General features: G+C 71.7%; 104 protein-coding genes, 3 tRNA genes and 1 pseudogene (2 of these 108 cut by a window edge). 40 read left to right on the top strand and 68 right to left on the bottom strand.

Annotated features, from left to right (window positions below; genetic code table 11):
* A protein-coding gene (glf, locus tag GC092_RS04855; RefSeq protein WP_324014260.1) for a UDP-galactopyranose mutase crosses the window boundary here: on the bottom strand, positions 1 to 657 show its 5' portion. Its footprint begins 483 nt before the window's first position; the window shows 657 of its 1,140 coding nt (coding positions 1-657); it begins with the start codon at positions 655 to 657; the stop codon falls past the left edge of the window.
* Between the two features lie 96 nt (positions 658 to 753).
* On the opposite strand from glf, the gene GC092_RS04850 reads away from it, so the two are divergent.
* From GC092_RS04850 to GC092_RS04840, 3 genes are read left to right on the top strand one after another with little or no spacing between them, the layout of a single operon-like run.
* The gene (locus GC092_RS04850) at positions 754 to 1,239 is read left to right on the top strand and encodes a GtrA family protein (RefSeq protein ID WP_271172847.1); all 486 of its coding nucleotides are present in this window, start codon (positions 754 to 756) and stop codon (positions 1,237 to 1,239) included.
* Positions 1,236 to 2,066 (top strand): glycosyltransferase family 2 protein, encoded by an 831-nt coding sequence (locus GC092_RS04845; RefSeq protein WP_271172848.1) that lies wholly within the window; start codon positions 1,236 to 1,238, stop codon positions 2,064 to 2,066. The genes GC092_RS04850 and GC092_RS04845 overlap by 4 nt, the downstream gene beginning before the upstream one ends.
* Positions 2,063 to 3,019, top strand: a complete 957-nt coding sequence (locus GC092_RS04840; RefSeq protein WP_271172849.1) for a glycosyltransferase family 2 protein — start codon at positions 2,063 to 2,065, stop codon at positions 3,017 to 3,019. The genes GC092_RS04845 and GC092_RS04840 overlap by 4 nt, the downstream gene beginning before the upstream one ends.
* On the opposite strand, the gene GC092_RS04835 is transcribed toward GC092_RS04840, so the two are convergent.
* A complete protein-coding gene (locus tag GC092_RS04835; RefSeq protein WP_324014259.1) occupies positions 2,974 to 5,166 on the bottom strand; it encodes a hypothetical protein in 2,193 nt (730 codons plus the stop codon). The two genes, GC092_RS04840 and GC092_RS04835, sit on opposite strands and share 46 nt — an antisense overlap.
* A 79-nt stretch (positions 5,167 to 5,245) precedes the next feature.
* Positions 5,246 to 6,586 carry an MFS transporter gene (locus GC092_RS04830; RefSeq protein ID WP_324014258.1) on the bottom strand — a complete coding sequence of 447 codons (1,341 nt, stop codon included), beginning with the start codon at positions 6,584 to 6,586 and terminating at the stop codon, positions 5,246 to 5,248.
* A gap of 161 nt (positions 6,587 to 6,747) precedes the next feature.
* Between GC092_RS04830 and rfbA the strand changes: the two genes are divergently transcribed.
* Genes rfbA through GC092_RS04805 form a run of 5 tightly spaced genes read left to right on the top strand, consistent with a single transcriptional unit; the run spans position 6,748 to position 13,158 of the window.
* Positions 6,748 to 7,617, top strand: coding sequence for a glucose-1-phosphate thymidylyltransferase RfbA (gene rfbA, locus GC092_RS04825; RefSeq protein WP_324014257.1), 870 nt, complete (start codon positions 6,748 to 6,750; stop codon positions 7,615 to 7,617).
* A gap of 5 nt (positions 7,618 to 7,622) precedes the next feature.
* Positions 7,623 to 8,621: a dTDP-glucose 4,6-dehydratase gene (rfbB, locus tag GC092_RS04820; RefSeq protein ID WP_324014256.1), complete on the top strand. Its 999-nt coding sequence runs from the start codon at positions 7,623 to 7,625 to the stop codon at positions 8,619 to 8,621.
* Positions 8,622 to 8,627: 6 nt separating this feature from the next.
* Positions 8,628 to 10,040: a sugar nucleotide-binding protein gene (locus GC092_RS04815; RefSeq protein WP_324014255.1), complete on the top strand. Its 1,413-nt coding sequence runs from the start codon at positions 8,628 to 8,630 to the stop codon at positions 10,038 to 10,040.
* Entirely contained in the window at positions 10,037 to 12,076 is a 2,040-nt protein-coding gene (locus GC092_RS04810; protein ID WP_324014254.1) for an acyltransferase family protein, read from the top strand. Before GC092_RS04815 ends, GC092_RS04810 begins: the two co-directional genes overlap by 4 nt.
* Positions 12,073 to 13,158 (top strand): glycosyltransferase, encoded by a 1,086-nt coding sequence (locus tag GC092_RS04805; RefSeq protein WP_324014253.1) that lies wholly within the window; start codon positions 12,073 to 12,075, stop codon positions 13,156 to 13,158. The genes GC092_RS04810 and GC092_RS04805 overlap by 4 nt, the downstream gene beginning before the upstream one ends.
* Here the strand turns inward: GC092_RS04805 and GC092_RS04800 are convergent.
* Both GC092_RS04800 and GC092_RS04795 read right to left on the bottom strand, forming a co-directional pair.
* Complete coding sequence (locus GC092_RS04800) at positions 13,121 to 14,791, bottom strand: glycosyltransferase (RefSeq protein ID WP_324014252.1); 1,671 nt, start codon at positions 14,789 to 14,791, stop codon at positions 13,121 to 13,123. The genes GC092_RS04805 and GC092_RS04800 overlap by 38 nt on opposite strands.
* 22 nt (positions 14,792 to 14,813) lie before the next feature.
* Entirely contained in the window at positions 14,814 to 16,910 is a 2,097-nt protein-coding gene (locus GC092_RS04795) for a LasA N-terminal domain-containing protein (protein ID WP_324014251.1), read from the bottom strand.
* A gap of 184 nt (positions 16,911 to 17,094) precedes the next feature.
* On the opposite strand from GC092_RS04795, the gene GC092_RS04790 reads away from it, so the two are divergent.
* Together GC092_RS04790 and GC092_RS04785 are read left to right on the top strand one after the other, a co-directional pair.
* On the top strand, positions 17,095 to 18,396 hold the full coding sequence (locus GC092_RS04790; RefSeq protein WP_324012313.1) for a UDP-glucose dehydrogenase family protein: 1,302 nt from the start codon (positions 17,095 to 17,097) through the stop codon (positions 18,394 to 18,396).
* A 1-nt stretch (position 18,397) separates the two neighbouring features.
* Entirely contained in the window at positions 18,398 to 19,306 is a 909-nt protein-coding gene (locus GC092_RS04785) for a glycosyltransferase family 2 protein (protein ID WP_324014250.1), read from the top strand.
* A 24-nt stretch (positions 19,307 to 19,330) separates the two neighbouring features.
* Here the strand turns inward: GC092_RS04785 and GC092_RS04780 are convergent, their stop codons facing one another.
* The 6 genes from GC092_RS04780 to GC092_RS04755 form a co-directional block, all read right to left on the bottom strand.
* On the bottom strand, positions 19,331 to 20,092 hold the full coding sequence (locus GC092_RS04780; RefSeq protein ID WP_324014249.1) for an ABC transporter ATP-binding protein: 762 nt from the start codon (positions 20,090 to 20,092) through the stop codon (positions 19,331 to 19,333).
* Complete coding sequence (locus GC092_RS04775) at positions 20,092 to 20,967, bottom strand: ABC transporter permease (RefSeq protein WP_271173827.1); 876 nt, start codon at positions 20,965 to 20,967, stop codon at positions 20,092 to 20,094. Before GC092_RS04775 ends, GC092_RS04780 begins: the two co-directional genes overlap by 1 nt.
* 96 nt (positions 20,968 to 21,063) lie before the next feature.
* A complete protein-coding gene (locus tag GC092_RS04770) occupies positions 21,064 to 22,140 on the bottom strand; it encodes a glycosyltransferase (protein WP_324014248.1) in 1,077 nt (358 codons plus the stop codon).
* A complete protein-coding gene (locus GC092_RS04765; RefSeq protein ID WP_271173829.1) occupies positions 22,137 to 23,567 on the bottom strand; it encodes an LCP family protein in 1,431 nt (476 codons plus the stop codon). Before GC092_RS04765 ends, GC092_RS04770 begins: the two co-directional genes overlap by 4 nt.
* A gap of 11 nt (positions 23,568 to 23,578) precedes the next feature.
* Complete coding sequence (gene purE / locus GC092_RS04760) at positions 23,579 to 24,046, bottom strand: 5-(carboxyamino)imidazole ribonucleotide mutase (RefSeq protein WP_282979736.1); 468 nt, start codon at positions 24,044 to 24,046, stop codon at positions 23,579 to 23,581.
* A 216-nt stretch (positions 24,047 to 24,262) separates the two neighbouring features.
* A complete protein-coding gene (locus GC092_RS04755; protein ID WP_324014247.1) occupies positions 24,263 to 25,093 on the bottom strand; it encodes an endonuclease domain-containing protein in 831 nt (276 codons plus the stop codon).
* Positions 25,094 to 25,379: 286 nt separating this feature from the next.
* Here GC092_RS04755 and GC092_RS04750 point away from each other — a divergent pair, with 286 nt between their 5' ends.
* The 5 genes from GC092_RS04750 to GC092_RS04730 all read left to right on the top strand — a co-directional run bounded on the left by GC092_RS04750 (position 25,380) and on the right by GC092_RS04730 (position 29,855).
* A complete protein-coding gene (locus GC092_RS04750) occupies positions 25,380 to 26,162 on the top strand; it encodes a biotin--[acetyl-CoA-carboxylase] ligase (protein WP_324014246.1) in 783 nt (260 codons plus the stop codon).
* Positions 26,163 to 26,214: 52 nt separating this feature from the next.
* Positions 26,215 to 26,775: a PH domain-containing protein gene (locus GC092_RS04745; RefSeq protein WP_271173832.1), complete on the top strand. Its 561-nt coding sequence runs from the start codon at positions 26,215 to 26,217 to the stop codon at positions 26,773 to 26,775.
* A gap of 36 nt (positions 26,776 to 26,811) precedes the next feature.
* Entirely contained in the window at positions 26,812 to 27,933 is a 1,122-nt protein-coding gene (locus GC092_RS04740) for a 5-(carboxyamino)imidazole ribonucleotide synthase (RefSeq protein WP_324014245.1), read from the top strand.
* 121 nt (positions 27,934 to 28,054) lie between these two features.
* Positions 28,055 to 29,626, top strand: coding sequence for an acyl-CoA carboxylase subunit beta (locus GC092_RS04735; protein ID WP_282979738.1), 1,572 nt, complete (start codon positions 28,055 to 28,057; stop codon positions 29,624 to 29,626).
* Between the two features lie 13 nt (positions 29,627 to 29,639).
* A complete protein-coding gene (locus tag GC092_RS04730; RefSeq protein ID WP_324014244.1) occupies positions 29,640 to 29,855 on the top strand; it encodes an acyl-CoA carboxylase subunit epsilon in 216 nt (71 codons plus the stop codon).
* Positions 29,856 to 30,068: 213 nt separating this feature from the next.
* On the opposite strand, the gene GC092_RS04725 is transcribed toward GC092_RS04730, so the two are convergent.
* The 5 genes and pseudogenes from GC092_RS04725 to GC092_RS04705 all read right to left on the bottom strand — a co-directional run.
* Entirely contained in the window at positions 30,069 to 31,085 is a 1,017-nt protein-coding gene (locus GC092_RS04725) for a hypothetical protein (RefSeq protein ID WP_271173835.1), read from the bottom strand.
* Positions 31,082 to 32,380 carry a sensor histidine kinase gene (locus GC092_RS04720; RefSeq protein ID WP_324014243.1) on the bottom strand — a complete coding sequence of 433 codons (1,299 nt, stop codon included), beginning with the start codon at positions 32,378 to 32,380 and terminating at the stop codon, positions 31,082 to 31,084. Before GC092_RS04720 ends, GC092_RS04725 begins: the two co-directional genes overlap by 4 nt.
* A complete protein-coding gene (locus GC092_RS04715; RefSeq protein ID WP_271173837.1) occupies positions 32,380 to 33,027 on the bottom strand; it encodes a response regulator transcription factor in 648 nt (215 codons plus the stop codon). Before GC092_RS04715 ends, GC092_RS04720 begins: the two co-directional genes overlap by 1 nt.
* A gap of 31 nt (positions 33,028 to 33,058) precedes the next feature.
* Positions 33,059 to 33,664 (bottom strand): class I SAM-dependent RNA methyltransferase, encoded by a 606-nt coding sequence (locus GC092_RS04710; protein ID WP_324014242.1) that lies wholly within the window; start codon positions 33,662 to 33,664, stop codon positions 33,059 to 33,061.
* Positions 33,665 to 34,218: 554 nt separating this feature from the next.
* A pseudogene (locus tag GC092_RS04705) lies at positions 34,219 to 34,329 on the bottom strand (TRAM domain-containing protein); the annotation flags it as partial.
* A gap of 48 nt (positions 34,330 to 34,377) precedes the next feature.
* Between GC092_RS04705 and GC092_RS04700 the strand changes: the two are divergent.
* Both GC092_RS04700 and GC092_RS04695 read left to right on the top strand, forming a co-directional pair.
* The gene (locus GC092_RS04700) at positions 34,378 to 35,031 is read left to right on the top strand and encodes a Maf family protein (RefSeq protein WP_324014241.1); all 654 of its coding nucleotides are present in this window, start codon (positions 34,378 to 34,380) and stop codon (positions 35,029 to 35,031) included.
* Between the two features lie 78 nt (positions 35,032 to 35,109).
* A complete protein-coding gene (locus GC092_RS04695; RefSeq protein WP_282979660.1) occupies positions 35,110 to 36,879 on the top strand; it encodes an acetyl/propionyl/methylcrotonyl-CoA carboxylase subunit alpha in 1,770 nt (589 codons plus the stop codon).
* A 76-nt stretch (positions 36,880 to 36,955) separates the two neighbouring features.
* Here GC092_RS04695 and GC092_RS04690 read toward each other — a convergent pair whose 3' ends face one another.
* The 9 genes from GC092_RS04690 to GC092_RS04650 form a co-directional block, all read right to left on the bottom strand.
* Positions 36,956 to 38,122, bottom strand: coding sequence for an acyl-CoA dehydrogenase family protein (locus GC092_RS04690; protein WP_324014846.1), 1,167 nt, complete (start codon positions 38,120 to 38,122; stop codon positions 36,956 to 36,958).
* Positions 38,123 to 38,179: 57 nt separating this feature from the next.
* Entirely contained in the window at positions 38,180 to 39,007 is an 828-nt protein-coding gene (locus GC092_RS04685) for an HpcH/HpaI aldolase/citrate lyase family protein (RefSeq protein WP_324014240.1), read from the bottom strand.
* Positions 39,004 to 39,480: a MaoC family dehydratase gene (locus tag GC092_RS04680; protein WP_271173842.1), complete on the bottom strand. Its 477-nt coding sequence runs from the start codon at positions 39,478 to 39,480 to the stop codon at positions 39,004 to 39,006. Before GC092_RS04680 ends, GC092_RS04685 begins: the two co-directional genes overlap by 4 nt.
* Positions 39,477 to 41,420, bottom strand: coding sequence for an ATP-binding protein (locus GC092_RS04675; protein WP_324014239.1), 1,944 nt, complete (start codon positions 41,418 to 41,420; stop codon positions 39,477 to 39,479). The genes GC092_RS04680 and GC092_RS04675 overlap by 4 nt, the downstream gene beginning before the upstream one ends.
* 5 nt (positions 41,421 to 41,425) lie before the next feature.
* Complete coding sequence (locus GC092_RS04670) at positions 41,426 to 42,970, bottom strand: carboxyl transferase domain-containing protein (protein WP_324014845.1); 1,545 nt, start codon at positions 42,968 to 42,970, stop codon at positions 41,426 to 41,428.
* A 71-nt stretch (positions 42,971 to 43,041) separates the two neighbouring features.
* Entirely contained in the window at positions 43,042 to 44,397 is a 1,356-nt protein-coding gene (locus GC092_RS04665; protein WP_324014238.1) for a dihydrolipoamide acetyltransferase family protein, read from the bottom strand.
* A complete protein-coding gene (locus GC092_RS04660; RefSeq protein WP_324014237.1) occupies positions 44,394 to 45,413 on the bottom strand; it encodes an alpha-ketoacid dehydrogenase subunit beta in 1,020 nt (339 codons plus the stop codon). Before GC092_RS04660 ends, GC092_RS04665 begins: the two co-directional genes overlap by 4 nt.
* Entirely contained in the window at positions 45,410 to 46,528 is a 1,119-nt protein-coding gene (gene pdhA, locus GC092_RS04655) for a pyruvate dehydrogenase (acetyl-transferring) E1 component subunit alpha (protein ID WP_282979670.1), read from the bottom strand. The genes GC092_RS04660 and pdhA overlap by 4 nt, the downstream gene beginning before the upstream one ends.
* Before the next feature lie 330 nt (positions 46,529 to 46,858).
* Positions 46,859 to 48,298 (bottom strand): NAD(P)H-quinone dehydrogenase, encoded by a 1,440-nt coding sequence (locus tag GC092_RS04650; protein WP_271173848.1) that lies wholly within the window; start codon positions 48,296 to 48,298, stop codon positions 46,859 to 46,861.
* A gap of 69 nt (positions 48,299 to 48,367) precedes the next feature.
* Between GC092_RS04650 and GC092_RS04645 the strand changes: the two genes are divergently transcribed.
* Together GC092_RS04645 and GC092_RS04640 are read left to right on the top strand one after the other, a co-directional pair.
* Positions 48,368 to 49,198 (top strand): purine-nucleoside phosphorylase, encoded by an 831-nt coding sequence (locus GC092_RS04645; RefSeq protein WP_271173849.1) that lies wholly within the window; start codon positions 48,368 to 48,370, stop codon positions 49,196 to 49,198.
* Positions 49,198 to 50,853 carry a phospho-sugar mutase gene (locus GC092_RS04640; RefSeq protein WP_324014236.1) on the top strand — a complete coding sequence of 552 codons (1,656 nt, stop codon included), beginning with the start codon at positions 49,198 to 49,200 and terminating at the stop codon, positions 50,851 to 50,853. Before GC092_RS04645 ends, GC092_RS04640 begins: the two co-directional genes overlap by 1 nt.
* Positions 50,854 to 50,936: 83 nt before the next feature.
* Here GC092_RS04640 and GC092_RS04635 read toward each other — a convergent pair whose 3' ends face one another.
* Positions 50,937 to 52,859 (bottom strand): BglG family transcription antiterminator, encoded by a 1,923-nt coding sequence (locus GC092_RS04635; protein WP_324014235.1) that lies wholly within the window; start codon positions 52,857 to 52,859, stop codon positions 50,937 to 50,939.
* Between the two features lie 162 nt (positions 52,860 to 53,021).
* Here GC092_RS04635 and GC092_RS04630 point away from each other — a divergent pair, with 162 nt between their 5' ends.
* Genes GC092_RS04630 through GC092_RS04610 form a run of 5 tightly spaced genes read left to right on the top strand, consistent with a single transcriptional unit; the run spans position 53,022 to position 58,536 of the window.
* A complete protein-coding gene (locus GC092_RS04630; protein ID WP_271173852.1) occupies positions 53,022 to 53,345 on the top strand; it encodes a PTS sugar transporter subunit IIB in 324 nt (107 codons plus the stop codon).
* 16 nt (positions 53,346 to 53,361) lie between these two features.
* The gene (locus GC092_RS04625) at positions 53,362 to 53,637 is read left to right on the top strand and encodes an HPr family phosphocarrier protein (RefSeq protein ID WP_271173853.1); all 276 of its coding nucleotides are present in this window, start codon (positions 53,362 to 53,364) and stop codon (positions 53,635 to 53,637) included.
* Entirely contained in the window at positions 53,637 to 55,292 is a 1,656-nt protein-coding gene (gene ptsP / locus GC092_RS04620) for a phosphoenolpyruvate--protein phosphotransferase (protein ID WP_324014234.1), read from the top strand. Before GC092_RS04625 ends, ptsP begins: the two co-directional genes overlap by 1 nt.
* Positions 55,293 to 55,321: 29 nt before the next feature.
* Positions 55,322 to 57,391, top strand: coding sequence for a PTS mannitol transporter subunit IICBA (locus tag GC092_RS04615; RefSeq protein ID WP_324014233.1), 2,070 nt, complete (start codon positions 55,322 to 55,324; stop codon positions 57,389 to 57,391).
* Entirely contained in the window at positions 57,391 to 58,536 is a 1,146-nt protein-coding gene (locus tag GC092_RS04610; RefSeq protein ID WP_324014232.1) for a mannitol-1-phosphate 5-dehydrogenase, read from the top strand. The genes GC092_RS04615 and GC092_RS04610 overlap by 1 nt, the downstream gene beginning before the upstream one ends.
* 87 nt (positions 58,537 to 58,623) lie before the next feature.
* Here GC092_RS04610 and GC092_RS04605 read toward each other — a convergent pair whose 3' ends face one another.
* The 11 genes from GC092_RS04605 to sdhC all read right to left on the bottom strand — a co-directional run bounded on the left by GC092_RS04605 (position 58,624) and on the right by sdhC (position 70,421).
* The gene (locus GC092_RS04605; protein ID WP_324014231.1) at positions 58,624 to 59,739 is read right to left on the bottom strand and encodes an adenosine deaminase; all 1,116 of its coding nucleotides are present in this window, start codon (positions 59,737 to 59,739) and stop codon (positions 58,624 to 58,626) included.
* A gap of 67 nt (positions 59,740 to 59,806) precedes the next feature.
* Entirely contained in the window at positions 59,807 to 61,096 is a 1,290-nt protein-coding gene (locus GC092_RS04600; protein ID WP_324014230.1) for a thymidine phosphorylase, read from the bottom strand.
* Positions 61,093 to 61,488: a cytidine deaminase gene (locus tag GC092_RS04595; RefSeq protein WP_271173859.1), complete on the bottom strand. Its 396-nt coding sequence runs from the start codon at positions 61,486 to 61,488 to the stop codon at positions 61,093 to 61,095. The genes GC092_RS04600 and GC092_RS04595 overlap by 4 nt, the downstream gene beginning before the upstream one ends.
* Positions 61,489 to 61,493: 5 nt before the next feature.
* Positions 61,494 to 62,771, bottom strand: coding sequence for an ABC transporter permease (locus GC092_RS04590; RefSeq protein WP_324014229.1), 1,278 nt, complete (start codon positions 62,769 to 62,771; stop codon positions 61,494 to 61,496).
* The gene (locus tag GC092_RS04585) at positions 62,768 to 64,039 is read right to left on the bottom strand and encodes an ABC transporter permease (protein ID WP_271173861.1); all 1,272 of its coding nucleotides are present in this window, start codon (positions 64,037 to 64,039) and stop codon (positions 62,768 to 62,770) included. The genes GC092_RS04590 and GC092_RS04585 overlap by 4 nt, the downstream gene beginning before the upstream one ends.
* Positions 64,036 to 65,544 carry an ABC transporter ATP-binding protein gene (locus GC092_RS04580; protein WP_324014228.1) on the bottom strand — a complete coding sequence of 503 codons (1,509 nt, stop codon included), beginning with the start codon at positions 65,542 to 65,544 and terminating at the stop codon, positions 64,036 to 64,038. The genes GC092_RS04585 and GC092_RS04580 overlap by 4 nt, the downstream gene beginning before the upstream one ends.
* A gap of 102 nt (positions 65,545 to 65,646) precedes the next feature.
* Positions 65,647 to 66,750, bottom strand: coding sequence for a BMP family lipoprotein (locus GC092_RS04575; protein WP_271173863.1), 1,104 nt, complete (start codon positions 66,748 to 66,750; stop codon positions 65,647 to 65,649).
* A 161-nt stretch (positions 66,751 to 66,911) separates the two neighbouring features.
* Positions 66,912 to 67,667: a succinate dehydrogenase iron-sulfur subunit gene (locus GC092_RS04570; RefSeq protein WP_271173864.1), complete on the bottom strand. Its 756-nt coding sequence runs from the start codon at positions 67,665 to 67,667 to the stop codon at positions 66,912 to 66,914.
* A complete protein-coding gene (gene sdhA, locus GC092_RS04565) occupies positions 67,667 to 69,493 on the bottom strand; it encodes a succinate dehydrogenase flavoprotein subunit (protein WP_271173865.1) in 1,827 nt (608 codons plus the stop codon). The genes GC092_RS04570 and sdhA overlap by 1 nt, the downstream gene beginning before the upstream one ends.
* Before the next feature lie 20 nt (positions 69,494 to 69,513).
* Complete coding sequence (gene sdhD, locus GC092_RS04560) at positions 69,514 to 69,987, bottom strand: succinate dehydrogenase, hydrophobic membrane anchor protein (protein WP_271173866.1); 474 nt, start codon at positions 69,985 to 69,987, stop codon at positions 69,514 to 69,516.
* Positions 69,987 to 70,421, bottom strand: a complete 435-nt coding sequence (gene sdhC / locus GC092_RS04555) for a succinate dehydrogenase, cytochrome b556 subunit (RefSeq protein ID WP_324014227.1) — start codon at positions 70,419 to 70,421, stop codon at positions 69,987 to 69,989. The genes sdhD and sdhC overlap by 1 nt, the downstream gene beginning before the upstream one ends.
* A 198-nt stretch (positions 70,422 to 70,619) precedes the next feature.
* Between sdhC and GC092_RS04550 the strand changes: the two genes are divergently transcribed.
* Positions 70,620 to 71,735 (top strand): mannose-1-phosphate guanylyltransferase, encoded by a 1,116-nt coding sequence (locus GC092_RS04550; protein ID WP_271173868.1) that lies wholly within the window; start codon positions 70,620 to 70,622, stop codon positions 71,733 to 71,735.
* Positions 71,736 to 71,860: 125 nt separating this feature from the next.
* Entirely contained in the window at positions 71,861 to 72,703 is an 843-nt protein-coding gene (locus tag GC092_RS04545; RefSeq protein WP_271173869.1) for an exodeoxyribonuclease III, read from the top strand.
* A gap of 60 nt (positions 72,704 to 72,763) precedes the next feature.
* On the opposite strand, the gene GC092_RS04540 is transcribed toward GC092_RS04545, so the two are convergent.
* A complete protein-coding gene (locus GC092_RS04540) occupies positions 72,764 to 73,507 on the bottom strand; it encodes a hypothetical protein (protein ID WP_324014226.1) in 744 nt (247 codons plus the stop codon).
* 189 nt (positions 73,508 to 73,696) lie between these two features.
* Between GC092_RS04540 and GC092_RS04535 the strand changes: the two genes are divergently transcribed.
* The 4 genes from GC092_RS04535 to pstB all read left to right on the top strand — a co-directional run bounded on the left by GC092_RS04535 (position 73,697) and on the right by pstB (position 77,827).
* The gene (locus tag GC092_RS04535; RefSeq protein WP_324014225.1) at positions 73,697 to 74,806 is read left to right on the top strand and encodes a phosphate ABC transporter substrate-binding protein PstS; all 1,110 of its coding nucleotides are present in this window, start codon (positions 73,697 to 73,699) and stop codon (positions 74,804 to 74,806) included.
* A 138-nt stretch (positions 74,807 to 74,944) separates the two neighbouring features.
* Complete coding sequence (gene pstC / locus GC092_RS04530) at positions 74,945 to 75,928, top strand: phosphate ABC transporter permease subunit PstC (protein WP_271173872.1); 984 nt, start codon at positions 74,945 to 74,947, stop codon at positions 75,926 to 75,928.
* Position 75,929: 1 nt separating this feature from the next.
* Positions 75,930 to 77,012: a phosphate ABC transporter permease PstA gene (gene pstA, locus GC092_RS04525; protein WP_324014224.1), complete on the top strand. Its 1,083-nt coding sequence runs from the start codon at positions 75,930 to 75,932 to the stop codon at positions 77,010 to 77,012.
* A 35-nt stretch (positions 77,013 to 77,047) separates the two neighbouring features.
* Positions 77,048 to 77,827 (top strand): phosphate ABC transporter ATP-binding protein PstB, encoded by a 780-nt coding sequence (pstB, locus tag GC092_RS04520; protein ID WP_271173874.1) that lies wholly within the window; start codon positions 77,048 to 77,050, stop codon positions 77,825 to 77,827.
* Between the two features lie 785 nt (positions 77,828 to 78,612).
* Here pstB and GC092_RS04515 read toward each other — a convergent pair.
* Both GC092_RS04515 and GC092_RS04510 read right to left on the bottom strand, forming a co-directional pair.
* Positions 78,613 to 79,242: a DNA-directed RNA polymerase subunit beta gene (locus GC092_RS04515; RefSeq protein WP_282979688.1), complete on the bottom strand. Its 630-nt coding sequence runs from the start codon at positions 79,240 to 79,242 to the stop codon at positions 78,613 to 78,615.
* Positions 79,243 to 79,316: 74 nt separating this feature from the next.
* Complete coding sequence (locus GC092_RS04510; RefSeq protein ID WP_271173876.1) at positions 79,317 to 79,706, bottom strand: hypothetical protein; 390 nt, start codon at positions 79,704 to 79,706, stop codon at positions 79,317 to 79,319.
* 38 nt (positions 79,707 to 79,744) lie between these two features.
* Here GC092_RS04510 and GC092_RS04505 point away from each other — a divergent pair.
* Positions 79,745 to 79,820, top strand: a tRNA-Lys gene (locus GC092_RS04505).
* A gap of 28 nt (positions 79,821 to 79,848) precedes the next feature.
* Here GC092_RS04505 and GC092_RS04500 read toward each other — a convergent pair.
* Entirely contained in the window at positions 79,849 to 80,718 is an 870-nt protein-coding gene (locus GC092_RS04500; protein ID WP_324014223.1) for an SDR family oxidoreductase, read from the bottom strand.
* 119 nt (positions 80,719 to 80,837) lie between these two features.
* Here GC092_RS04500 and GC092_RS04495 point away from each other — a divergent pair, with 119 nt between their 5' ends.
* Both GC092_RS04495 and GC092_RS04490 read left to right on the top strand, forming a co-directional pair.
* Positions 80,838 to 81,638 carry a fructosamine kinase family protein gene (locus GC092_RS04495; protein ID WP_324014222.1) on the top strand — a complete coding sequence of 267 codons (801 nt, stop codon included), beginning with the start codon at positions 80,838 to 80,840 and terminating at the stop codon, positions 81,636 to 81,638.
* Positions 81,639 to 81,660: 22 nt separating this feature from the next.
* Positions 81,661 to 82,278, top strand: coding sequence for a GyrI-like domain-containing protein (locus tag GC092_RS04490; protein WP_324014221.1), 618 nt, complete (start codon positions 81,661 to 81,663; stop codon positions 82,276 to 82,278).
* A gap of 3 nt (positions 82,279 to 82,281) precedes the next feature.
* Here GC092_RS04490 and GC092_RS04485 read toward each other — a convergent pair whose 3' ends face one another.
* Both GC092_RS04485 and GC092_RS04480 read right to left on the bottom strand, forming a co-directional pair.
* Complete coding sequence (locus GC092_RS04485; protein WP_324014220.1) at positions 82,282 to 82,854, bottom strand: isochorismatase family protein; 573 nt, start codon at positions 82,852 to 82,854, stop codon at positions 82,282 to 82,284.
* Between the two features lie 31 nt (positions 82,855 to 82,885).
* Positions 82,886 to 83,326, bottom strand: coding sequence for a MarR family winged helix-turn-helix transcriptional regulator (locus GC092_RS04480; RefSeq protein ID WP_271173881.1), 441 nt, complete (start codon positions 83,324 to 83,326; stop codon positions 82,886 to 82,888).
* 42 nt (positions 83,327 to 83,368) lie between these two features.
* Here GC092_RS04480 and GC092_RS04475 point away from each other — a divergent pair, with 42 nt between their 5' ends.
* The gene (locus GC092_RS04475) at positions 83,369 to 83,566 is read left to right on the top strand and encodes a hypothetical protein (protein WP_271173882.1); all 198 of its coding nucleotides are present in this window, start codon (positions 83,369 to 83,371) and stop codon (positions 83,564 to 83,566) included.
* Positions 83,567 to 83,573: 7 nt separating this feature from the next.
* Here GC092_RS04475 and GC092_RS04470 read toward each other — a convergent pair whose 3' ends face one another.
* From GC092_RS04470 to GC092_RS04420, 11 genes are all read right to left on the bottom strand, one after another.
* Positions 83,574 to 83,972 (bottom strand): hypothetical protein, encoded by a 399-nt coding sequence (locus GC092_RS04470; protein ID WP_324014219.1) that lies wholly within the window; start codon positions 83,970 to 83,972, stop codon positions 83,574 to 83,576.
* Between the two features lie 58 nt (positions 83,973 to 84,030).
* Positions 84,031 to 84,103: transfer RNA gene (locus GC092_RS04465), tRNA-Thr, on the bottom strand.
* A 103-nt stretch (positions 84,104 to 84,206) separates the two neighbouring features.
* A complete protein-coding gene (locus tag GC092_RS04460) occupies positions 84,207 to 85,787 on the bottom strand; it encodes an alpha/beta hydrolase (protein ID WP_324014218.1) in 1,581 nt (526 codons plus the stop codon).
* Positions 85,784 to 86,941 carry a DNA polymerase III subunit delta' gene (locus tag GC092_RS04455; protein ID WP_271173885.1) on the bottom strand — a complete coding sequence of 386 codons (1,158 nt, stop codon included), beginning with the start codon at positions 86,939 to 86,941 and terminating at the stop codon, positions 85,784 to 85,786. Before GC092_RS04455 ends, GC092_RS04460 begins: the two co-directional genes overlap by 4 nt.
* Positions 86,942 to 86,996: 55 nt before the next feature.
* Positions 86,997 to 87,617, bottom strand: a complete 621-nt coding sequence (gene tmk / locus GC092_RS04450; protein WP_324014217.1) for a dTMP kinase — start codon at positions 87,615 to 87,617, stop codon at positions 86,997 to 86,999.
* A 2-nt stretch (positions 87,618 to 87,619) separates the two neighbouring features.
* Positions 87,620 to 90,361, bottom strand: coding sequence for a type I DNA topoisomerase (gene topA, locus GC092_RS04445; RefSeq protein WP_324014216.1), 2,742 nt, complete (start codon positions 90,359 to 90,361; stop codon positions 87,620 to 87,622).
* Positions 90,362 to 90,433: 72 nt separating this feature from the next.
* On the bottom strand, positions 90,434 to 90,754 hold the full coding sequence (locus GC092_RS04440) for an Rv3654c family TadE-like protein (protein WP_324014215.1): 321 nt from the start codon (positions 90,752 to 90,754) through the stop codon (positions 90,434 to 90,436).
* Positions 90,754 to 91,116 carry a TadE family type IV pilus minor pilin gene (locus GC092_RS04435; RefSeq protein ID WP_324014214.1) on the bottom strand — a complete coding sequence of 121 codons (363 nt, stop codon included), beginning with the start codon at positions 91,114 to 91,116 and terminating at the stop codon, positions 90,754 to 90,756. Before GC092_RS04435 ends, GC092_RS04440 begins: the two co-directional genes overlap by 1 nt.
* Positions 91,116 to 91,304 (bottom strand): DUF4244 domain-containing protein, encoded by a 189-nt coding sequence (locus GC092_RS04430; RefSeq protein ID WP_271173890.1) that lies wholly within the window; start codon positions 91,302 to 91,304, stop codon positions 91,116 to 91,118. The genes GC092_RS04435 and GC092_RS04430 overlap by 1 nt, the downstream gene beginning before the upstream one ends.
* A 41-nt stretch (positions 91,305 to 91,345) precedes the next feature.
* On the bottom strand, positions 91,346 to 92,290 hold the full coding sequence (locus GC092_RS04425; RefSeq protein ID WP_324014213.1) for a type II secretion system F family protein: 945 nt from the start codon (positions 92,288 to 92,290) through the stop codon (positions 91,346 to 91,348).
* Positions 92,281 to 93,306 (bottom strand): TadA family conjugal transfer-associated ATPase, encoded by a 1,026-nt coding sequence (locus GC092_RS04420; RefSeq protein WP_324014212.1) that lies wholly within the window; start codon positions 93,304 to 93,306, stop codon positions 92,281 to 92,283. The genes GC092_RS04425 and GC092_RS04420 overlap by 10 nt, the downstream gene beginning before the upstream one ends.
* Positions 93,307 to 93,535: 229 nt before the next feature.
* Between GC092_RS04420 and acs the strand changes: the two genes are divergently transcribed.
* The gene (acs, locus tag GC092_RS04415) at positions 93,536 to 95,503 is read left to right on the top strand and encodes an acetate--CoA ligase (protein ID WP_324014211.1); all 1,968 of its coding nucleotides are present in this window, start codon (positions 93,536 to 93,538) and stop codon (positions 95,501 to 95,503) included.
* 51 nt (positions 95,504 to 95,554) lie between these two features.
* Here the strand turns inward: acs and GC092_RS04410 are convergent, their stop codons facing one another.
* Entirely contained in the window at positions 95,555 to 96,022 is a 468-nt protein-coding gene (locus GC092_RS04410) for a RidA family protein (RefSeq protein WP_271173922.1), read from the bottom strand.
* Positions 96,019 to 96,243 (bottom strand): Sp36 family protein, encoded by a 225-nt coding sequence (locus tag GC092_RS04405; RefSeq protein WP_271173923.1) that lies wholly within the window; start codon positions 96,241 to 96,243, stop codon positions 96,019 to 96,021. The genes GC092_RS04410 and GC092_RS04405 overlap by 4 nt, the downstream gene beginning before the upstream one ends.
* Positions 96,244 to 96,342: 99 nt before the next feature.
* On the opposite strand from GC092_RS04405, the gene GC092_RS04400 reads away from it, so the two are divergent.
* From GC092_RS04400 to GC092_RS04390, 3 genes are all read left to right on the top strand, one after another.
* Positions 96,343 to 98,970 carry a transglycosylase domain-containing protein gene (locus tag GC092_RS04400; protein ID WP_282979704.1) on the top strand — a complete coding sequence of 876 codons (2,628 nt, stop codon included), beginning with the start codon at positions 96,343 to 96,345 and terminating at the stop codon, positions 98,968 to 98,970.
* Positions 98,970 to 99,887, top strand: coding sequence for a metallophosphoesterase (locus tag GC092_RS04395; protein WP_271173925.1), 918 nt, complete (start codon positions 98,970 to 98,972; stop codon positions 99,885 to 99,887). The genes GC092_RS04400 and GC092_RS04395 overlap by 1 nt, the downstream gene beginning before the upstream one ends.
* Positions 99,888 to 99,994: 107 nt before the next feature.
* The gene (locus tag GC092_RS04390) at positions 99,995 to 100,255 is read left to right on the top strand and encodes a hypothetical protein (RefSeq protein ID WP_324014210.1); all 261 of its coding nucleotides are present in this window, start codon (positions 99,995 to 99,997) and stop codon (positions 100,253 to 100,255) included.
* A gap of 35 nt (positions 100,256 to 100,290) precedes the next feature.
* Here GC092_RS04390 and GC092_RS04385 read toward each other — a convergent pair whose 3' ends face one another.
* The gene (locus GC092_RS04385) at positions 100,291 to 100,935 is read right to left on the bottom strand and encodes a Pr6Pr family membrane protein (protein ID WP_324014209.1); all 645 of its coding nucleotides are present in this window, start codon (positions 100,933 to 100,935) and stop codon (positions 100,291 to 100,293) included.
* A 146-nt stretch (positions 100,936 to 101,081) separates the two neighbouring features.
* On the opposite strand from GC092_RS04385, the gene GC092_RS04380 reads away from it, so the two are divergent.
* Positions 101,082 to 101,158 (top strand) — tRNA-Pro (locus GC092_RS04380).
* 68 nt (positions 101,159 to 101,226) lie between these two features.
* Here the strand turns inward: GC092_RS04380 and GC092_RS04375 are convergent.
* Positions 101,227 to 101,379: a hypothetical protein gene (locus tag GC092_RS04375; protein ID WP_271173927.1), complete on the bottom strand. Its 153-nt coding sequence runs from the start codon at positions 101,377 to 101,379 to the stop codon at positions 101,227 to 101,229.
* 156 nt (positions 101,380 to 101,535) lie between these two features.
* Between GC092_RS04375 and GC092_RS04370 the strand changes: the two genes are divergently transcribed.
* Positions 101,536 to 102,303, top strand: a complete 768-nt coding sequence (locus tag GC092_RS04370) for an HAD-IIB family hydrolase (protein WP_271173928.1) — start codon at positions 101,536 to 101,538, stop codon at positions 102,301 to 102,303.
* Positions 102,304 to 102,365: 62 nt separating this feature from the next.
* Here the strand turns inward: GC092_RS04370 and galE are convergent, their stop codons facing one another.
* The 10 genes from galE to GC092_RS04320 form a co-directional block, all read right to left on the bottom strand.
* Positions 102,366 to 103,385, bottom strand: coding sequence for a UDP-glucose 4-epimerase GalE (gene galE, locus GC092_RS04365; RefSeq protein WP_271173929.1), 1,020 nt, complete (start codon positions 103,383 to 103,385; stop codon positions 102,366 to 102,368).
* A gap of 42 nt (positions 103,386 to 103,427) precedes the next feature.
* The gene (locus GC092_RS04360; RefSeq protein WP_324014208.1) at positions 103,428 to 104,090 is read right to left on the bottom strand and encodes a thymidine kinase; all 663 of its coding nucleotides are present in this window, start codon (positions 104,088 to 104,090) and stop codon (positions 103,428 to 103,430) included.
* A gap of 180 nt (positions 104,091 to 104,270) precedes the next feature.
* Positions 104,271 to 104,723 carry an NUDIX hydrolase gene (locus tag GC092_RS04355; RefSeq protein WP_324014207.1) on the bottom strand — a complete coding sequence of 151 codons (453 nt, stop codon included), beginning with the start codon at positions 104,721 to 104,723 and terminating at the stop codon, positions 104,271 to 104,273.
* A 42-nt stretch (positions 104,724 to 104,765) separates the two neighbouring features.
* Entirely contained in the window at positions 104,766 to 106,160 is a 1,395-nt protein-coding gene (allB, locus tag GC092_RS04350; protein WP_324014206.1) for an allantoinase AllB, read from the bottom strand.
* Positions 106,161 to 106,186: 26 nt separating this feature from the next.
* On the bottom strand, positions 106,187 to 107,320 hold the full coding sequence (locus tag GC092_RS04345; RefSeq protein WP_324014205.1) for a glycerate kinase: 1,134 nt from the start codon (positions 107,318 to 107,320) through the stop codon (positions 106,187 to 106,189).
* Positions 107,321 to 107,342: 22 nt separating this feature from the next.
* Positions 107,343 to 109,139 (bottom strand): glyoxylate carboligase, encoded by a 1,797-nt coding sequence (gene gcl, locus GC092_RS04340; protein WP_324014204.1) that lies wholly within the window; start codon positions 109,137 to 109,139, stop codon positions 107,343 to 107,345.
* Between the two features lie 69 nt (positions 109,140 to 109,208).
* Positions 109,209 to 110,096, bottom strand: a complete 888-nt coding sequence (locus GC092_RS04335; protein WP_271173935.1) for a 2-hydroxy-3-oxopropionate reductase — start codon at positions 110,094 to 110,096, stop codon at positions 109,209 to 109,211.
* 37 nt (positions 110,097 to 110,133) lie between these two features.
* The gene (locus GC092_RS04330; RefSeq protein WP_282979717.1) at positions 110,134 to 110,928 is read right to left on the bottom strand and encodes a hydroxypyruvate isomerase family protein; all 795 of its coding nucleotides are present in this window, start codon (positions 110,926 to 110,928) and stop codon (positions 110,134 to 110,136) included.
* A gap of 157 nt (positions 110,929 to 111,085) precedes the next feature.
* Entirely contained in the window at positions 111,086 to 111,913 is an 828-nt protein-coding gene (locus GC092_RS04325; RefSeq protein ID WP_271173937.1) for a bifunctional allantoicase/(S)-ureidoglycine aminohydrolase, read from the bottom strand.
* Positions 111,914 to 111,922: 9 nt separating this feature from the next.
* Positions 111,923 to 112,700, bottom strand: partial view of a DUF6986 family protein gene (locus tag GC092_RS04320; RefSeq protein ID WP_324014203.1) — the 3' portion only. Its footprint extends 500 nt past the window's final position; 778 of the gene's 1,278 nt are visible here — the last part of the coding sequence; the start codon falls outside the window, past its right edge; it ends in the stop codon at positions 111,923 to 111,925.

Below are 112,700 nucleotides of genomic sequence, written 5' to 3'. Positions count from 1 at the left end.
GTCGAAGAAGTCGACGTTCAGCTTGACCTCGATGTTCGGGTGGTCGGCCATCCGCTCGAGCCACGCGGTGTAGCCGTCGGTCGGCAGGCCCTCGTGCGTGTCGTTGAAGTAGCGGTTGTCGTAGTTGTAGCGCACGGGGAGGCGGCTGATGATGTCGCCCGACAGCTTCTGCGGGTCGGTCTGCCACTGCTTCGCGGTGTAGTCGCGGAAGAACGCCTCGAACAGCGGGCGGCCGACGAGGGCGATGCCCTTCTCCTCGAAGTTGCGGGCCGTCTTGACGTCGAACTCGCCCGCCTGCTCCTTCACGAGGGCGCGCGCCTCGTCGGGCGAGTACGCGGCCTGGAAGAACTGGTTGATGGTGCCGAGGTTCACCGGCAGCGGGTACACGACGCCGTTGTGGTTCGTGTACACGCGGTGCACGTAGTTCGTGAACGTCGTGAAGCGGTTGACGTACTCCCACACCTTCTCGTTCGAGGTGTGGAAGAGGTGCGCCCCGTAGCGGTGCACCTCGATGCCCGTCGTGGCCTCGTTCTCGCTGTACGCGTTCCCGCCGATGTGGTGGCGGCGGTCGATGACCGTGACCTTGCGCCCGGCTGCTGCCGCGCGCTCCGCGATGGTGAGTCCGAAGAATCCGGAGCCGACGACGAGGAGATCCATCCGTGGTGCTCTTTCTCTCAAGGGGAAGGGCCCTGGCACGCTGTCGCGGCCTCCCCGAGTCTATGTGCATGCCCCTCGCGTATCCTGATGCCGCACATGAGCAACGAAGAATCCCCCGCCGAGACCGAGGCCATCGCCGGGATGAGCGGGCCGGATGGCCCGCTGCTGCGCCTCTTCCGCGACCGTCGCGTCGCCTTCCTGTTCGTCGGGGCCGTCAACACCGCGATCGGCTTCGCGTGGTTCGTGCTCTTCTCCCGTCTGTTCGAGGCCGGATGGCCGGGCGCCGCCTGGACGGTCTTCGCGGTCATCCTGTGCGCGCAGATCATGAGCACGCTCAGCGCGTTCGTCTTCTACCGGAAGCTCGTCTTCCGGGTGCGCGGCCACGTGTGGCTCGACTTCGCCCGGTTCCAGCTCGTGTACCTCGGGACGTTCATCCTCAACTTCGTCGTCGTGCCGCCGCTCAAGCTCTGGCTCGGCTGGCATGAGATCGTCGCGCAGCTCCTGTTCACGGTCGTGATCGCGTTCGCCAGCTGGTTCGGGCACAGCCGCTTCTCGTTCCACCGCAAGAAGGAGGACGCGTGACCGCTCCGCGCATCAGCGTGGTCATCCCCGCGTACAACAACGGCCGCACGCTCGGCGAGACGATGCGATCCGTGCTCGACCAGCAGGTCGACGGGCTCGAGCTCGTCGTCGCCGACCACGCGTCGTCGGACGACACGTGGGACGTCATGCAGGGCTTCGCCGCCGACCCGCGCGTGACCCTGCTGCGCACGGAGGCCGGCGGCGGCGCCGCGCGCAACTGGAACCGCGTGACGGACGCCGCGACCGGCGCCTACCTCAAGCTCGTGTGCGGCGACGACGTCCTGCGGCCCGGCGTGCTCGCACGCCAGGCGCGGCTGCTCGAGCGGTCGGGCGCCGTCCTCACCGCCTGCAAGCGCGACATCATCGATGCCGAGGGCAAGGTCCTCATGGCCGGATGGGGCCTCACGGGGCTCGGCCGGCCCATGTCGGGCGGCGAGGCGCTCCGCCGCACCGTGCGCGCAGGCCGCAACCTCCTCGGCGAGCCCGCCTCCGTCATGATGCGACGGGAGGCGTTCGCGGCGGCTGGCGGATGGCACGGCCGCTTCTCCTATCTGATCGACCTCGCGAGCTACGCCCGCGTGCTCGTCGGCGGCGGGTTCACGCCCGACACCGAGGTGGGCGCGACGTTCCGGATGAGCGACACGCAGTGGTCGGTCGCGCTCGTCGACGAGCAGACCGCGGAGGCGCGCGCCTTCCACGCGTGGCTGCGCGCCGAGCACCCCGAGATCGTGACCGAGGCGGATCGGCGCATGGGCGACATCCGCGCCGGTCTCATGGCCCAGGCCCGGCGCATCTCGTACCGTGTCCTCAAGAGGAGGATGGGATGACCGTGCGCCGGCGCATCGCCTACGTGCTGCCGATCTACAACGAGGAGGGGAACATCCCCCTCCTGTACGAGCGTCTCGTCTCGGCCACGGCGCCGCTCGGCGACCGCTACGACGTCGAGTTCGTCTTCGTCGACGACGGCAGCCGCGACCGGTCGCTCGAGCTGCTGCGCGGACTGCGCGCGCAGGATCCTCGCGTGTCCGTGTACGCGCTCGCGCGCAACTACGGCCACCAGATCGCCGTGACGGCGGGCCTCGACGTCGCCGACGCCGACGCCGTGATCGTCATGGACAGCGACCTGCAGGACCCTCCCGAGGTCAGCCTCGAGCTCATCGAGCGGTGGGAGCACGGCGTCGACGTCGCCTACGCGCAGCGGCGCACGCGCGACGACGGCCTCTTCAAGCGCACGACGGCGCACGGCTTCTACTGGCTGCTGAGCAAGCTCTCGAGCGTGGACATCCCCCGCGACACGGGCGACTTCCGCCTCATGGACCGCCGGGTCGTCGAGGAGCTGCGCAAGCACCCCGAGCGCAACCGGTTCATCCGGGGGCTCGTCGCGTCGATCGGGTTCCGCCAGGAGGCCGTCCTCTTCGACCGCGACGCGCGGCACGCGGGCGAGACCGGCTATCCCCTCCGGAAGATGCTCAAGCTCGCGGGCGACGGCATCTTCGGCTTCTCGACCGCGCCCCTCAAGCTCATCAGCCGCGTGGGCGGCGCGATGGCCGTCCTCGCGCTCCTGTGGACGATCTACCTCGTCATCGCGCGTCTCGTGAACCCGGAGTCGGTCATCGAGGGCTGGACCTACCTCGCGGCCGGGATGTTCCTCCTCGGCGGCGTGCAGATGCTCATGCTGGGGGTGCTCGGCAGCTACCTCGGCCGCATCTACGTCGAGGTGCAGGGCCGCCCGCTCTACGCCTTCGCGGTCGCCGAGGCCGGGCCCCCGCCGGCGCGCTGACGGAGGCGCGCCACCCCGCGCCCGATGAGCCAGCCGAGGCCGATCGCCATCGCGAGGCCGTAGGCGCCCATGAGCAGCGGCCACGCGGGCGGGCGGAACGACACGGTCACCGTCTCGCCGGGCGCCACGTGCGTCGCGTCGACCGTGAGAAGCCAGCCCCGCAGCGGCTCGGCCTCCGCCGCGCCCGCGACGGCGTAGCCCGGGTACGGCAGACGGCTCAGCACCACGCGCCCGTCCTCGCCGGCCTCGTCGACCTCGAAGGACACCGACGTGTCGTCCTGCGCGGTCACCGTGACGCGCGTGTCGGGAGCCGTCCACACGACGCCGCCCGCGCTCGGCAGCGCCTCATCGCGCTCGAAGAGCCAGGTGTACTCGCCGTCGGCCGCGAGCGTCCATCCCTCGGGCGCCTCCGGCTGCTCGGGGTACGTGTCCTTCATCGCGACGATCGTGCTCACGCTCATGAGGTCGGCCACGCGCAGGCCCGTCTCCTCGTCGACCGACCACAGCGTCTCGAGGGCGTCCTCGCAGGTCTGCCCGCGCAGGTCGATGCAGAGGTCGTCGCCGAACGTCTCGAACGGCAGGACGGTGTAGAGGCTGCTCACCTCCGTCGGGCTGAAGTACCAGAGGTTGGCGAGCAGCCGCTCCGACCAGCTGTCGCGGTCCTGCCATCCGTCCTCCGCGTCGCCGACGACGATCGCGTCGCCGTGCGCGTCCGGGAGGACGGCCTGCAGGGCCGTCGCGCTGTCGGGCGCGCTGCGGCTCGGCAGCGGCGACTCGGGCAGGAAGCGCATCTGCCCCGCGGCGAAGACGGCCGTCACGATCATCGCCCCGACCACCGCGACGGTCGTGCGCCGTCGCACGCGGGGCGAGCGCGCGACCCATCGCAGCGCGACGAGCGCCGCGAGGGAGACGAGCGCGGCGGCTCCGATGGCCTTCCACGCGTACGGCCCGTTTCCCCAGGTCAGGACCGAGGTCACGGCGATGGCGAGTGCCGAGAGCCAGAAGGCGCGGCGCGTCGCCCCCGCGGGGAAGCGGCGCGAGATCCCCACCGCGAAGAGCACGATGAGCACGATCGCGAGATACGGGATAAGGCGCAGCGGCCAGCGGATCGGCCCCATGTGGCTCGGCCCCAGCACGAGCGCGAGCACGAGGCCGCCGAGCACGAAGAGCGGGATGGCGCGCCGCACGGCCGAGCGCGCGAGCGGCAGCGCGAGCGGGAAGAGCAGGAGGACCCATGCGATGTAGACGAGCGGACCGGGCGTGATGTCGCCGAACCAGGAGCGGATGGTCGCGCTCACCCAGGGATTCCCCGCCGACGCGAGGTCCGTGAGATCGGCGTTGAGGAACCCGAGGTTCTCGAACGGCGCGTTCCCGCGCTCCGTCACGGGCGCGGTGAGGACAGCGGGCAGGTACACGACGATCGTGAGCAGCGCGCCCCACGACGAGGCGAGCAGGGTCCGCAGCACCCGGGGGCCGTCGCGGCGCACCGCATGGCGCACGAGCGACTCGACGAGCACGACGACGAGCATCATGACGCCGAACACGTAGCCGACCGTGATGAGCAGGTAGCTCGCGACGAGGTACGGCAGCGGCGAGCGGCGGTGCTCGATCGTGCGCCGCAGCGCCCACCACACCCACGGGAACAGCGCGACGTTGATGAGGTCGGTCGACCAGGACGCGGCGTCCATGTAGACGACGAAGCCGGACGACGGCACGAGCACGCCCGCGAGCGCCGCCCACGGACGGTGCGCGCCGAACTGGCGCGCGAGCAGGTACACGCCCAGAGCGAGCACGACGAGGAACGCGAGCTTCACGCCGGTCGCGTGCGCGACCGGACTCTCGCTGAGCCGCGCCGTGACGGCGATGAGCCACGTCATGGGGTTGAGGAGGCCCCACTGGCCCTCGGCCCAGTAGTTGCCGGCCTGCCAGGCCGAGGGATCGAGCATCGGCAGGCGCCCCTGCAGGAGCTGGTCGCCGAGCTGCCACCACTGCCCCGCCGAGCCGCGCTCGGTGTCGTCGGAGAAGTAGAACCGCGGGGTCACGAGGAGCCGTGCGGCCGCGAGAGCGAGGGTCGCCAGGACGGTGAGAAGGGGCCAGCCCACCCGCTGCGCGCGCCGCCGTGCCCGATTCGTGCCGTCCGCCGTCATCTGTCCTCCGCTGCTCGCCCCGCCGCCGCGCGGCGGGCCAGACTCGATGGTAGTGCGAGCGGCCGGGCGGACCCCGCGATCAGCGCGCCGGGGGGCCCTCGAGCTCCTCGAGCGTGCGGCCGCGGGTCTCACGGGTGAGGAGCGTCGCGAGCGCCGACACGGCGCAGATGGCGAACGTCACGGCGCCGATCGTGAGCGGCACGTTCTGCGTCCCAGGAGGGGCGATCGCCGTGAACAGCGACGGGAAGAACGCCGCCAGCATGAGCCCGATGTTCTGCGACACGGCGAAGCCGGTCACGCGGATGCGCGCGGGGAACTGCTCCTGGAAGAAGGTCGCGAAGGTCGCGTTCCACATCTGGAAGAAGATGCTCTGCACGATGACGACGAACACGAACACGAGCACGAGGCTGCGCTGCTCCACGGCCCACAGGTACGCGACCGTGAGGAGGCCTCCGCCGAGCCCGCCCGCGACCATGAAGCCACGGCGTCCGAACCGGTCGGACAGGCCGCCGAAGATCGGGATGGTGAGGGCCGCGGTGAGATTGGCCACGAGCGTGACCCAGAGGAAGTCGCTCGTCGAGAACCCGATCCCGTACCCCTCCTGCGTCGCATACGACACGCCGAAGACGAGCGTGGCCATCCCGATCACGTTCGTGAACGTCATGAGGATGCAGCGGATCATGACCCACGGGTACGAGCGCAGGAGCTCCACGACGGGGAACCGGCGACGGACCTCGACGGCGCTCTCTGCGGAGAAGACGGGCGTCTCGTGCACGCCGCGGCGGATGAGGTATCCCGCGATGATGACGACGGCGCTGAGGAGGAACGGGATGCGCCATCCCCACGCGGCGAAGTCCTCCTCGCTGAGCACGGCCGCGAGCGGGAGCATCACACCGGTGGCGAGGATGGAGCCGATCTGGGTGCCCTGCAGCGTGAAGCTCGTGAAGAAGCCCCGTCGCGCGTCGGGCGAGTGCTCGACGACCATCGCCCCGGCGCCGCCCAGCTCTCCCGCGACGGCGAACCCCTGCACGAGGCGCAGGATGACGAGGAGGATCGGCGCGAGGACGCCCACCTGCGCGTACGTCGGGAGGAGGCCGACGAGCAGGGTCGAGAAGCCCATGAGCAGCATCGCGAGGATGAGGACGTTCTTGCGCCCGCGCCGGTCGCCCCAGGCGCCCAGCAGCACGGCGCCGACGGGGCGCGCGACGTAGCCGACCGCGTAGGTCGCGAGGGACGAGATGATGCCCACCGTCGGGTCGCCGGTCGGGAAGAACACGACCGGGAAGACGAGCGCCGCGGCCTGCGAGTAGAGCGCGAAGTCGTAGTACTCGAGGGCGCTGCCCACCCATGCGCTGAGGGCCGCCTTCTTCGGCTCCCGAACGATCCCGCTGTCGGCTTCGGCCTGCTTCGCTGCGCTCATGCCGTCACTCTCCTGTCCGCACTGACTCGCCGACCCGAACGTGGGTAAGCGTTTTCCATCGTAATGGAACGTTTCAATCGCGACAACTCGGGCGTCGGTGCGCGGTGCGGGCGACGGCGTCCGCCAGGGGTCACGGGGTCTCCTGTGTCACGATGGGCTGTGTGAAGGGCATCATTCTGGCGGGTGGGTCGGGGACGCGTCTGCATCCGGTGACGTTGGGCACGTCGAAGCAGCTGGTGCCGGTGTATGACAAGCCGATGGTGTACTACCCGCTGTCGACGCTGATGCTGGCGGGGATCCGGGAGATCCTGGTGATCACGACGCCGCATGATGCGGCCGCGTTCGAGCGTCTGCTGGGGGATGGGTCGCAGTTCGGGGTGTCGATCTCGTTCGCGGTGCAGCCGTCGCCGGATGGGCTGGCGCAGGCGTTCACGATCGGGGCGGATTTCATCGGCGATGACAAGGTCGCGCTCGTGCTGGGCGACAACCTGCTGTACGGGCCGGGGCTGGGCACGCAGCTGAAGCGGTTCGCGGATGTGGACGGGGCGGCGGTGTTCGCGTACTGGGTCGCGGAGCCGTCGGCGTACGGGGTGGTCGAGTTCGACGGGACGGGGCGGGCGGTGTCGCTGGAGGAGAAGCCGACGCACCCGAAGTCGAACTACGCCATCCCCGGCCTGTACTTCTACGACAACGACGTCGTCGACATCGCCCGGGGGCTTCGGCCCTCCCCGCGGGGGGAGCTGGAGATCACGGACGTGAACGCCGCGTACCTGCGGCAGGGGAAGCTGCGGGTGGAGGTGCTGCCGCGCGGGACGGCGTGGCTGGACACCGGCACGTTCGATCAGATGGCCGACGCGGGAGACTACGTGCGCACGATCGAGCGGCGCACGGGGTTGAAGATCGGGTCTCCGGAGGAGATCGGGTGGCGGCAGGGGTTCCTGTCCGACGACGACCTGCGTCAGCGGGCGCAGAAGCTGGTGAAGTCGGGGTACGGAGCGTACCTCCTCGAGGTCCTGGAACGGGGTAAGTGAGCATCGTGGGCACTCTTGTGGTCACCGGCGGGGCCGGTTTCATCGGATCGAACTTCGTCCACCACGTCATCGCGCACACCGACCACCGGGTGATCGTGCTGGACAAGCTCACCTACGCCGGCAACCCCGCCTCCCTGGCCGGGCTGCCCGAGGACCGCGTCGAGCTCGTCGTGGGCGACATCGCCGACGCGGACCTCGTCGACTCCCTGTTCGCCCGCGCCGACGCGGTCGTGCACTACGCCGCGGAGTCCCACAACGACAACTCCCTCAACGACCCCCGCCCGTTCCTGGACACCAACATCGTCGGCACCTACACGCTGCTGGAAGCCGCCCGCCGCCACGGCACCCGCTTCCACCACATCTCCACCGACGAGGTCTACGGCGACCTCGAGCTCGACGACCCGGCCCGGTTCACCGAGACCACCCCCTACAACCCCTCCTCCCCGTACTCGTCGACGAAGGCCGGCTCCGACCTGCTCGTGCGCGCGTGGGTGCGCTCGTTCGGGATCGCCGCGACCATCTCGAACTGCTCCAACAACTACGGCCCCTACCAGCACGTGGAGAAGTTCATCCCCCGCCAGATCACGAACATCATCCGCGGCATCCGCCCCAAGCTCTACGGCGCCGGGCAGAACGTGCGCGACTGGATCCACGCCGACGACCACTCCTCCGCCGTGCTCACCATCCTCGAGCACGGCCAGATCGGGCAGACCTACCTCATCGGCGCCGACGGGGAGAAGAACAACAAGGACGTCGTCGAGCTCATCCTCACCCTCATGGGCCAACCCCGAGACGCCTACGACCACGTCGCCGACCGCCCCGGCCACGACCTGCGCTACGCGATCGACTCCACCAAGCTCCGCACCGAACTCGGCTGGACCCCCCGCTACCAGGACTTCGAAGCAGGACTCGCCGCGACCATCGACTGGTACCGCGAGAACGAGACCTGGTGGGCGCCCGCCAAAGACCACGTCGAAGCCTTCTACGCCTCGAAAGGACAGTGACCGGCAGTGACGACGTTCGGCAAGACCCTCGCCGTCACCGACACCCCGATCCCGGGGCTCGTCGTGCTCGACCTGCCCGTCCACGGCGACGCCCGCGGCTGGTTCAAGGAGAACTGGCAGCGGGAGAAGATGACCGCGCTCGGGCTGCCCGACTTCGGGCCCGTGCAGAACAACATCTCCTTCAACGACAAGCCCGGCACCACCCGCGGCATCCACGCCGAACCGTGGGACAAGTACGTCTCCGTCGCGACCGGGCGCATCTTCGGCGCCTGGGTCGACCTGCGCGAGGGCCCCACCTTCGGGGCCGTGTTCACCGCCGAGCTCGACCCGTCGAAGGCGATCTTCGTGCCCCGCGGTGTCGGCAACAGCTACCAGACCCTCGAGCCCGACACCGCCTACGTCTACCTCGTCAACGACCACTGGTCCCCCGACGCGGCCTACTCCTTCCTCAATCTCGCCGACGAGACGGTCGCGATCGACTGGCCCATCCCGCTCTCCGACGTCGAGATCAGCGACAAGGACCGCACCCACCCGCGCCTGGCCGACGTCACCCCGATCCCGCCGCGCAAGACCCTCGTGCTCGGCGCGAACGGCCAGCTCGGCCGCGCCCTGCGCGCCCTCCTCGGCGACCGCCCCGACATCGAGTACGCCACCCGCGCCGACCTCGACCTCGCCTCCCCCGACCTCGACACCGCACGACCCTGGCGCGACTACGACGTCATCGTCAACGCCGCCGCCCACACCGCCGTCGACCACGCCGAGACCCCCGAGGGCCGCACCCAGGCCTGGGCCGCGAACGCCACCGGCGTCGCCGCGCTCGCCCGCATCGCGACCGAGCACCGCTGCACCCTCGTCCACATCTCCAGCGACTACGTCTTCGACGGCACATCCGACGCCCCCTACCCCGAAGACGCCCCCCTCTCGCCCCTCGGCGTCTACGGGCAGACCAAGGCCGCCGGCGACGCGATCGTGCAGACCGTCCCCCGCCACTACCTCATCCGCACCAGCTGGGTCATCGGCGACGGCCGCAACTTCGTCACCACCATGGCCTCCCTCGCCGAACGCGGCATCGACCCCTCCGTCGTCGCCGACCAGACCGGACGCCTCACCTTCACCGACGACCTCGCCGCCGGCATCCACCACCTCCTCACCACCCGCGCCCCCTACGGCACCTACAACCTCACCGGCAGCGGACAACCCGCCACCTGGGCCCAGATCGCCCAGAGCGTCTTCACCCTCACCGGCCACGACCCCGCCCGCATCACCCCCGTCACCACCGACGCCTACTACGCCACCGCGACCGGCCCCATCGCCCCCCGCCCCCGCAACAGCGTCCTCGACCTCGCCAAGATCACCGCCACCGGCTACACCCCCGCCGACCACACCGACCGCCTCACCGCCTACCTCACCCCGCAGTGACCACGCGCACCCCCGCGCGCGCCGACATCCAGGCCCTCCGCGCCCTCGCGGTGCTCGGCGTCGTCCTGTTCCACATCTGGCCGCGAGCCCTGCCGGGCGGCTACGCGGGCGTCGACGTCTTCTTCGTCATCTCCGGCTTCCTCATCACGGGCCAGCTCGTCCGCGCACGCGAGCGCGGGACGCTGAGACTGGGAGCGTTCTGGGCCGCCCGCGCCCGTCGCCTGCTGCCCGCGAGCCTGCTCGTGCTGCTCGCGAGCGTCGTGCTCGTGCTCGTGTGGACGCCCGCGCCCCAGCAGGCCCACGACCTGCGCTCGATCGTCGCGAGCGCGCTGTATGCCGTGAACTGGCAGCTCGCGGCCGACGGGGTCGACTACCTCGCGCACGACGCGGCTCCGCCGATCGCCCAGCACTACTGGTCGCTCGCCGTCGAGGAGCAGTTCTACCTCCTGTGGCCCCTGCTCGTCCTCGCCGCCACCGCGCGCCGCCTGCGGGGGCGACGGCTGCTCGTCGCCGGCGTCGTGGCGGTCGCGGTCGTCGGCTTCGCGGTGAGCGTGTGGCTCACGGGCGCGAGCTATCCGTACGGCTACTTCTCGACCGCGAGTCGCCTGTGGGAGTTCGCGCTCGGCGCGATCGTCGCGCTCCTGCCCCCGCTCGCCCTGAGGGCATCCGTCCGCCTGGCCATCTGGGTCGCCGCGGTCGCCGCCCTGGTGATGGCGATGCTCGTGTTCGACGCCGCGACGGCTTTCCCCGGCCCCTGGGCGCTCGTGCCGACCGCGGCGACCGCGCTCCTCATCGCGATCGGGCCGACCGCGCCCGCGCACGCGCTCGAGCGGCTCGTCGCATGGCGCCCCGTGCAGTGGGTGGGCGATCAGTCGTACGGCGTGTATCTCTGGCATTGGCCCCTCGTGGTGATCGCGCCGCACGTGCTCGGCCGTGCGCCCGACCTCCCTGAGAACCTGCTGCTGCTCGCGACGACCTTCGTGCTCGCCGCGGCGTCGAAGCGGCTCGTGGAGGATCCGATCCGCTTCGGCGCGCGCCCCCGCGCGGCCCGGCCCTCCCGGATCCTCGCCCTCACCGCAGTCGGGATGGCGGTGGTCGTGGCCGTCGCCGCCCTGCCGATGTGGCACGGAGCGACCGCGGCAGCCGAGCAGCGCGCGCAGGCCGAGGCGAGCCTGCGAGATCCCGCCCAGTGCCGCGGTGCGGCAGCCCTCCTCGAGCCGGGCTGCGCCGGCCGCGCGGACGACCCGCATCCGATCGCCGATGTCGTGCCCGCCCTGGCCGGCCTCCGCGACGACACGGCCGGCGCCTTCGACTGCTACGACTTCGATCCCGGCGCAGGCGGGGAGCCGGTGTCGTGCGCGTTCGGCTCCGAGGCGCCCGGCGCGGTCCGGGTGGCGCTGCACGGGGACTCGCATGCCGCGATGCTCATCCCCGCCCTGCGGGAGGTCGCCGACGAGCGCGGATGGCGCGTCGAGACGTTCGTGGGGCAGGGCTGCGTCTGGCAGGAGCCCGCGAGCGCCGCGTGCGCCGAGCGGAACGCACGGCTCGAGAGCCGTCTCGCCGACGGGGCGTACGACGTGCTGCTCGTCACCGCGGTCAACTCCGCCGAGCGCGACGCGGCGGCGCAGGCCGCGGTCGCCGATCGCTACGCCGAGGCGTGGCGGTCGGCGCAGGAGGCGGGGACGCGCGTGGTCGTGCTCGCCGACAACCCGCGTGTGCCCGCAGCCGCCCAGGACTGCGTGGCCACCGCGGATGTGCTGACCGAGGCGACCTGCGCGATCCCGCGCGCCGACGCGGCGCTCGAGAGCGATCCGCTCCGCGCGACCGCGGCGTCTCTCGACGCGCCGCTCGTGGATCTGTCCGACGCGTACTGCACGGCCGACGCGTGCCCCATGATGCTGGGAGGCGTGCTCGTGTACCGCGACCTCCACCACATCACGGGGTCGTTCAGCACGACACTCGGCGGCTATCTCGCCGAGCGTGTGAGCGCGGCGATCGGCGTCGAGCCGTCGCCCACCCCGAGGAGGAGTCGATGAAGAACGCCGGAACCGTGCTCGTGTTCCCCACGTGGCCGGAGAACCCCTACCTCAACCTCCTCGAGCTGGCGGCGCGTGCGGCCGGCTACCGCTTCCGGGGCGCGACGACGCATGCCGAGCTGCTGCACGCCCTGCCGGCCCTGCCCCGGGGCGGCGTCGTGCACGTGCACTGGACGACCCCGCTCGTGCAGGAGGCCGCCGACGAGGCCGACGCCCGCGACCGTCTGCGCCGCCTCCTCGCGGCGCTCCGCGACGCCCGCCGCCGTGGTGTGCGGATCATCTGGACGCTGCACAACCGACTGCCCCACGAGCTGCGCTTCCGGGACGCCGAGATCGCCCTCTACCGGGGCCTCGCCGACCTCGCCGACGTCGTGCACGTGATGGCGCCCGACACGGCAGCGGTCGTCGCCGACGTCGTCGCGCTCGATCCGGCCCGGATCCGCGTCATCCCTCATCCCAGCTACGAGGGGATCTACGACGCGGGCGTCGACCGCACCGCTGCGCGGGCGTCGTTCGACCTCGCGGAGCGCGATCGCGCGGTGCTCTTCCTCGGGCAGATCCGTCCCTACAAGGGCGTCGACGCGCTCGTCGAGGCCGCGACCGCCGCGGGCGACGACATCGTCCTCCTCCTCGCCGGCGTCGTCAAGGAGCAGTCGGAGGAGGAGGTCGCCGCGCTCCTTCCCGACGGGCTCCGCGCGCACACGCAGTTCTCCTTCGTGCCCGACGGGGATCTCGCGCGCTGGTTCCGCGCGGCCGACGTCGCGGTGTTCCCGTACCGCGCGATCCTCAACTCGGGCAGCGTGCACCTCGCCGCCACCTTCCGGGTGCCGGTCGTGCTGCCGGATGAGCCGCACCTGCGCGAGCAGTTCGGGGACGAGCGCTGGGTGGCGTTCTTCGACACCGCGCGGCCGGCGGCATCCATCGCCGAGCTGCTCCGCGACCGCGAGCTGTTCGCGGCGGTCGGCGAGCGCGACTTCGCGCGCTTCACGGCCGGGATCTCGCCGTGGCGCACGGCGAGCGCCTACCGCCGGCTGCTCGACGAGCTCAGCGCAGCGCCCTCGCCCGCTCTCGCGCCACGATAAGCGCTCGCCGGACCGCCCGCGGCGCCCAGTGCCGCCGGCGCCGCACGACAGTCACGCCGTCGACGCGCGCGTAGAGGAACGGATCCCGCGGGTCGTACGCGGGCAGCTCCCCCTCCCCCGCGACGGCCACCGCGATGTCCTCCCGGGCGACGAGAAGCGCCGGGGTGAGGGGTCGGTGCAGCGGCAGCGCGCCCGCCGGGAACACCGCGCGCCATCGCCACCCGCCGCGGACGTCCGCGCGCCACGTCGTCTCGGCGGCGGGGACAGGCGGGCGGCCCGCGAACTCCCCGTCGTGGAGCACGGGGACGCACGCGTCCTGTCCGCGGGCGCTGCGTCCCTCCACGACGAGCGATCCCCCGATGCGCGCGACGTGCGTGACCCGTCCGTCGAGCTCACGACGTGCCGCGAGCGCCCGCCCGAGGTCGCGCTCGGCGACCCGCGCCTCGGGGACGAGCATGAGCGCGCGCTCGCCGAGCACGCGGCGCACGGCCTCGACGAGCCGGTGCCAGGCATCGACATCCTCGTCATCCGACCGCAGCGACGAGGTGAGCGGCGTGATGAGCGCCTCGCGCTCCTCGGGAGACAGCGCCGCCACGGCGTCCAGGGCGTCCAGCGCCGCGTGCCAGTCCGCGACGGGCTGCGGGCCGAGCCCCGTCATCCATCGCGCGAGCGGACGGATGGCGGCGCGCGCGCCCGCCGCGGCCATCCGCAGCACGAGCGCGCGGAGCGGGTCGCCGGCGAACGGCGGCGTCGCCTCGAGAAGCTCCCGCAGCGCGTCGCGCACACGCTCATCGTCCGCTCCGTCGGCGGCGTCGCGCGCCGCCCAGCGCGCGACGTGCACGAACCCGTCCCGCTCGCGCACGAGATCTGCGTACACCGTCGAGAGCCGCTCGTCGCCCGCGTCGGCGACGAGGCGCGCGCAGGCGAGCTCCTGGTCCAGATAGCTGAGCAGCGACGCCCCCGAGTCGGCGCGCGCCGACATCGAGCTGCCGCCCGGCCGCTCGCGGTAGAGATAGACGACGTCTGGGACGACGTCGACCCGGCGCGCGCGCAGGTAGGCGCTGACCATCGGCACGATGTCGTTGGACCGCGGGACGTCGGGGAAGCGGATGCCCGTGCTGCGCAGCCAGTCGAGCGCGAAGGCCTTGTTCCAGCAGGGGCGGCTGAAGAGCAGCGTGGGCTCGTCGCGCAGGGTCGTGCCGCGCGCGGGACGGTCGAACGCCGGCATCACGTCGGTCGGCCGCCACGTGTCGGCGGGACGGAACTTGAGGTAGTCGCCGAACGCGATATCCGAGCCGCTGCGGGCGAGGCTGTCGACGAGGGCGACATAGGCGCCGTCGGGCACGAGGTCGTCGCCGTCGCAGAAGACGAGGAACCGCCCGCGGGCCGCATCCATCCCCGTGTTGCGCGCCGTGCCGCCGCCCCGACCGGCCGAGGGGATGAGCCGCACCCGACTGTCGCGCTCCGCGACCTCCGCGACGAGGTCGGCCGTGCCATCCGTCGAGGCGTCGTCGACGACGAGGACCTCCATGCCCGCGACGCGCTGGGCGAGGACCGTCTCGAGCGTCTCGCGGATCCACGGGGCGACATCGTGCGTGGGGATCACGACGGACAGGACCGGGCGCTCAGTCACCACCCGATCCTATCCGCGCGCATCAGCGGACCGCCGAGCCCTTCGGCAGGAAGTCCACGGTCTGCGCCGTGAGGGTGAGGATGGTCGGCCACGCTCCCCCGTTGAGGCGCCGCACGGCCGCGACCGACGTCACATGGCGCAGGCGCCCGCCGTCGAGCACATAGACGCGATCGCTCGTGGCCGACTTCACGAAGATGCGGCCGGGCACGCGCCCGCCGGAGAGGTCGAGCACGCGGCACGTCGCCGTGTCGAGCGTCGTCACCGCGAAGCCCGCCGTCGTGGTCACGGCACGCAGCCTGCCGCCGGCGGCGAAGTACGTCGTGCCGCCGCAGCGGGCGAAGAGGCTCAGGCTCCCCTTGTCGGCGTACCCCGTGAGCGTCGCGCCCGGGACGTGCGCGTCGACGCCGCGACCGAGGCCGTACTCGTCGGCGAAGCCCCAGCTCGGGAGGTACACGAGGCGGCGGTCGGAGGTCGCGAGGTACACCCGGGCGGACGAGGTCCGCTTGACCCACGAGCCGGGCGCGAACCGGACCTCGCCGATCGTGTAGCGCGAGAGGCCCGACGGCGGCATGACGGCCGCGAACGGCTTCGACGATCCCGCGAGTGCCGCCGCGGCGGCGGCGTCGTAGAGCGGGTGCAGCTTCGAGCCGCTGATGAGGTGGAGCGTCGTGCCGCTCCACGTGCGGCGCGCGACGTTCGTCATCGTCGCGCCCTGCTTGACCGCCGTGTACGTGCCGGCCGTGAGGGCGAGCTCCGTGCCGCACCTGCCGCCCCACTGCCAGACCTGCGTGCAGGTCGTGAAGCGGTGGCGCTGGCCGCCCTGCAGGAGCGAGATGTCGCCGGTCGACGCGTTGCGGATGAAGCGCGAGGACGTGCCCTTCGTCGGGTATCGCGCCGCCTCGTCCGCCGAGACCGAGCGCCACGAGCCGAAGGCGGCCTCGTATGCCGAGAGCAGCTCTCTCGTGACGTGGACCTTGCTCGCGCCGTTGAGGAGGAAGATGTCTCCGTTCGGCGTCCGGATGAGACCCGACGTCGGCCCGCGCGTCGCCCCGAACCAGTCGGTGAAGTAGTTGTAGAAGTTCCGGTTCCCGTAGGCGGAGCACGCGTCGCCCGTGCCGTACCCGGCACGCAGCGCCGCGGCGTTGGGCTGATACGGCGTGTAGTAGTAGAGGCTCGCCGTGGCCTTGTTCCGGATCGTGACCGGTCCCGAGCCGCACGACGCGTTCGGGTGATACCGGACCTGCGACACCTTCCCGACCGGGAACCAGTCGAACCAGCTGGACTTCGCGTAGATCTGGTACTGCCGTGCCGCGCCGTAGACCTGGTTCTGGAAGCCGTAGTAGCGGGTGTCGCAGGCCGACGTGTCGGGGCAGGCCATGCCCATCGCGATCGTGTACCGCCACGAGCTCGGCCACGTGTGCGTGACGAGTCCCTGCTCCTTCTGCAGCATCACGAGGAGCACCTTGGGGCTGATGCCGCACGCCTGCGCGACCTTCGCGATGATCGTCGCGGCGGACTCGCTCGAGGCGCCCTGATAGGGCTTCGTGCAGTACGCGTCGGCCTTGCGCGACGTCGTGCTCGCGCGGAAGTCCTTGAGGCAGGTGTACCCGGACTGGCAGGTCGGCACCTTGCGCTTCAGGAAGTCCTGGATCTGGGCGGCGGTCATGGACCCGCTGTCGTAGAACACGGCGTCGCTGATGATGTTGCCCGGGTCGAACCCGACCAGGCTCACCGCGCTCGCGCGCAGCTCCGCGCCCTCCTCGACGACCGCGGCGTCGAGCGTCGTGTCCTGCGCGACGCGGTCCATCTCCTCGTCGGTGAGCGCGCCGGGGGTGGGCGAGGGCGAGGGCGTCGCGCTGGGGGTCGGGGACGCACTCGGCGTGGGTGCGGCACTCGGGGTCGGCGACGCACTCGGCGTCGCGGACGGGAGCGGCGGCGCGCTCGGCAGCACGCCGGGGGCCGTCGTCGCCGAGATGACGGGCTCGTCATCCGGGTCGGGCGCCGCGGCGAGGGCCGGGCTCGCAGCGGAGAGGACGCCCGCGAGGAGCGAGACGACCGCGAGGGTCGACAGAGCGAGACGTCCGCGCGCGTGCGCCGACGTGCGAGAGGGTGCACGCATGTGAACAGTGTGACAGATGTGAAAGCTCTGGGAAGGGGCGGATGGCGCCGGGCCTGCCGCGCGGGCCGCGTCCATGTCGCTCCGAGGGTGGCCGGGCGGGTCCATGGGAGGATTGACGGGTTGCGTCGCACGGCCCGGTCCCCGGCCCGGCGCGTTCGAGTCGGCCAGAGAGGTTTCAGGCGTCATGAAGTTGAGTGTGATCGGTTGCGGGTATCTGGGTGCGGTGCATGCGGCGGCTATGGCGTCGCTGGGGCACGAGGTCGTCGGGATCGATGTCGATGAGGCCAAGATCGCCAAGCTCGCCGCGGGCGAGACGCCGTTCTTCGAGCCCGGGCTCGGGGAGATCCTCACCCAGGGGCTGGAATCGGGTCGCCTGTCGTTCACGACCGACATGTCCGCCGCCGCGGGCGCGCAGGTCCACTTCATCGCCGTGGGCACCCCGCAGCGCCACGACGGCACCGGCGCGGACATGACCTACGTCAACGCGTCCGTCGAGTCCCTCCTGCCCCACCTGCGCCCCGGCGACCTCGTCGCGGGCAAGTCGACCGTCCCCGTCGGCACCGCCAGCCGCCTGGCCGAGCTGATCGCCCCCACCGGCGCGCACCTGGCCTGGAACCCCGAGTTCCTCCGCGAGGGCTTCGCGGTCAAGGACACCATCGAGCCCGACCGGCTCGTGTACGGCGTCTCCGACACCACCGGCACCGACGACACCGCCACCCTCGACGCCGTCTACCACACCGCGATCGCCGCGGGCACCCCCCGCCTGGTCACCGGATACGCCACCGCCGAGCTCGTCAAGGTCGCCGCCAACAGCTTCCTGGCCACCAAGATCAGCTTCATCAACGCGATGGCCGAGATCGCCGAGACCGTCGGCGCCGACGTCACCCAGCTCGCCGACGCGATCGGACACGACAACCGCATCGGACGCCGCTTCCTCAACGCCGGCGTCGGATTCGGCGGCGGCTGCCTGCCCAAGGACATCCGCGCCTTCACCGCCCGCGCCGAGGAACTCGGCAAGGGCGAATCCGTCGCGTTCCTCAAGCACGTCGACGAGATCAACCTCCGCCGCCGCCAGCGCGTGGTCGACCTCGCCGTGGACAGCTTCCCCGACCACATCAACGGCCACCGCGTCGCCGTCCTCGGCCTCGCATTCAAGCCCGACAGCGACGACACCCGCGACTCCCCCGCCCTCGACGTCGCCGTCCGCCTCAAGGGCCTCGGCGCCGACGTCATCGCCTACGACCCCGAAGCGATCCCCAACGCCCGCCGCGCCCACCCCCAGCTCGCCTACGCCGACACCCTCGACGACGCCCTCACCGGCGCCGAGACCGTCGTCATCGCCACCGAATGGAAAGCCTTCCGCGACCTCGACCCCCACACCACCCGCGACAAGGTCGCCCGCCCCGTCATCATCGACGGCCGCAACATCCTCACCCCCACCACCTGGCGCGACGCCGGCTGGACCTACCACGGCATGGGCCGCTGACATGACCCCCCGCGTCGCCGTCGTCGTCCGCACCAAGGACCGCCCCGACTTCCTGCGCAGGGCGCTGCGGAGCATCACGGGCCAGACGCTGACGGCGTGGGAGGCCGTGATCGTCAACGACGGCGGCGACCCCGCGGTCGTCGACGCGCTCATCGCGGCGCTCCCCGACGAGCACCGCGCGCGTGTGCGCGCGGTGCACTCGGAGACGTCGCGCGGGCGCTGGGTGAGCGCGAACGCGGGGGTCCTCGCGACCTCTGCGCCGCTCCTCGTCCTGCACGACGACGACGACACATGGCATCCCGAGTTCCTCGAGCGGGCATCCGCCTACCTCGACGCCCACCCCGAGCGCGGCGGCGTGGTGTCCCGCATCGAGATCGTGTGGGAGGAGCAGCAGGGCGACCGCCTCGTCGCCGTCCGCCGCGAGGTGTTCCAGCCGCAGCTCACGGTGCCGACCCTCGCCGACACGCTCCTGTTCAACCGGTACGTGCCGATCGGCTTCGTGTACCGCCGCAGCCTCCACGAGGAGCTGGGCCTGTACGACGACCGGCTCCCCGTCGTCGGCGACTGGGACTTCAACCTGCGCGTGCTCGCGCGCGGTCCCCTCGAGTACCTCGCCGACGAGCCGTACGCGTACTGGCACCAGCGCACCGGCGCCGACGGCGCAGCGGGCAACAGCGTGATCGAGTCGCGCGGGGATCATGAGAAGCACGATGCGCTCATCCGCGATGAGGCGCTGCGCGCGTACGTCGACGAGCACGGGCTCGGCCTCGTGCTCTATCTGACGAAGTTCATCGACCGACGCTTCGTCGAGGTCGAGAACGGCATCCGCGACGAGGTGCGCCGCGAGGTGGGCCGCCTCAACGTCCTCCAGCGCGGCTACGACAAGGTGCGGCGCCGCCTCGCCCGCTGACCGGCCGCACGGCGTCGCGCGCGATCAGTGCGGCGTCGTGCGGACGAGCTCGACGGCCTCGTCGATCGGGCCGTCGAAGAGCACCTTGTGCTCGTGGATGAAGATCCCGCGCGAGCACAGGCGCTTCACGGTGCCCATGTCGTGGCTCACGACGAGCATCGTGACGCCCTTCGCCGTGAGCTCCTCGATCTTCGCGTAGCACTTCTGGCGGAACGGCGCGTCACCGACCGACAGCACCTCGTCCACGAGGAGCACGTCGAGGTCGACGTGGATCGCGACCGCGAAGGCGAGGCGCATGAACATGCCCGAGGAGTAGTGCTTCACCTCGGTGTCGATGAAGTCGCCGATCTCGCTGAACGCGACGATGTCGTCGAAGCGCGCCTCGATCTCGTCCTGCTTCATGCCGAGGATGGCCGCGTTGAGGTAGACGTTCTCGCGCCCCGAGAGCTCGGGGTGGAAGCCCGCGCCGACCTCGATGAGGCCCGCGACCCGGCCGCGCGTGAAGACGCGTCCCTTGTCGGGTTCGAGCACGCCCGACACGAGCTTGAGCGTCGTCGACTTCCCGGATCCGTTGAAGCCGAGGACGGCGACCGACTCGCCCTCGCCGATCTGGAAGCTCACGTCGTCGAGCGCCGTGAAGACGTCGCTGCGCACCTTCTTGCGCTGGATCCAGCCGATGAACGCCTCCTTGAAGGAGTGCGTGTTGCGCTTGAGGAAGAGCTTCGACACGTGGTCGATGACGATGGCCGGCTTCGTGGCCGACGTGACGGAGAGGGTGTTCGACATCACAGATCCTGGGCGAAGGTGCGCTCGAAGCGGCGGAACGTCAGCTGGCCGATGACGAGGATGACCGCGCACAGCGCGACGGCGATCCCGAGGTACACGAGGAAGTGCTCGGGGAACCCGTGCGGCTGTTCGTCCGCGTTCGTCGGGACGGTGGGCTCCCAGAACGTCCAGTGGAACAGCTCGACCGCGATGGTCACGGGGTTCGACATGTAGAGGTGGAGGATCCAGCCCGTGGCCTTCTCCTCCACGAGCGTCCACGCGTAGAGCACGGGCGACGCCCACGTCGAGACCATGCGGATGATCTCGACGAAGTTCTGCGCGTCGCGGTAGCGCACGTTGATGCCCGCGAAGAAAAGGCCGAGGCCGAGCGCGAGCGCGGCGATGAGCACCATCCCGAGGAGCATCGCACCGAGACCCGCGAACGTGGGCAGCCAGCCGTAGATGAGGCTGACCACGAGGAGGATGGCCAGCTGCGGCAGGAAGTGGATGAACGCCACGATGATCGCGGAGATCGGGAAGAGCTCGCGCGGCAGGTAGATCTTCTTCACGAGGGCGCGGTTGTCCACGATGGCCGTCGTCGCGTTGCCGAACGCCTCGTTGAAGAAGTTCACGGCGACGAGACCCGCGAAGAGGTAGATCGGGAAGTTCGTGATGCCCCGGTTGCCGTCGAAGATGAAGCCGACGACGAGGAAGTACATGAGGAACTGGATGCCGGGCTTGACGTACGACCACGTCCAGCCGAGCACCGAGTTGCGGTAGCGCGTCGCCGTGCCCTTGCGCACGAGGAGGCGGAGCAGATACCGCCAGCGGAACACATCCGCGAGTCCGCGACCTCGGCCGGGGACGTCGTATTCCGACAGATCGATCGTCGTCACTGGTGCGCGCCCTGCCTCGTCAATCGGGAAAAAGCCACACGCGATCCTATCGCCGCACCCGCGGGCAACCTGGAGGCCAGCCCCGAGCGCGCGGCGTCAGAGCTCGGCATGCAGCTGCCAGACCTTCTCCGCCGCGCTGTGCCACGAGAACGCGCGCGACCGATCCCGCGCGCGCAGCGCCATCCGCTCGTCGTCGATCGCCGCCGCGAGCGCGTCGCCCATCTCGGCGCCGTCGACGACCGCGCCACCGTCGAGGACGACCTCGCGGTGTCCGTCGCAGTCGGCGGCCACGACGGGGGTGCCGAGGGCCATCGCCTCGACGACGCGCCAGGGCCACGCGGCCCGCGTCGACCCGGCCGCGAACGCCGCGGCGTGCGCGAGAACCGCGGCGCGGTCTCCCCGGTCGAGCGAGCCGTGCGTCCGAACGCGCTGCGGATCGGCGCCGACGGCGTCCGCGATCTCCCGCACCGCGCCGTCCTGCCCCTCCGGCACGTCGATGACGACGACGTCCGCGTCGACGGCGCGGGCGGCCGCGAGCGCGCGGGCGAGGCCGTCGGACGCCGCAGCTCCTCCGGACGCCGCGATGTAGCGGGCGGGCAGCGCGAGGTCGCGGCGACGCGCGTCGACGTCGCTGGGGATCGAGAAGCCCTCGGGCGGCGCACCGGCGACGACCCGGACGCGCGGACCGAACGCGGCATGCTCGGCGAGGCGCTCGGCGATCGCGTGCGTCGGCACGACGATCGCATCGGCGTGCTTCTGCGCGCGCTTCAGGAGCGCCTGCTCGAGCGCGGCAGCCGCACGGGGCAGCTCGCCCGGCGCCTCCCACGCGCGCAGATCCCACAGCGTGACGACGGTCTGCGCGTGGTCCTTCGCCCGGTCATGCCGGACGAGGGGCGCGAGGAGCGTGGGCGCGTGGATGAGGCCGCCCTCGGCGCCCGCGGCCACGCCCATCCGCCAGGCCGCGACGAGCTCCCGGCGCGCGAGAGCGAGGCGCTTCTCGCTCGAGATGCCGTCCAGGCGCAGCGGCTCTCCGGCCGGCGCAATCGCGTCGACGACGCAACCCGAGGGCGCCGACTCGATGAGCATGCGCGCGAGGTCGCGCGCGGCCGCGGAGAGATCGGGGTCGGTGGGTGCCGCGAGCTGGTCGAGGACGACTCGCAGCCGCACTGTCATCCCGACGACTCCTCGGGGTGCAGGACGCTCTCGAGGTAGGCGTGGATGGCCGCGAAGTCGGGCGACTCCTGGTCAACCGCGATCGGCCCCTCGGGCGTCAGCTCGACGGAGGTCACCGCCTGGCTCTTCGCCTCGACCGCGAGGTCGAGGAAGGTCGGCAGGAGCGACTGGGGGATGTCGGTCTCGACGATCGCGGTGCCGGCGCGTGCGACGTCCTGGAAGCGCGTCAATACGTTCTCCGGCGTGAACTGCGCGAGGATCGCCTCCTGCAGCTGCCGCTGCCGCTGCATGCGGTCCCAGTCGCTCGTCGTGTAGCGGGAGCGCGCGTACCACTGCGCGGTGTCGCCGTCCATGTGCTGGGCGCCCGGCTCGATCCATCCGATCGCCCAGTCCTCGGCCGGCTGGCCCTCGTACGCGGGCCCCCCGCCCTTCGGCAGGCGCTGCGACACCTCGATGTCGACGCCCCCGAGCGCGTCGACGAGCGCCGCGAAGCCGTTCATGTCGATGAACGCGTAGTACGGGATCTCGAGGCCGGTCACGCCCTCGGCCGCGTCCTTCGTGGCCTCCACGCCCGGCGACGAGCCGTGGCGCTCGGCGTCGGGGTAGAGCGAGGCGCCCTGGTCCTCGCGGCAGATCTCGGCGGCCTGGCGGATGTGGTTCATCCAGTCGTCCCAGCCGCACGACGGATCGGCGTGCCCCTCGAACCCGTTCGGGTACAGCGCCTGCATGGGGCTGCCGTCGCTGAACGGCGCGGCGCCCAGCTCGCGCGGGATGCCGGTGATCGTCACGGCGCCGGTCGATGCGTTGATGGAGACGACCGAGATGCTGTCGAACCGCATGGAGTCGCGGCCGTCGCCCGAGTCCGCGCCGAGCAGGAGGATGTTGTAGTAGCCCTCGCTCGGCGGCACGACCGGCGCGCTCGCGGCGAAGATCGAGCCGAGCGCGTTGGAGGCCGCGACGAGGCGCGGCGCGGCGTAGGCCACCGTGCCGCCCGTGACGACCATGAGCAGGATCGCGAGCGCCGCGATGCCGAAGCGCGCGGGGCTCTGCGTCCGGACGAGCCGGACGAGCCGGAGCGTGTCGATCGACAGGACGATCCAGAGCACGCCGTACGCGACGACGATCGCCGCGAGAGCGAGCAGCACGAGCGGGTTGAGGAGGATGGTCATGGCGCCGTCGCGCCAGAGCAGGAGCGCGAGCGCGCCGACCGCGACGAGCACCCAGGACAGGAGGGTCGCCCCCAGGCCGAAGCGGCCCAGTCGGCGGCTGCCGGCGAGCACCTGCGCGGACCCGGGGATGACCCAGCCGAGCAGGACGAGCCACCATCCGCGGCGCGTCATGAGCGCCGCGTCGGCCGCGTCGGGGTGCCGCATCGGGCGCGTCTCGACGAGAGCGCTCGATCGCAGCGGCGTCCGGGTGCGTGCCATGGCGGCAACCGTCACAGAGAGCCCTTCAGACGTGCGTTCTTCTCCTCGACCTGGCGCTCGAGATCGCGGGCGTACTCCTCGATGCGGTCGGCGATCGCGGCATCGGCGGTGCCAAGGATGCGCGCGGCGAGGAGGCCGGCGTTCTTGGCGCCGTTGATCGAGACGGTGGCGACGGGGATCCCCGCCGGCATCTGGACGATCGACAGGAGGGAGTCGAGTCCGTCGAGCGTCTTCAGCTGCACGGGGACGCCGATCACGGGAAGCGCCGTGACCGACGCGAGCATGCCGGGCAGGTGGGCCGCGCCGCCGGCTCCCGCGATGATCGCCTGGAGTCCGCGGCCGCGCGCCTCGCGGCCGTAGCGGATGAGCTTGTCCACCGTGCGGTGCGCCGAGACCACCTCGACCTCGTGCGGGATGCCGAGCTCGGTGAGAGCGGTCGAGGCGTCGACCATGACGCGCCAGTCGGAGTCGGAGCCCATGACGACGCCGACGAGGGGCGTTTCGGACGAGTTCAGCACCCGACAAGGCTAGGGCGAGACCCTGGAAATCGCCGGGAGCGACATCGCCTCGCTCCCCGGGCCCGCGCCATCCGCCATCCCCTCGGCGTCCGCGCGAGCGCAGGAGAATCCGTCGAGAGCAGGACCACTGCGCGGGCATCGGCCTGCGCTCACGCGGATCTCCTTCCCTCGCAGCGGTCAGAGGTGCAGCCCCTGCGCCATCGCCGAGCGCAGCGAAGACTCGACATGGTCCCAGTCGTGCATCACCTCGAAGTAGTCGAAGCGGAAGACGGTGAAGCCCAGGAGGCGGAGCGCCCGGTCGTGCGCGATATCGGCGCGCCGCTGACGCGCGTCGCTGTGGAAGGCGAAGCCGTCGAGCTGCACGACGAGCCGACGGCCGATGAGGGCGTCCACGGGGCGACCGGCGAGCCACACCTGCTGCCGGAAGGGGATGCCCGCGCGGCGGCAGCGGTACGCGAACCGCGACTCCACGCCCGAGTCGGATCGGACTCCCGCCTCCGCGGCGAGCGCACGGGCCGCGACGCTGCCCCACTTCGTCCGCGCCATGGCGTCGGCGGAGATCCGGGTCCGCGCGAGTGCCGACTCCCACACGGCGAACGCCGCTTCACCGTCCGCGCACACCGCGATGCACGCGAGGACGTTCTCGATCGGATCGAGCAGGGTCCGGGGTGCGACGGCGACGACGGGCGACGCCCAGTGCGCGCGCACGCCGGGTTCGCCGGCGCGCGCATTCGGTGCGAGCGCGATGTGGATCGCATCGGCCGAACCAGGCGGGCACCAGAGCCCGTGCTGCTCGAGCGCGCTTCGGCAGGTGATGCGCCCGCCGAGGCGCGCCGCGGCGTGGACCTCTGCCGGCGCCTCGGGAAGGACGAGCCAGGAGCGGCGCAGCAGCGCGATGCCCTCGGCGCGGGCCGCACGGCGCAGGCGATCGGGCGACCACCCCGACTCGAGGAGATCGCGGCGGTGGCGGTACCCGCCGTGGGCGGAGAGGAGTGCGCGCAGGGACATGCGGAGAGCCTGGCCCGCGCGGAGCGTCCGGCGAGCGCCACTCCTCCGCGCTGTGGACGGACCCGCGGCGGCGCACGCGGCTGTGCACAGGGTGTCGGCGCCGGGCTGCCCCGTCGGGCCTGCCCCGCGTGCCATCCCCGCCGCCCGCCGCCCGCCGCAGGAGAATCCGCCGAGAGCAGGACGGATTCGGCCGTGCCGTCCTGCCCTCGGTGGATTGTCCTGCTGTCGCCGGGGCGGAACACCCGCCCTGCGACGCCGGCCAGGGCCATCCGGCTAGGGTCGACGGGTGAGCTGGGAGCGGACGCGCACGGTGGCAGGGCGGATGGCGGAGGTCGCGCAGACGGGGTCGACGAACGCCGATCTCGCGCGCGCGATCGCGCAGGGCGAGGAGTGGCCGCACCTCGGGGTGCTCCTCACGCACGACCAGCAGGCGGGGCGCGGGCGTCTCGACCGACGCTGGGTCGCCCCTCCGGGCGCCGCCCTCGCCCTGTCGGTCGTCGTGCGGGTGCCCGATCTCCCCCTCGCCGGGCGCGGCTGGATCCCCCTCGTCGCGGGAGTCGCGATGCAGCGTGCGGTCGCGGCCCAGACCCCGGGCATCCGGGTCGGCCTGAAATGGCCGAACGATGTGCTCGTCGCACACGAGGGCGACGAGCTCCGGAAGATCTGCGGCGTGCTGGCCGAGGGCACCGCCGACCCCGACGCCGTGATCGTCGGCACGGGGGTCAACACGCGCCTGCAGCCGATCGACCTCCCCGTGCCGACGGCGACGTCGTTCCCCGCGCTGGGCCTGGAGTGCGACGAGGACGCCCTCGTCGCGGACTACCTCACGGCGCTCGACGACCTGCTCCGCGGTCTCGCCCGGGCGGGCGGCGACGCCGTCGCGTCCGGAGCGCACGCCGCGGCGACCGCCGTGTGCACGACGCTCGGCCGCGACGTCGCCGTGTCCCTCCCCGACGGGACGACGCTGCGGGGGCGCGCGACCGAGCTCGCTCCCGACGGGCGCCTCGTCGTCGTCGCGGACGGCGACCGCGTGGCGGTCTCGGCCGGCGACGTCGTGCACGTCCGCTGAGCGGCCCGGCGCGGCGCGGCGGAGTCCTGCCCGCGTCGCGGACAATGGGGGCATGAGCACGCCTGGACTCGCGGGTCGGCCCGCCACGCCGCCGGTCGCCCCCGCGCCCGAGCTGCTCGTGGCGCGCCTGCACGGCCACGCCCGACGGCTCACCTGGTCGGCGCTGCTCGTCATCGCCACGGCGGGCGCGACGGGCTACCTGCTCGGCAACCTGCCGGCTCCCTTCGAGGACTGGATGCTGCTGGCCGCGGCGGGCGCCGTCGTCCTGCTCGGCGCCGTCCTGCCGCTGCTCGCATGGCTCACCCGCACGTACACGATCACGACCCGGCGCGTGATCGCGAAGCGCGGCCTCCTCGCCCGCGACCACAGCGAGCTCTCGCACACGCGCGGCTACTCCATCCGACTCCGCCGCGGGGTGCTGCAGCGGATGTGGGGAGCGGGCACGCTCGTGCTGTCCGACGGCGTCACGGCGCCGCTCGTGCTGCGGGACGTGCCCGACGCCGGCCTCGTGCACGAGGTGCTCGCCGACCAGGTCGAGATGAGCCAGATCCAGGCGCACCGCGAATCGCAGGGCTTCTCGTTCGGGCACCAGCTGCCCGCGCCCCGCGGCTGATCGTTCGCGGGTCCGCCGATGCGTCAAAATGGACGCATGACGATGCGTGTGGGTGTGATCGGCGGCGGCCAGCTCGCGAGGATGATGATCGCTCCCGCGGTCGAGATGGGCATCGAGCTGAGCGTGCTCGCCGAGCAGGAGGGCATGTCGGCCGCACTCGCCCAGGCCGCCGTGGGCGACTACCGGGATGCCCAGACCGTGCTCGCGTTCGCGAAGGACGTGCACGTCATCACGTTCGACCACGAGCATGTGCCGCAGGACGTCCTGCACGCGCTCGTCGACGCGGGCGTCGCGGTGCACCCGGGCCCCGACGCGCTGCGCTTCGCACAGGACAAGCTCGTGATGCGGCGCCGCCTGGCCGAGCTCGGCGCGCCGCAGCCCGACTGGGCCGCCGTCGCCGAGCCGTCCGAGCTGCAGGCCTTCCTCGACGACCACGGCGGGCGCGCGGTCGTGAAGACGCCGCGGGGCGGCTACGACGGCAAGGGCGTGAAGGTCGTCTCGCGCCCGGAGGACGTCGCCGACTGGTTCGCCGACTTCGACGGCGAGGCGCTGCTCGTGGAGGAGCTCGTCGACTTCCGCCGCGAGCTCGCGCAGCAGGTGGCGCGTCGCCCGAGCGGCGGGATGGTCGCCTACCCCGTCGTCGAGACCGTGCAGCGCGGCGGCGTGTGCGCCGAGGTGCTCGCGCCCGCCCCCGACGCGAGCGAGAAGCTCATGGAGGTCGCGGCGCGCCTCGGCAAGACGATCGCCGAGGGGCTGCGCGTCACGGGCATGCTCGCGGTCGAGCTCTTCGAGACCGTCGACGACCGCATCCTCGTCAACGAGCTCGCGATGCGCCCGCACAACAGCGGGCACTGGACGCAGGATGGCGCCGTGACGAGTCAGTTCGAGCAGCACCTGCGCGCGGTCCTCGACCTCCCGCTCGGCGCTCCCGACGTCGCCGCGGGCGCGGTCGTCATGGTGAACATCCTCGGCGGCCCGCAGGGCGAGCAGCTCACCGACCGCTTCGCCGCGGCCATGGCGGCGCATCCGCTCGCCAAGATCCACACCTACGGCAAGGAGCCGCGCCCCGGTCGCAAGGTCGGGCACGTCAACGTCGCCGCCGATGAGCTCGACGACGCCGCGTACGAGGCGCGCGCGGCTGCCGCCTTCTTCGACTGATCCGCGCGGGTCTCCGAGGGCGGTGTCGCCGCGCCACACAGCTTCACGACGGGCGTTGTGTGTGCCCTCCAAGTCGCGCGCGGCGGCCGCGACTAGGGTGGAACGCGTGACCGAACCCGACATGTCCACGACCCAGGGCAAGATCGCCGACCTGCGCGCCCGCTACGACGAGGCCGTCGTCCAGGCCGAGGCGAAGGCGCAGGAGAAGCAGCACGCCAAGAACAAGCTGACGGCGCGCGAGCGCATCGAGCTGCTCGTCGACCACGGCTCGTTCGTCGAGTTCGACGAGTACGTGCGCCACCGCACGACCGCGTTCGGGATGGAGAGGTCGCGGCCGTACGGCGACTCGGTCGTGACCGGCGTCGGCACGATCCACGGCCGCACGGTCGCCGTCTACGCGCAGGACTTCTCGACCTTCGGCGGCTCCCTCGGCGAGGTCGCGGGCGAGAAGATCATCAAGATCATGGAGTTCGCGCTGCGCGGCGGGATGCCCATCGTCGGCATCCTCGACTCGGGTGGCGCGCGCATCCAGGAGGGCGTCGTCGCCCTCGGCAAGTACGGGGAGATCTTCCGCCTGAACACCGCCGCGTCGGGCGTCATCCCGCAGATCTCGATCATCATGGGCCCCGCAGCGGGCGGTGCGGTGTACTCCCCCGCGCTCACGGACTTCGTCATCATGGTCGACAAGACGAGCCAGATGTTCGTCACGGGCCCCGACGTCATCAAGACCGTGACCGGCGAGGACGTCGGCATGGAGGACCTCGGCGGCGCCTACACGCACAACACGCGCTCGGGCGTGGCCCACTACCTCGCCGAGGACGAGGACGACGCGCTCGACTACGCGCGCACCCTCCTCGGCTTCCTGCCCGACAACAACATGGCGGATGCGCCGGCGTACGAGTCGGCGTTCGAGTTCGAGACGACCGACGCCGACCGGCAGCTGAACACCCTCATCCCCGACTCGCCGAACCAGCCGTACGACATCCACGAGGTCATCTCGCGCACGGTCGACGACGGCGAGTTCCTCGAGGTGCAGCCGCTGTTCGCGCCGAACATCGTCATCGGCTTCGGCCGCGTCGAAGGTCGCACGGTCGGCATCATCGCGAACCAGCCCTCGCAGATGGCGGGCACGCTCAACATCGACGCGGGCGAGAAGGCGTCGCGCTTCGTGCGCTTCTGCGACGCGTTCTCCATCCCGATCGTCACCCTCGTCGACGTGCCCGGCTACCTGCCCGGCACGGATCAGGAGTGGACCGGCGTCATCCGCCGCGGCGCGAAGCTGCTCTACGCCTACGCCGAGGCCACCGTCCCGCTCGTCACGGTCATCCTGCGCAAGGCCTACGGCGGCGCCTACATCGTCATGGGCTCGAAGCAGCTCGGCGCCGACATCAACCTCGCCTGGCCGACCGCCGAGATCGCGGTCATGGGCGGCCAGGGGGCGGTGAACATCCTCTACCGCGGCGAGCTCAAGAAGGCCGAGGAGGCGGGCGAGGATGTCGCGGCCGTCCGCACGCGCCTCGCGAACGAGTACACGTACAACGTCGCGAGCCCGTTCCTCGCGGCCGAGCGCGGCGAGCTCGACGGCATCATCGAGCCGGCCGCGACGCGCGTGGCGATCGCGAAGGCGCTGCGCTCGCTCCGCGGCAAGCGCGCGGAGCTGCCGCCCAAGAAGCACGGGAACATCCCGCTCTAGCGGGAGACGGCGCATGTCCGAGCAGAACGACATCCCCCGCGTCGACGTCGTGCGCGGGAACCCGACCGACGAGGAGCTCGCGGCCATCGTCGCGGTCGTGTCCGAGGCCTACACGCAGGAGGCGGCATCGGCCGTCGTCGACGACACGCCGTCGTTCGACGCGTGGACGAGGTCGCGCCGTCTCCGCCGTCCGCTCGCACGCGGCGGCTGGGGCCGCTTCGGCAGCTGAGACCGCTCAGGGGGCCGGTTCTTGTCCCCCGAAATACCTACAGACACGGGCTTGCGGGTTTTCCATACTGGATATGGAAACGCTTGTGCGTTGGCCGCCCCATCCGCTCCAGGGTAAGCAGATGGCGAGTCGGCACACCGCGGACGGTTTTCGGGTAACCGTCCGCACGGCCGGGGGTGAAGGATCACCCCCGGCCCTTTCCTTTTCCCCGTCTCAGGAGGCCGCGGGCCGACGGATCTCGTGCCACAGCGCGACCGCGTCCTCGTCGGAGTGACCGCCCGCGGCCGCACGCCCCACGATCGTCACGGCGATGTCCGGATGCGGCGCGGTGCGGATGATGATGCGGCCGGCATCCGCGGAGGCGAGCGTCTGCGCGAGCTCGGCGCGGATGGCCGACAGCGCGTCGTCGCCGAGGTCGTCGAGTCCGCCCTCGTCGAGGACCGTGACGGCGGCGCCGCCCTCGCGGAGCGTCGCGATGACGCGCCGGACGTCGTCGTCGAGGAGCCGGGCCCCGCGCAGCTCGTCGCGCAGCGCGCCCTCCGCGAGCCAGGCGGCAGCGCGCTGCTCGTCGGTGAGGGCGCCTCCCGACGCGATCACCTGGGTGAGCACGGGCGCCGCGACCTGCAGGGCGTACTGCACGCGCTCGCGACGCTCGCGGCGGCGCACGAGCTGCGCGGACTGCCATGCCGCCGACGCCTGCTGCAGGCTCGCGAGCTTCACGGTGTCGGAGTACGCCCGGTCGGTCGAGATCTGCATGAGCTGGCCGACCCCGACCCAGAGGAACGACCCGACGAGCCCGAAGGCGAGCGCGTTCCCGATGCCCATGAGGATGGAGCTGCTCACGCCGAGGAGCGCGATCCCCGTCCACGCCGAGATCGGGCGGCGGCGCACCATGACGATCGTCATGAGAGCGCCCGCTCCCCCGACGTACCAGGTGACGTGCGGCGCCATCCGCGCGCTCTCGTCCGCGCAGGCCGTCACGACCCACGGCATCGCGGCCGACACGGCGAGAGCGCACGCGGTCGCCCACACGGGCAGGCGCGCGACGTCGCGGCGCGCGGAGTCGACCGAGCGCACGGCCAGCACGAGGATGGTCGCACCGAGGTAGAGCACGACGCCCGCGATGAGGAATCCCGGCCGGTCGACCGGCTGCGTCGGGAAGACGCCGCGCGCGGCGAGGTACCCCGAGAACGCCGCGGCGAGGATCGTGAGGACCTTGCGGACCTTCACGGGGCCTCCTCCGCCTCGCGCCGGTAGAGGCTGTCGTCGTCGCCCGCCGGCCAGGTGATCGTCACGACCGTGCCGCGCTCGTCGGATTCGATGGCCGCTCCGCCGCCGACCGCCGCCACGCGCGCGAAGATCGACGCCCGGATGCCGAGGCGGTCGGCGGGGATCGACGCGAGATCGATGCCGCGGCCCGCATCCGACACGACGATCCGGATGCGCCCGTGCCGCGCGGTGAGGCGCACGGCGAGGCCGCGGCCATCCGCGTGCTGGATGGAGTTCGCGACGGCCTGCGTGGCCGCGAGGACGAGGGCGCGCGCGACGCGACCGGGGATGCCCGGCATCGGCAGCTCGTCGCCCGCCACGGCGAGCACGACGCCGAGCCCTCGCGCCTGCGCCTGGAGCTCCGAGGCGATCCAGGCGGAGGTCACGGGGGCGTCGCTGCCCTCTGGCTCGTCGGACTCGGCGTTCGCGAGGCGCGTGAGCGCCTCGCGCGCCATCGACACGGCGAGCTGGCGCTCGCGATCCGACTGCGCGCGGCCCGCGGCGATGAGGGCGGCGAGCACGCTGTCGTGCATGAGGGCCGCGACCTCGACGCGCTCCTGCTCAGCGGCCTCGGCCGAGGCAGCGCGGGAGTACTGGTCGATCGCGGCGGCGCGCGCGGCGTCGACACCCGCGGCGAGACTGCGGAACATCCAGATGAGCGCGACCGCGGTTCCCCCGACGATGAGCGAGAGGGAGACGTCGTAGACCGACGTCAGCCAGTGCTCCGCCGAGAACTCGCCGCGCGAGAGCCGGACGATCGCGAACAGCAGCGGGACGACGACGACCCACACGAGCTGCCAGGCCACGGGGAAGACGAGGGCGGCCGCCGCCGGCGCGACATTGAGGAGGAAGAAGACCCAGGGGCCTCCCGCGGGCTCGTACCGCGGCTCGGGGAGCGCCCAGAACAGCAGCAGCGAGAGCGGGAAGAGGAAGGCGAACACCGTGGCCGCGGGGCGCGCCCACCGGCCCGCGAGACACGCGGCGATCATCGCCGCGAGCGACGCGAACACGGTGGCCGTGAGCAGCGTGCGCGGGAGCGGGTCGAGGTCGGACCCCATGGCGGTCAGGAACGACTGGACGCCGAGGAGGGCCGACGCGAGTGCCACGGCGATCTGCAGGACCCGCTCGATGCGTGCGGACGTGAAGCCGCGCTCGATCTCGACGGCGGTCGCCGTGCGGCGCGGCAGCACGTGCGTCCAGGCCTCGGCGATCGCCTCCTGTCCCGAGGGGATCCCGCGCGTGCCGCCCGCGGACATCACCCCTCCGCGGGCGCTTCGACGATGCCGTCCTCGATCGCCCGCCGCAGCAGATCCACCTTCGTCGGGGCGGGGCGCCCGACCTCGGTGTACTTCACGCGGATGCGCGTGATGTTCTCCTTGGCCGTCGAGTACGCGATGCCGAGGCGGTCGGCGACGGCCTTGAGCGGGAGCCCCGCCGCGTACAGCCGGAGCACCTCGCGCTCGCGCGTGGCGAGCTGCGCGTCGGCGAACTCGCGGTCGCCCTCGACGGCGCTGGCCCACTCGACGTTGTTGAGGGGCTCGCCGCCCGCGGTCGTGTGGACGGCGCTCAGGACGTCCTCGAGGGGCGACGACTTGCTCACGACGCCGGCGGCGCCGGCCGCGAGCGCCTCGCGGACCGCCGCAGGACGATCGGCGACGGAGTGGATGATCACGGAGGACTCACCCGCGAGCCGCAGGACGTTCTCGGTGACGGTCGCGCCGTCGCCGAGGGTGAGGTCCAGCAGCACGACGTCGACGGGCGGCGCCTTCGTCTCGGCCCGCCACGCGAGATACGCCGAGACCGAGACGCCGCTGTAGACGACCTCCTGGCCGTCGCGCTGCAGCGCCGCCTCGAGCCCGAGACGAACCGACTCGTGATCGTCGATCAGGGCCACGCGTGTCATGGCGAGAAGCCTATCGCCAGGCGACGCGGGCTCACGCGCGGCGCAGGACCGCGAGCGCCTCCACGTGGTGCGAGTTCGGGAAGAGATCGAACGCCTCCAGGCGCTCGGGCGCGTAGCCGTGGGCGCGGAACAGACCCACGTCGCGCGCGAGCGCGACCGGGTCGCAGGCGACGTAGAGGACAGCGGACGGCTCGAGCGCGGCGACCGCGTCGACGACCTCGCGGCCCGCCCCCGCACGCGGAGGGTCGAGCAGGGTCACGCCCCGCCGCAGCGCGTCGCGGTCCGCGGGCTCCGCGTCCGCGGCGAGCGCGCCGAGCCAGCGCTCGACGCGTGCGGTCACGGCCTCGGCACGCGGATGGCGCTCGAGGTTCTCGCGCGCGTGCGCGGTCGCGCGGGGCGCGGACTCGACGGACGTGAGACGGGCGTCGCCCTCCGCGGCGGACGCGAGCGCATCGGCGAAGAGCCCCACCCCGCCGTAGAGGTCGAGGTGCCATGCGTCGGCGTCGAGGCCGTGCGGCGCGATGTCGTCGAGGGCACGGGCGACCGCCGCGTGCAGCGTCCGCGCCGCGAGGCGGTGCACCTGCCAGAATCCGCCCGCATCGACCTGGAAGCCGCGGTCGCCGACGCGCTCGACCACGACCTCGGGGCGGGGGCCGGCTGCGCGCCCCGCGTGCGCCGGCGATCCGGGCGGCGGATGACCCGGACGCGCCCGTCGGCCGGCCGGACGAGGTCGACCCGGCCGGGCTTCTCGCGCTGGAGCGCGAGGGCGGCGCTCTCGATCTCGGCAACGGCGAGGGGATGGTGCGCCACCTCGATGACGCGATGGCTGCGCGAGGCGAACGGGCCGATCCGGCCATCCGCGTCGACATGGAGCCCGACGCGCGTGCGCCAGCCCGTGCCATCCGCCGACTCGGTCTCGTCGCCGTCCGCGGCGGGCGCGACGACCACGTCGACCTTCTCGTCGGCGAAGCGCGCGAACGCGTCGCGGAGGACATGCGCCTTGAGCTCGCGCTGGTGCGCGAGCGCGATGTGACCGAGGTCGGCGCCGCCGACCCGGTCGGCGGGGTCGCGGGCGATGTCGGCCTCGGCCCAGATGTGCGGCTGGCGATGCTCCGACGCGTCGAGCACCTCGAGCGCCTCGGCTCGCGCGAAGCTCTTCTTGACCTCCGCGACCCGCGCGCGGACGCGCTCCCCGGGGACGGCGTCGGGCACGAAGACGACCCTGCCCTCGTGCCGCGCCACGAAGACGCCTCCGTGCGCGATGTCCGTGACCTCGAGGTCGACGACGTCTCCCGTCTGCATGCTCCCATCGTCGCACCTCGCCCCTGGCGGATCGCCTAGCGTGGAGCCATGCAGGTCTGCCTCGCCTCGACGTCTCCCGCGCGCCTCATGCTCCTGAACCAGGCCGGCATCGAGCCGCTCGCGATCGCCCCCGCCGTCGACGAGGAGGCGGCGATCGCCGAGTTCGAGGAGCGCGAGGGCAGGGTGCTGCCGCCCGACGAGCACGTCCTCGTCCTCGCACGCCGCAAGGCGGCGGATGTCGCCGCGCGCGTCCTGCAGGTCCACCCCGGCTTCGACGGCGTCGTGATCGGCGGGGACTCCATGTTCGAGCTCGACGGGGAGATCTACGGCAAGCCCTATACGCCCGAGGCGGCGACGGCGCGCTGGCAGGGCATGCGCGGCCGCACCGGCGTCCTGCACTCGGGCCACGCGGTCATCCGCGTCCGCGCGGAGGCCGAGCCGGTCGAGGCGCACGCGACCGCGCGGGCCTCGGTGTCGTTCGCCGCGGACGTGAGCGACGACGAGATCGCCGCGTACGTCGCGACCGGCGAGCCTCTCCTCGTGGCCGGCGCGTTCACGGTCGACAGCCTGGGCGGTGCGTTCATCGAGCGCGTGGAGGGCGACCCGTCGACCGTCGTCGGCATGTCGCTCTCGACCGTCCGCCGTCTCGTCCGAGAGCTCGGCGTCGAGTGGACGTCGCTCTGGAACCGCCTGCCGTCGTAGGGAACGGCACACCTTTCGGCGCGCACTTTGTGAGGGTCACTCAAAAGGCGGCGTCCGACCGTGACTAGTCTGGAACGCATGCCTGATATCGCCAAGGTGCTCATCGCGAACCGCGGCGAGATCGCCGTCCGCATCATCCGCGCAGCCCGCGACTCGGGGATCGCCTCGGTCGCCGTCTACGCCGACCAGGACCGCGATGCGCTGCACGCGCGCCTCGCCGACGAGGCCTACGCCCTCGAGGGCGCCACGAGCGCCGAGACCTACCTGCAGATCGAGAAGATCCTCTCGGTCGCCCGTCGCTCCGGTGCGGACGCCGTGCACCCGGGCTACGGCTTCCTCGCGGAGAACGCCGCGTTCGCGCGCGCCGTGCAGGCCGCCGGCCTCATCTGGATCGGGCCGTCGCCCGAGGCGATCGAGGCGCTCGGCGACAAGGTCACCGCGCGCCACGTGGCCGAGAAGGTCGGCGCGCCGCTCGCGCCCGGCACGCCCGGCCCCGTCGACACGGCCGAGGAGGTCGTCGCGTTCGCCGAGAAGGCCGGCCTCCCGATCGCGATCAAGGCGGCCTACGGCGGCGGCGGCCGCGGACTCAAGGTCGCGCGCACCCTCGACGAGGTGCCGGAGATGTTCGAGTCGGCCACGCGCGAGGCGATCGCGGCCTTCGGCCGCGGCGAGTGCTTCGTCGAGAAGTACCTCGACAAGCCCCGCCACGTCGAGACGCAGTGCCTCGCCGACGCCGAGGGCAACGTCGTCGTCGTGTCGACGCGCGACTGCTCGCTGCAGCGCCGTCACCAGAAGCTCGTCGAGGAGGCCCCCGCTCCCTTCCTCACGGACGAGCAGAACGCCATCCTCTACGCCGCATCCAAGGCCATCCTGCGCGAGGTCGGCTACACGGGCGCCGGCACGTGCGAGTTCCTCGTGGGCGCCGACGGCACGATCTCGTTCCTCGAGGTGAACACCCGCCTGCAGGTCGAGCATCCGGTCTCCGAGGAGGTCACCGGCATCGACCTCGTGCGCGAGCAGTTCCGCATCGCGGCCGGCGGCACCATCGACTACGACGACCCGGCTCCGCAGGGCCACTCGATCGAGTTCCGCATCAACGGCGAGGACCCCGGTCGCGGCTTCCTGCCCCAGCCCGGCCCGATCCACGTGTTCAAGACCTTCGGCGGCCCGGGCATCCGCCTCGACTCGGGCGTCACCGCGGGCGACGAGGTCTCGGGCGCGTTCGACTCGCTCCTGGCGAAGATCATCGTCACCGGCCGGACGCGCGAGGAGGCGCTCGAGCGCTCGCGCCGCGCCCTCGACGAGTTCGAGGTCGCGGGCCTGCCCACGGTGCTCCCGTTCCACCGCAAGGTCGTGCGCGATCCCGCCTTCACGGCGGAGGACGGCGTCTTCGGCGTGTACACGCGCTGGATCGAGACCGAGTTCGAGAACGACATCCCCGCGTGGGACGGCGAGCTCGAGGCGCCGCGCGCGGCCGAGAGCCGGCACACGGTCGTCGTCGAGGTGAACGGCAAGCGGCTCGAAGTCAGCCTGCCCGACCGCGTCGTGACGGCTCCCGGCGCGACCGGCCGCCCCGCGGCCGTCCCCTCGTCCCGCCGCAAGCACGGCGGCGGCACCGCGACCGCGGGCGCCTCGGGCGATGCCCTCAAGTCGCCCATGCAGGCGACGGTCGTCAAGGTGGCCGTCGAGGAGGGCCAGCAGGTCGTCAAGGGCGACCTCGTCGTCGTGCTCGAGGCGATGAAGATGGAGCAGCCGCTGCACGCCCACAAGGACGGCACGATCGGCTCGATCGACGCGACGCCCGGCGCCACCGTCGGTGCGGGCCACCAGCTCCTCCTGATCGGCTGATCTCCCCCGGGCATGTCCCACGTGTTCCGGCCATCCGCCCCCGGAACCCGGAACACGTGGGACATGCGTGGGCTGGTCAGCCGAAGGCGCGGTCGAAGCCGAGGCTGCGGGCGATGATCCCCAGCTGGACCTCGGTCGAGCCCTCCCCGAGCGTGAGGATGCGCGCGTCGCGGTAGTGCCGCGCGACCGGGTTCTCGTTCATGAACCCGTGCCCGCCCCAGATCTGGGTCGCGTCCGACGCATTGGCGACCGCCGCCTCCGATCCGATGAGCTTCGCGAGCGAGGCCTGGGTCGTGAACGGCGCCCCCGCGTCGATGCGGCGAGCCGCGTCGTGCATGACCGCGCGGGCCGCCGCGACACGGGCCTGCATCCGCGCGATCGTGAACGCGATGTGCTGGTTGTCGCCGATCGGGCGCCCGAAGACGACGCGGCGCTTGGCGTGCAGCACGGCCTGCTCGAGGCACCCCTGCGCCGCGCCCACGCAGAGCGCCGCGAACGCGACCCTGCCCTCGTCGAGCACGCTGAGGAAGTTCGAGAAGCCGCGGCCGCGCTCCCCCAGGAGGTTCTCCTCGGGCACGCGGACACCGTCGAACACGAGCGGACGCGTGTCGGACGTGTGCCACCCGACCTTGTCGTATGCGGGCAGCGCGGTGAACCCGGGCGTCGGGACCGGCACGATGATCGTCGACAGCTCGGGCCCTCGCCGTCCGTCGCGCCCGACGCGCTCGCCGGTCACGGCGGTCACCGTCACGACGCTCGTGATGGGCGTACCCGAGTTGGTGATGAACTGCTTGGATCCGTTGATCGTCCACCAGCCGTCCGAGAGCGTGGCGGTCGTCTTCGTCGCCCCCGCGTCGGAGCCCGCCTCGGCCTCGGTGAGGCCGAAGGCGGCGAGCGCCTCGCCGCGTGCGAGGGCGGGCAGGTGCGCGCGGCGCTGCTCCTCGGTGCCGAAGCGGTAGATCGGCATCGCGCCGAGCCCGAGACCCGCCTCGAGCGTGACCGCGATGGACTGGTCCACGCGCGCGAGCTGCTCGACCGCGACGCACAGGTGCAGGTACGACTTGCCCTGCCCGCCGTACTCCTCGGGCAGCGGCAGGCCGAACAGCCCCATCCGCCCCATCTCGGCGATGATCTCGAGCGGGAGGCGGCGCTCGGTGTCGTAGGTGTACGCGGCGGGCGCGACCACGTCGTCGGCGAACGCGCGCACGGTGCGCGCGAGCTCCTGCAGATCCGGCTCGAGCATCTCGGTGCCGTCGACGGGGGTGCGGGTGGGCGTGATGAGCGACATCGTCGTCTCCCTTCAGGGGGCGGGGCTCGTGGCCCCGCGTGCGGTGCGCGCGAGGATGGCGCGCGCGTGTCGGAGAACCGGCTCGTCGACCATGCGGCCCTCGAACCGGAAGACGCCGCCGCGCGCGGAGGACTCCGCGATCAGGCGGCGCGCCCAGGCGGCCTCGGCATCCGAGGGCGCGAACGCCGCCCGGATGGCCGCGACGTGCGACGGATGGATGGCGGCCTTCGCGGCGAACCCGCTCGCGGCCGCGTCCTCGGCCTCGGCGCGGCAGCCGTCCAGGTCGCCGATGTCCAGGTGCACCGCGTCGACGGCCGCCTTCCCGAAGGCTCCCGCGGCGAGCAGGATGGCCGAGCGCGCGTGCATCGCGACGGCGCGGTAGGCGCCGTCCTGCGTGCGGCTGGAGGTTCCGCCGATCGACGCGACGAGGTCCTCCGCGCCCCACATGAGCGCCGTGACGCGCGGGTGCGCCGCGATCTCCGCGGCGCGCACGACACCCGCCGCCGTCTCGCACAGCGCGACGACCTCGAGGTCGCCGAGCGCGTCGACGTCTGCGGCGGCCTCCGTCTTCGCGAGCATCACGGCGCGATACGGCGACCGGCGCACAGCGTCGAGGTCGGCGGCGAGCTGTCCGCTCCGGGCGTCGTTGACCCGCACGAGAGTGCGGGCGGGGTCGAGCGCGGACTCCACCACCGCGCGACGAGCGGCGTCCTTCGCGTCGGGCGCGACGGCATCCTCGAGGTCGAGGACCACCGCGTCGGCTCGCTCGGCCGCCTTCGCGAACCGGTCGGCGCGGTCGGCGGGGCAGAAGAGCAGAGCGGGACCGAGCGCGACGCTCATCGCGGCCTCCCCTGCATGAGCACCGTGCGGACCGCGCGGGCCACGACGACGCCGTCCTGGTTGCGGCCGATGTGCTCGAGGGTCACGATCCCCTGGCCGGGTCGGGAGCGCGAGGGCCGCGTCTCCTGCACGCGCGTCTCGCCGTAGAGGGTGTCCCCGTGCCGCATGGGGGCGGGGAACTCGACGCTCGTGAACCCGAGGTTCGCGACGATCGTCCCGTTCGTGAGCTGGCCCGTCGACATCCCGACGATCGTCGCGAGGGTGAGCATCGAGTTGACGAGTCGCTCGCCGAACTCCGTCTGCGCCGCCCAGTGCGCGTCGAGGTGCAGGGCCTGCGTGTTCATCGTCATGGTGGTGAACAGCACGTCGTCGGCCTCGGTGATCGTGCGGCCCGGCCGGTGCTCGTAGACGACTCCCGTCTCGAACTCGTCGAACCACAGCCCGCGCTGGGTGATGCGGCGCTCGGCGCTCACGGCGTCCCCTCCTCGTCTGACGCCCCCGCAGGGAGCAGGATCCGCGCGACCTGCTGGCCGCGCGACACGGTCTCGCCGACCGCGACGTCGAGGCGCACCATCCCGGCGACCGGCGCGCGCAGGACGTGCTCCATCTTCATCGCCTCGACGCTCGCGACGGCCGCGCCCTCGCCGACCTCCGCGCCGTCGGCGACGTGGACGGCCACGACGGTCCCTGGCATGGGCGAGGCGAGGGCGGGCGCGGCTCCCCTGCGCACCCGGCGCGGCGGGGCGTACGGGGCGACGCGCGCGTCGCCGTCGGGCCCGACCGCCCACAGCGCGCCCGCGGGGTCCCCCGGGTCCTCGAGCACCCGCACGGCGCGGGCGTCGGCCTCCGCGACCGGGCGCGCGGCGCCATCCCGTTCGACCGAGATCCGCCACGGCGTCGCACGGATGTCGATCGACACGGTCGCGACGGCGTCGCCGTCCGCGTAGCGCAGCCGTGCGCCCCGCGCCCCGCCGATGCGCCAGCCGTCGGCGGCCCACGCCCCCGTCGTCGGCGGCAGCTCGTGCAGCGCGCACGCTGCGAAGGCCGCGTCGGGCGTCGTCTCCGCCGCGAGGCGGTCGACCTCGCGGTCGACGAGGCCCGTGTCGAGGGCGCCGTCCGCGACCGCCGGCACCTCGAGCAGTCGACGGAGGAAGCCGAGGTTCGTGACGATCCCCGGCAGGTGCGTCTGCGCGAGCGCATCGCGCAGACCCGCGACGGCGTCCGCGCGCGTCGCCGCGTGGACCGCGATCTTCGCGAGCAGGGGGTCGTAGTGCGCGCCGACGACCGTCCCGGCCTCGACACCCGCGTCGACGCGCGCGCTGCTCGGCCATGCGACGTCGATGAGCCGCCCGCCCGTCGGCAGGAACCCGGCCGACGGATCCTCGGCGTAGACGCGCGCCTCGATCGCGTGCCCGGTCATCCGCATGTCCTCCTGCGCGATCGCGAGGCGCTCGCCCGCCGCGACGCGCAGCTGCTGCTCGACGAGGTCGACGCCGGTCACGAGCTCGGTGACGGGATGCTCGACCTGCAGCCGCGTGTTCATCTCCATGAAGAACGGCTCATCGGGGCGCGCACCCGACACGATGAACTCGACCGTCCCCGCGCCCGTGTACCCGACGGTCCGGGCCGTCTCGCACGCCGCGCGCCCGATCGCCTCGCGCTGCGCCGCGTCGAGGAGCGGGCTCGGCGCCTCCTCGATGATCTTCTGGTGACGACGCTGCAGGGAGCACTCCCGCTCCCCCAGGTGGATGATCGCGCCGTGCGCGTCGGCCAGCACCTGCACCTCGATGTGCCGAGGGTCGGCCACGAAGCGCTCCACGAAGAGGGTGTCGTCGCCGAACGCGCCGGCCGCCTCGCGCCGCGCCTGCGCGAGCGCCGCGGGCAGGTCCTCGGGGCGGTCGACCCGGTGCATCCCCTTGCCGCCCCCGCCCGCCGACGGCTTGACGAGCACGGGGAAGCCGACGCGCGCCGCCCCCGCGATGAGCGCGGCGTCGTCGAGCCCCGGCTCGGCGATGCCGGGCACGGTGGCCACGCCGCGCGTCTCGACCGCGGCGCGCGCGCGGATCTTGTCGCCCATCGTCTCGATCGCCCCGGGCGGCGGGCCGATGAACACGATGCCGGCCTCCGCGCAGGCCCGCGCGAACGCGGCGTTCTCCGACAGGAAGCCGTACCCGGGGTGCACGGCCTGCGCACCCGCTGCGAGCGCGGCGGCGATGACCGCCTCGATGTCGAGGTACGACCGCCGCGGATCGGCGGGGCCGATGCGGATGGCCTCGGTCGCGGCGCGCACGTGGGGTGCGTCGGCATCGGCGTCGGAGTGCACCGCGACCGAGGCGATGCCGAGCCGATCGAGCGTGCGGATGACCCGCAGCGCGATCTCGCCGCGGTTGGCGATGAGGACCCTGTCGAACATCGCCCTCACATCCGGAAGACGCCGTAGCGGACGTCGGGCAGGGGCGCGCGGCCGACGACGCCCAGGGCGAGGCCGAGCACGCGACGCGTGTCGGCGGGATCGATGACGCCGTCGTCCCACAGGCGCGCGGTCGAGTAGTACGGCGACCCCTGGCGCTCGTACCGCTCGCGGATGGGCTCCTCGAACGCGGCCTGCTCGGCGTCGGACCAGGTGCCGCCGTCGGCCTCGATCTGCTCGCGCTTGACCGTGGCGAGCACGCTCGCGGCCTGGGGCCCTCCCATCACCGAGACCCGCGCATTGGGCCACAGCCAGAGGAACCGCGGGTCGAACGCGCGACCGCACATGGAGTAGGTGCCGGCGCCGAACGACCCTCCGACGACGACGGTGAGCTTCGGGACGCGCGCGCACGACACCGCGGTGACCATCTTCGCGCCGTTCTTCGCGATCCCGCCGCGCTCGTACTCCGCGCCGACCATGAAGCCCGTGATGTTCTGGAGGAAGACGAGCGGGATGCCGCGCTGGTCGCACAGCTCGACGAAGTGCGCACCCTTGAGCGCGCTCTCCGAGAAGAGAACGCCCTGGTTCGCGACGATGCCGACGGGGTGGCCGAGGATGCGCGCGAACCCGGTCACGAGCGTCGTGCCGTAGCCCGCCTTGAACTCGTGGAACGCGCTCGCGTCGACGAGGCGGGCGATGATCTCACGCACGTCGTACGGCGTCTGGAGATCCTCGGGGATGGCGGCATAGACCGTCTCGGGTTCGACGACCGGCTCGCGGGGCGGGGCGATCACCCACGGAGGCGCCGGGTCGGGCGGGAGCGTCGCGACGATGTCGCGCACGATGCGCAGCGCGTGCTCGTCGGAGTCGGCGAGGTGATCCGCCACGCCCGACACCGTCGTGTGCAGCTCGCCGCCGCCGAGGTCCTCGGCCGAGACGACCTCGCCGGTGGCCGCCTTGACGAGCGGCGGGCCGCCGAGGAAGATCGTCCCCTGCTCGGCCACGATGACGGTCTCGTCGCTCATGGCGGGCACGTAGGCGCCTCCCGCGGTCGAGGAGCCCATGACGCACGCGATCTGCGGGATGCCCGCAGCGCTCATCGTGGCCTGGTTGTAGAAGATGCGGCCGAAGTGCTCGCGGTCGGGGAAGACCTCGTCCTGCATCGGGAGGAATGCGCCGCCCGAGTCGACGAGGCTGATGCACGGCAGCCGGTTCTCTCGCGCGACCTCCTGCGCACGGAGGTGCTTCTTGACCGTGAGCGGGAAGTACGTGCCGCCCTTGACCGTCGCATCGTTGGCGATGACGACGCAGCGGCGGCCCGACACCACGCCGATGCCGGTGATGAGACCGGCCGCGGGCGCTTCGTCGTCATACAGGCCGTTCGCCGCGAGCGGCGACAGCTCGAGGAACGGGCTGCCCGGATCGAGCAGCCGGTCGACGCGCTCCCGCGGCAGCAGCTTGCCGCGCGCGACGTGCCGCTCGCGCGCACGGTCACTGCCGCCGAGCGCCGCGGACTCCAGCCGAGCGCGCAGGTCGGCGACGAGCTCGCGCATCCGCGCGTCGCGCGCCGCGCCCTCCGCGCCGCCCGCGTCCACCGTCGTCGTCAGCCGCTCCATGGCCATCCTCACCCCCGTGCGAGCGCGAGCCCCGGTCGCTCGAGCATCTCCCCGACGTCGACGAGGAAGGCGCTCGCCTCCCTGCCGTCGATCACCCGGTGGTCGAACGACACCGTGATCGTCATGACGTCGCGCAGCGCGATGTCGCCGTCGTGCTCCCAGGGCGTGCGCCGCACCGCGCCGAGGGCGACGATCGCCGACTGCCCGGGCGTGAGGATCGGGATGCCGCCGTCGACGCCGAAGACGCCGACGTTCGACACGGTGATCGTCGACGACGTGAGCGCGGCGAGCCCGATCGAGCCGTCGCGCGCGGCGGCCGCGCGCTCGGCGATGGCGCCGGCGAGCGCGATGGCATCGAGGCGCTCGGCGTCGTCGACGCTCGCGACGACGAGACCGCGGTCGGTCGCGACCGCGATGCCCAGGTTCACGCGATCATGGAACTCGATCTCCCCCGCGTCGGCGTCGAAGCGCGCGTTGACGCCGGGCGTGCGTCGAGCCGCGAGCACGATGGCGCGCGAGGCGAGCGAGAGGAGCGTCGGGCTCGCCCCGCCCTCTGCGGCGAGGTCGCGGGCGAGGCGCAGGGTCTCCGTGACGTCGACCTGCAGGAAGCATGCGGCGTGCGGGACCGAGAGCGCCGACGCCGTCATCGCCTTGGCCGTCTCCCGGCGCAGCCCGCTCAGGCGCTCGCGGTGCGAGGTCGGCGGCGCGGGATGGGCGGCCGCGCGATCGAGATCGGCGCGTGTGACGACGCCGCCCTCGCCGGTCGGCGTGACCGCGGCGAGGTCGATCCCCCGCTGCTTCGCGAGCTGGCGGACCGGCGGGAACGCGCGCGCTGGCGACCGCTCCGCGCGCACGAACGGCGTCTGCGCGAACGTGCGCGGTCTGCGCGTGGGGCGCCGCGCGCCGTCCATCCGCACCGACCCGACGAGCATGGCGACCCGCTCCTCGGACGGCTCGGATTGCTCGGGCGGGGCGTCCGCGGAGGGCTCGGGCTCCGCGGGCGCGGGCCGGGCGTCCGCGGAGGGCTCGGGCTCCGCGGGTGGGGCGTCCGCAGATGGCGCGGGCGGGGCGTCCGCGGGCTCCGCGGGCTCTGCGGGCTCGGGGTCGGCGGCCGCCTCTGCGGCGTCCTCGAGGTCGTACTCGACGAGCGGGGCGCCGACCTCCACGGTCTCGCCCTCGCTCGCGTGCAGGCGGCGGATCACGCCCGCGTAGGGGCTCGGCAGGTCGATGACGGCCTTGGCGGTCTCAACCTCGGCGATGACCTGGTTGAGCGTGACCGAGTCGCCCTCAGAGACCTTCCACGCGACGATCTCGCTCTCGGTGAGGCCCTCCCCGAGGTCGGGCAGGCGGAAGACGGCGGTCATCGCGCGCTCCCCTCGAGGACGAGCCCCGTCCGCGACGAGCGGCGCCCGAGCGAGCGGTCGACCGCGTCGAGGATGCGGTCGAGGCTCGGCAGGTAATGGGACTCGAGAGCGGATGGCGGGTAGGGCGTGTCGTATCCGGTCACGCGCTCGGGGGTCGCCTCGAGAGCCCCGAACGCCCGTTCGACGACGCTCGCGATGAGCTCGCTCGACACCGACACCTCGGCGGGCGCCTCGTGGGCGACGACGAGGCGCCCGGTCCGCTCGACGCTCGCCACGACCGTGTCGACGTCGAGCGGCGAGATGGAGCGCAGGTCGATGACCTCGATCTCGATCCCCTCGTCGCGGGCGGCGAGGGCGGCGTCGAGCGCCGTCTGCACGACCGCCCCGTACGCCGCGAGCGTGACGTCGCGTCCGCGGACGAGCACCTCGGCGGCGTCGAGGTCGCGCACGAGCGCCGTGTCGACCTCCCCCTTGGACCAGTACCGCGCCTTGGGCTCGAGGAACACGACGGGGTCGTCGCTCGCGATCGCGGCACGCAGCGTCGAATAGGCCTCCTGCGGGCTCCACGCCGTGACGACGCGCAGGCCCGGCGTGTGCGCGAAGTACGCCTCGGGCGACTCGGCGTGGTGCTCGACCGAGCCGATCCCGCCGCCGAACGGCACGCGGATCGTGACGGGCATCCGCAGCCGACCGTGCGTGCGGTAGTGCAGGCGCGACAGCTGCGTGACGATCTGGTCGAGCGCGGGGAAGACGAAGCCGTCGAACTGGATCTCGACGACCGGTCGCGCGCCGCGGTAGGCCATGCCGACCGCGGTTCCGACGATCGCGGACTCGGCGAGCGGCGCGTCGATCACGCGCTCCGCGCCGAAGCGCGCCTGCAGTCCGTCCGTCACGCGGAAGACGCCGCCGAGCCGCCCGATGTCCTCGCCCATGAGGACGACGTCGGGATCGCCCTCGAGCGCGTCCGCGAGGGCGCGCCCGACGGCCGCGCCCAGGCTGAGGGTCTCGACCGTCATCGCTCCTCCTGGATGCTCGCCGCGAACGCGAGGTGCTCGGCTCGCTGGCGCCGGATCCGACGCGTGGGCGTGACGGTCACGTGGTCGAAGAGGCTCTCCGGGGCGGGTGCCTCGGCCTGCACGACGGCCGCGCGCATCTCCTTGGCGATCGCGTCGCAGCGGATCCGCGCCTCCTCTCGGATGTGCTCGATCGGCGCCCCGACGGAGGCGAGGTGGCGCTCGAGCCGGTCGATCGGGTCCTTCGCGCGCCAGGCGTCGACCTCGTCGGCGTCGCGATAGCGGCCGGGGTCGTCCGTCGTCGTGTGTGGGCCCATCCGGTACGTGACCGCCTCGACGAACGTCGGCCCCTCTCCCCGACGCGCGCGGTCGGCCGCCGCGCGCATCGCGGCGAGGACCGCGAGCACATCGTTGCCGTCGACGCGGATGGCCGGGATCCCGAAGCCCGTCGCGCGCAGCGCGAGCGCGGCGTGCGACTGCACGCGGACCGGCTCGGAGATCGCGTACTGGTTGTTCTGGCAGAGGAACACCACGGGAGCCTGGAACGAGCTCGCGAACACCATCGCCTCGCTCACGTCGCCCTCGCTCGTCGCGCCGTCGCCGAAGCACGCGACCGCGATGTCGTCGCCGCCGTCGCGGCGCACCGCCATCGCGTATCCCGTCGCGTGCAGGGTCTGCGCGCCGATGATGATCTGGGGCGTGGCCATCCGATGCGCGAGGGGATCCCAGCCCGAGAGCGCGTGGCCCTGCCACACGCGCAGCAGGTCGCCGAGGTCGACGCCCCGCAGCACGGCGAGGGCGTGCTCGCGGTACGAGCCGAAGACGAAGTCCGTCTCGCGGAGGGCGTGCGCGGCCCCGACCTGCGCCGCCTCCTGTCCGCGCAGCGGCGGCCACAGCACGAGCTCGCCCTGACGGGTCAGGGCGAAGGCCTCCTCGTCGACGCGGCGCACGAGGGACATGTCGACGAAGAGGTCGGTGAGCGCGGTCTCGTCGAGGTCGGCCAGGTGCTCGTCGAGCGTGCGGCACGCGCGTCGGGAGCCGTCGGGGGCGAGGACGCCGAGCGGGGTGTCGAGCCCCTCGACCAGCTCGCTGCGGGGTGCGGGAATGGCGATCGACATCGCGGAACCTCCTCGTTCGCGCTGCGCCTTGTGGGCGTCATTGCCGTCCTGGTCCGGACACCGCTCACGCTACGCCGACCCAGCAGACCGAGCAATGACATCCGTCAGAAGTCCGCAGATTGCTCACTCCTCGCCGCCCCTACGGCTCTGCATGTCTCACTTATCGTCGTTATGGGACCCCGAAACCCACGACGAGTGAGACATGCACGAGGGCGGCATGCGGGAGGGCGGCATGCGAAGAGCCGCGTGCACGAGAGCGGCATGCGAAGAGCCGGCCCGGGACGATCCCGGGGCCGGCTCTTCCGCGCGCCGCGCCGGCGCCTGAGGTCGCTAGCTCCGGCGGTCGACGTGGTGCAGGGCGCGCGCGGCGTCGGTGATCGAGCCGGCGAGCGACGGGTACGCCGCGAACACGCGCGCGATCTGGTCCACCGTGAGACGGCGCTCGACCGCGATCGAGATCGGGTAGATGAGCTCCGACGCGCGGGGCGCGACGATGACGCCGCCGACGATCGTGCCGGACCCCTCGCGCGCGTAGAGCTTCACGAAGCCGTCCTTGACGCCCATCATCTTCGCGCGCGCGTTCGAGGCGAGCGGCAGCTTGTGCACCTCGGCGCTGACCTCGCCCTCGTCGACGGCCGGCTGCGTCCAGCCGACGGTCGCGATCTCGGGGCTCGTGAAGATGTTCGAGGCGATCTTGTGCGTGTCGAAGGGGATGGCCACATCGCCCATCGCGTGGAAGACCGCGGTGCGGCCGAGCATCGACGCGACCGACGCGAGCGGCATCATCGTCGTGCAGTCGCCCACCGCGTACACGTTGGGCACCGACGTCCGCCCCACCTTGTTGATGCGGATGTGCCCCGACTCCGTGCGCTGGACGCCCGCGTCCTCGAGGCCGATGCCGGCGGTGTTCGGGATCGAGCCGACCGCCATGAGGCAGTGCGAGCCCTCGACGACGCGGCCGTCGGAGAGGGTGACGGTGACGCCGTCTCCCGTGTTCTCGACCTTGTCGGCGCGCGACTTCGCGAGCAGCGTCATGCCGCCGCGCGTGAAGACCTTCTCGAGGACCTTCGCAGCGTCCTGGTCCTCGCCGGGGAGCACCTGGTCGCGGCTCGAGACGAGCGTGACCTTCGCGCCGAGGTTCATGTACGCCGACGCGAACTCGGCGCCCGTGACGCCGGATCCGACGACGATGAGGTGCTCGGGCACCGCCTCGAGGTCGTACAGCTGCTTCCACGTGAGGATGCGCTTGCCGTCGGGCTTGGCCGAGGGCAGCTCGCGCGGCGACGCGCCCACCGACACGATGATCGTGTCGGCCTCGACGCGATCGAAGTCGGTGCCCTTCGGCCCCGTCGAGACGACGATCGCCTCATCGCCCTCGAGGCGCCCGTGTCCGGAGATGATCTTGACGCCGGCCTCGATGAGCTGCGCGCGCATGTCCTCCGACTGCTGCCCCGCGAGCGCGAGGAGGCGCTTGTTGATCGCGAGGAGGTTGATGGCGACCTCGGGCTTGAGCGGCTTGCCGTCCTCGCCGCGCGCGTAGAACTGCACGCCGAGCTCCCCCGCGTCGGCGATCGACTGGGCCGCGTCGGCCGTCGCGATGAGCGTCTTCGACGGAACGACGTCGGTCAGCACCGCCGACCCGCCGACGCCCGTGTGCTCGACGAGGGTCACGTCGGCGCCGAGCTGAGCGCCCGCCAGGGCCGCCTCGTAGCCGCCGGGGCCGCCTCCCAGAATCGCGATGCGCTGCGTCCGCTCGAAATCAAAGACCATGCCTCCATTCTCCCCCTTCCTGCGAGATCGGCACGACCCCGGCCGGAGACCGGTCGTTATGCTCATGCCATGACTCTGGAAGGCGCACATCCGCTCGATCCGCCCGCCGACCCGTTCGAGGTCGCCCAGGCCGCCGCGGCCGACATCGCGCGGCTCACGGGGGTCGAGCGACACGACGTCGCGGTGACCCTCGGCAGCGGCTGGGGCAAGGCCGCCGAGCTCATCGGCGAGACCGTCGCGACCATCCCGGCGACGGAGGTCACGGGCTTCTCGCGCCCCGCGCTCGAGGGGCATGTCGGAACCCTCCGCAGCGTCCGCACGCCCGCGGGCAGGCACGTGCTCGTGATCGGCGCGCGCACGCACTACTACGAGGGCCACGGCGTCCGCCGCGTCGTGCACAGCGTCCGCACCGCCGCGGCGACGGGTGCGAAGGTCATGGTGCTCACCAACGGCGCGGGCGGCATCAAGGAGACCTGGAGCGCGGGCCAGCCCGTGCTCATCAGCGACCACATCAACCTCACGGCCGACTCGCCGCTCGAGGGCGCGACGTTCATCGACCTCACCGACCTGTACGCCACGCGCCTGCGCGACATCGCGCTCTCGGTCGACCCGACGCTCGACAGCGGCGTCTACTGCCAGTTCCGGGGCCCTCACTACGAGACGCCCGCCGAGGTGCAGATGGCGAAGGCGATCGGCGGCGACATCGTCGGCATGTCGACCGCCCTCGAGGCCATCGCCGCGCGCCAGGCCGGCATGGAGATCCTCGGGTTCTCCCTCATCACCAACCTCGCCGCGGGGATCTCGCCCGATCCGCTCAGCCACGAGGAGGTCATCGAGGCGGGGCGGATGGCCGAGGGCCGGATCTCGGCTCTGCTCGCCGAGGTCGTGGGGAAGCTCTGATGGACGTCCTGTCGCACGCGCGCGACTGGCTCGCGCAGGACCCGGACCCGGTCACCCGCGAGGAGCTGTCCGGGCTCATCGCGCGCGCGGAGGGCGGTGATGCCGCGGCCTCGGCAGACCTCGCCTCCCGCTTCGCGGGGCGCCTCGCGTTCGGCACGGCCGGCCTGCGCGGAGAGCTCGGGGCGGGCCCCATGCGGATGAACCGCGTGCTCGTGGCGCAGGCGGCCGCCGGCTTCGCGGCGTACCTGTCCGAGCGCGCAGCGGATGGCGCCCGGCCCCGCGTCGTCATCGGGTACGACGGACGCCGCAACTCCGACGTGTTCGCGCGCGACTCGACGGAGATCTTCGCGGGGGCCGGGCTGACCGCCATCCTCCTTCCCCGCCTTCTGCCGACGCCCGTCCTCGCGTTCGCGGTGCGCCACCTCGGCGCCGACGCGGGCGTCATGGTCACTGCGAGCCACAACCCGCCCGACGACAACGGGTACAAGGTCTATCTCGGCGGGGCCGATGAGGGCGCGCAGATCGTCTCGCCCGCCGACCGAGAGATCGCCGCGCACATCCAGCGCGTCGCCGACGAGGTCCGCGTTCCCGACCTACCGCGCTCCGACGCGTACGAGCTCGCCGCCGAGGAGGTCGTCGAGGCCTACGTCGCCGCGACCGCCGCGGTCGCGCCGGCCCCCGCATCGGCCGCCGGGATGCGCTGGGCCTATACGGCGATGCACGGCGTCGGGTGGGAGACGCTCGAGCGCATCCTCGCGCGCGCCGGGTATCCGGCCCCGGCCGTCGTCGCGGAGCAGATCGCGCCCGACGCGGCCTTCCCGACCGTCGCGTTCCCGAACCCCGAGGAGCCGGGCGCGATGGACCTCGCCTTCGCGACGGCAGCCGCGCACGACGCCGAGTTCGTCCTCGCGAACGACCCCGACGCCGATCGGCTCGCGGTCGGCGTGCCGGGCCCCGACGGATGGCGGCGGCTGACCGGCAACGAGATCGGGATGCTGCTGGGTGCACGGGCCGCACGCGCCGCCGAGGGCACGCCGGGGGCGTCGCTCGCCTGCTCGCTCGTGTCGTCGCCGGCGCTCGGAGCGATCGCCGAGCGGCACGGACTGGACTTCCACACGACGCTGACCGGGTTCAAGTGGATCTCGCGCGCCCCGGGCATCGTGTTCGGCTTCGAGGAGGCCCTGGGCTACCTCGTGAACCCCGAGACCGTGCGCGACAAGGACGGCATCTCGGCGGCCGTCGCCGTCCTCGGCCTCGCGGCAGAGGCGCGCGGCCGCGGGACGACGATCTCCGGGATGCTCGACGAGCTGGCCGCGGAGATCGGCCACTTCGCGAGCGGCCAGGTCTCGATCCGCGTCGACGACATCTCGATCATCGGCCGGATCATGGATGCGCTCCGCCAGTCGCCGCCCAGCGCGTTCGGCGAGCGCGCCGTGACGCGCGCGGAGGACCTCCTGCACCCCGCGCACGGCGGCCCGTCGGGCGACATCCTGCGCTACACGCTCGACGACGGCTCGCGCGTCATCGTGCGCCCGAGCGGGACGGAGCCGAAGCTCAAGGCGTACCTCGACGTGCGCGGCGGCTCCCCCGAGGACGCCGCTGCCCGACTGTCCGCGCTCGACGCAGCGGTGCGGGAGGCGCTCGACCTGGGCTGAGCCGTCCGGAGGCGGCTCACTGCGTTTCGTCTCGCTGCGCTCGCTCAACGTCCGGGCGCTGAGCGCCCGGAGCTCGCAGAGTATTACTGGCCGATGATCGCGACGAGCTCGTCGAGGAAGCCGGTGAAGTCGGTGCCGCGGCGGATGATCCGCTGCACGTTCTCACGCTCGCCGAACACCTCGACGAACTGCTCGAACACCGTCTGGAACGCCTCGCGGTCGCTCTCGCTGAACGCGGCGAGGGCGACCACCTGCACGCGCCCGTCTCCCCATGCGACCGACGGGTCGGCGATCCCGATCGCGATGGCCGTGCGCGATGCCGTCATCCGCAGCGCATGCGGAACCGCGAGGGCGTCGGTGAACGCGGTCGACGACATCCGCTCGCGCTCGATCGCGCCCTCGACGTAGGCGTCGTCGATCACCCCGCGCTCGACGAGCAGCGCGCCGAGGGCGCGGATGATCCCCTCCTCGCCGAGGGCGTCGTCGAGGCCTCGGACGAAGGCGCCGGCGTCGAAGTAGCGCTCGAGCTCGGCGCGCAGCCGCGACAGACGGCGGCCCCGGCGGATCCGGGCGGCGGCCTGCATGACGCGCTCGACGTCGCCGTCGGTGAGGAACGGGCGGATGCGGACCGTGCTCTCAGACGGCGTGGGCGGCTCGATCGTCGTCAGCACGAGGTCGGTGTCGATCGCCTTCCAGTCGGGGTCGACGCGCGTGACGACCTCGGTGACCTCGACCGCCTGCCCGAGGGAGCGGGTGATGCTCGAGCGGAGGAGCTCGTGCAGCTCGTAGTAGCCGGGGCACACGATCGTCGCGGTGAGGCGGGTCTCGGCGCGCCGCTCGCGCTCGAGCTCGCCGCCGACGTGCATCGCGATGTACGCGATCTCGTCGTCGCGGATCGACATGCCGAGCCGTTCAGACAGCTCCCCCGCGATCGAGACGGCGACCTCGAAGATCATCGGGTACGTCGTCTTGAGCGATCGGGTGAGCGGGTTGCGCGACCACGCCTGCTCGCGGGCGCGGTGCGCGAGGTTCTGCACGTGCAGCGCGAGCCGCTCGACGAACTCGTCGCGGCCGAGCGCGACGAGGTACTCGTTCGACACCCGGGCGACCGCCGCGCGGACGGCGGCGTCCACGACCGGGTCGACGCCCGCGGTGCCCACGGCGCCGGCTCCGGGCACGACGACGCGCGTGAGGAGGAGCGAGGCGAGGTGCATGCGGTCGCCGCGCCCGAGGGTCACCCCGAGGGCCGCCTCCGCGAGGCGCCCGACCACCTCGGCCAGGCGCTCCTGCTCGGCGGGCGGCGTGCCGTGCACCGTCTCGAGCGCGCGGCCCTGGCTCGCGCGATCGACGGCGATCGACACGTGCAGCGTGACGTCGGCGACGGCGAACTCGTTCACGAAGTAGCCGAGGTCGCCGAGCTCGGCCGCGAGGGCGGACTTGAACCGCCCGAACGCCTCGGCGGGAACCGAGGTCGATCCCGCGACCCGGCGGAGCGCCTCCACGTCGAACGCGCCGTCCTCCATCTCGTCGTGCGCGAGCGACGACAGCAGGCGGCGGCGCGCGAGCTCGGTGCCGACGAGCGCGATGCGCGGCCCGCTGCGGTCGAGGGAGAGCTCGCCGCCTTCGCGGACGAGAGCGCGCACGCGCGCGAGGTCGGACTCGAGCGTCGCCTCGCTCACGTGGAACGCGTCGGCGGTCTCGTACACGTCGAGGCCGTCGTCCGCATCGATGAGCGCATGGATGAGCCGGTGCAGGCGGTCGCGCGGCGCGCTCTGCGGGGGCTGGTCGCGCTCGCGCAGGAGCGCGGCGCCCGTGGGGTGCGCGCGATACCCCGCGGGGCCAGAGGCGATGACCGGATGGTCGGGCACGCGCGCGTTCACGGCGGTCACGTACGAGCGCACGCTGCGCGGCGTGACGCCGAGGAGGTCGGCGAGCGCCGCGGCCGTCATCCATCCGCCGTCCCTGAGGAGGATCGCGACGAGACGATCCTGACGCTGTCTCGACACGCGCACCTCCTCCTCCGACAGTCAATCACGTCGCGCTGGGCGCGGGCGCACGCCCCGGGCGCGCTGCGGCGTGTGGGGCCGCCCGCGCTTTCCGCCCGGGCGGAAGAAAGAGTGGTTGTCCTGCCGAGCGCGCCTCGGGAGGATGAGGATCAGGAGGCGTCGATGAGGATCCTGGTTGTGTGCGGTGCAGGGGCATCGAGCACGTTCGTCGCGCATCGCGTGAACCGCGCTGCGCGCGCCGCCGGGCTCTCCTGGTCGGCCTTCGCGGGCACGCAGGTGTCGCTGCCGGTCGATCTCGACGCGGCGGACATCGTGCTCGTGGGGCCGCACCTCACGACATCGCTCGACGCGATCCGCGGGGCGGCGTCGCCGCGCGGGGTCGCCGTCGTGCCGCTGCCGGACGACGTCTTCACCGACACCGACGGCACGCGCGTGCTCGCGCTCGTGCGGGCCGCCGCCGCCCCGGATGCGCCCGCATCCGAATGAACCGCAAGGAGCACCCATGTCCGCTGTCACCCGCACCGTGAAGATCGCATCGTCGCACGGACTGCACGCGCGCCCCGCCAAGCTGTTCGCCGAGGCCGCCAAGAACTCGGGGCTCGCCGTCACGATCGCGAAGGGCGACGGCAAGCCCGTCAACGCCGCGAGCATCCTCGGTGTCATCTCGCTCGGGGCCAACACGGGCGACGAGGTCACCCTCACGGTCGAGGGCGACGGCGCCGAGGCCGTGCTCGACCAGCTCACGGCTCAGCTCGAGACCGACACGGACGCCGAGTGATGCTCGAGCTCCGCGGCGTCGGGATCGGCCAGGGCGTCGCGCAGGGGCCGATCGCCCGCATGGCATCGCGCCTCGAGCCGCCGCGCGACGAGAAGAGCGCGAAGAGCCCCGACGAGGAGAAGGCCGCGGTCGCCGCGGCGGTCGCGGCCGTCGCCGCGGAGCTCAACGCCCGCGGCGAGCGCGCCGGCGGCGCGGCCCGCGACGTGCTCGAGGCCCAGGCCATGATGGCCGAGGACCCGACCCTCGAGGAGGGCGTCCACGCGCGCATCGACGCGGGCAGCACGGGCGAGTGGGCCGTGCACGCGGCCTTCGCGGAGTTCGCCGAGACCCTCCAGGCGATGGGCGGCTACCTCGGCGAGCGCGCCGCCGACCTCGCCGACGTCGCGCAGCGCGTCATCGCGCACCTGCGCGGTGTCTCCGCTCCCGGCGTGCCCGACCCCGGCCATCCGTTCGTCCTCGTCGCGCCCGACCTCGCCCCGGCCGACACGGCCCTGCTCGACCTCGAGAAGGTCCTCGCGGTCGTGACCACGGAGGGCGGCCCGACGTCGCACACGGCGATCCTCGCGGGCGACAAGGGCATCGTGGCGATCGTCGGGACCGGCGAGAGCGATGCGCTCGTCGACGGCGCCGTCGCGATCGTCGACGCGGCGGCCGGCGTCGTCACGATCGACCCGACCGACGAGCAGCGCGCGGCGGCGGCCGAGCGCGCGGAGGCGCGGCGCGCCGCGGCGAGCGCGCCGATCACCCCCGGTGCGCTCGCGGACGGCACGGCCGTGCCGCTGCTCGCGAACCTCGGCAACCCGGATGGCGCGGCCGAGGCCGTCGCGCTGGGCGCCGAGGGCGTGGGGCTCTTCCGCACCGAGTTCCTGTTCCTCAGCTCCGACGAGGCGCCCAGCGTCGAATCGCAGACGGCGTCGTACACGAAGCTGCTCGAGGCCTTCCCCGGCAGGAAGGTCGTGGTGCGCGCGCTCGACGCGGGTGCGGACAAGCCGCTGAAGTTCCTCACCGACGAGGGCGAGGAGAACCCCGCGCTCGGCCGACGCGGTCTGCGCGCGCTGCGCCACCACGAGGAGGTCCTCCGCGACCAGCTCACGGCGCTCGCGAACGCCGACGCGGCGACCGACGCCGATCTCTGGGTCATGGCGCCCATGGTGGCGACGGTCGAGGAGGCCGAGTACTTCACGCGCATCGCGCGCGAGCACGGCATCAAGACGGCCGGCGTCATGGTCGAGGTGCCGTCGGTCGCGCTCCTCGCGGACGCGGTGTACGAGGTCACCGACTTCGGCTCGGTGGGCACGAACGACCTCGTGCAGTACACGATGGCGGCCGACCGCATGCTCGGCACGGTGTCGTCGTACCAGGACCCGTGGCACCCCGCCGTGCTGCGCCTCATCGCCGAGATCGGCCGGGCCGGCGCGAAGCACGGCAAGCCGGTCGGCATCTGCGGTCAGGCCGCGGCCGACCCGCTCCTCGCGGTCGTCCTCGTCGGCCTGGGCGCCACGACGCTGTCGATGTCTCCTCCCGCGCTCGTCGACGTGCGCGCCGAGCTCCTGAAGCACACCCTCGAGGACGCGCAGCGCATCGCGCAGGCCGCGCTCTCGGCGAGCAGCGCGGAGGCGGCGCGCGAAGCCGCCCGAGCCGCCGTCTCCTCCTGAGATCCCCCACAGCAGAAAGCCCGATACCCATGAGTGACACCCGCACCGCGGCGAAGACGCCCGGATCGCTTCGCGTCGGAGTGCAGAAGGTCGGCACCTTCCTCTCCGGCATGATCATGCCCAACATCCCCGCGCTCATCGCGTGGGGCCTCTTCACCGCGTTCTTCATCGAGGTCGGGTGGACGCCCAACGAGGCGCTCAACTCGATCGTCGGGCCGATGATCCACTACCTCCTGCCGATCCTCATCGCCGCGCAGGGCGGCCGGATGATCTACGACACGCGCGGTGCGGTCGTCGCGTCGATCGCGACCTTCGGCGCGATCGCCGGCTCGGACTGGCTCATCGGCCTGCAGAACGCGGACCTCCCCGCGGGCGAGAGCCCCATCCCGACGATCCACATGTTCATCGGCGCGATGATCATGGGCCCCCTCGCCGCGTGGATCATGAAGAAGCTCGACGCGCTCTGGGAGGGCCGCGTCAAGGCCGGCTTCGAGATGCTCGTCAACATGTTCTCGGCCGGCATCTTCGGCTTCGTCGCGGCGATCTTCGCGTTCTACGTGCTCGCGCCGGTCGTGAACTTCCTCATGAACATCCTCGGCGGGGCCGTGGGATGGCTCGTCGACAACAACCTGCTGCCGCTCACGAGCATCCTCATCGAGCCGGCGAAGGTGTTCTTCCTCAACAACGCGATCAACCACGGCGTGCTCACGCCGCTCGGCCTCGCGCAGGCGACGGAGGACGGCAAGTCGATCCTCTTCCTCCTCGAGGCGAACCCGGGCGTGGGCCTCGGCCTGCTCCTCGCCTTCACCTTCTTCGGCGTCGGCGCGGCTCGCGCCTCCGCTCCCGGTGCAGCGATCATCCACTTCTTCGGCGGCATCCACGAGGTGTACTTCCCGTACGTGCTCATGAAGCCGGCCCTCATCCTCGCGGTGATCGGGGGCGGCATGACGGGCGTGGCGACCAACGTGCTCTTCCGCTCGGGCCTCGTGGCCCCCGCGGCGCCGGGCTCGATCATCGCCGTCCTCATCCAGACCGCGCGCGACAGCTACCTCGGGGTCATCCTCGCGGTCGTGCTGTCGGCGGCCGTCACGTTCCTCATCGCCGCGGTCATCCTGCGCGCGAGCCGCAAGCGCGACCTCGCCGCCGAAGCGGCGGGCGCAGACGGATTCGCCGACGCCGTCGCGCGCACCGAGGCGAACAAGGGCCGGAAGTCCAGCGTGCTGGGCGGCCTCGCCGGCGGCACGGCCGTCGCGACCCGGCCGATCGAGAAGGTCATCTTCGCGTGCGACGCCGGCATGGGGTCGTCGGCGATGGGAGCGAGCGTCCTGCGCAACAAGATCAAGCAGGCGGGCATCGAGGGCGTCACGGTCACGAACAAGGCCATCGCGTCGCTCGACGGCACGGCGGACCTCGTGATCACGCAGGCGCAGCTGACCGACCGCGCCCGCCAGCGGGAGCAGAGCGCTGTGCACGTCTCCGTGGACAACTTCATGAACTCGCCGCGCTACGACGAGGTCGTGGAGCTCCTGCGCGAGCAGGCATCGGGCGGGGCGGCCCCCGCGGAGGCCGACGCGCCTGCCGCGCCCACGACGCGTCGCGAGGCGCGTGCCGTGCCCACGACGACCGGCCCGATCGGCAGCGGCACGTCGCGCCCCGCCGACGACGCGGTCCTCACGCGCGGCAGCGTCCGCATCCACGCCGGCTCCGCGACGCGGGAGGAGGCGCTCCAGGAGGCCGCCGACATCCTCGCGAGCGCAGGCGCCGTCACGGGCGCGTACTTCGACGCGATGCTGGCCCGAGAGCAGACCGTGTCGACCTTCATGGGCAACGAGCTGGCCATCCCGCACGGCACGAACGAGGCGAAGGACGCCATCCTCGGGTCGGCGCTCTCGGTCGTCCGCTATGACGGCGGGGTGGACTGGGACGGCGACGCGGTGACGTTCGTCGTCGGCATCGCCGGCAAGGGCGACGAGCATCTGAAGATCCTGTCGAACGTCGCCGAGCTGTTCAGCGACGAGTCGCAGATCGCGCGCCTCAAGGCCGCGGCGACCCCCGAGGAGCTCTTCGAGCTCTTCCAGAGCGTCAACCAGGAGGACTGATGAAGGCCGTCCACTTCGGAGCAGGGAACATCGGCCGCGGCTTCGTCGGCCTGCTGCTGCACGAGGGAGGGTACGAGGTCGTCTTCTCCGACGTCGCCGCTCCCCTCGTCGACGCGCTGGCTGCCGCCGACGCGTACACGGTCCACGAGGTCGGCGCGGGCGGCGTCGACCGGGAGGTCACGGGGTTCCGCGCGGTGAACAGCGCAGAGGACCCGCAGGCGGTGGCCGACGAGGTCGCGACGGCGAACGTCGTCACGACCGCCGTCGGGCCGACGATCCTGAGGTTCATCGCTCCGCACATCCTCGCCGGGATCGCGCTGCGCGACCCCGACGCTCCCCCGCTGCAGGTCATGGCGTGCGAGAACGCGATCGGAGCGACCGACCAGCTCCGCGCGGAGATCGTCGAGCTCGCCGGTGCCACGTGGGACGCCCTCGAGGGTCGCGTCGTGTTCGCGAACACGGCCGTCGACCGGATCGTCCCCGGCCAGCCGGCCGACGGCGGCATCGACGTCACGGTCGAGCCGTTCTTCGAGTGGGCGATCGAGCGCGGCCCTTTCGACGGCGACCTGCCGAGCATCCCCGGGGCGCACTTCGTCGACGACCTCGCGCCGTACATCGAGCGGAAGCTCTTCACGGTGAACACGGGGCACGCGGCGACCGCGTACCACGGCGCGCGGGCCGGCTTCGAGCGGATCGCCGAGGCGCTGGCCGACCCGGCCGTCGCGGCCTCGGTCGAGGCGGCTCTCGAGGAGACGTCGGCGCTGCTCGCCGCGAAGCACGGGTTCCCCGCCGACGAGCTCGCGACCTACCGCGCGACGATCCTCGAGCGGTTCCGCAATCCGGCGCTGCCCGACACCGTCCAGCGCGTGGGAAGACAGCCGCTGCGCAAGCTGTCGCGCCACGAGCGCTTCGTGGGCCCCGCCGCCGAGGCTGCCGAGCGCGGCCTATCGACGAGCGCCCTCGTCGCGGCGATCTCGGCGGCCCTCGCGTTCTCCGACGAGGGCGACGAGCAGGCCGTGCAGCTGCAGGCGCTCCTCGGCGAGCTCGACGCCGACGCGTTCACCCAGCAGGTCACGGGTCTCGAGCCCGCCCATCCGCTGTTCCCCGCCATCCGCTCGGCCGTCGCGGAGCACCAGGCCGCATAGGCCCCGCCCTGCTCAGCATGTCTCACTCGCCGCGGGATACCCGTCGGCTATCCCGCGGCGAGTGAGACATGCCCCAGGGGGCGGCGCCTACCGCGCGAAGCCCTCGGAGATGAGGTCGATGAGCTCCTCACGCTGCTCGACCGGCAGGAACGACGCGGCCGCGGCGTTGAGCTGGAACTGCTCGATGTCGTCGAGGTCGTAGCCGAAGGCCGCCTGCAGGATGGCCAGCTCGCGCGTGAGCGAGGTCCGGCTCATGAGGCGGTTGTCGGTGTTGACCGTCACGCAGAAGCCGAGCTGGTAGAGCAGGTCGAACGGATGGTCCTCGATCTGGCTCCCCCAGTGGGCCACGGCGCCGGTCTGCAGGTTCGACGAGGGCGACAGCTCCAGCGGGATCTCCCGATCCCGCACCCAGCGCGCCAGGTCGCCGAACTGCACGAGCACCTCCTCGCCCTCGCGCGAAACGACCTCGAGGTCCCGGGCGATCGCGACGCCGTGCCCCAGGCGCAGCGCGCGTCCGTCGAGGAGCGCCGACCGGATCGACGCGACCCCGGCGGCCTCGCCCGCGTGCACGGTGACCGGGAAGAACTCGCCGGCGAGGTAGTCGAACGCCTCACGGTGCTGCGATGGCGGGAAGCCGTCCTCAGGACCGGCGATGTCGAACGCCACGACCCCGTCCTGGCGGAACGCGACAGCGAGCTCGGCGACCTCCTGCACGCGGTCGCCCTGGCGCATCGCGGAGAGGATCTGGCCCACGCGGATGCTCCGCCCGCTGTCCTCGACGATGTCCTCGCCCTGCTCGATGCCGTCCTGCACGGCCTCGACGGCCTCCTCGAGCGTGAGCCCACCGTCGAGGTGCTGCTCGGGCGCCCAGCGCACCTCTCCGTACACGACGCCGTCGGCCGCGAGGTCCTCGACGAACTCGCGCGCGACGCGGGTGAGCGCCTCGCGCGTCTGCATGACGCCCACGGTGATCTCGAAGGTCTTCAGGTACTCGACCAGCGAGCCGGAGTCTGCGCGCTCGGCGAACCACTCCTGCAGCGCTGCGGCGTCCGACGCCGGCAGCGCGACATCCGTCCCCTCCGCGAGCTCGAGGATGGTCTCCGGCCGCAGGCCGCCGTCGAGGTGGTCGTGCAGCGAGACCTTGGGCAGGCTGCGCAGCGCGACGCCCTGCACGCGGGGCTCAGCGGTCTTGTCCTTCGCCATGTCGGCCTCCAGGGTCGTGCGGTGCGGACGGATGCGGGATGGCCGCGGTCCGGATGTCGTCGGTCGGTCAGGCGGTGATGCGCTCGCGCACGAGGGGCGCGGTCTCGGGAGCAGTATCCCCGATCTCGTACGCGCCGTCGAGAGCGTCCAGCGCCCTGTCGAAGCGCGCGCCGTCATCCGCCGAGAGCGTGAAGAGCGCCTGGCCCTCGGCGACCGCGTCGCCAGGCTTCACGAGCAGGTCGATGCCGGCCGCGTGGACGACCGCGTCCTCGGCCCGCGCGCGCCCTGCTCCGAGCCGCCACGCGGCGATCCCGAAGTCGTAGGCGTCCATCCGGGTGACGACGCCGGAGCGGCTCGCCGTCACGGTGTGCGTCTCGCGCGCGACGGGCAGGGGCGCATCGGGGTCGCCGTCCTGCGCGCGGATCATGCGGCGCCAGGTGTCCATCGCGCGGCCGTCCGCGAGCGCCGCCTCGACGTCGGCGTCGGGCTGTCCGGCGAGCGCGAGCATCTCGCGGGCGAGCGCGACGGTGAGCTCGACGACGTCGGCGGGGCCGCCGCCCGCGAGCACCTCGACCGACTCGCGCACCTCGTTCGCATTGCCGATCGCAAGCCCGAGCGGGGTGTTCATGTCGGTGAGGAGCGCCGTGGTCTTCACGCCGGAGTCCGTGCCGAGCGCGACCATCGTCTCGGCGAGCTCGCGTGCGCGCGCGGGGTCCTTCATGAAGGCGCCCGTGCCGAACTTCACGTCGAGCACGAGCGAGTCGGTGCCCTCCGCGATCTTCTTCGACATGATGCTCGACGCGATGAGCGGGATGGCCTCGACCGTGCCGGTGACATCGCGCAGCGCGTAGAGCTTCTTGTCGGCGGGGGCGAGACCGGTGCCCGCGGCGCAGATCACGGCGCCGACGTCGGCGAGCTGGGCGAGCATCTCCTCGTTCGAGAGGGCGGCGCGCCAGCCGGGAATCGACTCGAGCTTGTCGAGCGTGCCGCCCGTGTGGCCGAGCCCCCGCCCGGAGAGCTGCGGCACGGCGACGCCGAAGGCCGCCACGAGCGGGGCGAGGGGCAGCGTGATCTTGTCGCCCACGCCGCCCGTGGAGTGCTTGTCGGCAGTCGGCTTGTCGAGCGACGCGAACGACATCCGCTCCCCCGACGCGATCATCGCGTCCGTCATGACGCGGATCTCGTCCCGCTCCATGCCGTTCAGCAGCACGGCCATCGTGAACGCCGACATCTGCGCGTCGGAGACGTACCCGCGCGTGTAGGCGTCGACCATCCAGCGCAGCGCGTCCTCGGGGACCGCGCCGCCGTCGCGCTTGGCGCGGATGACGTCGACCGCGTCGAACGGCTCGGGGCTCATCGCTCCTCCAGGTCTCGGGGTCCGAACGCGTCGGGCAGCACCTCTTCGATGCTGCGGATGCCCGACACGGTCTCGAGCAGCATGCCCGGCAGGGCGTGCTCGAACAGCAGCTGCCGGCAACGCCCGCACGGCATGAGGGTGCGGCCCTCGCGATCCACGCACACGAACGCGACGAGCTGCCCGCCGCCGGTCATCGCGAGATTCGAGATGAGGCCGCACTCGGCGCACAGCCCGACGCCGTACGACGCGTTCTCGGTGTTGCACCCGGCCACGATCCGGCCATCCGTCACGAGGGCGGCCGCCCCCACGGGGAACTTCGAGTAGGGCACGTACGCCCGGGTCATGGCGTCGGTCGCGACGGCACGCAGCTCGTCCCAGTCGATGTCTGTCATCTCTCCTAGCCCTTGATGTACGGCTTGCCGGCGGCGGCGGGGCCGCGCGACTGCCCCACGAACCCGGCGACCGCGAGGATCGTCACGACGTACGGGAGCATGAGCATGAACTGGCTCGGGATGGGCGTGCCCAGCACCGAGAGCAGGTTCTGCAGGTTGGTGGCGAATCCGAACAGCAGGGCCGCGAGCGTCGCGCGGATCGGGTCCCAGCGTCCGAAGATGACCGCGGCGAGTGCGATGAAGCCGAGGCCGCCCGTCATCTCCTCGTTGAACTGCGGGACGGAGACGAGCGTGAAGTACGCGCCGCCCGCACCGGCGATCGCGCCGGCGAGGTTCACGTTCCAGAAGCGCATCGGGTTGACCCTGATGCCCACGGTGTCCGCCGCCTGCGGGTGCTCGCCGACGGCGCGGACGCGGAGTCCCCACCGCGTGCGGTACAGACCCCAGGCGACCGCGGCGACCGCGAAGTACATGAAGTACACGAGGAACGACTGGTTGAAGAGCACCGGCCCCAGCAGCGGGATCTCGACGAGGCCCGGGATGGGCAGGCGGTCGAACGTCGCAGGGCGGTTGAGCTCGAGCTCGTTCGGCACAAGCAGGATGCCGAAGAGGAAGCCCGTGAGGCCGGTCACGAGCACGTTCAGCACGACGCCGACGATGACCTGCTCGACGAGGTACTTGATCGCGAAGACGGCGAGCACGAGCGAGACGAGCACGCCGCCGATCATGGCGCCGAGGAGCCCGACGAACGGATTGCCCGTGATGCTCGACAGGAGCGCAGCGCTGAACGCCCCGAACAGGAGCTGGCCCTCGATCGCGACGTTGACGACGCCGACGCGCTCGCCGATCACGCCGCCGAGCGCGCCGAAGACGATCGGCACCGAGATCGACAGCGCACCGGAGAGCAGGCTGATGACCGGCACGAGCCCGTCGGCGCCGGCCCAGGTGAGGAAGCCGAAGAGAGCGAGGACGCCGTAGGCGATCGAGAGCCACAGCGGGCTCCGTCGATACGCCAGCGTGTCGGCCACCGCCCACACCGTGAGCGCGACGAGGAGCGCCAGCGTCCCCCACACGAACGGAGCCGTCGGGATGCTCACCTCGCCCAGCGGGATGAGGGCGTCTGCGCCGCTCAGCCGGAACGTCGTCCAGCCGTCGCGCGCGGCGAGGATGAACAGGGCCGCGAGCAGCACGGTGAGCACGCCGAGCGTGATCGCGAGCTTCGGGCGCCGGACGCGGACGACCGTGGGCGCCTCGACGGAAGCGGGAGCTGTCGTGTTCGTCATCGTGCGACCGCCTTCCGCGCCGCCTTGGCTCGTGCCCTGGCGCTCTTCTCGGATTCGTCCTTCGGCAGGAAGAACATCGTGCGGATGAGCGGCGGCGCCGCGACGAAGAGGACGACGAGCGCCTGCACGACGAGCACGATGTCGACCGGGATCCCCTCGGACGCCTGCATCGTGTAGCTGCCGGCCTTCAGCGCGCCGAAGAGCAGACCGGCGACGAACGTGCCCCACGCGCGGCTGCGGCCGAGGAGCGCGACCGTGATCGCATCGAAGCCGAAGCCGGCGTCGATGTGGCTGTCGAAGCCGCTCGTGACGGCGCCCTGGATCTGGTTCATGGCCGCGAGACCCGCGAGACCTCCCGCGAAGAGCATCGCGTACACGTAGATCCGCTGCACCGAGATGCCCGCTGCGCGCGCGGCGTGGGGGTTCTCCCCCACCGCGCGCATGCGGAGCCCGAGGCTCGAGCGCTCGATGAGCCACCACACGAACACCGTCGCGGCGATGACGAGCAGGAACCCGACGTCGAGGTTCGGGTACGCGGGGCCGAAGAGATCGGGGAAGAGCGCACCCGAGGGCGTGGCCGCCGAGATCGGCTGGTTCGACCCCGGCTTCTGCAGCACGCCGGCGGTGCTGACCATCCAGTCCACGAGGTAGACCGCGATGTAGTTCAGCATGATCGTGAGGATGACCTCGTGTGCGCCCGTGCGCGCCTTCAGGATGCCCGCGATCCCGGCCCAGATCGCGCCGCCGACGAGGCCCGCGATGAGGGTGAGCGGAAGCTGAAGTGCGAGGGGAAGGTCGAGCCGGAAGGTCATGAGCGCCGAGAAGGCGGCGCCGAAGAGGATCTGGCCCTGCGCGCCGATGTTGAACATCCCGACCCGGAAGGCCAGCGCGACGCCGAGACCGGCCGCGATGAGCGGAGCCGCATTGCCGAGCGTGTTCGTGAGCGGGCGGATGGCCGTGAGGAAGTCGTCCGCGCGGGAGTTGTAGATCGCGCCGCGGAAGAGGGCCTCGTAGCCGCCGTAGACGGCGTCCCAGATGGCGCGGAAGGTGTCGGCGGGTCGGGCGAAGAAGTAGCCGGACGCCGTCCGGACGTCCTCGTTCGTGAGCGCGATGAGGATGCCGCCCACCACCATCGCGACGAGGAGGGCGAGGATCGACGTGACGACGCTGCCGCGGAGGATGTCGCGCAGCACGGCGTTGCCGCGGGGCACCTCGGGGGTCGCCGTGTGGGGCTGCGGCGCCTGCGGGGCCGGGGTGGTCTCGCTCATGCCGCTGCCTCCTGCGCACCGGCCATCATGAGGCCGAGCACGTCGCGTGGGGTGTCGCTCGGCACGATGCCGACGATCCTGCCTCGGTACATCACCGCGATCCGGTCGGCGAGCGCGACGACCTCGTCGAGCTCGGTCGACACGACGATGACGGCCACCCCGGCGTCGCGCGCGGCGACGATCCGGCTGTGGATGAACTCGATCGAGCCGACGTCGACGCCGCGCGTGGGCTGGGCTGCGAGCAGCACCTTGAGGTCACGGCTCATCTCGCGCGCCACGACGACCTTCTGCTGGTTTCCGCCCGACAGCGTGCCCGCCGGAGTCAGCGGACCCTGCGCGCGGATGTCGAACTCCTCGATGCGCTCGCGGGCGAAGTCGTCGAGCGCCCCCCGCCGCAGCGTGCCCGCCGTGACGAACTCGGGTGCGTCAGAGCGGTCGAGCACGAGGTTCTCCGCGATCGACATGCCGCCCACGAGGCCGTCGATCTTCCGGTCCTCGGGAACGAATCCGACGCCCGCGTCGAGGATGCGGCGCACGGAGGCTCCGACGAGCTCCTGACCGTCGAGCGCGATGGAGCCGGTCACCCGGGTCTCGAGGCCCATGATCGCCTCGGTCAGCTCGGTCTGTCCGTTGCCCTGCACGCCCGCGATCGCGAGGATCTCCCCCGGCTGCACCGTGAAGCTCACGTCGTCGACGAGCACGACGCCCTCGGGCGTGAGCACGCGCAGCCCCTCGACGACGAGACCTCCCGGCCGCGGTCGAGCGGGCTCCTTGTGCACCGTCAGCTCGACAGCGCGACCGACCATGAGCGAGGCGAGCTCGGCGTTGGTCGACGTGGGCGACGCCTCCCCCACGACCTTGCCGCGCCGGATGACCGTGATCCGGTCGGCGACCTCGCGCACCTCGCGCAGCTTGTGCGTGATGAACACGATGCCGACGCCCTCGTCGCGCAGCTGCCGCATCATCGCCATGAGCTCGTCGGTCTCCTGCGGCGTGAGCACGGCAGTGGGCTCGTCGAACACGAGCACGCGCGCGTCGCGCGCGAGCGCCTTGATGATCTCGACCCGCTGCTGGACGCCCACGGGCAGGTCCTCGACGATCGCATCGGGGTCGACGTGGAATCCGAAGCGGTCCGCGACCGCACGGACCTCCGCGCGCGCGGCGTCGAGGTCGAGGGCGCCGCTGCGGCGCACCTTCTCGTGCCCCAGCGCGACGTTCTCCGCGACGGTGAACACCGGGATGAGCATGAAGTGCTGATGCACCATGCCGATGCCCGCCGCCATCGCGTCGCCGGGCCCGCGGAACCGCTGCGGCACGTCGTCGAGGAGGATCTCCCCCTCGTCGGCCTGGTAGAGGCCGTACAGGACGTTCATGAGCGTCGACTTGCCGGCGCCGTTCTCTCCGAGGAGGGCGTGGATCTCGCCCGGCTCGACGGTCAGGTCGATGTGGTCGTTGGCGACGAGGCTGCCGAATCGCTTCGTGATTCCGCGGAGCTCGAGCTTCATGTGGGCACCCTACCGTGCGCGGATGGTCGTGGACAGAAGTGGGTTGAGCGCGCGTCGGGGCGGCCGGTACGGGCCCGGCCGCCCCGATGCGAGCGATGCGCCTTACGGCGAGTTGGGCGACTCGACGACGATGTCGCCGGCGATGATCTGCTCCTGCAGAGCTGCCAGCTCGTCGGTGAGGCCCTCGGGGAGCTGCGACTCGAAGTCGTGGAAGCTCGACAGGGTCACGCCCTCGTTCTCGAGCGTGCCGACGTAGGGCTCGACGTCGAACTCGCCGGTCGCCGCGGTCGTCGTGGCGTCGAACACGGCCTGGTCGATCGCCTTCTGGATCGACACGTAGACGAGGTCGGCGAGGTCCGGCTCCTTGACCGCGAGGTCGCTGTCGACGCCGATCATGAGGACGTCGTCACCGCTGTCCTGGATGGCTGCCGCCGCGCTCGTGTAGATCGGGCCGCCGACCGGGAGGATGACGTCCACGCCCTGGTCGAGGATGCCCTGCGCGGTCTGGCGCGCGACATCGTTCGCCTCGAACCCGCCCGTGAACGAACCCGTCTGCGACTCCACGTCCCAGCCGACGACCTCGACGTTCGCGCCCTTGTCCTCGTTGTACTTCTCGACGCCGAGCTGGTAGCCGTCCATGAAGACCGCGACCGAGGGGATCTGCGCGCCGCCGAAGGTGCCGACCTTGTTCACGCCCGACTGCGCCGACCAGGCTGCGGCGGCGTAGCCGCCGAGGTACGCGGCCTGCGCCGTGTCGAACACGAGCGGCTTGATGTTCGGCGCGTCCGTCTCGCCGTCGAAGTCGTTGTCGGCCCAGTCGTCGATGATCGCGTAGTCGACGTCGGGGTTCGCCAGCGCCGACTCGACCGTCGCCGCCGAGAGGTTGAACCCGACCGAGATGATGAGCGAGCAGCCCTCCGAGACGAGCGTCTCGAGGTTCGGCGCGTAGTCGTTCGCGTTCGTGGACTCCATCTCGGTGCCCTCGATGCCGAGCTCCTCGATCGCGCGGTCCATGCCCTCCTTGGCGGACTGGTTGAACGAGCGGTCGTTCCAGCCGCCCTCATCGGAGATGAGGCAGGGGTGGAAGTCGCTGTCGACCTCGGTTCCGCCCGTGGTCTCCTCCGGCGCCGACCCGCATCCGGCGAGCAGCACCGCCGAAGCGGTGAGCGCGAGACCGCTGAGCGCAGCCTTCTTGGTGGTCTTCACACTGTCCTCCAGAGTGTGCGGGCCCCGAACCGACCCGGGGCCAATATGCTCACGCTAGTTCGCTCACACCGTGCGAAACGACGATCCGGGCGACCGCAACGCGATAGTTACAAACACGACGACGGGGCCCGGGAACTCCCAGGCCCCGTCGCGGGCGAAGGTCAGCGGCCGCCCTTGAGGATGGCCTGCTTGACCTCGGCGATGGCCTTCGTGACCTCGATGCCGCGCGGGCACGCCTCGGTGCAGTTGAAGGTCGTGCGGCAGCGCCACACGCCCTCCTTGTCGTTGAGGATGTCGAGACGCACCTGCGCCTCGTCGTCGCGCGAGTCGAAGATGAAGCGGTGCGCGTTCACGATGGCGGCGGGCCCGAAGTACTGCCCGTCGGTCCAGAACACGGGGCACGACGAGGTGCACGCCGCGCAGAGGATGCACTTCGTGGTGTCGTCGAAGCGCTCGCGATCGGCGATCGACTGCACGCGCTCCTTGCCCTTGGCGGGCGCGCTGTTCGCCTGCAGGAACGGCTGGACGTCACGGTACGCCGCGAAGAACGGGTCCATGTCGACGACGAGGTCCTTCTCGAGCGGCAGGCCCTTGATCGCCTCGACGTAGATCGGCTTCGAGATGTCGAGGTCCTTGATGAGCGTCTTGCAGGCGAGACGGTTGCGCCCGTTGATCCGCATGGCGTCAGACCCGCAGATGCCGTGCGCGCACGAGCGGCGGAAGGTCAGCGAGCCGTCGACCTCCCACTTGATCTTGTGCAGCGCGTCGAGCACGCGATCGGTCGGGTACATCTCGACGTCGTAGTCGACCCAGCGGGGCTCGCTGTCGGTCTCCGGGTCGAAGCGCCGGACGATAAACGTGACGAGGTACGACTGGATGGCGGTCTCGGCGGCGGGCGCCTCTGCGACGGTCGACATCAGTACTTCCTCTCCATCGGCGGGTAGTTGAACTCGCCCTTCTCGTTCTTGGTGAACACGACGGGCTTCCAGTCGAGCTTGATGTGGTCCTCCGGGTCCGGCGAGTGCGGGTCGCCGGTCAGGTAGGCCATCGTGTGCTTCATGAAGTTCTCGTCGTCGCGGTCGGGGTAGTCCTCGCGCATGTGGCCGCCGCGGCTCTCCTTGCGGTTTCGGGCGGCGTAGGCGACGATCTCGGCGAGGTCGAGCAGGAAGCCCAGCTCGATCGCCTCGAGCAGGTCGGTGTTGAACCGCTTGCCCTTGTCGTCGACGTAGATGTTCTTGTAGCGCTCGCGCAGGTCGTGGATGGTGCCCATGACGTTCGTCAGGGTCTCCTCGGTGCGGAACACCTGCGCGTTCGCATCCATCTGCTCCTGCAGCGTGCGGCGGATGTCGGCGATGCGCTCGGTGCCGTTGGCGGTGCGGATGCGCTCGACGAGCTCGCGCACCTCCTTCGCCGGGTCCTCGGGCAGCGGGACGAGCTCGCCGGTCTTCACGTACTCGACCGCATGGCGGCCCGCTCGCTTGCCGAAGACGTTGATGTCGAGCAGCGAGTTCGTGCCGAGTCGGTTGGCGCCGTGGACCGACACGCACGCGCACTCCCCCGCCGCGTACAGGCCGGGGACGACGGTCGTGTTGTCGGCGAGCACCTGCGCGTCGTTGTTCGTCGGGATGCCGCCCATCGCGTAGTGCGCGGTCGGCATCACGGGCACGGGCTCGACGACGGGGTCGACGCCGAGGTACGTGCGCGCGAACTCCGTGATGTCGGGCAGCTTCGTCTCGAGCACCTCGGCGCCCAGGTGGGTGCAGTCGAGGTAGACGTAGTCCTTGTTGGGTCCGGCGCCGCGGCCCTCGAGGACCTCCTTGACCATGCAGCGCGCGACGATGTCGCGCGGGGCGAGGTCCTTGATCGTCGGCGCGTAGCGCTCCATGAACCGCTCGCCGGAGGCGTTGCGGAGGATGGCTCCCTCGCCGCGCGCGCCCTCGGTCAGCAGGATGCCGAGGCCGGCGAGGCCGGTCGGGTGGAACTGGAAGAACTCGATGTCCTCGAGCGGCAGGCCCTTGCGCCACACGATGCCGACGCCGTCGCCCGTGAGGGTGTGCGCGTTCGACGTCGTCTTGAAGACCTTGCCGAAGCCGCCCGTCGCGAAGATGACGGCCTTGGAGTGGAAGACGTGGAGGTCGCCCGTGGCGAGCTCGTAGGCGACGACGCCCGCGATCTTCGTCGTGCCGTCCGCGTCCTTCACGGTGATGAGGTCGAGCGCGTAGAACTCGTTGAAGAAGTTGATGCCGAGCTTGACGCAGTTCTGGAACAGCGTCTGCAGGATCATGTGGCCCGTGCGGTCGGCCGCGTAGCACGCGCGGCGCACGGGGTTCTTGCCGTGCTCGGCCGTGTGACCGCCGAAGCGGCGCTGGTCGATCTTGCCGTCGGGCGTGCGGTTGAACGGCAGGCCCATGTTCTCGAGGTCGATGACGGCGTCGATCGCCTCCTTGGCGAGGATCTCCGCGGCGTCCTGGTCGACGAGGTAGTCGCCGCCCTTCACCGTGTCGAACGTGTGCCACTCCCAGGAGTCCTCCTCCACGTTCGCGAGGGCTGCGGCCATGCCGCCCTGCGCGGCTCCCGTGTGGGAGCGCGTGGGGTACAGCTTCGTGATCACGGCGGTCTTCGCGCCCGGGCCGGCCTCGATGGCCGCGCGCATGCCGGCGCCGCCGGCGCCGACGATCACGATGTCGAACTCGTGGTAGTACACGCCGTCCTTGAGCACGGCGTCGGTGTGCTGTGTCGTCACGTCTCTTCCGTCAATCCCTGTCAGTTGGCCGCAGCCTGGCAGACCTCGAACAGCGCGCTGTCGGGGTTCTCGAACGCGCCGAACACGCCGGCGCACGGGTCGAAGGTGAACACCACGAGCGTGCCGAGCACGATCATGAGCGCGGCGACGATGCCGATGACCCACACGAGCGCGGTGCGCACGGTCTTGCCCTGCACGTAGTCGTTGACGATCGTGCGCATGCCGTTAGCGCCGTGGATGAACGCGAGCCAGAGCATGAGCACGTCCCACCACTGCCAGAACGGCGACGCGAACTTGCCCGCGACGAACGCGAAGTTCAGCGCGTGGACGCCGCCTTCCGGCAGCACGAGGTTCACGAGCAGGTGGCCGAAGATGAGCACGACGAGCAGGACGCCCGACACGCGCATGTAGAGCCATCCCCACTTCTCGAGGTTGACACCGCGGCTGGCGGGCCGCTGCGGGGAGCGGGGTGCGGCGAGGTCTGCGGCGGTCATCAGTGTCCTCCTCCGAAGTCGCCGAACACGTTCATGAGCTGACGCGGGACGAAGCCGGCCATGACCACGGCCCAGACGCCGAGGACTCCCCAGAAGAGCTGGCGCTGGTACTTCGGGCCCTTCGACCAGAAGTCGACGAGGATGATGCGCAGCCCGTTGAACGCGTGGAACGCGATCGCGCCGACGAGCGCGATCTCGCCGATGCCCATGATCGGGTGCTGGTACGTGCCGATCACCGCGTTGTACGCCTCCGGCGAGACGCGGATGAGCGCGGTGTCGAGCACGTGCACGAGAAGGAAGAAGAAGATGGCGATGCCGGTGATGCGGTGCAGCACCCACGACCACATGCCCTCGCGGCCGCGGTACAGGGTGCCCCTCGGTGTTCTCGACGTCGTCTCCGACACCCGGGGCGTCGGTCGCGCGGTAGCGGACAAGATCGTCCTCCTGCTCTCAGGGCCTGCGAGGCGGCTCGTGGACCTGCCGCCGATCGCCCTTCAGGCTACTCCCAGGGGCGCCGAAGCGGCCATTGAGGATCGCCTAACTATCTCGACGTCGAGAGGTCAGGGCACCCTTACTCCGCGTGATTCCGCGCCTCCCGGGGTTCGGAGGCGACGCCTTGTAGCCTGGTGCTCATGCCAGAACCGATCAAGGACTTCTTCGCCGTCATCCCCGCGGGCGGGGTGGGCTCGAGGCTGTGGCCGCTGTCCCGCGCGGAGACGCCCAAGTTCCTCCACGATCTGACCGGTTCCGGCCGCTCGCTGCTCCAGGAGACATGGGATCGGCTCCTGCCGCTGGCCGACCGCGAGCACATCGCCGTGGTGACCGGGCGCGCGCACGGCCCGAAGGTCGAGAACACGCTCCCCGACATGCCGGAGCACAACGTCTTCGTGGAAGCCGACCCGCGCGAGTCGGCCGCCGCGATCGGCCTGGCCGCGGCCATCCTGCACCGCCGCAATCCCGACGTCATCATCGGCTCGTTCGCGGCCGACCACGTCATCAAGCGGCAGCGGGTGTTCGAGTTCACGGTGCGCCAGGCGGTCGCCGTGGCGCGCGAGGGCTACATCTGCACGATCGGCATCCAGCCGTCCGAGCCCGCCGTGGGCTTCGGGTACATCAAGACCGGCGGCGAGCTCGTCATCGACGACGCGCCGCTGGCCGCCATGGTCGACGCGTTCGTCGAGAAGCCCGACCTCGAGACCGCCCGCCGCTACTACGCCGACCGCTCGTTCCTCTGGAACGCCGGCATGTTCATCTCGCGCGCCGACGTCATCCTCGACGAGCTCAAGGCGAACGAGCCCGAGCTGCACGCGGGCCTCGTCGAGATCGCGGATGCGTGGGATGACCCCGCGCGCAAGGACGAGACCGTCGCACGCGTCTGGCCGACCCTCAAGAAGATCGCGATCGACTACGCCGTCGCGGAGCCCGCGGCCGCGAAGGGGCGCCTCGCCGTCGTCCCCGGCCAGTTCGACTGGGATGACGTCGGCGACTTCGCGAGCCTGTCGAACCTCATCTCCGACGGCGACGGCGAGCGGATGAGCGTGCTCGGGCCGAACGACAAGGTGATCGTCGACGAGTCCACGGGTCTCATCGTGTCGCAGACCAACCGCGTCATCGCGGTCATCGGCGTCGAGAACCTCATCGTCGTCGACACCGACGACGCGCTTCTCGTCACGACGAACGAGCACGCGCAGCGCGTCAAGGGCGTCGTCGGCCGCCTGCATGAGGGCGGCCGCGACAGCGTCCTCTAGAGCCGCCCCCGGTCGTTGAGCGAGCGCCAGCGAGTCGACACTCAGCGAGCGCAGCGAGCCGCCCCCGGTCGTTGAGCGAGCGCCAGCGAGTCGAAACGTCCGACCCCCTCGGTAGGGTCGAGATCATGTCTCGAACGATCCGCGTCGCCACAGTCAACGTCAACGGAATCCGCGCGGCCGCCCGCAAGGGGATGGCCGGATGGCTGGATGCTGCCGACGTCGACATCCTCACGCTGCAGGAGGTGCGCGGCGAGCGCGAGCACCTCGACGCGGCGCTGCCCGGATGGCACATCCTCGAGGACAAGGCCCTCCAGAAGGGGCGCGCGGGCGTCGCGATCGCGAGCCGCCTCGAGCCGACGGCGTCGAGCATCGCCCTGGGCGACGACGCGCTCGAGTCGAACGGGCGCTGGCTCGAGGCCGACTTCGAGGTGGAGGGTCACAAGCTCACGGTGGTCAGCGCGTACGTGTTCACGGGCGAGGCCGACACTCCCAAGCAGGAGCAGAAGTGGGCATTCCTCGACGCGATGGACCTCCGGCTTCCCGAGCTCGCCGCCGACGGCGCGCTCGCGGTCGTGACGGGCGACCTCAACGTCGGCCACCGCGAGCTCGACATCAAGAACTGGAAGGGCAACCTCAAGAAGGCGGGCTTCCTGCCGCGTGAGCGCGCCTACTTCGACCGCTGGCTCGGCGCCGAGGGCGAGACCGTCGACTGCGCGGACGGCACGACCGGCACGGGCCTCGGCTGGGTCGACATCGGGCGCCGCTTCCACGGCGAGGTGCCGGGCCCCTACACCTGGTGGTCGCAGCGCGGTCAGGCGTTCGACAACGACGCCGGATGGCGCATCGACTACCAGCTCGCGACGCCGCCGCTCGCGGAGCGCGTCAGCACGTACCGCGTCGATCGTCACGCGTCGTACGCCGAGCGCTGGACGGATCACGCCCCGGTCGTCGTGGACTACGCGTTCTGACCGCTCACGCAGAGGGCGCCTCGGATTCCGAGGCGCCCTCTGCGTGTCTCGCCTCGTGGCTCAGCGGCGCAGGAGATCGATCAGCGCGGCCTTCGTCAGGCGCGAGTAGCCCGAGAGGCCCGCCTCCCGAGCACGAGCCCGCAGGGCCAGGACCGTGAGGCCGGAGAGCTCGTCCGACGCCGGCTCCGGTGCGGTGGAACGGCGCGCACGCCCTGGAGCGGGCGCGGCGGGCGCCGCGGCGATCTCCTCCACGATCCGCTCGATCGGCGCGATCGCCGGCGGTCGCACGACCGTGCGCTTGGCCGCGTCCGCTGCGCGCTTCTCCTTCTCCGTTGCCTTCCTTCGATCGCCCTTCGCGCCATCCGCACGCTTCGCGTCCTTCTTCTTCGCGGCGTCCTTCGACGCGGGCTTCGCGTCCTTCTTCTTCGCGGCGGGCTTCGCGGCGTCCTTCTTCGCCGCGTCCTTCTTCGCCGCGGGCTTCGCGTCCTTCTTCGCGGCGTCCCTCTTCTTCGGCGCGGGCTTCTCCGCGGCGGCCTTCTCCTCGGCCTTCCGGACCGCGGCCTCGGTGGCGGAGCGCAGTGTCGCTGCGGCCTCCTCGGCCCGGCGCGCCGTGCGCTTGGGCGCCTTCGATGCGCTCTTGGCCGAGGTCCCGGCGATCTCGGCCGCATCGGCGATGAGGGGCTCGAGGCGCTGCGCGGCCTTCTTCGGGAGCCGCTTCGCGGCCTTCTTCGCGGTCGAGACCGCCTTCGCGGCCTCCTGGAGGGCCTTGTGCGCTGCGCGTTCGCGCTCGGGTGTCTTCGCCATCCCTGCATGGTAGAGCTCCGCGCGAGGTGGCGCGGGTCAGGCCGTCGGCCGTCCTCGGCATTCGTCCAGGCGCGTTCACCGTCCGTTCACCTGCGCACCGCAGTCTCTTCACCGGGCACTCCTAGCGTCACGACGTGCCCTGCGACCCGGCGGGGCTGTCCCTGACACTGAACCGAATGAGGATTCACAGTGAAGATCACTCGTCTTTCGAGCCTGGCGGCCGTGGGCGCCATCGCCGCCCTCACTCTCGCGGGCTGCGCCGCGAACGAGGGTGGAGCCACCCCCGAGACGGAGGGCAGCACCGGCGGCGACAGCGCGCTCAGCGGCACGATCGACGCGACGGGCGCCTCGTCGCAGACCGCCGCGCAGGAGGCCTGGGTCGCCGCATTCCAGACCGCCAACCCCGACGTCACCGTGAACTACGAGCCCACCGGCTCGGGCACGGGTCGTGAGAACTTCCTCTCCGGCGCGAGCGCCTTCATCGGCTCCGACCGCGCGTTCGACGACGACGAGGTCGCCGCAGGCAACTTCGGCGCCTGCATGACCGACGACATCGTCGAGGTCCCGCTCTACATCTCGCCGGTCGCCGTCGCCTTCAACCTCGAGGGCATCGACACGCTCAACCTCGACGCCGCGACGATCGCCGGCATCTTCAAGGGCGAGATCACGAACTGGAACGACGACGCGATCGCCGCGACGAACCCCGACGTCGAGCTGCCCGACCTCGCGATCACGCCCGTTCACCGCTCCGACCCCTCGGGCACGCAGGAGACCTTCACGACGTACCTCCAGGCGACCGCTCCGGACGTGTGGACCGACGAGCCCTCGGACGAGTGGCCGCTCGAGGGCGGCGAGGCCGCACAGGGCACGTCCGGCGTGATCCAGGCGATCAGCGGCGGCAACGGCACGATCGGCTTCGCCGACGCCTCGCAGGTCGGCGACCTCGGCCAGGTCCACGTCGAGGTCGACGGCGAGTTCGTCGCCTACTCGGCGGAGGCCGCCTCGCTCCTCGTCGAGAACTCGCCGCTGGTCGAGGGCCGCGGCGAGGCCGACCTGGTCTTCGACGTCGACCCGGCTTCGGCCACCGACGGCGCGTACCCGATCGCTCTCGTGAGCTACCTCATCGCGTGCGAGCAGTACGAGGACAAGGAGCAGGCCGCTCTCATCAAGGCGTACCTCGAGTACATCGCGAGCGCCGAGGGCCAGGAGGCCGCTGCCGAGAACGCGGGCAGCGCGCCGATCTCCGACGGCCTCCGCGAGCAGGTGCTCGCGGCCATCGACCTCATCCAGGTCGACTGACACAACCTCACGGCGGACAGCTGAGCGACGGTGCCCTCGCGCCCTTGTCCGAGGAAGGATTCCTCGGCAGGATGCGAGGGCACTGTCGCGAAGCCCCGCAGACGACGACCCCCACGATGACCCGAGGACTGGGAGCACATGAGCATCTCTGAGAAGACGGCGGAGGAAGCGCCGCCGGCAGCGCCCGCGCCGGGCGAGCCCATCAAGGCGAAGCAGCGGCTCGGAGACCGGATCTTCTCCGGCACGGCCCTCGGCGCCGGACTGATCATCCTCATTGTGCTCGCCGCGGTCGCGCTCTTCCTGATCGTCCAGAGCATCCCCGCCTTCGAGGCGGACACCACCGACAACCACATGCTGCGCGGCCAGTCGTTCTGGTCCTACGTGTGGCCTCTGATCTTCGGCACCGTCTGGTCGTCGCTGATCGCGCTCATCGTGGCCGCGCCGATCGCCATCGGCATCGCGCTCTTCATCTCGCACTACGCGCCTCGACGACTGGCCGCCGTCCTCGGCTACATCATCGACCTCCTGGCCGCGGTGCCCTCCGTGGTCTTCGGTCTGTGGGGCGGCCTCGTCTTCGCGCCCATGCTCGTCGGCCTCTTCGCGTGGCTCAACGAGAACCTCGGCTGGATCCCGCTCTTCTCGGGCCAGGTGTCCCCGACGGGGCGCACCATCCTCACGGCCTCCCTCGTGCTCGCCGTGATGATCATCCCGATCATGACCGCCATCTCGCGCGAGGTGTTCCTGCAGACGCCGAAGCTCCACGAGGAGGCCGCGCTCGCGCTGGGCGCTACCCGCTGGGAGATGGTGCGGATGGCCGTGCTCCCCTTCGCGCGCGGCGGCATGGTGTCGGCGGCGATGCTCGGTCTGGGGCGCGCCCTCGGCGAGACGATGGCCGTGACGATGGTCCTGTCGGCCTCCGGCGCCATCACGTTCGAGCTGCTCACCTCGACGAACCCGACCCCCATCCCGGCGAACATCGCCCTCCGCTTCCCGGAGGCGCACGACTCGGGCGTCAACACGCTCATCGCGACGGGCCTCATCCTCTTCATCGTGACCTTCGCGGTCAACGCGTTCGCGCGCTGGATCGTCGCGCGCCGCGCCGAGTTCTCGGGAGCCAACTGACATGGCCGCCATCGCCTCCCCCGCGCAGAGCGCGCGCCTGACCTCCGGACGCCTTCCGGGCTGGGCCCCGTGGGCCCTTCTCGTCGGCTGCTTCGTCGCCTCCTCCATCGTCTTCGGCATCATCGCCGCCGGCGGCGAGCTGGCCGACTTCAACATCGCCGGCGCGCTCATCGTCGGCATGATCCTCTACATCCTGCTCATCGCGGTCACGTCGTCGATCGCCGAGAGCAGCCGCAAGGCCGTCGACCGGGTGATGACGGCGCTCGTGTCGACCGCGTTCGTGATCGCGCTCCTCCCGCTCGTCTCGCTCCTCTGGACGGTCGTGGTCAACGGCATCCAGCGCTTCGACGCCGAGTTCTTCTCGTACTCGATGCGCAACATCGTCGGCGAGGGCGGCGGCATCGTGCACGCCATCTGGGGCACGGTCCTCATCACGCTCATGGCGACCCTGATCGCGGTGCCGATCGGCCTGATGACGTCGATCTACCTCGTCGAGTACGGCCGCGGCAAGCTCGCGCGGGCGATCACCTTCTTCGTCGACGTCATGACGGGCATCCCGTCGATCGTCGCCGGTCTGTTCATCTACTCGGTGTTCGCGCTCTTCATCCGCCCGGGCATCTCGATGGGCTTCATGGGCGCACTCGCCCTCGCGGTGCTCATGATCCCGGTCGTCGTCCGCGGAAGCGAGGAGCTCCTCCGCATCGTCCCGAACGAGCTGCGCGAGGCCTCGTACGCGCTCGGCGTGCCGAAGTGGCTCACGATCGTGAAGGTCGTCCTCCCCACGTCGATCGCCGGCATCACGACGACGATCATGCTCGCGATCGCGCGCGTCATCGGCGAGACCGCGCCGCTCCTCCTCACGGCGGGGTACACACTCAGCCTCAACACCAACCTGTTCGACGGGCAGATGATGACGCTGCCGGTGTTCGCGTACAACCAGTACATGAACCAGGGCACGAGCCCCGACGCCGCGGTCGCGCGCGCGTGGGCGGCCGCCCTCACCCTCATCCTCATCGTCATGCTGCTCAACCTCGTCGCGCGTCTCATCGCGAAGGTCTTCGCCCCGAAGACCGCGGGCCGCTGAGCCGAGACTTCTCCGACCACAACGAAGGAACCCCCGTGTCCAAGAGCATCGAAGTCAACGACCTCAACGTCTACTACGGCGACTTCCTCGCCGTCGAGGGCGTCTCGATCGACATCCAGCCCCGCACCGTGACGGCGTTCATCGGCCCGTCGGGCTGCGGCAAGTCCACCTTCCTCCGCACGCTCAACCGCATGCACGAGGTGATCCCTGGCGCGTCCGTCAAGGGCCAGGTGCTCGTCGACGGCCAGGACCTCTACGGCCCGGGTGTCGACCCCGTGCTCGTCCGCCGCCAGGTCGGCATGGTCTTCCAGCGCCCGAACCCCTTCCCCACGATGTCGATCCGCGAGAACGTGCTCGCGGGCGTCAAGCTCAACAACAAGCGCATCTCGAAGAGCGACGCCGACGCCCTCGTCGAGAAGTCGCTCACGGGCGCGAACCTCTGGAACGAGGTCAAGGACCGCCTCGACAAGCCCGGTTCGGGCCTCTCGGGCGGCCAGCAGCAGCGTCTGTGCATCGCGCGCGCCATCGCGGTCTCGCCCGACATCATCCTCATGGACGAGCCCTGCTCGGCCCTCGACCCGATCTCGACCTTCGCGATCGAGGAGCTCATCAGCGAGCTGAAGAACGACTACACGGTCGTCATCGTCACGCACAACATGCAGCAGGCGTCGCGCGTGAGCGACAAGACCGCGTTCTTCAACATCGCGGGCACCGGCAAGCCCGGCAAGCTCATCGAGTACGACGACACCACGAAGATCTTCACGACGCCCCAGGTGCAGGCGACGGAGGACTACGTCTCGGGTCGCTTCGGCTGAACCGCCCTGTGCCCGAAGGGCCGGTCTCGCTTCCGCGGGGCCGGCCCTTCTGCATGGCGGGCGGATGGCGGCGGGCCGCTGTGCGCGCACACCGCCCACCCGCGACGCCCGCGCCGGCCGCGGCGCCTGCGTGTGGCTCGCCCGTGCGCGGAATCGGACCCCTGGGGCTGGTGTGCGCGTGTCCGCCCCAGCAGACACCATCCGCCCCACCGATCCGAATCCGGAGACGCCCTCGCCCCGGCCGCCCGTGCGCGGAATCGGACCCCTGGGGCTGGTGTGCGCGTGTCCACCACAACCGACACCATCCGCCCCACCGATCCGAATCCGGAGACGCCCTCGCCCCGGCCGCCCGTGCGCGGAATCGGACCCCTGGGGCTGGTGTGCGCGTGTCCACCACAACCGACACCATCCGCCCCACCGATCCGAATCGGGAGACGCCCTCGCCCCGCCGCCCGTGCGCGGAATCGGACCCCTGGGGCTGGTGTGCGCGTGTCCGCCCCCGCCGACGCCATCCGCCCCACCGATCCGAATCGGCGCACGCCCCGGCGGCAGGATGGCCGGTGCAAGCCGGGCAGGGAACGTCGCAGCAGGGCCCGGCAAGCCCAGCCCAGCCCGGCACGCCCGAGGGTCGCCGCGTGCTGAATGCCCCATGGGAATACCCGACAGGGGGTGCCCGTTAGACTGTGATGGCCGGGCCGCAGTAACCCCGGGCTCCAAATTCTGCCGCTGCGAGCGGCCTTCCGCCGAGAGGCGTTTTCTGCGGCTCGGCCTTTTTCATGCCCCGGTCACTCGAGGGCATCCCGACGCCACAGGCGCGCCGCCGTCGCGAGATCGGCGGCGAAGGCCGACAGGCGCAGTGCCCGCGTCGTGAGGGCGGATGACCGCTCCGGCTCGGTCGGCTCGTAGTCGTCGGCGAGGTGCGTCGCTCCGGACGCGACAACGCGGCAGTACGCTGCCGTGCGATCGAGCGCGACGGCGTAATCGCCCGTGAAGGCGCCGTGCAGGATGGTGTCGATGAGGCGCACGAGCTCCTGCGGCCCCGCCGGCGTCGGCGCCCCGGCGATCACCGGATCGGCCGAGTGCAGCTCGACCCTTCCGCGCTCGTACAGCAGCGATGCCGTGTGCGGGTCGTCGTGGATCGAGAGCTGGACGAGGTAGAGGCGCCAGAGCGAGCCGGGCAGCGAGCGCGCGGGCGACTGCGACCACAGCTCGGCGATGTCGTCGATGCCGTGGTGCGCGGTGAACGAGATCAGCCGCTCGACGACATCCGCGTCGGCCTCGTCGCGCACGCGCGAGAGCAGCGCGACGGCCGTCGCGTGCGCCGCGCGCGAGACCTCGGCCGGGTCGCTCCCCGCGAACAGCCGGTCGAACATCTCCGAGGGCCGGCGCACCGGCTTGCTGAACTCCGCACTCATCCCGAAAAGGCTACGCCCGGGTCGCGCCCCGGTCTCCGGGGCGACGCACATGCCGGACGGATAGGCTTCCCCCGTCAGCGCGGCGCGGAGTAGCGCGCGGCGATCTCTTGCAGGAACGCCCCGCCGAGGCGCTCGACGTCGTCGAAGGTGAGCGTGAGATGCTCGCCGATCGCGTTGCCGAGCACGGCGCGCGAGCGGTCGTAGACGATCGGCGGATGCTCGCGCAGCACGCCGTCCGACATGATCGCCTCGACGACGAGCGAGACCTCGGTGAGCGGGTTGGTGTCCTCGCCGGCGACGCTGCGCAGCCGGTGCACGAACCAGCGGTCGAGCGCGAGGAGGATGCCCTCCGACGCGCGGCGCTCGCCGATCGTGTGGACGTCGCGGGCGGCCTGGAGCGTCTCCTCGAACCACTCGCGCGCGTACGCCTGCTCTTCGTCGGTGAAGGTGCGTCTGTCGAGCATGGCCCGAAGCTACCACCGGGTCCGCGTAAAGTGGTCTCGGGCCTATAGCTCAGTCGGTAGAGCAGCGGACTTTTAATCCGTAGGTCGAGGGTTCGAGCCCCTCTGGGCCCACCAGACGTCGCCTCGCGACGCCGCGCTCGGCTCACCCGAGCGAGAATCCGCCGTCGCTCGTGAGCACCTGCCCGACGATCCACGCCCCCTCGTCGGTGGCGAGCCATCCGATGAGGTGCGCGGGATCATCCGGCCGCCCGAAGCGGCCGAACGCGGTGCGCGCGAGCGCCTCCTCGATGCCGCTCAGGTCGCGGTCCGTCGAGTCGGCGTCGAGGTACCCCGTGTTCACAGGCCCCGGGTTGACCGTGTTCAGCACGATCCCCACGTCGAGGAGCTCGGCCGCGGCCGTCGCCGTGATTCCCGCGAGCGCGGCCTTGCTCGTCGCGTACGCCACCTCACCGCGCATGGCGCCGTGGATCTGGCCCGAGGTCATCCAGAACACCCGCCCGGTCGGCTCCGGGAAGGGGCCCCGCCGACCCACGTGGTCGCCCGGGCGCAGCGCGGCGTCCGGCGTCACACCCGAGATGCGACGTGCGTACTCGGCGGTGAGCAGCAGCACCGAGCGCGCGTTCGCCTGCCAGTGCTCGTCGAGGCGCTCCGCGGTCATGTCGAGCAGGCTCCCGTCGCCGCCGCTGCGCGCGTGATTGCAGACGAGGATGTCGACACCGCCAGTGAGCGCGAAGGCGTCGTCGAGCAGAGCAGGGATCTCCGCGGGGTCGCGCAGGTCGGCTGCGCGGTCGCCGAGGCGGGCGCCCGGAGCGAGATGGCCGCGCAGCTGCTCGGTGAGCGCCTCGATGTCGTCCCCTCCCCAGGGCTGGTCGACGTCGTGCGCGCGGAGATGGTGGATGAAGACGCTCGCGCCGAGTGCGGCGAGACGCGCGGCGACGGCGAATCCGATGCCGCGTCGTCGCGAGACGCCGGTGACGAGGGCGGTCTTGCCGGACAGAGGGAGAGAGGGCATGCAGGAGGTCCTTCCGAGATGCGCAGATGCGCGAGATCAGGGGGCGGAAGCGGCTCACCGGCATTGCATGACGCCCATGCTAGTCGGACCGCAGCCCGCGACGGCTACCCTCGTCCTCGATGGGCGACACGTTCACGAAGACACGACGCGACGGCGACGACCTGCTCGGCGAGGCGGCCGGGCTCCGATGGCTCGCGGAGGCGGATGGCGGTGCGCGCGTCGCGCGGGTCGTCTCCGCCGACCGCGATCGACTCGTCCTCGAGCGGATCGACGAGGCCGCGCCGTCGGCGGAGGCGGCGCGCGCATTCGGCCGCGCGCTCGCCCGCACCCACGCGGCGGGCGCGGCCTGGTGGGGCTGCCCTCCCCCGGAGCACTCGGGCGCGCGGAGCATGGGCCGGTCGCGCACTCCGCTCGTCGTGGACGCCGCAGAAGCGGCGGACACGTGGGGCGCCTTCTACGCCGAGCACCGGGTGGAGGTGTTCGCCCGGCGCCTGCGCGACGACGGCGTCATCGACGAAGACGACGCCGCGGTGTTCCACCGGCTCGCATCCCGGCTGCGAGACGGCGCCCTCGACCATCCGCAGCCCGCGCTCGTGCGCGCGGCGGGCCGTCCCGTCGCACGCGTCCACGGGGACATGTGGGCGGGGAACGTCCTCTACGTCGACGACCCGTCGGGCGCCGCGCTCATCGACCCGATGGCGCACGGCGGCCATGCCGAGACCGACCTCGCGACGCTCTCGGTCTTCGGCTTCCCGCATCTCGAGGACGTGTACGCGGGCTACGACAGCGCCTCCCCGCTCACGGACGGATGGCGCGAGCGCATCGGGCTGCATCAGCTCGGGATCGTCATCATGCATGCGCACCTCTTCCGCGGCGGCTACACGTCATCCGCGCTGCGACTGGCCCGCACGTACGTCTGAGGCCGCCGGTACGCTGGCCGTCATGGCGGACAAGATCGACCTCCGGAAGGCCCTCGACGCCTACCGCGCGCGGCAGGGCGAGTTCCGCATCGTCGATCTCGAGCCCGCGCGATACCTCATGGTCGACGGGCACGGCGATCCGAACACCTCCCCCGCGTTCGCGGAGGCGATCGAGACCCTGTACCCCGTCGCCTACGCGCTGAAGTTCGCCAGCAAGCAGGAGCTCCAACGCGACTACGTCGTCCCGCCGCTCGAGGGCCTCTGGAGCGCCGACGACATGGCGAGCTTCACGACGGCCCGCGACAAGTCCGCGTGGAACTGGACCCTGGTCATGCGCACACCCGACTGGATCGACGCCGGCCTCGTCGACGCCGCCATCGGGAAGGCGGCGGCGAAGAACCCGCCCCGACTCGCGGAGCTGCGCTGGGAGCTGCTCGACGAGGGGCGGGCCGTCCAGACGCTGCACGTGGGCTCCTTCGACGACGAAGGGCCCGTCCTCGAGCGGATGCACGATGCGTTCATCCCGCAGCACGGCCTGCGGATGACGGGACGCCATCACGAGATCTACCTCAGCGACTTCCGCAGGGTCCCGCCCGAGCGACGGCGGACCATCCTGCGGCAGCCCGTGGAGGCCGCCTGAGATTCAGACGATCTCGGCTCCCGCGTGCGCGAGCTCGGCGAGCGCCGCCTCCGACGACTCGGCGCCGACCCCCGCGATGAGCCCGGTGAGGACGCGGACGTGCTGTCCGTGCGCGATCGCGTCGAGCGCGGACGCACGGACGCAGTGATCGGTCGCGATGCCGACGACGTCGACAGCCTCGATCCCGCGCGCATCGAGGATGCGGCCGACGGTCTCGCCGTCATCCGTCTGACCCTCGAACATCGAGTAGGCGGGGCGTCCCTGGCCCTTCTTCACATGGTGTGTGACCGAGGCGGTGTCGAGCCCGGGATCGTAGTCGGCCCCTGGCGTGCCCGCGACGCAGTGCACGGGCCACGTGTCGACGAAATCGGGATCGGCGCCCACGGCGAAGTGCCCGCCGTTGTCGCCATCGGCATCGTGCCAGTCGCGCGAGGCGATGATCGCCGCGTACTCCCCCGCATGCTCGGCGAGGTGCCGCGTGATCCCCTCGGCCACGGCGTCGCCGCCCGCGACCGCGAGCGCACCGCCCTCGGTGAAGTCGTTCTGCACGTCGACGATGAGAAGCGCCCTGCTCATGGTCCGAGCGTACGCCTCCCCCGGATCGACGTCAGGCGTCCAGGTTCCCCGAGAAGGGCGCGAGCGAATCCCGGATGCTCGCGAGCTGCGCGGCGTCGAGGCCGACGCGCGCCATGATCTGCTCGGGAACGGCGAGCGCCTGCTCGCGCAGGGCGGCGCCCTCCTCCGTGAGCCCGATCGCGAGCCGCCGCTCGTCATCCGGTCGGCGCTCGCGACGGACAAGGCCCTGGGCCTCGAGACGCTTCACGAGGGGCGACGCTGTCGCGGGCTCGAGCGCGAGCTCCGCCGACAGCTCACGGAGTGTGCGCGGGGCCTTCTCCCACAGGGCGAGCATCACGAGGTACTGCGGATGCGTCAGCCCGAGGGGCTCGAGCACGGGCCGGTAGATCGACACGACGTTGCGCGCGGCCGTCACGATCGCGAAGCACAGTTGGTTCTCGAGCTTCAGCAGGTCCTCGCGATGGTCCGTCACCCGACTACCCTATCGAGGTCTATTCGTTAGTACACTAATTACATGCACGCACGCGTCGAGCGAACACCCCTCCGCACCCGCATCCGCGAGGCGGGTGGCTTCTACCAGTGGTTCAACACCACCCTGATCAGCCTGGCCGGCCCCGCGCAGGTGGGTGAGGGAAAGGGCACGCCCTGTCATCGCTGCGGCGCGCACAAGGTCGACCACGCCCTCGTGGACGGCGAGCTGCGCTGCCCCTGAGCGCGGCTCAGCGCATCGCCACGAGGATCAGCTGCACGATCGTCGACACGGCCCCGAGGCCCCCGAACGCGATCGCGCCCCAGCCGAGGAATCGGGGCAGCGGCGAGTGCTGGTGGAGTCGCACGGATCCCGGGCGCTGCGGATTCGTGAAGACGTCGACCTCGTCGGCATCGCCGGCGGCCGCGCGCAGCTCGGGCGTGAGCGGCGCCTCCCCGACAGTGTGACCCACCGTGAACCAGCGCAGGATCGGCGGCTCCTGCTCCGACAGCACGAACGCCCGAACGGGGACCCACGTGCCGTCCGCGAGGCGCGCGATGATCGCGATGAGACCGAGGACGAGCGCCGCACCGAAGCCGATCCACGAGAAGATCTCGGTGATCGCTCCGATCACGTGGCTCGCGTCCATGGGGCTCCGTCGGTATGGCAGAAGGCGCGCTCCGGATGGAGCGCGCCTTCTGTATCGGAGCCACCTGTCGGAATCGAACCGACGACCTATTCATTACGAGTGAATCGCTCTGCCGACTGAGCTAAGGTGGCGATCTCGCGCCGCCCGAGCGGCACGAGAATCAAGCATACCGGGTCGGAGCCCGTGCTGCGAACCGACGGCGTCGGCCGGGCGTTTCGCGTCAGAGCAGTCCGGTCAGGAGCAGACGAGCCCGTCCTCGGGGACGGTGCCGTCGACGAGGAACGCCTCCACGGCGTCGTTGATGCAGTCGCTCGCGCCGTTGTACGCCGTGTGCCCCTCCCCCTCGTACGTGAGCAGCACCCCTGATTCCAGCTGGGCTGCGAGCGCCTCGGCCCACTCGTACGGGGTCGCCGGATCGCCCGTCGTGCCGACGACGAGGATGGGCGCGGCTCCGGAGGCGGAGATCTCGCCGCGCTCACCCGTCGGCGGGTAGGGCCAGTGCTCGCAGGCGGATGCGCCGGACCAGTACGGCGCGATCGTCGGCGCCTCCTCCGCGATCCGCCGCTCGGTCTCCTCGACCGCCTCTTCGGGGTCTTCCGGGTAGTCCATGCAGTTGTAGGCGTTGAAGGCCTCAGTCGAGTTGTCCTGGTACTCGCCGTTCTCGCGGCCGTTGTAGAAGTCCGCGAGGAAGAAGGCGGTCGACGGGTCGCCCTCCAGGGCGCCCGCGAGCGCCTCCGTGAGGTACATCCAGTTCGCCTCGTTGTAGAGCGCCGCGATGATGGCCGTCATGAGCGCATCGGCGCCGAGCTCGCGCCCGTCGTCGTAGGGCAGAGGGCGCGCGTCGACGCTCGCGAGCAGTGCGGAGAGGTCGTTCATCGCGTCGTCGGCCGACCCCGCGAAGGGGCAGGCTGCGCCCGTGTCACCTGCCACGCACGCCTCCATGTAGGTGCGCAGGGCGTTCTCGAAGCCGACCGCCTGTGTCACGCCGACCTCCTCCCCGGAGGTCGAGGGGTCGATCGCGCCGTCGAGCACGAGGCGGCCGACGCGCTCCGGGAAGTTCTCGGCGTAGGTCGCTCCGAGGAACGTGCCGTACGAGAACCCGAGGTAGTCGAGCTCGGTCTCGCCGAGGACAGCGCGCAGCAGATCGAGGTCGCGCGACGACTGCTCCGTCGTGATGAACTCGAGCAGCCCGTCGCTGTTCTCGGCGCACGCGTTCGCGAACGCCTCGGCGCGCTCCTCGAGCTCAGCCTCCCACTCGGCGGAGCCGCGCTCACCCTGCGGGATGTCGTAGAGGTAGGCGTCCATCTCATCCGCGTCGAAGCAGCGGACGGCGGTCGACGCGCCCACGCCGCGCGGATCCCATCCGATGACGTCGTAGCTCTCCTGCAGCGCGTCCCCGATCGACCACGCGATGTTCTCGCGGATGAACGAGACACCGCTGCCGCCCGGACCACCCGGGTTGGTCAGCAGCGACCCCTGTGCCCGCCCGGAGAGCGCGGTCTGGCGGATCACGGCGAGCTCGATCTCGCCCGCGTCGGGGTGCTCCCAGTCGAGCGGCGCGGTGACCGTCGAGCACTGGAAGTCGCCGCCGCACGGCGTCCACTCGAGCTGCTGGTCGTAGAACGGCAGCAGCTCGTCGGGAACGCCGTCGAGCACCGGCTCGGCCCCGAGGACGGTTCCCGACTGCCCCTCTCCCTCGACCGGGATCTGCGCGGTGAGGCAGCCCGACAGCGCAAGGGCGGCCGCGGAGAGACCGGCGACGACGGCCGTCGGACGGCCGAACCGCCTCCGGAGGGGATGACGGGCGATGGTCATGTCTTCCTTCCGCTGACGATGGTGACGAGCAGGCTCTCGAGCGCGAGCGTGGGCTGCACGTTCTTCTCGAGCGCGTCGCGCGTCTCGGCGATGTGGTCGAGCACGACCAGCGTGCGCTCGGGCTTCCACGCGCCCGCCAGCGCTCGGAGGTCGTCGAGGAGCTCGAGGTTGATGAGGCCCTCCTCCCGCCCGAGCTGCAGGAGCACGACGTCGCGGTACAGGGACTGCAGATCGGTGAGGACGCGATCGATCCCGTCGCGCAGGCTGCGCGTGGCGCGCTTGCGCTGCTCGTCCTCGAGCGCCGTGATCTGCGCGCGCACGGCCGGCGGGATCCGGGCGCCCTCCACGACGCCCACCGTCCGCAGGAGGGCGGCGCGCTCTGCCTCGTCGCGCTCGGCGGTGAGGGCCTTGGCGTCGTCCGTGGCGGCCTGCACGATCTCGCCGGCGACCTCGACGACGTCGCCGATGCCCCGCACCCGCATGACGGCGCGCAGCGTGTCGTCGCGGCGCCGGCGCGACGCGGCGTCGGTCGCGAGCCGCTGCGCCATGCCGATGTGACGCTGCGCGTGACGAGCCGCCTGCTCGGCGGTCGCCTCGTCGACGCCCGTTCGGGCCTGGATGAGCGCGGCGACGTCGGCGACCTCCGGCTCGCGCAGGCGCAGGAGCCGCACACGCGAGCGGATGGTCGGCAGCAGATCCGCATCGCTCGGCGCGCAGAGCACCCACACGGTCTCGGGCGGCGGCTCCTCGAGAGCCTTCAGGAGCACGTTCGAGGTGCGCTCGGTCATCCGATCGGCGTCCTCGACGACGATCACGCGGTACCGCCCGGTCGAGGGCGAGAAGTACGACCGCTCCACGAGGGCGCGCGCCTGGGCGATCGTGATGATGACGCCCTCGGTGCGCAGCGCGGTGAGGTCGGGGTGCGTTCCCGCGAGCACCTGCTTCATCGTCGCGGTGTCGTCAGGCGCCGACGCGATGAGCGCGGCGGCGAACGCCCGCGCGAGGGTCGATCGCCCGGAGCCGGGTGGACCGGTGATGAGCCACGCGTGCGCGAGCGAGCCCGCGCCGGACGCGGCGGCCTGGAGGATCTCGACGGCCTCGTCCTGCCCCCACACATCCCCCCACGGAAGAGCGGGCGCCGCGACGGAGGTCATACCGTCAGCCTAACCAGCCCCGCCGACAATGCCCTCCGCGCTCACGCGTGCGGGGTCAGAGCAGGGGCGCGACGCGCGCGCGGATGACCTCGGCGAGCGTCTCCGGCGAGAGGGCCGCGTCGACGACGAGAAACCGTTCGGGCTCGGCGGCGGCGAGCGCGAGGAAGGCCTCGCGCACGCGACGGTGGAAGTCCTCCTTCTCGGCCTCGAGCCGGTCGAACGGCTTGTCGTCGGCGTCGAGCCGTGCGCGCGCCGCGGCCGGGTCGAGATCGAGCAGCACGGTCACGTCGGGCAGCGCCCCCTCCGCGGCCCACAGCGACAGACCGCGCACCTCGTCCGCGTCGAGCACGCGACCGGCACCCTGATAGGCGACCGACGAGTCGAGGTAGCGGTCCTGGATGACGACCTCGCCGCGCTCGAGGGCGGGGCGGACGACCGCGCGCACATGGTGGGCGCGGTCGGCCGCGTAGAGGAGAGCCTCCGCGCGCGGCGCGATGTCGCCGCGGTGGTGCAGGACGATGTCGCGGATGAGCTGGCCCACGTCGCTGCCGCCCGGCTCGCGCGTGCGCACGACCGTGCGGCCCTCGGCCGCGAGCCAGTCCTCGAGCAGACGCGCCTGCGTCGTCTTGCCGACGCCGTCGCCGCCCTCGAACGTGATCCAGACCCCGCGCGCCACCGTCACTTCTTCTTCGCGGCCGGCTTGCGCGTCGTGGTCGTCTTGCGCGTCGTCGTGCGCTTCTTGACGGGCCCCTTGGCGCGCTTGTCGGCGAGCAGCTGCTTGGCGCGCTCGAAGTCGATCTCGTCGACCGTCTCGCCACGCGGGATCGTCGCGTTCGTCTCGCCGTCGGTCACGTACGGCCCGAAGCGGCCGTCGCGCACGCGGATCGGCTTGCCGCTCACGGGGTCGTTGTCGAACTCCTTGAGCGCGCTCGACGCCCGGCGCGCGCCGTACTTCGGCTGCTTGTAGAGCTCGAGCGCCTGCTCGAGCGTGATGTCGAAGATCTGGCTCTCGCTCTCGAGCGAGCGCGAGTCGGAGCCCTTCTTCAGGTAGGGGCCGAAGCGGCCGTTCTGCGCGGTGATCTGCTCGCCGCTCTCCGGGTCCTCGCCGACGACGCGCGGGAGCGACAGCAGGCGCAGCGCGGTGTCGAGGTCGACCGTCTCGGGCGTCATGCTCTTGAAGAGCGACGCCGTGCGCGGCTTCGGCGCAGCGGCCTTCTTGGCGCCGCGCTTCTTCGGCTCCTCGGCCACCTCGCCCGTCGTCTCGTCGACCTCATCGGCCGACGGCGGCTCCTGCTCCTGCACATACGGACCGTACCGGCCGTCCTTCACGACGACGATCTTGCCGTTCTCCGGGTTCTCGCCGAGCACCCGGTCGCTCACGACCGGAGCATCGATGAGCTCCTGCGCCTTCTCGGGCGTCAGCTCGTCGGGCGCGAGATCCTCCGGCACGTTCACGATGCGCGGCTTCTCGTCGGGCTTCGCCGGGTCGACGACCTCGAGGTACGGGCCGTACTTGCCGACCCGCAGCGTCGCCGTCTCGGTGATCGGCATGGAGTTGATGGCACGCGCGTCGATCTCGCCGAGGTTGTCGACGATGTTGCGGAGGCCGGGATGCCCCTCCCCGCCGAAGTAGAACGACTTCAGCCAGTCGACGCGGCGCTGCTCGCCGCGGGCGATGGCGTCGAGGTCGTCCTCGAGCTCGGCCGTGAAGTCGTAGTCGACGAGCTCGGAGAAGTGGTCTTCGAGCAGGCGGATCACGCTGAACGCGATCCAGGTCGGGACGAGCGCCTGACCGCGCTTGACGACGTACCCGCGGTCGAGGATGACGCCGATGATGCTCGCGAACGTCGAGGGCCGCCCGATGCCGCGCTCCTCGAGCGCCTTGACGAGACTCGCCTCGGTGTAGCGCGGCTTCGGGGTCGTCTCGTGCCCCTTCGCGGTCGCGTCGGAGAGCGCGAGCTCGTCGCCCTCCGCGACGCGCGGGAGCGACTGCTCCTTCGCCTCGTCGGCGTCGCCGCGCTTCTCGTCGCGCCCTTCCTCGTACGCCTCGAGGAAGCCCTTGAACGTGTAGACGGTGCCCGACGCCGTGAACTCGACCTTCCGGCCATCCGCCTCGGTCTCGAGCGTGACCGTCGTCGTCTCGAACTTCGCGTCGGACATCTGGCTCGCGATGGTGCGCTTCCAGATGAGGTCGTACATCCGCTGCTCGTCGCGGCCGAGCTGCCCCGCGACCTCCTTGGGGGTGCGGAAGCGGTCGCCCGACGGGCGGATCGCCTCGTGCGCCTCCTGCGCGTTCTTGCTCTTCGACGCGTACGACCGCGGCTTGAGCGGCACGGCGCTCTCGCCGTACAGCGCGACCGCCTGCTCGCGCGCGGCGCTGATCGCCTGCGCGCTGAGGTTGGTCGAGTCGGTGCGCATATAGGTGATGTATCCGCGCTCATACAGGCTCTGCGCGACCGACATCGTGACCTTCGCGGTCATGCCGAGCTTGCGGCCGGCCTCCTGCTGGAGGGTCGACGTCGTGAACGGCGCGGAGGGGCGCCGTGTGCCGGGCTTCGCCTCGACCTTCGTGACGCGCGCCGTTCCCGTCTCGTCGATCGCGGTCGAGAGCTGCCGTGCGCCCGCCTCGTCGAGCACGACGACCGCGCGCTTGAGCTGGCCCTTGTCGTCGAAGTCGCGGCCGACCGCGAGGGGCGCGCCGTCGACGCGCACGAGACGCACCGAGAAGCTCTCGGCGGCGCGCGCCGCGGTCGCCTCGATGCCCCAGTACGACGCCGACACGAACGCCATCCGCTCGCGCTCGCGGTCCACGACCATCCGCGTGGCGGCGGACTGCACGCGTCCTGCGCTGAGCGCGGCGCCGGAGCTGCCGCTGCCGATCTTGCGCCACAGGACCGGGGAGACGTCCCAGCCGTAGAGGCGGTCGAGGATGCGCCGGGTCTCCTGGGCGTCGACGAGGGCGAGATCGAGCTCGCGCGTCTTCTCGACGGCGGCCTGGATGGCGTCCTTGGTGATCTCGTGGAACACCATGCGCTTGACCGGGATCTTCGGCTTGAGCGTCTCGAGGAGATGCCACGCGATGGCCTCGCCCTCGCGGTCCTCATCGGTGGCGAGCAGGAGCTCGGAGGCGTCCTTGAGCGCGCGCTTGAGCTCGGAGACGGTCTTCGTCTTCCGATCGCTGACGACGTAGTACGGCTCGAAGCCGTGCTCGATGTCGATCGAGTACTTGCCGTAGGCCTCGCGGTCCTTCTCGGGGATGTCGCGCTTGTCGGCGAGGTCGCGGATGTGGCCGACGGAGCTGAGCACCTCGTAGCCGTCGCCGAGATAGCTCTGGATCGAGCGCATCTTCGTCGGGGACTCGACGATGACGAGCGTCTTGCCGGCAGCGGTCTTGCCTGATGCCGTCTTGCCTGATGCCAAGGGGCGTCCTTTCCTCGAAGCACACCATACACATCGCGCGCCGACCGGACGCTCACAGGGGAGCGCCTCGGCTCATGAGGGCGGCGGGCCCGCTCGGGCAGCGGCCGCCACCGGGAATCCGCCGTATCGGGACTGGACGGAGACGGTTGCGATGAGACCCTCCACGGTACAGGACGCCAGGGATGCCCGGCCTGCACCCGCCACCTGTCCCGCGAGCCCGCAGGGGTCGCCGACGACCGCGCCGCTCGCCGCATCGGCCGCGGCGAGCGCGGCCGCGTCGGCCACGCTCGCGATGCGCTGGCTCTCGGCCGCCGCCCCTCCCGCCGCGGCGAGCCCGACGACGAGCGCGCACGCTGCCGCGACCACGCCCGCGCCGATCGCGGTGCCCGACATCACCATCCTCCGGCGAGCGCGCAGCTCGACGCGGACAGCGGGACGGCGAGCGCTCCGATGCGGGCCTCGGCCTCGGCCGTCGCGCACACGAGGTCGCCGTGGTGCGCGATCGAGAGCGCGCCGCCGACCGCCGCGACGATGCCGGCGGCGCGCCCCTCCTCCTCTCCCCTCGCGATGAGCCGCGCCGCGTCGGCCGCGGCGTCCTGGAGCTGCACCTGGCGCGAGGCCGCACCGAGCCCGGCGATGCCGAGCGCGGCGACGAGCACGACGGCGGGCAGCGCGACGGCGAGCTCGGCCGTGACCGAGCCGCGCTCGCTGGCCCGCCACCGCCATCCGCGTCGCCGCCGCACCGCCCGTCGCATCACGGAACCGTGAGCGCGCGGCGCACGAGGTCGGTGAGGATCTGCTGCACCTCGCCCGACCGCATGATCATCACGAGCAGGCCGGCGAACGCGACGGCCGCCATGGTGACGATCGCGTACTCCGCCGTCGACGCTCCGGTCTCGTCGTCGAGCAGCTCGACGAGTCGGAGGGTGGGCTTCTCTGACATGTGCTCCTTCTTTCTCTGGATGGATTCCCGGGGTCGATGGCTCAGCCGCCGAGTGCGGGCAGAGGGGTCGCGCGGATGACGCTGAGCATCATCGGCGCGACACCGAGGCACAGGAACGCCGGCAGCGTGCAGACGCCGAGCGGCAGCAGCAGACGCGAACCGAGGCGCGCCGCGCGCATCCGGCCCTGCGTGCGCGCGTCGTGCCGGTCGTGCGCGGCGGCGGCGCGGAGCAGCTCGACCGCTGGCACCCCTGCCGAGCGCGACAGAGCGAGCACGGGCTCGATGCGATCGACAGCACGGGGGCCGCCCGCGGCCTCGTCGACGAGCCGCGTCGCGCGGTCGATCGACACGCCGCCCGCGAGACCGATGGCCATCAGCTCGGCGGTCATGCCCGGTGTCCCGGCCGGAGGCTGAGCCGCGCGGACGAGCCGACCGGTCCAGATGCGAGCCAGGAGGAGGAGGCCGAGCCCGCTCCCCAAGCAGACGAGGCCGATCGCGTCGCCCACGAGAACGGAGAGCGTGTCGAACCCGAGAGCCCCGCCGATGAGCAGGCCGAACAGCGGCAGCCAGGCCATGAGACGCGCGGTGCCGGCGGGCTCCGCGAGGGCGACCCGCACCTCGTCACCGCTCTCCTGCGCATCGCGGAGTGCGGCCGCCATCGCGCGGAGGCTCTCGGCGAGCGGCGCGCCCACCGCGATCGACACATGCCACGCGGCTGCGACGTCGCGCCAGGCGGCGGCGAGGCGGATGGCCGCCGGATCGCGCCGGCGCTCGACGGCCGCCGCCTCCGCCTCGATCGCCTCGACGAGGGGCATTCCGGCGGCCGAGCGCGCGACGATCCGCTCGGCGGCCGCGTCGCCCGACTCACCGAGGTGGCGCCATGCCGTCGTCGGCGACGCACCCGCCTGCAGCAGCACGGCCAGACGCAGGACGGTCTCCGCGACCGGGCCGGTCGGCTCGTCGCGGCGCCTTCTCCTCAGCACCACGGCTCGACCTCCTCGATCGCCAGCCGACCCCGTCCATCCGCGAATCGCCCGACGCGGGCCAGCCGACGCTGCCCGGCGCGGTCGCGCTCGAGGTGCAGCACGAAGCCGATCGCGCTCGTGACCTGGCGCGCGACGGCGTGGTCGTCCATTCCCGCAAGCGCGCCGAGGGCCTCGAGACGCGCCGGCACGTCGTCGAGACCCGACGCATGCAGGGTGCCCGCGCCGCCGTCGTGCCCCGTGTTGAGCGCCGTGAGGAGCTCGCGGACCTCCTCGCCGCGGCACTCCCCCACGACGATCCGATCGGGGCGCATCCGCAGCGATTCCCTCACGAGCCGGGCGAGGCCGATCGCACCGGCGCCCTCGAGGTTCGGCTGCCGCGCCTCGAGCGACACGTGATGCGGATGCGCGATGCGCAGCTCGGCGACGTCCTCGATCGTCACGATCCGCTCGTTGGGCGGGGTGTGCGAGAGCATGGCCGCGAGCAGCGTCGTCTTGCCGGTGCCCGCGGCTCCCGTCACGAGCACGTTCTCGCGCCGACGCACGATCTCGACCAGCCAGGCGCGGACGTCGTCGGCGAAGGCGCCGCCGCGGCACAGGTCGCCGAGGTCGGCGCGGGTCAGCCGGGGCACGCGGATCGACAGCGACGTTCCGCTCGAGCTCACCGGCGGCAGGACCGCGTGGATGCGCATGCCGCCCGGCAGGCGCACGTCGACGCACGGCGTCGCGTCGTCGATGTGGCGCCCGCCCCGCGCGATGAGCTCGGTCGCCAGGTCGCGCACCTCGCGCTCCGACGCCCGCCAGCTCGGATCGTGCCGCGGCCCCTCCCCGCGGTCGACGAAGAGCCCCGCGGTCCCGTTGACGAAGAGGTCGGTCACGGCGTCGTCGGCGAGGTACGGCGCGAGCGGCCCCAGGTCCGCCCGCGCCGCCAGGTCGTCCCGCCGCGCGGCCTGCGCGTCGTCATCTCCGGGCGCGCGGCGGGGGTTTCCACGCGGCTGGACGATGAAGGGGACGGCCATGCCTCGACGCTAGGGAGCCCGCGCCCTCGAGAACGGGCGCTCGCGCCATCCGTGGAGAACCATGACGAGACACGCCGCCTGGGCACACGGCGTCGGGTGGCCTGAGGCGCACCCCCGACTTTCGGAGGTACCCGACCCGTCCGGCGGCGGCGTAGGTTCGGATGGTCGGCTTCGTCAGCCGGCGCCGCGGCGTCGCGGCTTCAGGACCTGCACGCGAAGGAGCGATCGAATGTCCAGCCAGATCGACCACCTGCTCACCGAGACGCGCCGATTCGCGCCGTCGCCCGAGTTCGCCGCGAACGCCGTCGCGAAGGCCGACCTGTACGAGCGCGCCGCCGCGGATCGCGAGGGGTTCTGGGCCGAGCAGTCCCGCGAGCTGCTGCACTGGGAGAAGCCGTTCACCCAGGTGCTCGACTGGTCGACGCCGCCGTTCGCGAAGTGGTTCGCCGACGGCGAGCTGAACGTCGCGTACAACTGCCTCGACCGCCACGTCGAGGCGGGCAACGGCGACCGCGTGGCCCTGCTGTGGGAGGGCGAGCCGGGCGACTCCCGCACGGTCACCTACGCCGAGCTCACGGACGAGGTCAAGCGCCTCGCGAACGTGCTCACCGACCTCGGTGTCGGAGCGGGCGACCGCGTCGCGATCTACCTGCCGATGATCCCCGAGGCCATCGCCTCGATGCTCGCGGTCGCGCGGATCGGCGCCATCCACTCGGTCGTGTTCGGCGGGTTCAGCGCCGACAGCCTGCGCTCGCGCATCGACGACGCCGGCGCGAAGCTCGTCATCACAGCCGACGGCGGCTACCGCAAGGGCAAGGTGTCGCCGCTCAAGCCGGCCGTCGATCAGGCGCTCTCCGACCGCGGCGACGGCGCGCAGCTCACCGTCGAGCACGTTCTCGTCGTCAAGCGCGGTGAGAACGAGGTCGAGTGGACCGAGGGCCGCGACCTGTGGTGGCACGACGTCGTCCCGCAGGCGCCGGCCGAGCACACCGCGCAGGCCTTCCCGTCGGAGAACCCGCTGTACATCCTGTACACGTCGGGCACGACGGGGAAGCCGAAGGGCATCCTGCACACGTCGGGCGGCTACCTCACGCAGGCCGCGTTCACGCACCGGAACGTGTTCGACCTCCACCCCGAGTCCGACGTGTACTGGTGCACGGCCGACATCGGATGGGTCACCGGGCACACGTACGTCGCGTACGGACCGCTCGCGAACGGCGCGACGCAGGTCCTGTACGAGGGCACGCCCGAGTTCCCCGCGCCCGGCCGGTGGTGGGACATCGTCGAGAAGTACGGCGTGACCATCCTCTACACCGCCCCCACGGCCATCCGCGGATTCATGAAGCAGGGCAGGGTCATCCCGCAGCAGCGCGACCTGTCGAGCCTGCGCGTCCTCGGCTCGGTCGGCGAGCCGATCAACCCCGAGGCGTGGGTCTGGTACCGCGACGTCATCGGCGGCGGGAAGACCCCGATCGTCGACACGTGGTGGCAGACCGAGACGGGCGCGATCATGGTGTCCGCCCTCCCGGGCGTGACGGAGGCGAAGCCCGGCTCGGCTCAGGTGCCGCTCCCCGGCATCTCGATCGACGTCGTCGACGAGAAGGCCCAGCACGTCGGCAACGGCAACGGAGGCCTGCTCGTCATCACGGAGCCGTGGCCGAGCATGCTCCGCGGCATCTGGGGCGACCCCGAGCGCTACAAGGAGACCTACTGGGACAAGTTCGCCGAGCAGGGCTACTACTTCGCGGGGGATGGCGCGCGCCTCGACGAGGACGGCGACATCTGGCTGCTCGGCCGTGTCGACGACGTCATGAACGTCTCGGGGCACCGGCTCTCCACCGCGGAGATCGAGTCGGCCCTCGTCGCCCACGAGGCGACCGCAGAGGCCGCGGTCGTGGGCGCCTCGGACGAGACGACGGGTCAGGCGGTCGTCGCGTTCGTGATCCTGAAGGAGAGCTACCTCAAGGAGCACGGGCCGGATGGTCTCGCGCAGCAGCTGCGCGCATGGGTCGGCGAGCAGATCGGCCCGATCGCGCGTCCGCGCGACGTCTACATCGTCGGCGAGCTGCCGAAGACCCGTTCGGGCAAGATCATGCGCCGCCTGCTGCGCGATGTGGCCGAGGGACGCGAGGTCGGCGACACGACGACACTGGCCGACACCGCCGTGATGAGCGTGATCTCCGCCCAGGTGCGGTAGGACGACGACAGAGGCCGGGCCCCGCGGGGCCCGGCCTCTGTCGTCGTCCTGTCAGGCGAAGAGGAACGCCACCTCGACCTCGACGGGAGCGTCGAGCGGCAGCACCGAGACGCCCACCGCGGAGCGCGAGTGCCGTCCGGCCTCGCCGAAGATCTCGCCCAGCACCTCGCTCGCGCCGTTGATGACTCCGGGCTGGCCGGTGAAGGCCGGTGCCGATGCGACGAACCCGGTCACCTTGAGCACGCCCGTGATGCGGTCGAGTCCGCCGACCGCGTCCGCCGCGGCGGCGAGTGCGTTCAGGGCGCAGATGCGGGCGAGTGCCTTCGCGTCGTCGGCGGCGACGAGGCCCTCGCCATCGCCGACCTTGCCCGTGTGCGGGAGCGAGCCCGACACCATCGGCAGCTGACCCGACGTCTGAACAACATCGCCGTGCACCTTCGCGGGGATGTACGCGGCCACGGGTGCGACGACGCCTGGGAGCTCGATGCCGAGCTCTGCGAGCCGCGCGCTGACCGTCACTGGGCGCCGCCCTCGAACTGCTTCGCCGCCTCGGCCGCGGCGCCGAGGCCCGCGTTCGACGGCCCCGCCTCGGTCAGCGGCCGCTTCAGGTAGGCGACGAGGCCGCCCTCGGGGCCCTGCACGACCTGCACGAGCTCCCAGCCCTGCTTGCCCCAGTTGTTGAGGATAGCCGCCGTGTTGTGGATGAGCAGCGGCGTGGTGAGGTACTCCCACGTGGTCATGGAACTCCTGTCGTTCGAGCGTGTGCGGCGCTGGGAATGCGGTCCGAGGACCATGGCCGAAGGCGGGGATGTTCAGGGAACTCCCCTACGATCAAGCCTATGCCCGGAGCGAAAAGGACTGCGAGCGGTGTTCTCGGCGGTGTGCTCGGCCTCGTCGGCCTGAGCGCGATCGCCGGAGTGCTCGTCACCGCCACCGTCACCCCCGCGATCGCCGTCGCCGGCTCTGCCGCGTCGAGCGCGATCACGATGTTCGACAAGCTGCCCGCGTATCTCGAGGTGGATACGCCGATGCTGCCGACCACGATCTACGCGAAGGGTCTCGACGGCAAGGACTTCGTCCTGACGTCGTTCTATGACCAGAACCGCGTCCCCGTCTCGTACGACGAGGTCACGCAGACGATGTACGACGCGCTCCTCTCCAGTGAGGACCCGCGCTACTACGACCACGGCGGCATCGACCTCATCGGCACGACGCGCGCCCTGCTCAACAACTTCCAGGGCGGCGACACCCAGGGCGGCTCCTCGATCAGCCAGCAGTACGTCAAGAACGTGCTCATCCAGAAGTGCGAGCAGGAGGCGCCCTTCGGCTCGCAGGAGCAGCTCGACTGCTACAACGACGCGATCGAGGCCGAGGGCGTCGAGGGCTACGAGCGCAAGCTCCAGGAGATGCGCTACGCGATCTCGATCGAGCAGGAGTACTCGAAGGACGACATCCTCATCGGGTACCTCAACATCGCGAACTTCGGCGGTCAGACGTACGGCATCGAGGCCGCCGCGCAGTACTACTTCCACACGACGGCCGCGAAGCTCACGCTGAGCCAGGCCGCAACGCTCGCCGGCATGGTGCAGAACCCGAACCGGTACCGGTTCGACCTGCCGGATGGCTCTTACACCGATTCCGAGGGCGTCGCGCGCAACACCGCGGAGGATGGCTACGCGGCGACGAAGCAGCGACGCGACTACGTCCTCGGCCGCATGCTCGAAGACGGCAAGATCACCCAGGAGCAGCACGACGCTGCCGTCGAGGAGCCCATCGAGCCGCAGATCACCCCGCGTGAGACGGGCTGCGGCGCCGCAGGCGGCTCCGCGTACTTCTGCAAGTACGTGCAGCAGACGATCCTCACCGACCCGGCCTTCGGCGAGACCGATGAGGAGCGCTGGGAGACGCTGCGACGCGGCGGCCTCAATGTCTACACGACGCTCGACTTCAACATCCAGATGCCCGCCGAGGCCGCGATGAAGACCTATGCGGCAACGCACATCGACGGGATCGAGTTCGGTTCGACCGCCGTTACTGTCGAACCGAGCACTGGTCGAATCCTCGCGATGGCACAGAACACGAACTTCTCCGAGGACGAGACCGTCGTGACGACCCAACCGGGCTACTCCTCTCTCGTCTACGCCGCCGACAGCAAGCACGGGTCGTCGACCGGATTCGCAGTCGGATCGACGTACAAGCTCTTCACGCTCATCGATTGGCTCGAGAAGGGCCGTTCGATCAATGAGGTCCTCAACGGCAACAACCGCGTCTTCCAGTGGAAGTGCAACGGCGTCGAGCAATACAACTCGACGAAGATCGGCAACTTCGCCAACGGCAACGGCTATACGGGGACCGTGACGAACTTCACGCGCGACTCGCTCAACTCGGGCTTCCTCGCCATGGCAGAGCAGCTCGACGTGTGCGAGATCAACGCCGTCGGCGAGCGGTTCGGCGTCACCTGGGGCGACGGGACGCCACTCACGACTCCGAGCACGCCGGAGCACCCGACTGCACTGTACGACGTGCTCGGTTCGAAGAACATCGCGCCGCTCGACATGGCGTCGGCCTACGCAACGATCGCGAACAACGGCGTGCGCTGCGAGCCGCACGCGATCGACCGGATCACCGACATCGACGGCGAGGAGGTGCCGGTCCCCGAGACGGGATGCGAGCCGGTCGTCGAACCGAACATCGCGGCGACAGCCGCCGAGGCGCTCAAATCCGTCATGAACGGCGGCACCGGCGCGCGGGCGAACCCCGGTGACGGCACCCAACTCATCGGCAAGACCGGCACGCACGAGAACATCTCGACGATGATGATCGAGTCCTCAACCGCGGCGACGACGGCGGTGTGGGTCGGAAACACGATCGGCGCGACCGACCTCCGCACGATCAGCAGCAACGGCGTGCTCGGTAACGACGTGCGCTACTACCTCGCACGGGACATCCAGGCCGCGGCCAACGCGCACTACCCCGGCGGCGCGTTCCCCACGCCGGATCCGAACCTGACGCGTCGCGTGCTCGTCGATCTCCCGGACGTCACGGGCAAGTCGATCGACGAGGCCACGAGCATCCTCCGCGGTGCCGGCTTCGGTGTCACGGTCGGCGAGACCGTCCCGGGCGATCAGCCCGAGGGCACGATCCAGCGACAGGACCCGGGCGCGGGTCAGGCCGCGGGCGGCACCAACGTCACGATCTTCCCGAGCGATGGCAAGGCGTCGTCTGTTCCCGATGTGTCGGGCATGTCCGTGCAGGCCGCATTCGCGGCGATCACCGGCGCGGGCTTCGACAACGTCGAGCGCGGCAGCTGCTCCGAGAACTCCGACGCCGGCAGCGGCAAGGTGACCGGGACCGACCCCGAAGCAGGAACGGTCGCCGATCCGAACACCGTGATCCGCGTGAACTACGAGGCCAAGAGCTGCGGCGGCGGAGGCGACGACAAGAAGAACGACAAGGACGACGACTAGTGGCGTCGCGTCCTGGTGTCGCGGCCCTCGGCGCCCTCGCGGGCGCGGGGGCCGCGGCCGCCGTCTGGGGCATCGGCATCGAGCGGCACCTCTTCACCGTGCGCCACCACACCGTGCGCGTGCTCGAGCCGGGGGCGACTCCCCTGCGGGTCCTGCACGTCTCGGACGCCCACATGGCGCCGTGGCAGCGGGGCAAGCAGGAGTGGATGGCGAAGCTCGCATCGCTGCGCCCCGATCTCGTCGTCAACACCGGCGACAATCTCGGGCACCGCGAAGGCCTGGCCGGGATCCGCCGGGCGTTCGAGCCGTTCGCCGGCGTCCCCGGTGTCTTCGTGCACGGGTCCAACGACCTGTACGAGCCGTCTCCGCGCAACCCCCTGCGCTACGTCCTCGGGCCATCCGAGCGGGCCACGACCGCGCCGAAGCTCGACACCGCGGCCCTCGACGCGTTCTTCGCCGACGAGCTCGGCTGGACGAGCCTCAACAACGCGGCCGCCACTCTGGACGTGCGCGGCACGGCCGTGAAGCTGTTCGGCGTGAGCGACGCGCATCACGATCTCGATGACCTCGATGCGCTCCCCGCGCACGTCGCGGCCCTGCCATCCGCTCCGGTCTCGATCGGCGTGACGCACGCCCCGTACCGGCGCGTCCTCGACGCGTTCACGGAGCTCGGCGCCGACGTCCTCATCGCGGGTCACACGCACGGCGGCCAGGTGCGCGTGCCGTTCTACGGTGCCCTCGTCTCCAACTGCGACCTTCCGCCGAAGCAGGCGCGGGGGCTCTCGAGCTGGACGCACGACGGCCGGACCGTGCCGCTCAACGTGAGCGCGGGCCTCGGGCACTCGATCTACTCCCCCGTGCGCTTCGCGTGCCCGCCGGAGGTCTCGCTGCTCACGCTCGCGCCGCGCGCCCGCTGATCAGACGGCTCGACGTTTTCGCAGCCGAGGCACGGATGCAAAACCTTCCATCCTCACCGCAACGAGCGTCTGCGAGCAGCGTCCGGTGGCTGCTGTTCGCGGGGGCCGTGCTGCTCGGGCTGTCCCTGCTCACGGCAGGTCAGCCACCCGACCGCGGTGAAGAAGACGCGGTCATCCTGGTCCTGCTGATGTTCGCAGCTCCCGGCTTGCTCCTGGCGGGGCTCGCGATCGCTCGCGGCGCGCGCGGGCGCAACCCTGGTGAACTCGGCCGTGTCATTCTTCCCGTGCTGATTCCGTGCGGGCTCGCACTTGCCATCCTCGCCGTCGTCGCCGTAATCGGTCGCCTCCCGGCCGAGTTCGTCCCCTGACTTCGCTGCTCACGCTCGCGCCGCGCGCCCGCTGATCAGCCCGCGCGGCGCGCGCCTGAGTCGGTTCCGCGAGGGATCCGGCTTATCCCCCACACGAGCGCGCCCGCGGCTGTCAGCGCGATCAGCAGCCCGACGACGTGCGCCACGAGGGAGCCCGCGCCGCGCTCCGGCAGCAGGAACCCGTACGGAACCCATCCGTCGACCGCACCGCGCACGAGGACGACGGCGAGCCAGAGTACGGGGTACGGGAAGACGACCCACAGCTCGCGCCACGAGAGCCTCGGACGATCCGGCGCGACGAGCCAATCGACGAGGGCGAGAGCCGGGAAGACGATGTGGAGGGCGATGCGCACCCAGACGGGAGCGGACCCCGTACCTGGCACGAGCACGTTGTAGACGACGCCCACGATGATCAGGCACGTCGTCGCCACCGCGCGGGCCAGTGCCAGCCAGCGCGGAGCCGCGCTGCCACGAAGTCCGTATGCGCCCGTCGTGACGAAGACCCCTGCCGCGAGCAGGCTCGACAGATTCGTGAAGTACCCGAAGTAGTCGAACGGGTTGAATCCGTCACGTCCGAGCGCGAACGTGTAGCCGAGCACGACAATGACGGCGACGCCCGCCGCGATGCGGGCCAGGCTCAGCGCTCGCCCCGGACGTGGGATGGTGGCCGAGCGCTGCATGGCTCGACAGTACCCGGCGGCGTCTGGGTGAGACCGGGTGCGCGCCAGCCCCAGGCAGACCGGGGTGGCGCCGAAGCCGCGGCACTCCCGGGGACACGCCGGATTCGGCTCACCGCGTCGGATCGGGTAGAGTAGACGGGTTGCCACGGGGTGTGGCGCAGCTTGGTAGCGCGCGTCGTTCGGGACGACGAGGCCGCAGGTTCAAATCCTGTCACCCCGACCACACGAGAAGGGCCGGTTCCATCGGAACCGGCCCTTCTGCTGTCCCGGCCATCGGCCTCGGGTGGCGCGTCAGGCGCGCCGACCGCCCGGGCGCCGCGGCACCGCCGTGCGCCGGCGCGTGCGGCCGACGACGAAGGCGCTGATCAGCACGAGCAGACCCCCGGCGGCCGACGCGGCGAGCGCGACGATCGACGCGATGTGGGCCATCTCATCGGCACTCATGCCTCTCCCCTTCCGTCCGCGGATCCCTCCCCTGCTCATGAGACGCGCGAGCGGCCGTTTCATTACGCGGGTCGACCGGGACCATCCCTCCCCGCGTTCTCAGGGCGTGTCGCGTAGGCTTGTCCGGTTCGTGCCCCATCCGACATCCGGAGAGACATGCCTGCCACGCCCCGCCTCGTCGCCTTCGACCTCGACGACACCCTCGCTCCCTCGAAGTCGCCCATCGAGCCGCGGATCGGCGAGCTGCTCATCGCGCTCGCGGAGCGTGTCGAGGTCGCGATCATCTCGGGCGGGCAGATCCAGCAGTTCCGCATGCAGGTCGTCGACCGACTCCCCGAGGCTCCCGAGGCGCTCTCGCACATCCACCTCCTGCCGACGTGCGGCACCCAGTACTTCCGCCACACGGGCGACGACTTCTCGGCGGTGTACGCGCGCGAGCTCACCGACGACGAGAAGCGCCGCGCCCTCGCCGCGGTCGAGGAGGAGGCCAAGCGCCTCGGCTTCTGGGAGACGCAGACCTGGGGTCCGATCCTCGAGGACCGCGGCTCGCAGATCACGTTCTCCGCCCTCGGCCAGGAGGCGCCCGTCGACGCGAAGAAGGCGTGGGACCCGACGAGCGAGAAGAAGTCCGCGCTGCGCGACGCCGTCGCCGCGCGCGTGCCCGACCTCGAGGTGCGCTCGGGCGGCTCGACCTCCGTCGACATCACCCGCAAGGGCATCGACAAGGCCTACGGCATGCGCCAGCTCGCCGAGGAGACCGGCATCGACCTCGACGACATGCTCTTCTACGGCGACCGGCTCGACGCCGACGGCAACGACTACCCCGTCCTCGCGATGGGCGTCGCGTGCGTCTCGGTGACGGGCTGGGAGGACACCGTCGAGAAGCTCGAGGAGCTCATCCCGGCACTCCCCGTGCGCGTCTGAGCGCCCGCCATACGACGAAACGGCCTCCGGATCATCCGGAGGCCGTTTCGTCGTCTGGCGCGTCAGCTGGCGTAGCCGCGCGGGTTCTTCTGCTGCCAGTTCCAGACGCTCGACGTCATGTCGTCGATGCCGAAGCGCGCCTTCCATCCGAGCTCCGACTCGGCCTTCGCCGGGTCGCAGTACGTCGCGGCCATGTCGCCCGGGCGTCGCGGCGCGATCACCTTGGGCAGCTCGCGGCCGACGGCCTTCTCGAACGACGCGATGAGCTCGAGCACGCTCACGGGGCGGCCCGTGCCGAGGTTGTAGCTCGCGAGCCCGGGCTGCGCCTTCTCGAGCGCCGCGACGTGCCCCTCGGCGAGGTCGACGACGTGGATGTAGTCGCGCAGGCCCGTGCCATCCGGGGTGTCGTAGTCGTCGCCGAAGACGTTGATCTCGGGCAGCGAGCCGACGGCCACGCGTGCGACGAACGGCATGAGGTTGTTGGGGATGCCCTGCGGGTCCTCGCCGATGAGACCGGACTCGTGCGCGCCGACCGGGTTGAAGTAGCGCAGCAGCGTGACGTTGAGCTCGGGGTTCACCTTCTGCACGTCGGCGAGGATGACCTCGTTGATGAGCTTGCTCTTCGAGTACGGGTTCGAGAGCTCGACGAGGTCGCGCGTGCCCGTCTCGCGGAACGGCAGGTCGGCCGGGTTCGAGTAGACGGTCCCCGTGGAGGAGAAGACGAACGAGCGGATGCCGTTGGCGAGCCCCACGCGGAGCAGCGCGAACGTCGAGTCGAGGTTGTTCGCGTAGTACTCGAGCGGCTTCTGGGTCGACTCGCCGACCGCCTTGTGCGCGGCGAAGTGGATGATCGCCTCGAACGGCCCGTGCTCGGCGAACGCCGCCCCCACGACCTCGTCGTCGGCCGCGTCGCCCACGACGAGCGCCACGGGCGTCCCCGTGATCTGCTCGATGCGCGAGGCGACGACGTCGCTCGTGTTGTCGAGGTTGTCGAGCAGCACGACCTCGTGGCCGGCTTCGACGAGCGCCACCGCAGTGTGCGCACCGATGTATCCGGCTCCGCCGGCAAGGAGTACTCGCATGCCCTCAGGCTACGGCTCCGGCCATGTTGACGTCAACATGCATCACGCAGGTGTGAGCACGCCGCCCGACTCCTCGAGGTAGCAGACGCCGCACAGCGACTCATAGGTCACGAAGTGCTCGTCGCGCACGGCGGCGCCCTCGGCGTCGATGGCCACCTGGTCCCCGTCGAACACGAATCGCCCTGCGACCTTGCGGCCGTTGAAGAGCGCCTTCCGGCCGCAGCGGCAGATCGTCTTCAGCTCCTCCAGGGCGTGGGCGATCTCGAGGAGTCGCCGCGAGCCAGGGAACGCCTGGGTGCGGAAGTCGGTGCGGATGCCGTACGCCATCACCGGGATGTCCTCGAGCACCGCGATGCGGAACACCTGGTCGACCTGCGCGGGCGTGAGGAACTGCGCCTCGTCGATGAGCAGGCACGCGACGTCGCGCGGACGGTCTCCTGCGAACAGGGCGCGGGTCGCCTCGCGGCGGACGTGCTCGCGGTGACGCGCGAAGAGCTCGCCGGCATCGTCATCCGCATCGATGAGGAAGTCGACCGTGCGGGTGACGCCGAGGCGCGACTCGATCTGGTCGGCGCCCTTCGTGTCGATCGCGGGCTTGGCGAGGAGGACGGCCTGCCCGCGCTCCTCGTAGTTGTACGCGGCCTGCAGGAGGGCGGTGGACTTGCCCGAGTTCATCGCCCCGTAGCGGAAGTAGAGTTTGGCCACCGGACGAGTGTAGTCGGCGGGCGGTCAGAGCCCCGCGCGGCGGGCGGTCGGCGACCCGTTCGGCGCGCTGCCGCCCCGCGCGGCGGCCTCCCGCCATCCAGACCAGCGCCCGTCGCCGAGACCAGTGCAGGGAACGCCAGTCTCGACGACCGACGCTAGTCTCGCGAAGGAGGAGGGCGGTCAGAGCACGGCGAGGCGGGCGAACACGTGCTCGCGGTTGAGCGGCGCCTGCGAAGGATCGTCCACCGCCTCGACGGGGACGACCCACCGGAGCTCGTCGATCTCGGCCTGCACGACCGGCTCGACCGGAGTGCGGGTCGAGAACACGGTGGCGAGCAGCGCGTGATCGGCCTCGTTGGCCGCACGGGTCGCGAAGGTGCCCAGCAGGCGCAGGTCGGCGGGCGCGATCTCCAGCCCGAGCTCCTCGCGCACCTCGCGGATGGCCGTGTCGACCGCGCTCTCCCCCGCCTCGGGCTTCCCGCCCGGCAGCATGAACGCGCGCGTGCCGCGCTTGCGCACGGTCAGCACCGCGCCATCCGCACGCAGGAAGGCGATCGCGGCGACGGTGATCCGCGGGGCGGACGACGCCGTCGCCGCGGAGGGTCGGATGGCGGCTGCGGGGTTCACGGGCACGTCGAGCCATGTTAGCCGCAGCCGCCATCCGGCGGCCGTGCGTCAGTCGATCATGCCGCGGCGGAGGAGCTGGCCCCGCGGGGTGCTGCCGTCGACGACCTGACCGCGCAGGTACGTGCGGCGCACGAGACCCGAGAGCGCGCGGCCCGCGTACGGCGTGATCGGGTTCTTGTGATGGAGCTTCGCGACGTCGACGACGTACGCATCGTCGTCGGCGAACACCGCGAAGTCGGCGTCGTAGCCGGGCGCGATGCGGCCCTTGCCGGTGAGCCCCGCGAACTGCGCCGGCCGGTCGCTCATCCACGACACCACGGTCTCGAAGTCGATGCCGCGGTGACGCGCCTCGGTCCAGACGAGCGACAGCCCCAGCTGCAGCGAGGAGACGCCGCCCCATGCCACCGCGAAATCGCCGTTCTCGAGGTCCTTCAGGTCGAGCGTCGACGGGGAGTGGTCCGAGACGATGAAGTCGATCGTGCCGTCCTGCAGGCCCTCCCAGAGCAGTTCGCGGTTGCCGGCCTCGCGGATCGGCGGGCAGCACTTGTACTGCGTGCCGCCCGTCGGGATCTCCTCGGCGGTGAGCGTCAGGTAGTGCGGGCAGGTCTCGACCGTGAGCCGCACGCCGTCGCGCTTCGCCGAGCGGATCATCGGCAGCGCGTCGGACGACGACAGGTGCAGGATGTGCGCACGCGCCCCCGTCCAGCGGGCGCGTTCGATGACCTCGGCGATGGCGATGTTCTCGGCGCCGCGGGGGCGCGAGGCGAGGAACTTCGCGTAGTCGTCGCCCTCGGGCGAGGGCGCGCGGTCGATGGCGCGCGAGTCCTCGGCGTGCACGAGCATGACGGAGTCGAACGATGCGAGCTCGCGCATGTCGTGCTCCATCTCGTCGGCGTCCAGCGGCGGAAACTCGTCGACGCCCGAGTGCAGCAGGAAGCACTTGAACCCGAAGACGCCGTCGTCGTGCAGGTCGCGCAGGGACGACGTGTTGCCGGGCACCGCGCCGCCCCAGAAGCCCACGTCGATGTGCACCTGGTCGCGCGCGACGGCGCGCTTCTCCTCGAGGGCCGGCACGTCGATCGTCGGCGGGATGCTGTTGAGCGGCATGTCGATGATCGTCGTCACGCCGCCGGCGGCCGCGGCGCGGGTCGCGGACGCGAAGCCCTCCCATTCGGTCCGGCCGGGTTCGTTGACGTGCACATGGGTGTCGACGAGGCCCGGGATGAGGGTCTCCCCCGCTGCCAGCTCGACGACCTCGTCGCCCTCGAGCGCGTTCCCGAGCGGCTGGAGCGCCACGATCCGGCCATCCCGCACGCCCACCTCGCGCGGGCGCACTCCCGAGGTCGTGAGCACCCGCTCGCCCCGGATCACGAGGTCGTAGCGCTCGCGGGGAAGCGTCGAGGCGGCTGTCGACTCTGCACTGTGTTCGGTCTGCGACGACATCGTCGCTCCTTTCGAATGGTCTCTCATCAGTTTCGCGGAACGGCCGCGAGATGCTGCGCGGCGATGTCGCGGCCGATCGCGCGCAGGTGGATGGCGGCATCGCGGATGCTCGCCGCCGCGTCGACGGCACGGTCGCTCGTTGCATAGCACGCGGCGAACCCCGCCTCCCGCCAGCGCTCCTCGCCGAGGAGCGACCGGCCGCACACGGCGACGGCGGGCACCCCCGCGGCCGCCGCCGTGCGCGCGACGCCCAGCGGGGTCTTCCCCCCGAGGCTCTGCTCGTCGAGCGAGCCCTCACCCGTCACGACGAGGTCCGCCCCCCGCAGACGGTCGGCGAGACGGGTGAGGTCGAGCACGACGTCGACGCCCGCACGGCGTCGAGCGCGCAGCGCCGCGAGAGCGCCGAAGCCGACGCCGCCGACCGCGCCCGCGCCGGGCAGGTCGCGGGCGGCGACGCCCGATGCGGCCTCGAGGGCGTCGGCGAACATCGCGAGCGCGGCGTCGAGGGTCTCGACGTCGGCGGGCGATGCTCCCTTCTGGGGCCCGAAGACGCGCGCCGCACCGCGCGCCCCGAGCAGCGGATGGTCGACATCGCTCGCGAGGACGACCTCCGCGCCGACGAGCCGGGGATCGAGCCCCGACAGGTCGACGCGGCGGACGCGCGCGAGCGCTGCACCGCCATCCGGCACGTCGCGCCCCTCCTCGTCGAGGAGGCGCGCGCCGAGGGCCGCGAGCATGCCCGCTCCCCCGTCGGTGGAGGCCGACCCCCCGACCGCGAGCACGAGCCGGCGTGCACCGCGGCCGAGGGCGGCCCGGATCAGGTCGCCCGTGCCGCGCGACGACGCCCTCAGCGCGTCGCGCTCGGCTTCGGGCACGAGCTCGAGGCCCGAGGCCGTCGCCATCTCGATGACGGCGAGGTCGTCGCGCTGCGCCCACGTCGCCGCGACCGGCTCGCCGAGGGGCCCGGACGCGACCGCCGCGTGCCGGGCGAACCCGTTGGCGACCGCCGCGTCGACCGTGCCCTCGCCGCCGTCGGCGACCGGCGCGAGGTCGATCTCCGCGTCGGGGAGCTCGTCGCGCAGGCCGTCGGCGACGGCCTGCGCGACCTGCTCCGCGCTGAGCGACCCCTTGAACTTGTCGGGGGCGATGACGATGCGCACGCGCGTCCTCCGGGCGTCCTGCTCAGGCCGTGACGGCGGCCGGACGCAGCGGGATGGTCGCGGTCGGCGCGTCCTCGGGGCCCTCGGCGAGGTCCTCGAACTCGTTGATCGCGTCGATGCCCGCGGCGCCCATCGAGATGTTGGTCACGCGCTCGAGGATGACCTCGACCACGACCGGCACCTGGTGCTCCTCCATGAGCTTCTTCGCCTGCTCGAACGCGCCTGCGAGGTCGCCCGCCTCGCGCACGCGGATCGCCTTGCAGCCGAGGCCCTCGGCCACCTTGACATGGTCCACGCCGTAGCCCTCGGTCTCGGGGCTGTTGACGTTGTCGAACGCGAGCGACACGTGGTAGTCCATGTCGAACGCGCGCTGCGCCTGGCGGATGAGGCCCAGGTAGGAGTTGTTCACGAGCACGTGGATGTAGGGCAGCTTGAACTGCGCGCCCACCGCGAGCTCCTCGATGAGGAACTGGAAGTCGTAGTCGCCCGACAGCGCGACGACGGTCTTCGTCGGGTCGGCGGTCACGACGCCGAGCGCCGCGGGCAGCGTCCAGCCGAGGGGTCCGGCCTGACCGCAGTTGATCCAGTGGCGCGGGCGGTACACGTGGAGCAGCTGCGCGCCGGCGATCTGCGACAGGCCGATCGTCGAGACGTAGCGGACGTCGCGGCCGAACGCGGCGTTCATCTCCTGGTACACGCGCTGCGGCTTGATCGGCACGTTGTCGAAGTGCGTCTTGCGCTGCAGCGTCGCCTTGCGCTCCTGCGTCTCGGCGACCCAGGCCGTGCGGTCGCGGAGCGACCCGGCGGCCTTGCGCTCGCGGACGAGCTCGAGCAGTCCGCGGATCGCGGCGCCCGCGTCCGACACGATGCCGAGGTCGGGCGCGAACACGCGGCCGATCTGCGTGGGCTCGATGTCGATGTGGACGAAGCGGCGGCCCGCACGGTAGACGTCGAGGGCGCCCGTGTGACGGTTCGCCCAGCGGTTGCCGATGCCGATCACGGCGTCGGAGGCGAGCAGGTTCTCGTTGCCGTAGCGGTGCTGGGTCTGCAGGCCCACCATCCCCGCGTGCAGAGCGTGGTCGTCAGGGATGACGCCCCAGCCCATGAGGGTCGGGATGACGGGAAGGCCGAGCTCCTCGGCGAGCGCGACGAAGTCGTCCGACGCGTCGGCGTTGATGATGCCGCCGCCCGCGACGAGCACGGGCCTCTCTGACGACTCGATGAGGTCGAGCACGGCCTCGAGCTGGCCGCGGGTGGCCTCGGGGCGCGCGATCGGCAGCGGCTCGTACAGGTCGATGTCGAACTCGATCTCGGTGAGCTGCACGTCGATCGGGAGGTCGATGAGCACGGGGCCGGGGCGGCCCGAGCGCATGAGGTGGAACGCCTGCTGGAAGACGCCGGGCACCTGGCCGGCCTCGAGCACGGTCTTCGCCATCTTCGTCACGGGAGCCGCGATCGAGGCGATGTCGACCGCCTGGAAGTCCTCCTTGTCGAGCTTGGCGACCGGCGCCTGGCCCGTGATGCAGAGGATCGGGATGGAGTCGGCGGATGCCGAGTACAGGCCCGTGATCATGTCGGTGCCGGCGGGGCCCGACGTTCCGATGCAGATGCCGATGTTGCCCGGCTCGGCACGGGTGTACCCCTCGGCCATGTGGCTCGCCGCCTCGACGTGGCGGGCGAGCACGTGGCGGATGCCGCCGTGGGCGCGCATGGCGGAGTAGAAGGGGTTGATGGCGGCGCCCGGCAGGCCGAAGGCCTGCGTGGCGCCCTCCTTCTCGAGGATGAGCACTGCCGCGTCCACGGCGCGCATCTTGGTCATGATGGTCTCCTGATGGTCTTGTCGCCGCGGGGGCCGAGGCCGCTTCCGCTGCGGGAGGTGGGGATGGGGCTACGCCTTGCTCGCGCGGCCGGAGAGCTCCTCGACGAGGAGGAGGAGGCCCGAGTGGTCGAGCGACCCGTAGCCCTTCTGACGAGCGGCGCCCATGAGCTGGGCGGTGAGGGCGCCGAGCGGGATGTGCACGCCGGCTTCACGGGCGGCGCTCGTGACGATGCCCATGTCCTTGTGATGGAGGTCGATGCGGAAGCCGGGCTCGAACTCGCGCTTGATCATCGACGCGGCCTTGCGATCGAGGATCCGGTTGCCGGCGAGTCCGCCCGCGAGCACCTCGACGGCACTCGTCGTGTCGACGCCGTACGCCTCGAGGAAGACGAGGGCCTCGGCGACGAGCTCGATCGTGCCGGCGACGATGAGCTGGTTGGCCGCCTTGACCGTCTGGCCCGAGCCGGCGGGACCGACGCGGACGATCGTCTTGCCGACCGCCTCGAGCACGGGGCGGACCTCCTCGACGACGGCCTCGTCGCCGCCGATCATGATCGAGAGCACGCCCTCGATCGCCCCGGCCTCTCCGCCGGACACGGGCGCGTCGAGCGCGCGCAGGCCGGCCTCGGCGGCGGCCTCCGCGAGTCGCGCCGAGACGTCGGGCCGGATGCTCGAGAAGTCGATCCAGACGGCGCCCTTCTGCGCGTGGGCGAACACGCCCTCCGAGCCGCCCACGACTGCCTCGACGTCGGCCGAGTCGGGCACCATCGTGGCGACGATGTCGGCGCCGGCGACGGCCTCCGCGATCGACGCGGCACCGGTGCCGCCCGCCTCGACGAGTGCGTCGACGGCGCCCCGGCTGCGGTTGAAGCCCACGACGTCGTGGCCGGCCGAGATGAGGTTCTTCGCCATGGGGAGGCCCATGATGCCGAGTCCGATGAACGCGATCCTGGTCATGATCTGCCTTTCCGAGATGTCTGTGCGGGGGAAGCGGTCAGCTGCGGGCGGCCGCGGCGTCGAGCCAGGCGAACGGGGCGTCGCCCGTGGCCTTGTACTCGAGCCCGATCGGGCCGTCGTAGCCGAGCTCGCGGCTGCGGTCGATCCACTGCTGCAGGGGCAGGTCGCCCGTGCCGGGCTCGCCGCGCCCGGGGGCGTCGGCGATCTGGATGTGGCCGAAGCGCGCCGCGTGCGCCTCGATCACCGCGGCGACGTCGTCGCCGTTGACCGCGAGGTGGTAGAAGTCGGCGAGCAGGCGCACCTCGCCGGCGCTCGCCGGGACGCGGGCGATCACGTCGAGCGCATCCTGCGCCGTGCGCAGCGGGTAGCGGTCGGCGCCCGAGACGGGCTCGAGCAGCACCGTGCCGCCGATGCGGGCGACGGCGGTCGCCGCGGCGGCGAGGTTCTCGGCGCCGAGCGCGTCCTGCTCCTCGGGCGTCGCGTCGTCCTGGCGGAGGCCGTACAGCGCATTGAAGGCGCGCGTGCCGAGACGCTCGCCGATGCGGGTCACGACGTCGAGGTTGTCGCGGAACTCCTGCGAGCGCGCGGGCCACGAGACGAGGCCGCGGTCGCCGGCGGGCATGTCGCCCGCGAAGAAGTTGAGCCCCGTGAGCTGCACGCCGGCGTCCTCGATCGCGCGGACGAAGGCGTCGACCTCGTCCTGCGCGGGCACGGCCTCGGCGAACGGCCACCAGAACTCGACGGCGTCGAAGCCCGCGGCCTTCGCGGCGGCAGGGCGCTCGGCGATCGGCAGCTCGGTGAGGAGGATCGAGCAGTTCACCGTGTACGTCATCGGACCGGCCTTTCTAGTTTCATAATCCGGAAGATTAGTTCTGATATGTGAAATCTACCGGATGGTCCCGGCGCGCGTCAACCCGCACTCGCCGACCTCCGGACACAACGATGGCCGGGAACCGCCCCAACGAGGTCCCCGGCCATCGCGCCGTGAGTCAGAGGGTGATCTGACGGTTCACGTCCTTGTAGAGCAGGTACCGGAACACCCCGGGACCGCCCGCGTAGCAGGCCTGCGGGCAGAACGCCCGCAGGGAGAAGTAGTCGCCCGGCTGCAGCTCGACCCAGTCGTCGTTGAGCCGGTAGACCGCGTTGCCCTCGAGGACGAAGATGCCGTGCTCCATGACGTGCGTCTCGAGGAACGGGATCTTCGCACCGGGCTCGAACGTCACGACCGTGATGTGGAAGTCGTAGGCGAGGTCCTCGACGTCGAACAGCCGCGTCGTGCGCCAGGCGCCGTCGGTGCCGGGCATCGGCGCCGGCTCGATCTGCTGCTCGTTCCCCGCGAACGCGCGGGGCTCGAGTCCCTCGACGCGCTCGTAGCGCTTGCGGAACCAGTGGAACTGGGCCGTCTGGCCGCCGTCGTTGCGCAGCGACCAGCGCGCGGCCGGGGGGATGTACGCGAAGCCGCCCGGCGTGAGCTCGTGGCGCTCGCCGTCGATCTCGACCGACACCGACCCGGTGAGGACGAAGACGAAGCCCTCGACCTCGGCCTGGGGCTCGGGCCCGTCGGACCCTCCTCCGGGCTCGACCTCGAGCACGAGCTGCGCGAAGGTCGTCGCACCCGATGCGACGGGGCGGTTGAGGATCCAGGCGCGGGTGCCGCGCCATTCGGGCAGCACGCTCGCGACGATGTCGCGCATGACGCTGCGCGGGATGACGGTGTACGCCTCCGTGACGATCGCGGCCGACCCGAGGGAGTCGGTCTGCGGCGGCAGCGTGGGATCGATCGTCGCGTAGTCGTAGGTGGGGGTGGTGATGGGCATGGGGTCCTCTCAGGCGCGGCGGGGGTGGGCCAGGGCGACGAGCGCCTGCTCGTCGATGCCCACGCGCTCGCGCAGCTCTTCGGAAGTGACGGCTCCGGACTGGACGCCGCGGACGAGGAATCCGGCGAGCGCTCGCGCGGTCGCGGGCTCGTCGAGGAAGCCGCCCGAGTTCTGCTCGACGTAGTCGCGCAGACGCGTGGCGACGCCGCCCAGGCCGTCGCGGAAGAACGCGTAGCTGGCGATGAAGCGGCTCGGCAGGTGCGCGGGATGCAGATCCCACCCCTGGTAGTACGCGCGCTCGAGCGAGCGGCGGACGAGCCGCGCGTGCAGACGCCACGCGTCGCGCACGCGCTCGGGGTCGCCCGTCGGCACGACGTTCGTCGAGCCGTCGCTGAGGCGGACGCCCGTGCCGGCCACCGCGACCTGCATCACGGCCTTCGCGTGATCCGCTGCCGGATGCTCCATCGACTGGTACGCCGCGGAGACCCCGAGCGATGCGGAGTAGTCGTACGTGCCGTAGTGGAGGCCGGTGATCCTCCCCTTGCCGGCGTGGATCAGGGTCGCGACGGGCGCGGTGCCGTCGGCGGCGAGGATGAGCTGCGGGGTCTCCACCTGCACCTCGAATCCGAGGCGGCCGGGGACGAGCCCCAGGCGCTCCTCGATGCGCTCGAGGAGCGAGACCATCGTGCGCACCTGGTCGACCGTCGTCACCTTGGGCAGCGTGAGGACGAGCCCCTCGGGGAGCTCGCCGCGCGCCGCGAGGGTCGTCAGGAACAGGTCGAGCGTG

This window comes from Microbacterium sp. JZ37, assembly GCF_035188445.1.
Lineage (GTDB): Bacteria > Actinomycetota > Actinomycetes > Actinomycetales > Microbacteriaceae > Microbacterium > Microbacterium barkeri.
The sequence above is the reverse complement of the archived record's forward strand: the minus strand, read 5'-3'. Positions and strand labels throughout refer to the sequence as shown.

Bases quoted from the DNA above. Each gene is read 5' to 3' on its own strand.
- GC092_RS04850 (WP_271172847.1), top strand. From the start codon at position 754: ATGAGCAACGAAGAATCCCCCGCCGAGACCGAGGCCATCGCCGGGATG.
- GC092_RS04840 (WP_271172849.1), top strand. From the start codon at position 2,063: ATGACCGTGCGCCGGCGCATCGCCTACGTGCTGCCGATCTACAACGAG.
- GC092_RS04835 (WP_324014259.1), bottom strand. From the start codon at position 5,166: ATGACGGCGGACGGCACGAATCGGGCACGGCGGCGCGCGCAGCGGGTG.
- GC092_RS04830 (WP_324014258.1), bottom strand. From the start codon at position 6,586: ATGAGCGCAGCGAAGCAGGCCGAAGCCGACAGCGGGATCGTTCGGGAG.
- GC092_RS04805 (WP_324014253.1), top strand. From the start codon at position 12,073: ATGAAGAACGCCGGAACCGTGCTCGTGTTCCCCACGTGGCCGGAGAAC.
- GC092_RS04795 (WP_324014251.1), bottom strand. From the start codon at position 16,910: ATGCGTGCACCCTCTCGCACGTCGGCGCACGCGCGCGGACGTCTCGCT.
- GC092_RS04790 (WP_324012313.1), top strand. From the start codon at position 17,095: ATGAAGTTGAGTGTGATCGGTTGCGGGTATCTGGGTGCGGTGCATGCG.
- GC092_RS04785 (WP_324014250.1), top strand. From the start codon at position 18,398: ATGACCCCCCGCGTCGCCGTCGTCGTCCGCACCAAGGACCGCCCCGAC.
- GC092_RS04780 (WP_324014249.1), bottom strand. From the start codon at position 20,092: ATGTCGAACACCCTCTCCGTCACGTCGGCCACGAAGCCGGCCATCGTC.
- GC092_RS04770 (WP_324014248.1), bottom strand. From the start codon at position 22,140: ATGACAGTGCGGCTGCGAGTCGTCCTCGACCAGCTCGCGGCACCCACC.
- GC092_RS04765 (WP_271173829.1), bottom strand. From the start codon at position 23,567: ATGGCACGCACCCGGACGCCGCTGCGATCGAGCGCTCTCGTCGAGACG.
- purE (WP_282979736.1), bottom strand. From the start codon at position 24,046: ATGGGCTCCGACTCCGACTGGCGCGTCATGGTCGACGCCTCGACCGCT.
- GC092_RS04755 (WP_324014247.1), bottom strand. From the start codon at position 25,093: ATGTCCCTGCGCGCACTCCTCTCCGCCCACGGCGGGTACCGCCACCGC.
- GC092_RS04745 (WP_271173832.1), top strand. From the start codon at position 26,215: ATGAGCACGCCTGGACTCGCGGGTCGGCCCGCCACGCCGCCGGTCGCC.
- GC092_RS04740 (WP_324014245.1), top strand. From the start codon at position 26,812: ATGACGATGCGTGTGGGTGTGATCGGCGGCGGCCAGCTCGCGAGGATG.
- GC092_RS04735 (WP_282979738.1), top strand. From the start codon at position 28,055: ATGTCCACGACCCAGGGCAAGATCGCCGACCTGCGCGCCCGCTACGAC.
- GC092_RS04730 (WP_324014244.1), top strand. From the start codon at position 29,640: ATGTCCGAGCAGAACGACATCCCCCGCGTCGACGTCGTGCGCGGGAAC.
- GC092_RS04720 (WP_324014243.1), bottom strand. From the start codon at position 32,380: ATGTCCGCGGGCGGCACGCGCGGGATCCCCTCGGGACAGGAGGCGATC.
- GC092_RS04715 (WP_271173837.1), bottom strand. From the start codon at position 33,027: ATGACACGCGTGGCCCTGATCGACGATCACGAGTCGGTTCGTCTCGGG.
- GC092_RS04700 (WP_324014241.1), top strand. From the start codon at position 34,378: ATGCAGGTCTGCCTCGCCTCGACGTCTCCCGCGCGCCTCATGCTCCTG.
- GC092_RS04695 (WP_282979660.1), top strand. From the start codon at position 35,110: ATGCCTGATATCGCCAAGGTGCTCATCGCGAACCGCGGCGAGATCGCC.
- GC092_RS04690 (WP_324014846.1), bottom strand. From the start codon at position 38,122: ATGCTCGAGCCGGATCTGCAGGAGCTCGCGCGCACCGTGCGCGCGTTC.
- GC092_RS04685 (WP_324014240.1), bottom strand. From the start codon at position 39,007: ATGAGCGTCGCGCTCGGTCCCGCTCTGCTCTTCTGCCCCGCCGACCGC.
- GC092_RS04675 (WP_324014239.1), bottom strand. From the start codon at position 41,420: ATGTTCGACAGGGTCCTCATCGCCAACCGCGGCGAGATCGCGCTGCGG.
- GC092_RS04670 (WP_324014845.1), bottom strand. From the start codon at position 42,970: ATGCGCGAGCTCGTCGCCGACCTGCGCGCTCGGCTGGAGTCCGCGGCG.
- GC092_RS04665 (WP_324014238.1), bottom strand. From the start codon at position 44,397: ATGACCGCCGTCTTCCGCCTGCCCGACCTCGGGGAGGGCCTCACCGAG.
- GC092_RS04660 (WP_324014237.1), bottom strand. From the start codon at position 45,413: ATGACGGTCGAGACCCTCAGCCTGGGCGCGGCCGTCGGGCGCGCCCTC.
- pdhA (WP_282979670.1), bottom strand. From the start codon at position 46,528: ATGTCGATCGCCATTCCCGCACCCCGCAGCGAGCTGGTCGAGGGGCTC.
- GC092_RS04650 (WP_271173848.1), bottom strand. From the start codon at position 48,298: ATGGTCTTTGATTTCGAGCGGACGCAGCGCATCGCGATTCTGGGAGGC.
- GC092_RS04645 (WP_271173849.1), top strand. From the start codon at position 48,368: ATGACTCTGGAAGGCGCACATCCGCTCGATCCGCCCGCCGACCCGTTC.
- GC092_RS04640 (WP_324014236.1), top strand. From the start codon at position 49,198: ATGGACGTCCTGTCGCACGCGCGCGACTGGCTCGCGCAGGACCCGGAC.
- GC092_RS04630 (WP_271173852.1), top strand. From the start codon at position 53,022: ATGAGGATCCTGGTTGTGTGCGGTGCAGGGGCATCGAGCACGTTCGTC.
- GC092_RS04625 (WP_271173853.1), top strand. From the start codon at position 53,362: ATGTCCGCTGTCACCCGCACCGTGAAGATCGCATCGTCGCACGGACTG.
- ptsP (WP_324014234.1), top strand. From the start codon at position 53,637: ATGCTCGAGCTCCGCGGCGTCGGGATCGGCCAGGGCGTCGCGCAGGGG.
- GC092_RS04615 (WP_324014233.1), top strand. From the start codon at position 55,322: ATGAGTGACACCCGCACCGCGGCGAAGACGCCCGGATCGCTTCGCGTC.
- GC092_RS04610 (WP_324014232.1), top strand. From the start codon at position 57,391: ATGAAGGCCGTCCACTTCGGAGCAGGGAACATCGGCCGCGGCTTCGTC.
- GC092_RS04605 (WP_324014231.1), bottom strand. From the start codon at position 59,739: ATGGCGAAGGACAAGACCGCTGAGCCCCGCGTGCAGGGCGTCGCGCTG.
- GC092_RS04600 (WP_324014230.1), bottom strand. From the start codon at position 61,096: ATGAGCCCCGAGCCGTTCGACGCGGTCGACGTCATCCGCGCCAAGCGC.
- GC092_RS04595 (WP_271173859.1), bottom strand. From the start codon at position 61,488: ATGACAGACATCGACTGGGACGAGCTGCGTGCCGTCGCGACCGACGCC.
- GC092_RS04590 (WP_324014229.1), bottom strand. From the start codon at position 62,771: ATGACGAACACGACAGCTCCCGCTTCCGTCGAGGCGCCCACGGTCGTC.
- GC092_RS04585 (WP_271173861.1), bottom strand. From the start codon at position 64,039: ATGAGCGAGACCACCCCGGCCCCGCAGGCGCCGCAGCCCCACACGGCG.
- GC092_RS04580 (WP_324014228.1), bottom strand. From the start codon at position 65,544: ATGAAGCTCGAGCTCCGCGGAATCACGAAGCGATTCGGCAGCCTCGTC.
- GC092_RS04570 (WP_271173864.1), bottom strand. From the start codon at position 67,667: ATGTCGACCGTCGCAGAGGCGCCCGCCGCCGAGACCGCCATCCAGTCG.
- sdhD (WP_271173866.1), bottom strand. From the start codon at position 69,987: ATGACCGCCGCAGACCTCGCCGCACCCCGCTCCCCGCAGCGGCCCGCC.
- GC092_RS04550 (WP_271173868.1), top strand. From the start codon at position 70,620: ATGCCAGAACCGATCAAGGACTTCTTCGCCGTCATCCCCGCGGGCGGG.
- GC092_RS04545 (WP_271173869.1), top strand. From the start codon at position 71,861: ATGTCTCGAACGATCCGCGTCGCCACAGTCAACGTCAACGGAATCCGC.
- GC092_RS04540 (WP_324014226.1), bottom strand. From the start codon at position 73,507: ATGGCGAAGACACCCGAGCGCGAACGCGCAGCGCACAAGGCCCTCCAG.
- pstC (WP_271173872.1), top strand. From the start codon at position 74,945: ATGAGCATCTCTGAGAAGACGGCGGAGGAAGCGCCGCCGGCAGCGCCC.
- pstA (WP_324014224.1), top strand. From the start codon at position 75,930: ATGGCCGCCATCGCCTCCCCCGCGCAGAGCGCGCGCCTGACCTCCGGA.
- GC092_RS04515 (WP_282979688.1), bottom strand. From the start codon at position 79,242: ATGAGTGCGGAGTTCAGCAAGCCGGTGCGCCGGCCCTCGGAGATGTTC.
- GC092_RS04510 (WP_271173876.1), bottom strand. From the start codon at position 79,706: ATGCTCGACAGACGCACCTTCACCGACGAAGAGCAGGCGTACGCGCGC.
- GC092_RS04500 (WP_324014223.1), bottom strand. From the start codon at position 80,718: ATGCCCTCTCTCCCTCTGTCCGGCAAGACCGCCCTCGTCACCGGCGTC.
- GC092_RS04495 (WP_324014222.1), top strand. From the start codon at position 80,838: ATGGGCGACACGTTCACGAAGACACGACGCGACGGCGACGACCTGCTC.
- GC092_RS04490 (WP_324014221.1), top strand. From the start codon at position 81,661: ATGGCGGACAAGATCGACCTCCGGAAGGCCCTCGACGCCTACCGCGCG.
- GC092_RS04485 (WP_324014220.1), bottom strand. From the start codon at position 82,854: ATGAGCAGGGCGCTTCTCATCGTCGACGTGCAGAACGACTTCACCGAG.
- GC092_RS04475 (WP_271173882.1), top strand. From the start codon at position 83,369: ATGCACGCACGCGTCGAGCGAACACCCCTCCGCACCCGCATCCGCGAG.
- GC092_RS04470 (WP_324014219.1), bottom strand. From the start codon at position 83,972: ATGGACGCGAGCCACGTGATCGGAGCGATCACCGAGATCTTCTCGTGG.
- GC092_RS04460 (WP_324014218.1), bottom strand. From the start codon at position 85,787: ATGACCATCGCCCGTCATCCCCTCCGGAGGCGGTTCGGCCGTCCGACG.
- GC092_RS04455 (WP_271173885.1), bottom strand. From the start codon at position 86,941: ATGACCTCCGTCGCGGCGCCCGCTCTTCCGTGGGGGGATGTGTGGGGG.
- GC092_RS04440 (WP_324014215.1), bottom strand. From the start codon at position 90,754: ATGTCGGGCACCGCGATCGGCGCGGGCGTGGTCGCGGCAGCGTGCGCG.
- GC092_RS04435 (WP_324014214.1), bottom strand. From the start codon at position 91,116: ATGCGACGGGCGGTGCGGCGGCGACGCGGATGGCGGTGGCGGGCCAGC.
- GC092_RS04430 (WP_271173890.1), bottom strand. From the start codon at position 91,304: ATGTCAGAGAAGCCCACCCTCCGACTCGTCGAGCTGCTCGACGACGAG.
- GC092_RS04420 (WP_324014212.1), bottom strand. From the start codon at position 93,306: ATGGCCGTCCCCTTCATCGTCCAGCCGCGTGGAAACCCCCGCCGCGCG.
- acs (WP_324014211.1), top strand. From the start codon at position 93,536: ATGTCCAGCCAGATCGACCACCTGCTCACCGAGACGCGCCGATTCGCG.
- GC092_RS04405 (WP_271173923.1), bottom strand. From the start codon at position 96,243: ATGACCACGTGGGAGTACCTCACCACGCCGCTGCTCATCCACAACACG.
- GC092_RS04400 (WP_282979704.1), top strand. From the start codon at position 96,343: ATGCCCGGAGCGAAAAGGACTGCGAGCGGTGTTCTCGGCGGTGTGCTC.
- GC092_RS04385 (WP_324014209.1), bottom strand. From the start codon at position 100,935: ATGCAGCGCTCGGCCACCATCCCACGTCCGGGGCGAGCGCTGAGCCTG.
- GC092_RS04375 (WP_271173927.1), bottom strand. From the start codon at position 101,379: ATGAGTGCCGATGAGATGGCCCACATCGCGTCGATCGTCGCGCTCGCC.
- GC092_RS04370 (WP_271173928.1), top strand. From the start codon at position 101,536: ATGCCTGCCACGCCCCGCCTCGTCGCCTTCGACCTCGACGACACCCTC.
- galE (WP_271173929.1), bottom strand. From the start codon at position 103,385: ATGCGAGTACTCCTTGCCGGCGGAGCCGGATACATCGGTGCGCACACT.
- allB (WP_324014206.1), bottom strand. From the start codon at position 106,160: ATGTCGTCGCAGACCGAACACAGTGCAGAGTCGACAGCCGCCTCGACG.
- gcl (WP_324014204.1), bottom strand. From the start codon at position 109,139: ATGACCAAGATGCGCGCCGTGGACGCGGCAGTGCTCATCCTCGAGAAG.
- GC092_RS04335 (WP_271173935.1), bottom strand. From the start codon at position 110,096: ATGACCAGGATCGCGTTCATCGGACTCGGCATCATGGGCCTCCCCATG.
- GC092_RS04330 (WP_282979717.1), bottom strand. From the start codon at position 110,928: ATGACGTACACGGTGAACTGCTCGATCCTCCTCACCGAGCTGCCGATC.
- GC092_RS04325 (WP_271173937.1), bottom strand. From the start codon at position 111,913: ATGCCCATCACCACCCCCACCTACGACTACGCGACGATCGATCCCACG.